Genomic DNA, 112,997 nt, shown 5'->3' on the forward strand with positions numbered 1-112,997 from the left:
CGAGTTGCGCACCGGCGCGCTCGACGGCGCGCATCACGGTGTCGTAGTTGCGGATGCCGCGTTCGTGCGTGTCGCTGTAGCCCTTGACCAGGCGCTGGCACTGCGCGAGTTCCACCGCCAGCTCGGGGTTGCGCCGCGCGGTGGCGGCGATGCGTTGCAGCCATTCCTCGATGCGGCGGTTTTCTTCGGCGTAGCGCATCGTCGAGAGGCGCCAACGTTTCATCGCGGCCACAGTACGCAGCATCAGGTAGCCGCGCAGTGAACTGGTCCGGATCACGCGGCCCTTCTGCGTGAAGCGCTCGACGATCTTCTTCGGCAGCGTGGAATTCATGAGCCAGCGGCCGATGCCGCCCGGCAGCGTCTCGCAGATTTCCTGCAGGCGCGGGTGCATGTATTCGTTGATCGCGAGCACTTGGCCCGGCTGCACGCGGGCTTCGCCGCGCACGCGCTCGAAGCGGGTGGCGCGGGTCTTGAGGGCGGCCACGCGGGCGGTGTCTTCGTAGGACATCCAGAGCGCGAGGTGGCGTGCGGTCTCGCGCAGCAGGCGGTGCTCGTCGTTGCTCGGCAGCGCGGCAATGGCGGCCATGCGGTCGAGGTACAGGGCGGCGTAGTCCGTGTCCTGGTAGTCGATGAGACGGCGCACGCCTTCGAGCAGGAAGTCCTGTGCGGCCAGCGGGAAGTCACGCTGCGCGCGCTCGACCAGCGCGCGCACGGCGGGGTGGCGTGGCTGCGGCGCCGGCATCGCGGGCGTCACTTCGGGCGGTGTCTCGCCGTCGTCGCCTGCCTGCGCACGTGCGAACGCACCGCCGAAGGCCTTCAGGCTGGGCTTCACGCCCACGCCACCGCGCTCGACCGTTGCCTCGAACTGCGCGCGGCTGAACGGCAGCACGCCGGACCCTGCGAGCGCACCGAAGAGCACCGCGCTGATCACGCTGCCCGACGCCTCCGCCGCCTGCGCCATGTCGAAGCGGATGAAGCGCTTGGCGGCCTTGGCCGTGTGCGCGAGCAACTGGGCGCTGTCGACGCGGCCGTCGCCCAGCGCGCTTTTTTCTGCAATGGAGAACACGCGATGCGTCGATGCGATGAGCGTGGTGCGGTCGTTCGTGACCAGCCCGCGCTGCACCGCGCGGCCGGCTTCCATGAGCTCCGATGCGAGCACCACATCGACGTCGCCCGGCAACGGCATCAGCGCCAGCACGGGTCGGCCGCCATCCGACTCGGCTTGCGCGATCGGGTACAGCTCGACGTAATAGATGGTCGCGCCGGTGCGCTGGGCCACGCCGGGCACCGAAGTGGTCTGGGCCACATAGCCGTTGGCCTCGCCCATGTCGACGATCCAGTCGGCCAGCACGCCGCCCCCTTCCCCGCCCATGGCGAGGATCGCGATCTTGATCGGTTGTGCCTTGATGTTCATCATCGCTTCAGAAGGCATAGGCTTCGCGGCGGCGCGCCTCTCCGCGCTGCAGCGAGCCGATGACGGCAGAACGCACGCGCTCGCGCAGCTTGTCCCAGCCGGTGGGGTTGCTCACGATCTGCGCCTTGTAGAACGAGGGGCACAGCACCGCGGCATGCGAGACCTCGCCGCACACGCCGCAGCCCACGCAGCTGTCGAGCACGGTCGCGACCGGATCGGTGCGCAGCGGATCGGGGTTGGGCTTGATGGAGAGCGACGGGCAGCCCGACAGGCGGATGCACGAGTGGTCGCCGGTGCAGGTGTCGGAGTCGACGCCGAACTTCTCGCGCACCATGCGCTTGCCGTCGGCGATGGCCTTGCGCACGAGCGGCTTCTCGCGGCGCTGCTTGTTGAGCATGCACTCCGACTGCGCGATCAGGACCTTGGGGCCCTTCTTCGTGGTTGTGAGCGCTTCTTTCAAAGCATCGCGCATGCCGGCCACGTCGTAGGTGCGGCGCAGCGTCTTTACCCATTCGACGCCCACCCCGCGCACGGCGCGCTCGATCTCGTGGCCGGTGCTGCGCGTCTTGTTGACGGCGTTCGACGAGAGGATGTCCTGCCCGCCCGTGGCCGAGGTGTAGTTGTTGTCGACGACGATGGTGAGGTTGTCGCTCTTGTTGAAGACCGAGTTCGCCACGCCGCTGGTGAGGCCGTTGTGCCAGAAACCGCCGTCGCCCATCATCGAGATGGCACGCTTGCCCGCCGGCGCATTGAGCGCCGAGGCGCCAGCGCCGCCGAGGCCGTAGCCCATGGTGGTGTTGCCGATGTTGAAAGGCGGGAGGATCGAGAACAGGTGGCAGCCGATGTCCGCGCTCACGTGGTGCGCGCCGAGTTCGCGCTCGACCAGCTTCATCGCGCTGAAGATCGGGCGTTCGGGACAGCCGGTGCAGAAACCCGGCGGGCGGGCATGCACGACGTCGCCGAGTGCCGTGGAAGGCGTGGCCAGCTCCGGAGCAGCGTCAACACCGATGGCGACTACTTCTTTCAGTGGGATCACCTTGCGCACCGGTGCAGGCACCGGCAGCGGCGCAAGGCGTTCGTAACGCTCGCAGAAAATGCGCGCGCCCTTCAACAGTTCGGAGGACGTGTACTCGCCGGCGACGGGCAGCATGTCCTTGCCGTGCAGCGCGGTGGTCGAGCCGGCCTGGCGCAGGATGGTCGCGAGGTTCTGCTCGACGAAATTGGGCTGGCCCTCTTCCACGATCAGCACCGCGCGCTTGCCCTCGCAAAAGCGGATGACTTCGCTCTCGATGACGGGGTAAGCCACGTTCATCACGTAGAGCGGCACCTTGGTGTTGCCGTACACGTCGGCGAGGTCGAGCCGCTCCAGCGCGCGCAGCAGCGTGTTGTAGCTGCCGCCCTGCACGATGATGCCGATGTCGTCGGCGTCCTCGGAGAAGAACTCGTTGAGCTGGCGCTCCTCGATGAAGCGCACCGCGGCGGGCCAGCGGTCCTTCACCTTTTCCTGTTCATGCACGAAGCTCGCGGGCGGCAGCACGATGCGGCTCACGTCGCGCTGCGGGTTCTCCAGCGCCTCCTGCAGCGTGAACTTCGCGCGCTTGTTGTCGCCGGCGATGAAGTGGCCATGCACGTGGCAGGCGCGGATGCGCAGCTGCAGCATCACGGGCGTGTTGCTGGCCTCGGAGAGATCGAAACCCGTCTTCACTGCATCGACGATGCTCGGCAGGTTGGGGCGCGGATCGAGCAGCCAGATCTGCGACTTCATCGCGAACGCATGGCTGCGCTCTTGCATGATCGATGAGCCTTCGCCGTAGTCCTCGCCCACGATGATGAGTGCGCCGCCGGTCACGCCGCCCGAGGCGAGGTTGGCCAGCGCATCCGACGCGACGTTGGTGCCCACGGTCGCCTTGAAGGTGACGGCCCCGCGCAGCGGGTAGTTGACTGATGCAGCGAGCGTGGCGGCGGCGGTGGCTTCACTCGCGCTGTTCTCGAAGCGGATGCCCTGCTCGGCGAGGATGTCCTGCGCATCGGCCAGCACATCCATCAGGTGCGAGATGGGTGCCCCTTGGTACCCAGCCACATAGGAAACTCCCGATTCGAGCAAGGCCTTGGTGACCGCCAGAATGCCTTCGCCACGAAATACATCTCCGCCGGAAAGCCGCAGCTTCTTGACTTCCTCGACGAACGAACGCTCAGCCATGTGGATCCTTCTTCTTTCTCGTGGGAGGATGCGCTTCAGGTGCCACATCACGCTTTCTATAATGTTGACAAATGAATGTATCCACAATCATGAATTACCCTAGACATGCAAGCAGCGTGCCCACGACTGGCTTGGCGTGCCTGGCTGTGAGGTGCCTTCATGGCTGAACAAGACCTACCAACCGAATCGCATCGCTTCGTCGACGACTACCTGCCGGCACTGCTCGCGCAGGCCAGCCAGCTGATCTCTTCGGAGTTCCACGAGGTGGCACGGCAGCAAGGTTTCTCGGTGTCGGAGTGGCGCGTGATGGCGTCGCTCGCCGGCAGCGAGGCGATCAGCATCGGTCAGCTCGCGCAGGTGACCGTGACCAAACAGCCGACGGTGACACGCCTGCTGGACCGCATGGAATCGCGCGGACAGGTGGAGCGCCTGCCCCATGAAAGTGACCGCCGCATCACGCTGGTGCGCATCACGCGCAAGGGGCTGAAGGCTGTCGAGCACCTGATGGAACTCGCCCGCGAGCACGAGCGGCGCGTGCTCGAACCCTTCGGCCTGCGGCGGGCCGAGGAACTCAAGCAGACATTGCGGCGGATGATCGAACTGCACGTGCATGTGCCGCTCGAGGAGTCCGACCCGGAAGAGGACTGAGGCCGTCTAGGGCACGAGCACCGCGCGGCCGCGATGGCCGCGTTGCGCGATCCATTCGAGCGCAACGGCGGCGTCGGCCAACGGAAAGCGCTGCACTTCGAGATGCAGACGGCCGTCGGCCAATCGCGCGAGCAACTCGGGCGCCGCGGCGCGACCCGCCGCCTCTCGCCGGAACATGTTGAGCGGCAGCAGCGCAACGTCGCGCTGCAGGAAGTGCGCAATGTCGAGCTGCAGCGTGGAGCCTGCGGTGTAGCCGATCAGCACCGCGCGACCGCCGGGCCGCACAGCAGGCAGAGACGCTGCGAGGACATGGCCACCCACCGTGTCGATGAGCAGGTCGGCGCTGGCGGTTGTGGGTGCGATGTTCGGATCGACCGGCGTCACGATGCACCCTGCATCGCGCGCAAGTTGCATGGCGAGAGAACCCACCGCACCGCTCGCACCCGTCACACGGACTTGCTCTCCAGCCTGCAGCTTTGCGACTTCATGCAGCGCCACCCACGCCGACGTGGTAGGCGAGAAGAACGCAGCGCCGAGCGTCATCGGCAACGCATCGGGCAAGAGGCCGAGCGCTTCGTCGGGCGCATCGATCTGCTCGCACCATGTGCCGTCGAACAGGGTACCCAGGCCGCTGCCGCGCAGCCACACGCGTTGTCCGATCTCGTAGCGCCCGCTCGCGACGACGATGCCCGCGGCTTCCACGCCCGGCGTGTAGGGCAGCGGCGGATGCCGCAGGAAGCTGCCGCGCCACACCGTACGGTCGATGTGACCGACCGTGGCGGCCTGCATGCGCACGATGGTGCGGCCGGGGCGCGCGACGGGATCGGCCACCTCCTCCAGCACGGGCACTGCATCGAAACCATGGATACGGATGGCTTTCATGGCAGCGTGGAAAGAAAGTCGGTCACGGTCTGCGCGAAGGCTTCAGGCATCTGGTCTGGCAGCGGCACCATGCCGCCTTCGATGTCGACGATGCGCGCTTGCGGCAGATGATGCTGCAGTTCGGCGGCATGCGGTGCGGCGAACGGATCGTCGGTGGCGCGAATGATGAGCACAGGCTGCGTCACGCGGCCGATGCGGTCTTCCATGCGGTAGGACGCGACGGCGCGATGGCCCTCTTCCACGCGATGGCCGACCTTCAACGCATCGAGCACGAAGGCTTCGAGCAACTCTGGTCGTCCCACCGGATAGAAGCCCTGGCGCTTTTGCCACAGCGCAGCGAGATGACTTCCGTCTTCGCTCGGCGTGACCTCGTCGATAGGCGGTCGCTGCGCGCGCGCGATGCGAAAGGGCTCGTCGGTGTATGGCATGGACGACAGCACCAGGCCACGCACGCGATCCGGAAACGCAGCCGCCAGTTCGATCGCGACGACGCCGCCCGTGTGATGGCCCACGACGTCGGCCTGCCGGATGCCCAACACATCGAGCAGTTCGCACGCCACACTCGCCCATTGTCCGATGCTCGCGGGCACGCCGCCGTCCGAGGAATCGCCGAAGCCTGCCGTGTCCATCGCGATGGCGCGGTAACGCGCGCTGATCAGCGGAAGCACCTCGCGGTACTCGACCCAGCTGCGCGGCGACTGGTGCAGCAGCAGCACGGCCGGCGCATCCGCATCGCCGCACACCGCGTAGTGCACCTGCCCCACCGACAGGTCGGCGAAAGCACGGCGAATCGTCATGACAGCGTCTCGGTGGCGGCGGCGCGCCATAGGCCTGCATGCTTCAGCTCACCGAGCGTGCGCGAGAGCACGTCGCGTCGGTACGCGGCGATGTCGCGGCCCTCGTAGTCGTAGAAGCCGCTGCCGCTCTTGAGGCCGAGGCGCCCTTCCGCGACCATGCGATCGACGATGGCCGGCGCGGTGTAGCGGCCCTTGTCGATCGAGGCCGACATCTCGCGGCTCGCGTGGTGCAGGATGTCGCAACCACCGAAGTCGATGAACTCGACCACGCCGAGCGCAGCGAAGCGAAGGCCCAGGCCGTAGCGCGTCGCCTTGTCGATTTCCTCAGCGGTGGCGACGCCCTCCTCGATCATGCGGGCCGCCTCGTTCATCACCAGCGCCTGCAGGCGCGGCACGATGTAGCCGGGCGAGGCACCGCAGACCACGGGCAGCTTGCCGATCTCTTCCATCAGCGCCTTGGTGCGCGCGAGCACGGCGGCATCGGTGCCGGGGTGGCAGCTCAGTTCCACCACGGGGATCACATACGCCGGGTTGAGCCAGTGCATGTTGAGAAAACGCTCGGGCAGGCGCACCAGCGCCGCAAGCTGCGTCACGAGGATGCTGCTGGTGGTCGAGGTGAGGATCGCGTCATCGCGGCAATGGCGGTTGAGGTGCTCGAAGGCCTCGCGCTTGGCTTCCAAAGTTTCGGGGACGCCTTCGAACACCAGCTCGGCGACGGCGAGCGCCTGCGGGGCGGCTGCGGCATTCACGAAGTCCACGCGCGCGGCGATGGGCTGGATCTGCGCCGCATCGATCACGCCGAGTTGCGCGAGGCCTGCGAGGCTGGCTTCGATCTCCGACTTCGCTTCGTCGCGAAGGCGCAGCCACGCGTCGTCGCTGCGTGGGCGCAGATCGATCAACGAGATGCGGTGACCGGCATACGCGAACGCGATCGCGATGCCGCGCCCCATGCGGCCGGCGCCGACTGCCGCGAAGCGAGGCAGCGCGCACTCATTCGCCATCGTGCAGCCTCTGCTTGAGCTGCGCCGCGCTCAGATCGGCAAGGCCCAGGCTCTCGAAAGTGCGCGGGCCGTGGCGCAGGTCGCGGCCGAGAAAGCCGCCGACGATAGCCAGCAGGCCGTGCGCGATGGGGGCGTCCACGCCCGCATGGCGCGCGGCCGAAGCGAGGAAGGCCAGGCCGAGTTCGGTGTCTTCGGTGATGTAGCGGTGCGTATGCAGGTCGATGTTCTCGCGCCAGTCGCCCGACTTGACGAGCTGCTTGTGCGCGTCGCCATACATCCACTGGTCGTTGTTGTAGTGGTCGGCCAGCGGATAGTGCGGCGTGCCCTGGCCGAAGGCTTCGCGCACGGCCATGCGCTCGCGGTCGAGCCGGTCGGTCACGTCCCGCACCGCGCGCTGGGTGCCCTCGTTGTGGATGTCCCAGCGCTCGAAGTGCTGCAGCGGGGCGGCGTTCATCACCATCAGCGGCGGGTGGATGACCGGGCCGGCGTTCATCAGCGCGCCCGAGAGCGCATCGCCGCAGCCGTGCACGGCTGGATAGGCCTTGCGGATCACCTCGATCGCCTCGGCCTCCTTGCGCGCCGGGTAGACGCCGGTCGGCAGGCGGATCGCCCTGATCGTGACGTTCACTTCGCGCTCGCCGTGCTTGCGCGCGAGGTAGGGCAAGGTGCCGGTCTCGGCCCAGGCCACGTCGGCGTGATTGCCGGCCCCCTTCACTGAGCGCGCCATCACGTAGCTGCCGAAGGTGCCCGGCGGCAGGAAGACGACCTGGCCGTCGACGAGGTGCGGTGCCATGGCGAGCGCGATGTCGTGCTGGGCGATGGCAGGGGTGGGGATGACGATCAACTCGGCACCCTTGAGCGCCGCGGCGATGTCGGCGGTCGCAAGTGCGAGCGCCACTTCGCGTGCGCCATCGGCATCCTTCAGCGTGATCACGCCGGCTTGCACGACCGGCGCGAGCGCCGCGGCATCGCGACGCCACAGGCGCACCTCGTGACCGGCTTCGGACAGGTCCGCGGCGGCTGCATAGGCACCGTGACCACCGCCAAGAATCGCAATTTTCATGTTCGGAAATTTGAAAAGCAGATGTCGATGAACCGGCAGCCGCGGCGCGGACCGGGGAGTAATGCGCTATTACATTACTTTTCATCGATTCAGATGTCAATCAAATACCGCGACAGCCGCCCCCTCGGAAACCCGCAATGAAAAAGCCCGCGCTTCTTGCGAAGCGCGGGCTTTCTTTTGGGGCGAAGCGACCGGTCGGCCGCTCTGCAATGGATCAGCGCGAGGGCTTGAACGCACGCTTTTGTGCGTCGCGGGGCACGAAGACCTTGCCCGGGCCGCCATGGCCTGCGCCATTGCCACGCGGAGCGAAACCTTCGCGGGGTGCGAAGCCTTCACGGGGCGCGAAGCCGCCGTCGCCGCGACCACCAACGTGGTGACCCTGGCCGTGGCCGCTGCGCGGGGCGCTGTCGCCCCAGCCCGGCTTGCGGCCGTAGCCTGCGCCACCGCCGTTGTTGCCGCCGTCGTCACGACCGCCGCCGAAGCCGGCGTTGTTGCCGCCCTGGAAGCCACGCGGGCCTTGGCCTTGGGCCGGGCCGCGTGCATTGCGGTCGTTGAAGCCGCTGGAGCCGGCGTAGCCGCCGCCGTTGTTGCCGCGATAGCCACCGCCGCCGCCTGCACCGCCACTGCCAAACTTGCGGTCGCGCGACTGGTTGTCTCCACGGCCACCGCGGTACTCGCCCATCGGGGGGCGCGATTGCGGCATGCGCTGTTGCGGCTCGAGACCGGCAACCACTTCAGCCTTGAACTGTTGGCGGCTGTATTGCTCGATGTCCATGATCTTGCGGCGATCGCGGAACTCGGCAAACGTGATGGCCAGGCCATCGCGGCCTGCACGGCCGGTGCGGCCGATGCGGTGGGTGTAGTCCTCGGCCTTCATTGGCAGGCCGAAGTTGAAGACGTGGGTGATGGTCGGCACGTCGATGCCACGGGCGGCAACGTCGGTCGCCACCAGGATCTGCACCTGGCCCTGGCGCAGCGCCATCAGGCGGCGATTGCGCAGGCCCTGGCTCAGGGCGCCATGCAGCGCCACGGCGCTGAAGCCTTCTTGCTGCAGGTCGTTGGCGAGGCCGTCGCACTCGACTTGCGTGCTGGCGAACACGATCGCCTGGTTGATGCTGGTGTCACGCAGCCAGTGGTCGAGCAGCTTGCGCTTGTGCTGGCTGTTGTCGGCCCAGTACAGCGATTGCTTGATGTTGACGTGCTTTTCCTGCGGGCTGTCGATGGTGATGCGCTGCGGCTCGCGCATGACGCGCTGGGCCAGTTGCTGGATGCGCGGCGCGAAGGTGGCGCTGAACATCATCGTTTGCTGGCGCTCGATGGTGAGCTGGTTGACTTCGGCCAGGTCGTCGGAGAAGCCCAGGTCGAGCATGCGGTCGGCTTCGTCGACCACCAGGAACTTGACCTGATCGAGCTTGAGTTGCTGCGAGCGTTGCAGGTCGAGCAGACGGCCAGGCGTGGCAACCACGAGGTCGGCGTTCTGCAGCTTGGCGATCTGCAATTGGTAAGGCATGCCGCCCACCACGTTGGCGATGCGCAGGCCGCGGCAATGGCGGACCAGTTCGATGGCGTCGTGCGCGACTTGCTGAGCCAGCTCGCGCGTCGGGCACAGGATCAGGGCGCCGGGGGTGGCGGCCTTGAAGTGGCGGGCGTTGGTCGGGTCCTTGCGCTTGGGCTTCTTCGGCGCAGCTTCACCGCGGGCAGCGGCTTCGGCGGCGAGGCGCTGGAACTCGGCCTTGGCTTCCGCTTCGGCTTCGGCCTGGCGCTTCAGGAGGGTGTGCAGCACGGGCAGCAGGAAGGCTGCGGTCTTGCCCGACCCGGTCTGGCTCGAGACCATCAGGTCGACGAAACGGGCCTTGCCGTCCTGGCCGGCTTCGCCGCCCATGGCGAGCGGGATCACCTTGTCTTGCACGGTGGTCGGCTGGGTGAAGCCCAGGTCGGCCACGGCGGCGATCAGTTCGGGTGCGAGGCCCAGGCGGATGAAACCGTTGGGCAGGCTGGGTTCCTGTTCGACCGCGGCGATCTCGGGGGCAGCTGCATCGAGCGCCTCGAGGATCGGCGCTTCGGACACAGTGTCCACAGCGGCGGTGAATTCGTTGTTGGTAGCGGATTGCACAGGCGCGAACTCGCCCTGCGCTTCAAAAGCGTCGGTCATGTAGATATCAATCTCAAACGCAAGCGCTGCCGTAGGCGGCGCCCCGTTGGTGGTTAAAAACATCAACCATCCAACGACATTCAGCTTCCGGCTAACGCCTGAGGCTGCGGCCCTTTTTGATCAGCGAATGCGATCGGGCGCGGTGTGCAAGATAGGGAGATGCAAGAGACGCTGATCTGTGTCCTATGACAAATGCAAATCAGCGAAGCCTGCGATTATGGCACGGCTTCGGGTTTTTACCTAATCCCTTGTCAATCGGTCAGGCGAAGGAAGGTTTCCCGGTAATGGGCGAGCTCCTCGATGGACTCGTGCACGTCGGCCAGCGCTGTATGCGCCTGCTGTTTCTTGAAGGCGCTGTAGGCCGAGGGCTTCCAGCGCTTGGCCAGTTCCTTGAGGGTGCTGACGTCGAGATTGCGGTAGTGGAAGTACGCCTCCAGCTTGGGCATGAACTTGACCAGGAAGCGCCGGTCCTGCCCGATGGTGTTGCCGCACATCGGCGAGCCGCTGCGGGGGATGTACTTGGCGATGAATTCCAGCAATTGCTGCTCGGCCGCCGCCTCGTCCAGTGTGGAGGCCTTGACCTTGTCGATCAGGCCACTGCGGCCGTGGGTGCCCTTGTTCCAGGCGTCCATGGCATCGAGCACGGCGTCGCTCTGATGAATAACGAGCACGGGGCCGTCGATGCGGGGCGTGAGGTCGGGGCCGGTGACGACCACGGCGATCTCGAGCAGGAACTCTTTCTCGGGGTCGAGGCCGCTCATCTCGCAGTCCAGCCAGACCAGGTTCTGGTCGCTTTTCTTCAGGGTGGGCACGGCTGCGGGGGGCGTCGGGTCAAGGGATTCGGGCATCGAAGGATTGTCGCCCAAGGCCTGCGCCCCGATTTATCGGGGACTAAACTCGCCGCTCCATGTCCTATTCGCTCATCTTCACCATCGCCTTCGCGGCGGCGCTCGTTGCAGGCCTGCTCGTGAAGTTCTGGCTCGCTTCCCGGCAGGTGCGCCATGTCGCACAGCACCGCGGCACCGTGCCGGAAGCTTTCGCGCAGACCATCACGCTCGCAGCCCACCAGAAGGCGGCCGACTATACGATCGCCAAGGCCCGCTTCGGCCTGGTCGAGATGGCCTGGAGCGCGGCGCTGCTGCTCGGCTGGACGCTGCTCGGCGGGCTCGACGTGCTGAACAAGCTGCTGCTGATGGGGCTCGGTGGCGGCATGGTGCAGCAACTGGTGCTGCTCGCCGCCTTCGCGGCCATCGGCGGACTGCTCGAGCTGCCATTCACGCTGTGGCAGACCTTCCGGCTCGAGGAGCGCTTCGGCTTCAACAAGATGACCTGGAAGCTCTGGCTGGCCGACACCGTCAAGTCGACGCTGCTCGGCGCGCTGATCGGCCTGCCGATCGCGGCGCTGATCCTCTGGCTCATGGGCGCGGCCGGCACGCTCTGGTGGCTCTGGGCCTGGGCCGCCTGGATGGGCTTCAACCTGCTGCTGATGCTGATCTACCCGACCTTCATCGCCCCGCTCTTCAACAAGTTCAAGCCGCTGGACGACCCCACGCTGAAGGCCCGCGTCACAGCATTGATGAAACGCTGCGGCTTCGCAGCCAAGGGGCTGTTCGTGATGGACGGCAGCACCCGCAGCGCGCATGCGAACGCGTACTTCACCGGCTTCGGCGCGAGCAAGCGCGTCGTGTTCTACGACACGCTGCTGCGCCAGCTCAACGCCGGCGAAGTGGAAGCCGTGCTCGCGCACGAACTCGGCCACTTCAAGCACCGGCACATCGTGAAGCGGCTCGTCGCAATGTTCGCGCTGAGCCTTGCCGGCTTTGCGCTGCTGGGCTGGGTCTCGACGCAGGTCTGGTTCTATACCGGCCTGGGCGTGCAGCCGAACATGTCCCCCACCGCCCCTAACAGCGCGCTGGCCCTGCTGCTGTTCATGCTCGCGGTGCCGGTGTTCGGCTTCTTCGTGGCGCCGTTGCCGGCGCGCCTCTCGCGTAAGCACGAGTTCGAGGCCGATGCCTACGCCGTCGCGCAGACCAGCGGCGCCGACCTTTCCGCCGCCCTGCTCAAGCTCTACCAGGACAACGCATCGACGCTCACGCCCGATCCGGTGTTCGTCAAGTTCTACTACTCCCATCCGCCCGCCTCCGAGCGCCTTGCGCGCATGACCGCGGCGTGATCAACCACCTCACCCTTCAGCAGAGCCCCCTTATGAGCAGCATGTTCAAATCCAAGGACTGGAAGAACCTCCCTCCCCGCCAGGCACTGAGCGCCACCGAAATCGTCTCCGGCCTCGCCAAGCTCGACGGCTGGAAGCTCACCGGCGACGGCGCCGATGTGGCCATCGAGAAGACCTTCACCTTCGCCAACTACTTCGAGACCATCGCCTTCGTGAACGCGCTGGCGCTCGTGGCGCACACGCAGGACCATCACCCCGACCTGTCGGTGCACTACAACCGCTGCGTCGTGCGCTTCAACACGCACGACGTGAACGGCCTGTCGGTCACCGATTTCGATTGCGCGCGGCAGGCCGACGCGCTCGTCGCGAGCCCCGCCGCGTGAGGAAACACGCCTGTGGCTAAGCCGGGCCGCGCCGCCTTCACCCCCGCTGCGCACAACACAGGGAAGGCGCAACACGACGGCCTCGTCGTTGCCAGCCATGGGCGTCACTGCCTCGTCGAAACGCCCGCAGGCGAGCGGTTGATCTGCCGCCCACGCGGCAAGAAGAGCCAGGCCGTGGTCGGCGACCGCGTGCGCTGGCAGGCCACCGAGGACGAAGGCACCATCGAAGAGGTGCTGCCGCGACGCAATCTCTTCTACCGGCAGGACGAGATCCGGACCAAGTCGTTCGCGGCCAATCTCGACCATGTGCTGATCCTGATCGCGGCCGAGCCGGAGTTTTCCGAGCATCAACTGGCGCGTGCGCTGATCGCGGCGGAAGCCGAGCGCATCACGCCGATCATCGCGCTCAACAAGAGCGACCTCGTCGAGCCCTTTGAGCGCGCCTGGACCAAGCTGGCGCCCTACCGCCGCATGCACCATGGCGTGCTGCCTCTGTCGCTCAAGGCATCGGGCGAAGCGGACTACGCATCGCTGATGAAGCTGCTCTCCGGCAAGTCCACCCTCGTGCTCGGCCCTTCCGGCTCGGGCAAGAGCACGCTGACCAATTTGCTGGTGCCGGGTGCGACGGTGCTGACCCAGGAGATCTCGCAGGCGCTGAATTCCGGCAAGCACACGACCACGAGCACCACCTGGTACTGGATCGACGAAGCGCGCACCACCGGCCTGATCGACTCGCCGGGCTTCCAGGAATTCGGCCTGAATCACATCGAGCCGATGCAGCTCGCCGGGTTGATGCCCGACATCGCCGAGCACACGGGGGACTGCAAGTTCTACAACTGCACCCACCTGCACGAACCCGGCTGCGGCGTGATCTCGAACGTCGAGACACCGACGCACGCAGGTCCGATCAGCGCATCGCGCTACAAAATCTACGGCGAACTGTTCGCCGAGTTGAGCCAGACGCGCTACTGAGCGTCCAGGATGGCTTGCAGCGCCTGCACCAGCGCGCTGCACTGCTCGCGCGTGCCGATGCTGATGCGCAGGTACTGCGCGATGCGCGGCTGCCTGAAATGCCGCACCAGCACCGCGCGCTCGCGCAGCAACGCGGCCAACTCGGCCGCATCGCGTTGCGGATGGCGTGCGAACACGAAGTTGGTCTGTGAAGGCAACACCTCGAAGCCCAGGTCTTCGAGCTGAAGGCTGAGCCCTTCGCGCGTATCGACGATCTTGTCTCGCGTGGTGGCGAACCACGCCTCGTCCTCCAGCGCCGCCACGGCACCCGCCGTGGCCAGCCGGTCGAGCGGGTAGGAATTGAAGCTGTCCTTGACGCGCACCAAGGCGTCGATCAGGTGCTGCTGGCCGCAGGCGAAGCCGACACGCAGGCCGGCGAGCGAACGCGACTTGGAGAGGGTCTGCACCACCAGCAGGTTCGGATATTTGTCGATGAGCGGCAATGCGCTCTCGCCGCCGAAATCGACATACGCCTCGTCCACGAGCACCACGCGATCGGGACACGCTGCGAGCAGCCGTTCGATCTGCGAGAGCGGCAGCCCGATGCCCGTGGGCGCATTCGGATTGGCGATCACGATGCCCGAGCATCCGCCGCGTGCACGCGCCGCCACGGCTTCGACGTCGATGCGCAGGCCCTCATCGACCGGTTGCAGCTCGCAGGCAATGCCGTAGAGCTGCGCATAGACCTTGTAGAAGCTGTAGCTCACGTCGGGCATCAGCAAGGGCTCGGCCTGTTGGAAGAAGGCGAAGAAGGCGTGCGCCAGCACCTCGTCCGAGCCGTTGCCCGCGAACACCTGGTCGACCGTCAGGCCGTGTCGCCGCGCCACCGCTTCGCGCAACGCGAGAGAAGTGGGGTCGGGGTAGCGCTCCAACCCGTTCGCAGCGGCCTGCTGGATCGCATCGACGGCCAGCGGCGACGGCGGATACGGGTTCTCGTTGGTGTTGAGCTTGACGAGGTTCGCGATGCGCGGCTGCTCGCCGGGCACGTAGGGCTCGAGCGCGCCGATGCGCGGGCTCCAGAAGGCCGGCACTGCGGAGGTCATATCGCGCCGCTCAGCCGAGCAAACGGGCGAGCGTCAACAACGCCAGCAGCACCATCCACATCACGACCGAGCGCCAGACGAGGCCGACCACGCTGCGCAGGTGCCCGGGCTCGGGCTCGCGCCCCGGCGTGCTGCCGCTGTCGGGCCTGCGGCCATCGATCACGGATTCACCGGCCTGCGCACGTGGCAGCGGGTCGGTAACCGGAATGGGGCTCAGCGAACCGCCCCCCAGGCGCACATTGACCGCGCCGGAGGTGGCCGCGAGGATCACGCCGTCGTTCTCGTTCGGAAAGCGCCGGGCGTCGTTGCGCCAGCAATCGATGGCTTCCTCGAAACTGCCGACCACCGCGAAGCCCAGCGCCGTGATGCGCGCGGGCAGCCAGTCGATGCCGTGCCAGGCGCTCTCGGCGGCCTGCTGCACCGAGGCGCTCGACGGTTGCACCGCCGCGCCGTTCTTGTGGGCCCAGTAGCGCGCGACGAATTCGCTCATGCGATAGAACACCGCGCCGGCCGGTCCAAGGCCGATGGCGGCGAGCACCGAGAACCACGCCAGCACGCCGAACACGTGGCGGTGCGCGGCGATGACCGAATGCTCGATCACATGGCGCACGATCTCGCTGCGCTTCAACTCGGCGGCATCGACGCCCTGCCAATGCGCAAGCAGCGAGCGCGCGAGCGGCTCGTCGCCCTCGTCGAGCGCGTCGCGGATGTCGGTGAAGTGGTGGCTGAACTGCCGAAAGCCCAGCGTGACATAGAGCACCGCGATGCTCCAGAGCACCGCGAACGGCAGCCCCAGCGTGAGCACCAGCAGCCAATGCACGCCGAGGGCCACGAGCGTGGGCACGAAGACGGCGAGCCCCCAGGCGATCCATCCGTGATGGGGCTTGCCCGCATCGAAATTGCGGCTGGTCCAGCGGGTCCACGCGAGAACGGTGCCGTACACGGGGTTGTGAGGGCCCAGCGGCCTCACTTGCTCGATCAGCAACGCGCACAGGATGGCAAAGAAGCTCATCCTTCGATGATAGCGAGAGAGCCCGCAGGTTCAGGAGGGATTCAGGCGCTCAGGAAACGGTAAAGATTGCGCAGCATGCCGGCGGTGGCGCCCCAGACGAAGCGCTCGTCGGCGCCATCCTGGTAGGGCATCGAGTACCACTGGCGCTTGGTGCCGTCGGGTGCGGGCACGGTGTGGTGGCGGTGATTGGCCGGGTCCATCAGCCACGCGAGCGGCACTTCGAAGGCATCGGCGACTTCGTAGGGATTGATGGTGAGTTCGAAGCCGGGCTGCACCAGCGCAACCACCGGCGTCACGATGAAGGACGTGACCGTCGTGTAGGTCGGCAGGTTGCCGAGCACCTCGATGTATTGCGCCGAAAGGCCGACCTCTTCCCAGGCCTCGCGCAACGCGGCGGCCGCGAGGTTCGCGTCTTCGGGGTCGACACGGCCACCCGGAAATGCCACCTGCCCCGAATGGGTCGAGAGGTGCGCGGTGCGCTCGGTCAACAGCACGGTCGCGCCTTGCGGGCGTTGCACGATCGGAACAAGCACGGCGGCCTGGGCAGGTGCCCGCTCCGTCATTCGCGGCTCGCGGCGCAGCTCGGGCGTCCAGACCGGCGGCGTCTCGAAACGCGCCCGCAGGGCCTGCGCCGTCAACTGCGCGGGCGGCACGGCCGGCAGCCCATCGTTCCTCACCGCGAAAGGCGCCTTGCGCGGATCGAATGGCGGCAGCGTGGACGGCGCCACGGCGTTGACGGGTTCGAGGGAGGCGTCCTGCGGGGAAGTGGATGAGGAGGTCAAGAGATGAAAAGTACCGGAGCCGGAAGGAAGAAGTAGAGCGGAAAAACGAAAAGTTGTCTTCGAGCAGGAGCAACAACGCAAAAAGCCGCCAGAGCGGCGGCTTTTTGCAATGCAGGAGAACGGCTTACTTGGCGGCCGCTGCTGCTTGCGACTTGCCCGGCAGCTTTTCCTTGATGCGTGCCGAACGGCCACTGCGATCGCGCAGGTAGTAGAGCTTGGCGCGGCGCACATCGCCACGACGCTTGACTTCGATGCCGGCGATCAGCGGGCTGTAGGTCTGGAACGTACGTTCCACGCCTTCGCCGCTGGAGATCTTGCGCACGGTGAAGCCGCTGTTGAGGCCGCGATTGCGCTTGGCGATCACGACGCCTTCGTAGGCCTGCACGCGCTTGCGGGTGCCTTCGACGACGCTCACACTGACGATGACCGTGTCACCGGGCATGAAATCGGGGATCTTCTTGCCGAGGCGGGCGATTTCTTCCTGCTCGAGGGTTTCGATGAGGTTCATGATTTCCTGATATTCGATCGTGTCGGGCTACACAAAAGGCGCCGTTGGTATCTGTCACCCGGGGGTGGGCAGAAGGCCAGGCGCGGCCGGGCAGAGGATCGGGGAGCCCGAGATTATAGCTTTTTTTTCAGCGCCATCTCATCGGCCTTGTCCAGGCGACCGGCAGCGCGGGCGGCGTCGATGAGATCGGGACGCCGGGCGGCCGTCATGGCCAGCCGCTGGTCGCGGCGCCAGCGCTCGATCTGCGCATGGTGGCCCGATAGCAAAGGCGCTGGAACGCCCTGCCCGTTCCACTGCTCGGGCCGGGTGTAGTGCGGGCAGTCGAGCAGGCCGTCGAGCGCGGGGTTGAAGCTGTCCTGCACGTGGCTCGCCTCGTCGCCGAGCACACCGGGCTGCAGCCGCGCCACGGCGTCGAGCAGCGCCATGGCCGCGATCTCGCCGCCGGAGAGGACGAAGTCGCCGAGGCTGATCTGATGGGTGACCCTCGCGTCGATGAAGCGCTGGTCGATGCCTTCGTAGCGGCCGCAGACCAGCACCGCGCCTTCACTGGCCGACCACTTCTCGACCGCCGCGTGGCGCAACGCCTCGCCGATGGGCGAAAACAGCACGACCGGCGCTTCCGCCCCGCGCGCGGCCAGCGCCGCATCGAGGCAGGCCGCCAGCGGCTCGGCCATCATCACCATGCCGGGGCCGCCGCCGAAGGGCCGGTCATCCACGCGCTTGTAGTTGCCCTGCGCGAAATCACGCGGATTCCAGAGCACGACCTCGACCTGCTTCGACTCGTAGGCGCGACGCGTCACGCCGCTGGCCATGAAAGGCGCGAACAGTTCGGGAAAGAGCGTGAGGACGTCGAAGCGCATGCGTGCGCGGCCCGGGGTCAGAACTCGGGCTGCCAGTCGACCGTGATGAGACGGCCGGGCAAATCGACCTTGTCGACGAAGACCGAGACGAAGGGCACCATGCGCTCGACGGTCTTGCCGTCTTCTTCGGCGGTGAGCACAAGCGTGGTCTGCGGGCCGGTGGCGAGCAACTCGCGCACCGTGCCGAGCGTCACGCCTTCGCGGTTGACGACCGAAAGGCCGATCAGGTCGACCCAGTAGTACTCGTCGTCGCCGGCCGTTGGAAAGCTCGAGCGCGGCACGAACACGCGTGCGCCGCGCAGGGCCTCGGCCGCATTGCGGTCAGGCACATCCTCGGACGAGGCGACGATGCAGTCGGAATGTTCTTTGGCTTCGCGGATCGCGAGCCGGAAAGCGGCGTTCGCCGAGGCTCCGGGAGCCTGCAGGAACCAGCGCTTGGAAGAAAAAAGCGCCTCGGGCTGGGCGCTGTGGGGCAGGACCTTGAACCAGCCCTTGATGCCCCATGCATCGGCGATGCGTCCTACCTCGATCGCATCCGCCGGCAATTCGGCGGCTTCGAGTGCGGGCAACATCGCCGTGCGGGACGGCTTAGGCTGCCGCCTTGGGGGCTGCGGCTGCAGCTTGCTTGATCAGGCGCAGGACCGTGGGCGAGGCTTGGGCGCCAACGCTCTTCCAGTAGGTCAGGCGATCCTGGGCAATGCGGATGCTTTCTTCGTTTTCCTTGGCGGTCGGGTTGTAGAAACCCAGGCGCTCGATGAAACGGCCATCGCGGCGAACGCGCTTGTCCGACACGACGATGTTGAAGAACGGACGGCCTTTGGAGCCGCCGCGGGAGAGTCGAATGACGACCATGATTTATCCTTGGGTGGTCAGCGAGCCAGTTGGATGAGAAAGAGGCCCGCTCACAATGTTCTTCCAGCGTCGAGACACGCGACATGGCCACCCGGCCAGCGACACGCTGAAAAGCCTGCGATTATAGCCCGCTACGCGTTTTCTCCGAATTTTCGGCCTCGCGCCGTCTCTTTTTCACCCATGACCCTCTCCATCCGCCCCAGCCGCGACGACGACGTCGCGGCCATCACGGCCATCTACGCCCACCATGTGCTGCACGGCACGGGCACCTTCGAGACCGAGGCGCCTTCGGCCGCCGACATGGCCGCGCGCCGCGCCGACGTGCTGGGCAAGAACCTGCCCTACCTGGTTGCCGAGGAAGATGGCGAAGTGCTGGGTTTTGCCTACTGCAACTGGTTCAAGCCACGCCCGGCCTACCGCTTTTCGGCGGAAGACTCGATCTACATGGCCGAGTCAGCACGCGGCAAGGGTCTGGGCGCCATGCTGCTGGCGGCGCTCTCGCAGGCCGCGGAAGCGGTCGGCGTACGCAAGCTGATCGCGGTGATCGGCGACTCGGCCAATGCCGGCTCTGTCGGCGTGCATCGCAGCCAGGGCTTCACGCACGTGGGCGTGCTCAAGGACTGCGGCTGGAAGTTCGGCGAATGGCGCGACGTGGTCCTGATGGAAAAGGTGCTCGGCGAAGGCAGCACGACCAAACCCGAATGAAAAACAAAACTACCGCAGCGTGGCTCTCCTTCCTCGGCGGCCCTCTGGGGCTGCACCGCTTCTACCTGCGCGGCATGGGCGACTTGTTGGGCTGGCTGCTGCCGATTCCGACCGCGCTCGGCCTCTACGGCATCGAGCGCGTGCGCATGTACGGCGTGGACGACGGCCTGAGCTGGGCGCTGATTCCGCTGCTCGGCTTCACCATCGCCGGCTGTGCGCTGACGGCGATCGTCTACGGCCTGATGGCGCCCGAGAAGTGGAATGCCCGCTTCAACACCAGCGCCCCGTCGGACGCCGCGCCCGGCCAGACGAACTGGTTCACGATCGGCGCCGTGGTGTTGTCGCTCTTCTTCGGCAGCACGATCCTGATGGCCAGCATCGTGTTCAGCTTCCAGCGCTACTTCGAGCACCAGATCGAAGAAGGCCGAAAGATATCCCAGTAGGCGTCCGGCCTCAGAACAGCTGCATGCTGACCCAGTAGGCGATCGCGGCCACGAAGGCCGAAGCGGGGATCGTGAAGATCCACGCCCACACGATGTTCCCCGCCACGCCCCAGCGCACCGCGCTCGCGCGCTGCGTGGAGCCCACGCCGACGATGGCGCCGGTGATGGTGTGGGTGGTCGATACCGGAATGCCCAGCGCCGTTGCCAGGAACAGCGTCAGCGCGCCGCCGGTTTCGGCGCAGAAGCCGCCCACGGGCTTCAACTTGGTGATCTTCTGGCCCATCGTCTTCACGATGCGCCAGCCGCCGAACATGGTGCCCAGCGCGATCGCGGCATAGCAACTGATGATCACCCAGCTCGGCGGCGCCGCGTCGCCGGCCGAGGCGTAGCCGGTGGCGATCAGCAGCATCCAGATGATGCCGATGGTCTTTTGCGCGTCGTTGCCGCCGTGGCCCAGGCTGTAGGCGCCGGCCGAAACCAGCTGCAGTCGCCGGAACCAGCGGTCCACCCGCGACGGCGTGGCGCGCCGGAAGCCCCAGGCCACCACGATCATCATCATCGAGCCCAGCAGGAAGCCCAGCAGCGGCGACACGAAGATGAATGCAACCGTCTTCCAGATGCCCGAGGCCACGAGGCCCGTCGTGCCGGTCTTGGCGATCACCGCGCCCACGATGCCGCCGATCAGCGCGTGCGACGAACTGCTCGGGATGCCGTAGTACCAGGTCACCAGGTTCCAGCTGATGGCGCCGATGAGCGCGCCGAACACCACATGCACGTCGACCACCCCGGGCTGGGCGATGCCCTTGCCCACCGTGGCCGCCACGCTCAGATGGAAGATGAAGATCGCGATCAGGTTGAAGAACGCCGCGAACACCACGGCCTGTCCGGGCTTGAGCACACCGGTGGAGACCACCGTCGCGATCGAATTGGCGGCGTCGTGGAACCCGTTCATGAAGTCGAACAGGATCGCCAGCGCGACCAGCACTATCACCACCCAGAGGGCGACCTGAACCGTTGCCATCGGTTGCTACCCGCTCAGGAATTCTCGAGGACGATGCCCTCGATCACGTTGGCCACGTCCTCGCACTTGTCGGTGATCGTCTCGAGCAGCTCGTAGATCGCCTTGAGCTTGATCACCTCGCGCACATCGGGCTCCTCGCGGAAGAGCTTGCTCATGGCGCTGCGCATCACGCGGTCGGCGTCCGATTCGAGGCGGTCGATTTCCTCGCAGGTCTTGAGCACGGCCTCGGCCACGGCCGGATCAGCGATCTTGCCGAGGAACTTGACGGCGTCCTTCAGGCGGTCGCAGCACTTCACGCTCAGGGCCGTCAGGCGCACGATCTCGTCTGTCATGTGGCGCACGTCGTACAGCGCCATGGTCTCGGCCGAGTCCTGGATCAGGTCGGCCACATCGTCCATCGTGTTGATGAGCTTGTGGATCTGCTCGCGGTCGATGGGCGTGATGAAGGTCTTGTGGATCAGCCGGTTGACGTCGTGCGTCACGCGGTCGGCGGCGCGCTCGGCGTTGTCGACGTCGCGGTTGTACTGCTCCCGCAGATGCACGTCGCTGTAGTTGGCAACGAGTTGCTCGAAAGCCCTCGCCGCCTCCACGATGCGCTCGGCGTGCTGGTTGAACATCTCGAAGAAATTGCCCTCGCGGGGCAGCAGCTTGCCGAACATGGAAACTCCTGGGGTGCGCCAATCACAACTTGATGACGCCTTCATGAAAAAACCGGCGAAGTTTAACGGGAGCGACGACCGCGCCCGGACCAGCCTGCTTTTCAGGACCGCCGGAATGCCCGCGATTCAGCCCGGCAGCCGCAATACCGGCAGGTGCCAGCCGCCATAGATTCCCCCCATCCGGAGCGCCACGATCAGCAGCACGCCCGCGTGGAAAGCCCAGCGCCGGGGCATCCGGGCGGCTTGCAGCAGCAGGTAGGCGGCGATGCCCGCGATGGCCGCGGAACCGTAGATGCCGCTGCTCAGCAGCAGCGGGACGCGGGCGGTGAACACGTCGCGCAGCAAGCCGCCGGCCGCGCCGGTCATGGTGCCGACCAAGATCACGATGGCGGCCGGCAGGCGTCTCTCTTCCGCAATTTGCGCTCCGGTGATGGCGAACAGCGCCAGCCCGAGCGCATCGGCCAGCGCCAGGGCGTGCTCGGGCATCGGCAGCAGATGCACCCAGGCGATCGTGAGCGCCACCGCCGCCAGGATCACGTAGACATAGCGGGTGTCGCGGATCCAGAACACCGGATGCCGGTCGAGCAGCAGGTCGCGCAGCGTGCCGCCGCCCACCGCGGTCACCGAGGCGATCACCACCACGCCCAGCCAGTCGAGGCCCGCATGGCCGGCCCCCAGCGCCCCACTGACCGCGAAAACCGCCACGCCGGCGAGATCGAGGACGTAGAGCAGCACGGCCTTGGGCCCTGTCTTCAGACGATGCGCTTGACCACCTGCCCCGTGACGCGTGCCAGCGCCGCGCGCGGCACCTTGTCGGGGGCGATCTCCGCGAGCGGCTTCAGCACGAAGGCGCGCTCGCGCATGCGGGGATGCGGCAGGGTCAGCGTCGGTGTGTCGATCACCGAGTTGCCGTGCATCAGCAGGTCGAGATCGAGCGTGCGCGGCGCATTGGGGAACGGCCTTTCGCGGCCGGCCTGCGTCTCCAGGCGCTGCAATGCCACGAGGAATTGCTCGGCATCCAGGCCGGTGCGCACGGCCACCACGGCGTTGACGAAATCGGGGCCTTCGGCATCCACCGGCTCGCTGCGGTAGAGCGACGAACGGGCGGTCACCGTGGTGCGTTGCAGCGCGCCGATGGCGGCCATGGCGGCCTTCACCGAGGCTTCGGCATCGCCCAGGTTGGCGCCGATGGCGACGAAGGCCTGCACCGTCGGGTAGTCCTCGCGCGGACCACGGGGGCGACTCGTTGGGGCGCGGGTGGGCGCACGGCGTGCGGGAGGGCCACTGGGTGGCCCCTTCCTGGCACCGGCCGGCGCGGGCCTGGCACCGCCCGCACGCGGCGGTGCGGCCTTGGCCTTGTCACTGGCCTTGGGGTTCTTCTTGCCGTCCTTCGGCTGGTCGGACGCGCTCATTCGCCTGCGGCGCTCCCGCCGCCCTCACCACCACCGCCACCGGTACGGGGTTTGCGGCGGCGCCGGCGCTTGCGCGCTGCGGGAGCCTCGCCATCGGGCGGCACGGCGCCGGCCTCGACTTCGACTTCTTCGTCTGCCTCAGAATTCTGGGCCTCACCCTGGCGCTGCCGGCCGGCCGGCTCGCTGCGGGGCTTCGGCGGCGGAGGCGTCTCGCGGACACGCACGCGCTGGCGGGTCTTCTGCTCGTCGCGCACCTGCTCGAGCAGGTCCTGACGGCGCACGTCGTCGGCGGTGCTGAATTCCTGCCACCACTCGGCAATCGCCTCGCTGACCTCGCCCACATCGGCGCGCAGGCGCATGAAGTCGAAGGCGGCGCGAAAGCGCGCCTGCTCGACCAGGCTGTAGGGCGTGGAGCCGGTGCGCTTGTCGAAGCGCGGCTGCATCATCCAGATCTCGCGCATGTCGGCGGCCAGCTTGCCGCGGCCCGACACGTCGCCGATGCGGGAATTGAACACGTCGTCGATCGCATCCTGCAGCGCCGGGAACGGCGCCTGCGGGCGCTGGCCGTGCCGGCCTTCCTGGCGCTGGGCCCAGCCGTCGCGCACGTCGGCCCAGAGCACGCAGGCCAGCAGGAAGCTGGGCGCCACGGGCTTGCCTTCGCCGACGCGGCGGTCGGTGTCCTGCAGGGCGGCCTTCACGAACGGCTGGTCGGCGCGCTCGACCACCACGTCCAGCAGCGGATAGATGCCGGTGGCGAGCCCGAGCTTGCGCAGTTGCTCGACCGTGGCGATGGCATGGCCGGTCTGCAGGAGCTTGAGCATTTCGTCGAACATGCGGCTTTGCGGCACGTCGGCCAAGAGCTTGCTCGACTCGATCAGCGGTGCGGCGGTCTTGGCTTCCATCTTGAAGCCCAGCGCCGCAAGCTTGGCCGAGAAGCGGATCGCGCGAATGATGCGCACTGGGTCTTCGCGGTAGCGCGTGACCGGGTCGCCGATCATGCGCAGCGTGAGCTTCTGGGCGTCCTTGATGCCGTTGTGATAGTCGACCACCACCTGGTTGGCCGGGTCGTAGTACATGGCGTTGACGGTGAAGTCGCGGCGCGCCGCGTCTTCTTCCTGCGGACCCCAGACGTTGTCGCGCAACACGCGGCCGCTGGCGTCCACGGCGTGCTTCATGCTCGCGAGCTCGCCCTTGCTGGTGCGCTCGTTGCCGGCCACCTGCTCGGCGGCGGCGCTGTCCATGTAGGCGCGGAAGGTCGAGACCTCGATCACCTCGTGTTCGCGGCCCCGGCCGTACACCACGTGCACGATGCGAAAGCGCCGCCCGATGATGAAGGCGCGGCGGAACAGCGACTTGACCTGCTCGGGCGTGGCGTTGGTGGCCACGTCGAAGTCCTTGGGGCGCAGGCCCAGCAGCAGGTCGCGCACCGCGCCGCCCACCACGTACGCCTCGTAGCCCGCCTGCTGGAGCGTGGTGACCACGTTCTTCGCGCGTTCGTCGACCAGGGCCGGATCGATCTTGTGAACCTCTGCCGGCACCTCCTGGCGCTTGCCGAAGCGGCTCTTGCCCTGTGCGCTGCCGGCGGATTTGCCCAGCAGCTTGTCGATGAATTTCTTGATCATTGGTTGTGAAAGCTCTTCTTATTCGTTTTCGAGCATGGATCGGATCAACGGGATGGTGATCGCGCGTTGTGTCTGGAGGGCGTAGCCGTCGAGCTGGGTGAGCAGCTCCATCAGGCTGCCGAGGTCGCGGCTGAAGCGGTGCAGCATGAAGTCGAGCACGTCGTCGGACAGCATCACGCCGCGCGCATCGGCGGCCTGGCGCAACACCGCGCGGCGTTCGGTTTCGCTCAGCACCTGCAGGTGGAACACATGACCCCACCCGAGGCGGGTGCGCAGGTCCTCGCGCAGCGGCAGGTCGGCCGGCGGCAGGGCACCGGCGGCGACCACGCCGCGCTGCAGGGTCTGGGCGTTGACGAACCAGTTGAAGGCCGCGTGCTGTTGCACGGCGGTGTAGAGGTGCACGTCGTCGAGCAGCACGGCGCCCCAGCGCTCGTCGAACTCGGGCGGCTCCAGCAGGCCCGCGTGCAGCCAGCCCACGCTCGCGCCCTGCTCGCGCAGTGCGACACGCACCGATTCGAGCAGATGGGTCTTGCCACTGCCGCCTTCGCCCCAAAGATAGGTAGGCACCGGCGAGTGCAGCGCAGGGCTGCCGGCGCTGCCCACCCACACTTGCAGGTGGCGCAGCGCCGCCTCGTTGGGGCCGGCAAAAAAGGCGTCGAAGCTGGGGCCCGTCGCAATGCCGATATCGAGCGCGAGCTGTTTCATCCCGGGAAGGTTCATGGAGGGGGCCGCTGGGGCCCTTAAAATCAACAGGAATTCTATCGGCCCGGCCGCTGCGGTTGCCGGCGCCTCTACCACCCCGCCTCTTGTGGGCTCTCTTGTTCGCTTTCGCACACCCATGACTTCCCCTACGCCCACCCCGCTCAGCTACAAGGATGCCGGTGTCGATATCGATGCCGGCGATGCGCTGGTCGACCGTATCAAGCCCCTGGCCAAGAAGACCATGCGCGAAGGCGTGCTGGCCGGCATCGGCGGTTTCGGCGCCCTGTTCGAGGTGCCCAAGCGCTACAAGGAGCCGGTGCTGGTGAGCGGCACCGACGGCGTGGGCACCAAGCTCAAGCTGGCTTTCGAGTGGAACATGCACGACACCGTCGGCATCGACCTGGTGGCCATGAGCGTCAACGACGTGCTGGTGCAGGGCGCCGAGCCGCTCTTCTTCCTCGATTACTTCGCCTGCGGCAAGCTGGACGTGGACACCGCAGCGGCAGTCGTCGGCGGCATCGCCCGCGGCTGCGAGCTCTCGGGCTGTGCGCTCATCGGCGGCGAAACCGCCGAAATGCCCGGCATGTACCCGGCCGGCGAGTACGACCTGGCGGGCTTCGCGGTCGGCGCGGTCGAAAAATCGAAGATCCTCACCGGCCAGAACGTGAAGCCCGGCGACGTGGTGCTTGGCCTGGCTTCGGCCGGCGTGCATTCCAACGGTTTCAGCCTGGTGCGCAAGGTGATCGAACGGGCTGGCGCCGACCTGCCCGCCACGCTCGACGGCAAACCCTTCCGCGAAGCCGTCATGGAGCCTACCCACCTCTATGTGAAGCCGGTGCTCGAGGCGCTGGCCAAGCACCCGATCAAGGCGCTCGCCCACATCACCGGCGGCGGCCTGCTCGAGAACATTCCGCGCGTGCTCCCCGAAGGCACCGCCGCCCACCTCAAGAAGGGCAGTTGGCCGCAGACCGAGCTCTTCGCCTGGCTGCAGAAGGTCGCCGGCATCGACGACATCGAGATGAACCGGACCTTCAACAACGGCATCGGCATGGTCGTGGTCATCGATGCGGCCGAGGCCGCCGCCTGCGCCGCCACGTTGCGCGCCTCGGGTGAAAAGGTGCACGAGATCGGCGTCATCGCAGAGCGCGGCGCAGGCGCCGCAGTGGTCGTCGGCTGATTCCCCAAGACCCCGCAACCACCCCGAGCAGCGCACCCGAACCCCGGATGGCCAAGAAGCCACAACCCACCTTCACCGCCGCCGCACCCGCGGCGCCCATCGTCCGGTCCACGGCCTCGCGCGGCGTGATGCTCGCCAGCTACCTGCTGATGCTGGGCGCGCTGATGCTCGTGATGTGGGAGCACCTGCTGCCAGGCCTGATCTGCGTATGCATCGGCTTCCTGGTCACGCGCTGGCTCGCCCGCCTGCTCGAAAAGGGCCTGCTGCGCATTCCGGCCATGCGCGCGAGCGCCGGCGGCTGGGCCGGGGTGCTGGCGGTGATCGTGGTGCTGCTGGCCCCGGCCGCGCTGGTCACGCTGGGACTGTCGCAGGCGCGCGAGTACATCGTCGATGCGCCCGACCAGTACCGCGAACTGCTCGACTACACCGCACGCACGGTGCTCGAGCTGCGCTCCAAGCTGCCGCCCGACATCGCGACCTACCTGCCCGAAGGGGCGGCCGAGATCCAGCGCGTGATCGCCAACTACCTGCGTGCGCAGGCCGGCTCGCTTGCGATGGCGGGGCGCGCCTGGCTGCACGGGCTGCTCTTTTCCTATGTGGGGCTGATAGTCGGCAGCCTGGCCGCCGTGGCAGTCGCACCGCTGCGGCGCAAGCCCCTGGCCGAGCAATTGCACCAGCGCGTGGAGACCTTCGGCGAGGCCTTCGCCCAGATCGTGGCCGCCCAGTTCTGGATCGCGGCCTTCAACACGCTGCTGACCGCCATCTTCCTGCTGTTCCTGATGCCGCTGTGGGGAGCGCACCTGCCCTACACGCCGGCGCTCATCACCCTCACCTTCCTGGCCGGGCTGGTGCCGATCGTGGGCAACCTGGTCTGCAATTCGGTGATCACGCTGGTGGGGCTGTCGGTGTCGCCGATGACGGCGGCCGCCTGCCTGATCTTCCTGATCGTGATCCACAAGGCCGAGTACGTGATCAACGCCAAGGTGGTCGGCGCCCGCACGCAGATGAGCGTGTGGGAACTGCTCGCGGTGATGTTCGTGGCCGAGGCGGTGTTCGGGCCGGCCGGGCTGGTGGCGGCACCGCTGTACTACGCCTACCTGAAGAAAGAGCTGCAGGCCGCATCGCTGGTCTGACGGCCTCGCAGGACAGCAGCGATGTCCTGATCTGATCGGTTCTGGTCCGCTTCGGCGCGGACCGGGCCCTGGCAACGCACAAGAATTGGCGGCATCATCCACTCCGCTTCTGTGCCAGCCACCGCCATGAAAACCTGTCTGATTGTGATCGATGCCCAGCAATCGTTCCGCCATCGCGCGTACTGGAACGAAGGCGTCGCGGCGCCCTATTTCGCTGCCCAGAACGCGCTGATCGAAGGCGCCGCCGCGGCGGGCCTGCCGATCGTGCGCATCTTTCACGTCGACGAGCCCAGCACCGCGAGCAACCCGTTCGCCGTCGAATCGGGCCACATCCACCCCATCGACGGGGTCGTGCCGTTCGACGCCGCCGCCACCTTCACCAAGCACCGCCACAGCGCGCTGGTCAACAGCGGGCTCGATGTCTGGCTCACCGAGAACGGCATCCGCCGGCTGATCGTGAGCGGCATCCGCACCGAGCAGTGCTGCGAAACCACCACCCGCCACGCCTCGGATCTGGGCTGGGAGGTCGACTACGTGACCGACGCCACGCTGACCTTCGACATGGTGCAGCCCGATGGCCAGCCGCTCCTGGCGGCCGATATCAAGTCGCGCACGGCGGCCGTGCTGGCCGGGCGCTTCGCGACGATCTGCAGCGTGCAGCAGGCGCTGGAACGCGCTGGTTCGGCGGCATGAGTGTCCTGCGCGTGCTGATCCTGGCCTACGACGGTGTCGAGGCGCTGGATTTCGCCGGGCCCTTCGAGGTGTTCACCACCGCGAGCCGGGTCAGCCAGCGCATGCAGCCGGGCACGGCGGCGCCATTCGACGTCGCGTCGGTCGCGCTCTCACCGCACGGCCAGCCCGTGCAGGCGCGCGCCGGCCTGCAACTGCTCGCCGACCACACCGTCGCAAGCAACCCGGCCGCCGATCTGCTGATCGTCCCCGGCGGCGTGGTCGATGCGCCGATGGCGAGCCCAGAAACCCTGCGCTGGATCACCACCTGCGCGGCCGGCGCACAGGTTGTCGCCTCGGTCTGCACCGGCGTCTTCCTGCTCGCCAAGAGTGGCGTGGTGACACAGGAGGCCGTCACGACGCACTGGGAAGACATCGCCGATCTGCGCGCGCAGTTCCCGAAACTCGACGTGCGCGACGACGTGCGCTGGGTCGACACCGGCCGCATCGTCAGTTCGGCCGGCATCAGCGCGGGCATCGACATGAGCCTGCACCTGGTCGAGCGCCTCGCGGGGCGCGCACTGGCGGAGCGCACGGCACGCCAGATGGACTACGCATGGACCCACAACACCAGCCACCCATCCGCGTAGTCTTCGTGCTGCTCCCCGGCAGCCTCGTGCTCGACTGGGCGGGGCCGGCCGAGGCGCTGCGCATCGCGAACCAGCGGCTCGTGGCGTCGGGCCAGCCCGAGCGTTTCGTGATCGAGTTCGCAAGTCCGCGGCCGACATCGATCGCCTCGGTCGGCGTCGCGCTCGCCGGGCTCTCGCCCCTGCCCACGCAGTGGAGCGGCCCGGCCTGGGTGGTGCTGGTCGGCCTGCCCGGCGACACCATCGCCATCGACAACCCCGAGACGCAGGACCTGCTGCACTGGCTGCGCGGCCAGCGCTTCGAGCGCGGCCGCGTCGAGCTGGTCACGGTCTGCGCGGGCGCGGTGCTGGCAGCGCATGCCGGCGCGCTGGCGGGACGACGCGCCACCACGCACCACCATCACCTGGACGAACTGCGCGCGATCGAGCCGCGCTGCGACGTGGTGAGCAACCGCGTGTTCGTGATCGATCCGCCGCTCTACAGCAGCGCGGGGGTCACCACTGGCATCGACCTGGTGCTGCACCGCATCGCCGAGACCTGCGGCGAAGCGCTCGCGGCGCAGGTGGCGCAGACGATGGTGGTGGCGCTGCGGCGCGGCCCGCACGACCCGGAGCTCTCGCCCTTTCTCGCCTACCGCAACCACCTGCACGCCGCGCTGCACCGCGTGCAGGACGCCGTGAGCGAGCAACCGCAGGCCGACTGGAGCGTGCCGCGGATGGCGGATGTGGCCCACACCTCGGCACGGCATCTCACGCGGCTCTTCGTGGAGCACGCGGGCGTGGCGCCGCTGGCTTATCTGCGGCGGCTGCGGCTGGCGGCCGCGCAGCTGGCGTTGTCGTCGGGCGCGAGCGTCACGCGGGCGGCGGAGCTGTCGGGCTTCGGCTCGGACACGCAACTGCGCAGGGCGTGGCATCAGTTCGGATTGCCCGGCTCGCCGTCGGCGACAGGGGTGGCGCCGCTCCCGGTCTCGCGAAAAATTCAAGCCACGGCCTGTTTTTCGATCGCACCCAATGCCATGAAGTGATTCCGGATGATCTTGGTCTTTCTTTCGGAGCTCGATGCCACGACCAGATCCTTGGCCTTGTCGATGCCGGTCTTGATGGCGCCCGTCACCCCTCCCGTTAAACCTCCCGCTATAGCTCCCATCACGCCTGTTGCAACGGCGCCAGAAGTACCGAGCGTTGCTCCGACCGAGGCACCCACGGCAGCACCGCTGAACACGCCATACGAAATTTCTCCAACGGATTTTCGAATAATCTTTCCAAGCGCACCTTTGCTCAATTGACCCGCAATTTTTTTGTCCCACGCATCGAAATTGGCACGAACAAGGGCCAAATATTCTCGATTCACATCCGAATATTGCGCCTCATTCTGTCGAAGTTCACCGAAAGACCGATCGAGAAAGTCCCGCCAATCTGAAAAAAGGGCATCATTCAACCGAATACTCACAAGATCCTGAATAGAGACCTCATTCGGATCGATGCTGGAAATACTGCCGATCACGCTCATCCCAAATGGACGATCAAGATCCTGACGAACATAGGAAGCTTTTTCCAATTTCACTATTTCGTGCAAAACCCTAACATATTCGGGCCTGGGAAAAAAATAATCGGCGCGATTGCCGAAGGTGCTCAGTGAATATCGTTCCTCGGCAATCTTCTGACAGCACAACTGGACGATGACCTTTTCCATATCAGGCAATCGCTTGGAAATCTCGTCCACCTGCTTCGAGTCGAGGTATTCGATGCGATCGATTTGGTTAGGCTCGCCAGTAACTGGAAATACGATTTTCATGCGAATCAATTCGGCCACCTTCGCATACTGAATCAGTAAATCCCTGACCCGAGGAATTCTCACTCTTGAATATTCATCTTCAGCCCCGTCCCTGAAATAATCAAGCAAATAAATCAGCGGATCCTCGAAGACCAAGCCGTGGCTGAACAACAAATATTTCTTAATAGCACTCTCCACCTCCTGACCGGGTACACCGGAAACGTGGCCGAATCCGATCGAATGGTCTTGGCCGAATGCAGGGGAAATAGAAGGCCTGAATTCTGAGTCGAATTTTTCAGGAAGAGAAAATATTTCGTGAAATTCACCCACCCCCTTGGCTAGATCTGAAATATTCTGATGATTGAAATCGAATTTTTTAATCTCCTCGAGATTCAGAGCAATGCCCAGACTGGTCTCGATCACTTCGGCCAACGTGACTTCCTGCATTTTTCTACTCCATTGAATACGTGCAAGTCGAATTTAACTTCATACCACATCGGCCCCAGAAGAATTCGACGCCGGCAAGCCACACGCGCGCTGCGCGCCACGCAACGGCATCAGGCGCGCATGCTCTTTCGCGCCCGCTCCATCAGCAGCGCCTGCTCGCGCGTGTTGCGCGTGAGCGAAGCGGCGCGCTCGAACTCCTTGCGCGCCTCGTCGTGGCGGCCGAGCTTGAAGAGCAGGTCGCCCCGCACCGTCGGCAGCAGGTGATAGCCCTTGAGCGCCGGCTCGTCCACGAGCGCATCGACCACCTCGAGCCCCGCGGCCGGACCGAAGGCCATCGAGAGCGCGACCGCGCGGTTGAGCTCGACGATGGGCGAAGGCGCGAGCTCGGCCAGCGCGTCGTAGAGCGCGGCGATGCGCGGCCAGTCGGTTTCGTCGGCGGTGCGCGCGCGGCCGTGGCAGGCGGCAATGGCGGCCTGCAGGGCGTAGGGACCGAGCGCACCGAGTGCTTCTGCGCGCGCGAGTCCCGCGAGGCCTCGGCGGATCAGCAGCTGGTCCCAACGTGCGCGGTTCTGCTCGAGCAGCAGCACGGGCTCGCCCGATGCGCCGACGCGCGCAGCCGTGCGCGAGGCCTGGATTTCCATCAGCGCCACGAGGCCGTGCACCTCCGAGGCATCGGGCACGAGTTCGGCCACGATGCGGCCCAGGCGCATGGCCTCGTCGCAAAGCGCAGGGCGCATCCAGTCGTCGCCCGCGGTGGCGGAGTAGCCCTCGTTGAAGATCAGGTAGAGCACCTCGAGCACCGAGCCCAGTCGCACTTCGAGTTCGTGCCGGCGCGGCACTTCGAAGGGCACGCGCGCCTCGAGCAGCGTGCGCTTGGCACGCACGATCCGCTGCGCCACGGTGGCTTCGGGCACGAGGAAGGCGCGGGCGATCTCGTCGGTCGTGAGGCCGCCCATCAGCCGCAGCGTGAGCGCCACGCGCGCCTCGGTCGAAAGCACCGGATGGCAGGCGGTGAAGACCAGCCGCAAGAGGTCGTCGCCGATGTCGTCGTCCAGCGCCGCATCGACCGCCTCGGCGAAATCGGCCTCGGCCATCTCATGCTGCGCGTCGAGTTCGCGGCCGATCTCGGGCGCCTTGCGTTCGGCCAGCTGACCGTGGCGCAAGCGGTCGAGGGCACGGTGCTTGGCCACCTGCGTAAGCCACGCGGCGGGGTTGTCGGGCACGCCGGCCCCGGGCCATTGCTCGAGGGCTGCGACCAGCGCGTCCTGCGCCAGTTCTTCGGCCAGGCCCACGTCGCGCACCATGCGCGCGACGGTGGCGATGATCCTGGCCGACTCCATGCGCCAGACGGCGTCGATGGCGCGGTGGATGGCCGCTTCGTCCCTGCTGTCGCTCACGCTACAGCCCCTTCGTTTCCGCGCATCGTGCGCGATAGCATGCGGCCATGAAACGATGGCTTCTGATCCTGTGCCTCGTCCTGGGCGGCGCCCAGGCCGCCGAGGTCGAACGCAACAGCCTCGGCATGGCCTTCGTCAGGTTGCCGGCCGGCGAGTTCATGATGGGGAGCGACGAGACGCCTGAAGCGCTGGCTGCCGCCTATCCCGAGCTGCCCAGGGAGCGTTTCACCGAACTGCGCGACGAAGGGCCGGTCCACCGGGTGCGCATCACGCGGTCGTTCTGGATGGGCCAGCACGAAGTGACGGTCGGCCAGTTCCGCCGCTTCGTCGAAGCCTCGGGCTACGTGCCGGAATCGATCGCCGACGGCACCGGCGGCTACGGCTGGCGCGCCGACTACGACCCGGCCAAGACTCGGCGCGGCGATGCCTTCGAAGGGCGCGACCCGCGCTACTCCTGGCGCAACCCGGGCTTTGCGCAGGGCGACGATCACCCGGTCGTCAACGTGACCTGGAACGATGCAGAGGCGCTGGCCGCGTGGTTGAGCAAGTCCGAGGGCAAGCGCTACCGGCTGCCGACCGAGGCCGAGTGGGAGTACGCCTGCCGCGCCGGCACCCGCACCCGCTATAGCACGGGCGACGATCCGCAAGCGTTGGTGCGCGCGGCCAACGTGTTCGATGCGCGCACCGCCAGGTACTGGCCGCGGTGGGACCCGATGGCGCTGAAGGGCGACGACGGCTTCGCGTTCACCGCCCCGGTCGGCAGCTTCGCACCGAACGCCTGGGGCCTCTACGACATGCACGGCAATGCCTGGGAGTGGGTGGCCGATTGGCATGGCGACGAATACTACGCGGCCTCCCCGGTCGACGACCCGCAGGGCCCGGTCGAAGGCAGGGTGCGGGTGCGCCGCGGGGGATCCTGGCACACCTGGCCCTTCTATGCCCGGTCTTCCTATCGCAACTGGAACGCGCCGGACACGCGCTACACGCTCGTGGGCATCCGGCTGGTTCGCGAAGAGTAGGAGGCTATTTCTTCACCGTCTGCATCGACGGGAAGCTCTCGGCCACGGCCTGCAGGTCGGGCGAGAAATCCTCCAGTTCCTGGATCTGCCGGACCTCGATGACCTCGTTCTCGCCGCCCGGGCAGCGCGTGGCCCATTCGATGGCCTCGGCGCGCGAGGCGACGTCGATGACCCAGTAGCCGCCGAGCACTTCCTTCACTTCAGCGAAAGGACCGTCGACCACCTTGGGCTTGCGCCCCGGAAAGCTCACGCGCGCGCCCATCGAAGGCGGATGCAGGCCGTCGCAGCTGATCAGCACGCCGGCTTTCTGCAGGGATTCGTTGTAGGCCATCATCGCGGCCATCGCCTCGCGGTCCTCGGGCATCGTGCCCGGCGCGGCCGTCTCGTAGCCGTGGGGAATCATCAGCATCATGAATCGCATGGTGTGTCTCCTTGGGATTCGACGGGCTCAGCCGGCAGCGCTGGTGCGCTTGGCGGATTCGGCGCGCAGGCGGTCTTCCTGTGCGAGGAGTTCGGGCGTCATCGAGTCGCCGAAGTCGGTGGCTTCGAACACCTGGCGGATCTCGATCTCGCCTTCCTGGAAGGGGCTGCGCTTGATCCACTCGATGGCTTCTTCCTTCGACTTGACCTGCAGCAGCCAGAAGCCGGCCAGCAGCTCCTTGGTTTCGGCGAACGGGCCGTCGATGACGGTGCGCTTCAGGCCTTCGCACCGCACGCGCGCACCCTTGGAACTGGGGTGCAGGCCCTCGCCCGCCAGCAGCACGCCGGCCTTGACCAGCTCTTCGTTGAACTTGCCCATCTCGGTGAGGATCTCGGTGGTGGGCATCACGCCCGCTTCGGAATCCTTGTTCGCCTTGACCAGAATCATGAATCGCATGTCGTTTCTCCTGAGGGTTGATGAAATCGGGAGCCGCTGAATTTGCGTGCTCCTGTACTCACGTCGGACGAACGAACGCCGGATCGACACGATGGCATCGGTCCGGTTGTAATTTTGTGTTTCAGAAATTCAGGACAGATAGCCGCAGAAGCGCAGCACGTGGCCATCGGGTTCGCGGATCGCGAATTCGCGCAGGCCCCAGGGCTGGGAGACGGGCGGCTCGATCACCGTCACGCCGCGCTTCACATAGGCAGCGTGCAGGCCGTCGATGTCCTTGCCCACGTGGATGACGATTTCGCCGCGCCAGGGCGGCGTGCCGCGCGTGTTGCATTGCCAAAGGCGCAGGTAGACCGGGTCGCCGTGGCTGCCGTCGCCTTTTTTCACGCGCGCATAGCTGGGCGGTTCGCCGGCGATGAAATCGAGCTCGAAGCCCAGCACGTCGCGAAACCAGCGCGCGGCGCGGGACACATCCGATACGGGCAAGACCGGCTGCACGCCGTGGAATTCGTGCAGGGTGCCCAGGTCGGGCGCCGCGCCTCCCACGCCGCTCAGGCCGGCCTTGGCGGTCATCCGTTGGCCATTCGGCGCAATGCGGCCACGCGCTCGGCGATGGCGTCGATGTCCAGGGCGTCCTCGGCGTGGGTCAGGTAGACCTCGAGGTCGCGCACCGCGAGCGCTGTGTTGCCCTGCTCCGCGTGCGCGATGCCGCGGTCGCGGTACTCGCCCCAGGCGCTGGGCAGCAATGCAATGAGACGGTCCTGCACCGCGATGGCACGCTGCCAGTCCTCCTGCGCGCGGTGCACTTCCTTCAGGTTGCGCAGCATGCGGCCGATGATCTCGCGCGAACTGGCCGGCTGCAGGTACAGGCCCAGCGGCACGTCGAAGTCGCCGACCAGCCCGTTGCTGCGCTTGTAGGGCTCCAGCCGCTCGCCCAGCTCTTCCCGAGAGAGCGACTTGCCGGTGAACGGATCGATCACCACCTGGCCCTTGGGCAGCGTGACCTTCAGCATGAAGTGCCCCGGAAAGCCGATGCCGCGCGCCTGCAGGCCCAGGCCCTGCGCCAGTTCCATCCACAGCACCGCGAGCGAAATGGGAATGCCGCGACGGGTGCGCAGCACGGCGTTCAGGTAGCTGTTATCGGGGTCGTAGTAGTCGTTGACGTTGCCGCCGAAGTTCAAGTCGTTGAAGAAGAACTGGTTCAGCGCGCGCAGCCGGGCAAGCGGTGCGGCATCGGCCGGCAGGCGGCGCTTCAGGCGGGCGAGGAGCTGGTCGACGTCGCCGAGGATCTGCTGGACGTCGAGCTCCGGGTACTCGTCCTGCGCCAGGCTGGCGGCGGCCTCGAGCAGCGGGAAGTGGTCATCGCTCTGGACGAGCGATTCGAAATATTCCAGAGCGGTCGGGACCTGAAATGTGAACGTCATGTGTCTTTGTAGAGGAGCATCCGGGGAGCGTCAAGGCGGGACACATGCGTATTGCCAGGTATCGCCAAGCAGCTCAACGGCGCATGAAACTGCGCAGCCGCACCCCGACCGCCGCCAGGATGGCGAAATAGATCACCGCGGCGCCCGCAACGAGCGCGGCCAGCAGGCCGATGCGGTGCAGGGGCTGCGCGCGCAGGCCGATCCAGTTGAACCAGTTCGCGCCCCACGCCAGGAAAGCCGCCAGCACCAGCGTGCCGGCCAGCACCTGCAGCGTGAACTTGCCCCAGCCGGGTTCCGGCTTGTAGCTGCCGCGGCGCACGAGACCCACCAGCAGCCAGGTCGCATTGACCAGCGCGCCGATGGCGATGGTGAGCGTGAGCGCCGCATGCTGCAGCACCGGCACCAGGAAGAAATTGAGCACCTGGGTGAAGACGAGCACGCCCACGGCGATCAGCATCGGCGTGCGCGTGTCCTGCTTGGCGTAATAGCCGGGCGCAAGGATCTTGATGGCCACGATGCCGATGAGGCCCACGCCATAGCCCATCAACGCCAGGGTGGTGCGCTTGACGTCCTCGTCGCCGAAGGCACCGTTGTGGAAGAGCACGGCGACCAGCGGCTGTGCGAAGAGCAAAAGCGCGATGGCACAGGGGGCCGAGAGCAGCACCACGAGGCGCAGGCCCCAGTCGAGCAGCGACGAATAGCGCGCGTCGTCCTTGGCGGCGCGAGCGCTGGCCAACTGCGGCATGAGCACGACGCCGAGCGCCACGCCGAGCATGGCGGTCGGAAATTCCATCAGGCGGTCGGCGTTGGTCACCCAGGTCACGCTGCCGGTTGCCAGGTGCGAGGCGATCTGGGTGTTGATGAGCAGCGATATCTGCGCCACGCTCACGCCCAGCAAGGCGGGGAGCATCAGCTTCATCACCTTGCGGGTGGTCGGGTCGGTCCAGGCGGCGCGCAGCGCCTTGAAGCTCGTGCCGACGCGCGGCATCAGGCCCAGGGCGCGCAGCGCCGGAATCTGTATCGCCAGTTGCAGCACCCCGCCGACCAGCACGCCCACGCACTGCGCATAGATCGGCTCGATGCCGTAGTGCCGGAACAGCGGCGCGCCGGCCACGATGGAAAAGATCAGCGCCAGGTTCAGCAGCACCGGCGACGCCGCAGGCACCGCGAACTTGCGCCAGGTGTTGAGGATGCCGCCCGCCAGCGCCACCAGCGACATGAAGCCGATGTACGGGAACATCCAGCGCGTCATGACGACCGCCGCGTCGAAGCCGTTCAGGCCGCTGGCCATCGCCCAGACCAGCAAAGGCGCTCCGACCACGCCGGCGACGCACACCACCAGCAGGGTCCAGGTCAGCAGCGTGGCGACGTGGTCGATCAGTTCCCTGGCTCCCTCGTCGCCCGCTTCCGTCTTGCGCCCGGCCAGCACCGGCACGAAGGCCTGGCTGAAGGCGCCTTCGCCGAAAACCCGCCGGAACAGGTTCGGGATGCGAAAAGCGACGTTGTAGGCATCGGTCAGCGCGCTGACGCCGAACATCGAGGCGAAAAGCACGTCGCGCACGAGGCCCGTGATGCGCGAGGCGAGGGTCAGGAGGGAGACGGTGGAGGCGGATTTGAGCAGGGACACGGGGGCGAGTGTAGGGCCCCGAAAGCGCCCGAAATGGCCCGATTCGGAGTAAAAGCCGACCCGGCCTATAATGGAGGGCTTTGCTGCATCATCCTCAGACACCTAAGGAACTAAATCATGGCATCCGCCAAGCCCAAGAAAAAGAACCCGCGCCTCGCCTCCGGCCGTAAGCGCGTCCGCCAGGACACCAAGCTCAACGCTGCGAACACCTCGCTGCGCTCCAAATACCGTACCGCGGTCAAGAACGTCGAAAAGGCTGTTCTGGCTGGCGACAAGACCAAGGCAAGCGAACTGTTCGCGAAGGCCCAGAGCATCGTCGACACCGTCGCCGACAAGGGCATCTTCCACAAGAACAAGGCAGCCCGCGACAAGAGCCGCCTGTCGGCCAAGGTCAAGGCCCTCGCCCTCGCGCCTGAAAAGGCCGCCGCCTGACACCTGTCAGGCAAGCCCGGACCGGAATTCTCCAGTCCGCCGTTTGATCGGGGTGCGCTGCAGCAAAGTGTAAAAAACCGCCTTCGGGCGGTTTTTTCATGGGCGTCAGGTTTTGGGTTGCTGCTCGACGGGAATCACCGGTGCAGCGGGGTCCGAGCGCACCACGGCGGCCACTGGGGTCTGCGCGGCCTTCGGCACGGCCGGTGCGGGCGGCGCAGGGGACACCTCGGACACCTGCAGGTCGTTGTCCTTGGCGAAGTTCACGCAGAAGTCCCAGGCCATGGGCTCGGCATCGCGCAGGTCGCGGTTGACGATCACGCACTTGACCCCGTTGATGGTGGTCGGCTCGCACCACGGCGAATAGCTCAGGTAGCTGCCCGGAAAGGCGCCCCCGGGCCGGAAGGAGCTCATGACGCCGGCCAGCCGCTCGGCCCAGTCGCTGGGGCGGAAAGTCCGGCCATCTCGGGTGATGCCCTGGATGAATATCTCTTTGGCGGTGGGGGAAATCATCGTTGAATGAAGCGACCTGAGCAGGTGCTGCGGTGCAGCAACGGATTCTATCCGGGGCACTTTTTGCATCCTGAAGGGCTGGCATTGCTGTGATGCGGAATCCTCAACGAAGCCGTCAAACCGCACGCCTAGAATCCGCGTTCCCTATCTGGAGAACCCAATGAGCGCTACCGCCCAACCCACCTCGCCCCACGTCATGAACACCTACGGTCGCCTGCCGATCGCACTGTCGCATGGCCAGGGCTGCCGAGTCTGGGACACCACGGGCAAGGCCTACATCGACGGACTGGGCGGCATCGCCGTCAACACGCTGGGCCACAACCACCCCGAGCTGGTGCCCGCGCTGCAGGACCAACTGACCAAGCTGATCCACAGCTCCAACTACTACCACGTGACCGGCCAGGAGCAGCTCGCCGCCAAGCTGACCGAGCTGTCGGGCCTGACCAACGCATTTTTCTGCTGCACCGGCCTCGAGGCCAATGAAGCTGCCCTGAAGCTGGCCCGCAAGTTCGGCCATGACAAGGGCATCGAACGCCCCGAGATCGTCGTCTACGAAGCCGCCTTCCACGGCCGCAGCATCGCCACCCTGTCGGCCACCGGCAACCCCAAGGTGCAGGCCGGCTTCGGCCCGCTGGTCGAGGGCTTCATCCGCGTGCCGCTGAACGACATCGAGGCCCTGAAGAAGGCCACCGAAGGCAACCCGAACGTGGTCGCCGTGTTCTTCGAAACGATTCAGGGCGAAGGCGGCATCAACCCGATGCGCGTGGACTACCTCAAGCAGGTGCGCGCCCTTTGCGACGAGCGCGACTGGCTCATGATGATCGACGAAGTGCAATGCGGCATGGGCCGCACCGGCAAGTGGTTCGCCCACCAGTGGGCCGGCATCAAGCCCGACGTGATGCCGCTGGCCAAGGGCCTGGGCTCGGGCGTGCCGATCGGCGCCGTGGTGGCCGGCCCCAAGGCCGCCAACATCTTCGGACCGGGCAATCACGGCACCACCTTCGGCGGCAACCCGCTTGCGATGCGTGCCGGCGTGGAAACCATCCGCATCATGGAAGAGCACAAGCTGCTTGAGAACGCCGCCACCGTGGGCGCGCACCTGAAGGCCGCGCTGGAACGCGAAATCGGCAGCCTGCCGGGCGTGAAGGAAATCCGCGGCCAGGGCCTGATGCTCGGCATCGAGCTCGACCGCCCCTGCGGCGTGATCCTGAACCGCGCCTGCGATGCCGGCCTGCTACTGAGCGTGACCGCCGACAGGGTGATCCGCCTCGTACCCCCGCTCATCCTGAGCATTGCCGAGGCCGACGAGATCGTCGCGATCCTCGCGCCGATCGTCAAAAACTTCCTGTCGGAGCCTGCCGCGCAATGACGACCGCTTCCTCGCTCGCCTCGCCGCCGGCCATTCGGCACTACCTGCAGTTCGCCGACCTCACCGCCGACGAGTACGTCTATCTCTTCGATCGCATGGCGATCATCAAGAAGAAGTTCAAGACTTACGAAAAGCACCAGCCGCTGGTCGACCGCACGCTGGCCATGATCTTCGAGAAAGCCAGCACGCGCACCCGCGTGAGCTTCGAGGCCGGCATGTACCAGCTCGGCGGCAGCGTGGTGCACCTGACCACCGGCGACAGCCAACTGGGCCGCGCCGAGCCCATCGAGGACAGCGCCAAGGTCATCAGCCGCATGGTCGACATCGTGATGATCCGCACCTACGAGCAGACCAAGATCGACGCCTTCGCCGCGCACTCGCGCGTGCCCGTCATCAACGGCCTCACGAACGAGTTCCACCCCTGCCAGATCCTGGCGGACATCTTCACCTACATCGAGCATCGCGGCTCGATCCAGGGCAAGACGGTGGCCTGGGTGGGCGATGGAAACAACATGGCCAACACCTGGCTGCAGGCGGCCGAGATCCTGGGCTTCACGGTGCATGTGAGCACGCCCAGCGGCTACGAGGTGGACCAGTCGATCGCCGGCATCCGCTCGGGCGACAGCTACAAGGTCTTCAAGGACCCGATGGAAGCCTGCCGCGGCGCCGACCTCGTCACCACCGACGTGTGGACCAGCATGGGCTACGAAGCCGAGAACGAGGCGCGCCGCAAGGCTTTTGCCGACTGGTGCGTCGACGAAGACATGATGCGCATCGCCCAGCCCGGCGCCCTCTTCATGCACTGCCTGCCCGCGCACCGCGGCGAGGAAGTGCAGGCCGAGGTCATCGACGGCCCGCAGTCGGTCGTGTGGGACGAAGCCGAGAACCGCCTCCATGCCCAGAAGGCGCTGATGGAGTTCCTGCTGCTCGGCAAGCTCTGAGCAGCTGAAGAAGAAGGCGCGGCCGCGTGTCCCATTGCCAGCAATGCGGCGCCTGCTGCGCCAGCTACCGCGTCGACTTCAGCGTGCATGAACTCGACGACAACGGCGGCCGCGTGCCGTCGGGCCTGGCGGTCGAGGTGAACGACGCCCTCTGCCGCATGCGCGGCACTGACCACACGCCGATGCGCTGCGCGGCGCTCACCGGGAAGATCGGCCAAGCGGTGGCCTGCGGCATCTACGAATGGCGACCCAACCCGTGCCACGAGCTGCAGTCCGGCAGCGACGCCTGCGAACGGGCGCGCGCCCGGCACGGCCTCCCTGCGCTCTCGTCGCTGGATTCCTGAGCCACATCATCTCGTCACATCGTATGTTGTAAATAACCGACACCACGCCCCCTCGCCCGGCGCTAACTTCGCGCCATGCGTTCTCTGCAACCCCAACCCCGCGTCTGGGACATCTCCCCCCCGGTGCATGAAGGCGCGCCGGTGTTCCCCGGCGACACGCCCTACCAGCAGCGCTGGGCCGCGACCATTTCGCCGGACTGCCCGGTCAACGTCAGCGAGATCAAGCTCTCGCCCCACGTCGGCGCGCACGCCGATGCGCCCCTGCACTACGACCCCGAGGGCCAGACCATCGGCAATGTCGATCTCGCGCCCTTCCTCGGCCCGTGCCGGGTGATCCATGCCATCGCCAAGGGGCCGCTGATCGAGTGGGAGCACATCGCGCATGCAGTGACGAGCGACCTGCCGCCCCGCGTGCTGGTGCGCACCTACGCCACCATGCCCGTCGGCCACTGGGACCCGCAGCTCGCCGCCTACGCGCCCGCCACCGTCGAGCGCCTGGCCGCGATGGGCGTGAAGCTCATCGGCATCGACACCGCCAGCATCGACCCGGCCGACAGCAAGACGCTGGAGAGCCACCAACGCATCCGCCGCCTGGACCTGCGCGTGCTCGAGAACCTCGTGCTCGACGCCGTGCCCGAGGGCGACTACGAACTCATCGCGCTGCCGCTCAAGCTGGTGAGCGCCGATGCCTCCCCCGTTCGCGCCGTGCTGCGCAGTCTATGAATCTCCCCCAGTCTTCGCGCACTTCGTGTCGCTACGCCAACCCCCTCGCCGGGGGCAACACCAGCGGCCCGGCAAAGCCGGTTCCGCGGTGTTCCACGACCGAAGCATCGCCAACCCCGACCCCACAAAACCCATCATGACCCTCGACGATTGCCGCGCGCTCGACGCGCAAGACCCGCTGCGCGCCCTGCGCGATCAATTCACCATTCCTGCCGACGTTCTCTACCTCGACGGCAACTCGCTCGGCGTGATGCCCAAGGCGGCGCCCGCACGCATCGCCGAAGTAGTGACCAAGGAATGGGGCGAAGGCCTCATCCGCTCGTGGAACACCGCGAGCTGGTTCGACCTGCCGCAACGCCTGGGCGACAAGGTGGCCCGGCTCATCGGCGCCGCGCCCGGCGAAGTGGTGTGCACCGACAGCACCTCGGTCAATCTCTACAAGGTGCTGTTCGCCGCCCTCTCGCAGCAAAAGGACAGCGGCCGCAAGCTGGTGATCAGCGAGCGCAGCAACTTCCCGACCGACCTCTACATCGCCGAATCGCTGTGCCGCGAGCGCGGCTTCACGCTCAAGCTCATCGACGCGAGCGAACTGCAAGGCCCGGATTCGGTGCTGACCGACGAGGTGGCCGTGCTGATGCTCACGCACGTCAACTACCGCACCGGCGCCATGCACGACATGAAGGCCATCACCGCCGCCGCGCACGCGGTGGGCGCGCTCACGGTGTGGGACCTCGCGCACAGCGCGGGCGCCGTGCCCGTGGCGCTGAACGACAGCAATGCCGACTACGCGATCGGCTGCGGCTACAAGTACCTGAACGGCGGCCCGGGCGCACCGGCCTTCGCATGGGTCAACACCCGGCACGCGGGCCAGTTCGAGCAGCCGCTGTCGGGCTGGTGGGGCCACGCGGCACCCTTCGAGTTCACGCCGCACTACCGGCCCGCACCGGGCGTGGGTCGCTACCTCTGCGGCACGCAACCGATCATCGCGCTGGCAGGTCTGGAGTGCGGGCTCGACACGGTGCTCGCCGCCGAAGCCTTCAACAAGGACCAGGGCGCGATGGCCGCGCTGCGCACGAAGTCGCTCGCGCTCACCGATCTCTTCATCAAGCTGGTCGAAGAACGCTGCGCGGGACAAGGCCTCTCGCTCATCACGCCACGCGACCACGCGCAGCGCGGCTCGCAGGTGTGCCTCAGCCGCGACGAAGGCGCCTACGCCATCGTGCAGGCGCTGATCGCGCGCGGCGTGATCGGCGACTACCGCGCCGGCGATTCGCAGATGCCCGACATCCTGCGCTTCGGCTTCACGCCGCTGTACATCGGCTTCGAGGATGTGTGGAACTCGGTCGAACACCTGGTGCAGGTGCTCGAGACGGGCGAGTGGCGACGCGAAGAATTCAACCGCAAGAACGCAGTGACATGACCGCCGAAAAACACACCGAGAACATCGTCCACGAAGAGAAGGCGCAACTGGACTTCAGCAAGTCCATGAGCTACGGCGACTACCTGCACCTGGACGAGATCCTCAACGCCCAGCACCCGCTCTCGCCCGCGCACGACGAGATGCTGTTCATCGTGCAGCACCAGACCAGCGAGCTCTGGATGAAGCTGATGCTGCACGAGCTGCGCGCAGCCACCACCTGCATCGCCGATGAGAAGCTGGCCGACGCCTTCAAGAGGCTCGCGCGGGTGAGCCGCATCATGGAACAGCTGGTGAGCGCATGGACCGTGCTCTCGACCATGACGCCCCCCGAGTACACGGCGATGCGCCCCTACCTCGCCAACTCCAGCGGCTTCCAGAGTGCTCAGTACCGCTGCATCGAGTTCGCGCTCGGCAACAAGAACGCCGCGATGCTCAAGCCACATGCGCACCGCGCCGATCTGCTCGCGCAGGTCGAGGCGGCCTACCGCTCGCCATCGCTCTACGACGAGTCGCTGCGCCTCCTCGCGCGCCACGGCCTGCCGGTGCCTGCCGACCGGCTGGAGCGCGACTGGACGCAGCCTTATGAATCGAGCGACGGCGTCGAGGCGGCCTGGCTCGTGGTCTACCGCAACCCGCACGACCACTGGGACCTGTACCAGCTCGGCGAAAAGCTCACCGACCTCGAAGACGCCTTCCGCCTCTGGCGTTTCCGCCATGTGACGACCGTCGAACGCGTGATCGGCTTCAAGCGCGGCACCGGCGGCACGGGCGGCGTGAGCTACCTTCGCAAGATGCTCGATGTGGTGCTGTTCCCCGAGATCTGGAAGCTGCGCACCGACCTCTGAGCGTCACAGGCCGCGTGCAACAATCGCCGCGGCACCGGACCTTCAAGACTCGACAAGGCAGGCGATTCGTCGCTTTCCTTGTGCTGCGGGGCACCCCCGCGGTGGATGGATGGGTACGCATTTCGGCGCGTGAGCGGGACTGCGCTATCGCGCAGCGCAGCTAGCGCATCACCGGCTGGTTGAAGGGCCGGTTGCCACCTTCGTTCCACTTCACCGCCTTCATGACGCGCGAACCGAGCTACAGGGAATGGATTGCACGCGGCCTCGCGCATGCCCTGCTGGCCGATGCGAGGCAGCCGGGCGGCACCGCGCCGAATGCGTTGCGTGCGCGGGCCGAAGCGGCACTGGGCGCCGATCCGCCGTGGCTGACGCTGCTGGCCGAAGAACTCGGCAAGCGCTCGCTCGCGACATGGGAGCGCACCGATCTTCCCGGGCTGACGCAGGCGATCCTCGACACGCCGGCGCTGGAGCTGGCCTTCGAACAGGACGAACTGCCCCGCATTCGCCGGCTCATCCTGCGTCCGGCCGACATGCTCCCGCGCCCGATGGGCCTCGACCACTTCGCCTTGCCTCGGCTGCCCACACTGGCCGATCTCGCGCAGTGGCTCGAACTCGAACCCGACCGCCTCGCGTGGCTCACCGCCGCATCGCAGTCCTTCCGTGCGCCGGACACATCGAGCCCGCGCCCCGCATCGCACTACCGCTACCAGATGCAGTCCAAGCGCCTCGGCGGCCTGCGGCTGCTCGAGATTCCCAAGGCTGACCTCAAGCGTGTGCAGCGCCGCATCCTCGACGACCTGCTGCAGCAGATACCGGTGCACGAGGTGGCCCATGGCTTCGTGCAGGAGCGCTCGGTCGCGAGCCATGCGGCCGCGCACGTCGGCAAGGATGTGGTGATCGGCTTCGACCTGCGCGATTTCTTTCCCAGCGTTCGCGCATCGCGCGTGCATGCGCTGTGGCGCACGCTGGGCTATCCCGAAGGCGTGGCGCGCGCGCTCACCGCGCTGTGCACGCACCGCACGTCGACGGCGGTGATCGAGCGCCTTCGCGACGACGGCGGGCTCGACTGGATGGGCGCCAAGCGCCTGGCCGAACCGCATCTGCCGCAGGGCTCGCCCTGCTCGCCCGCGCTGGCGAACCTCTGCGCCTTTCGCCTCGACCTGCGGCTCGAAGGACTGGCGTGGGCCTTCGGCGCCACCTACACGCGCTATGCGGACGACCTCGTGTTCTCGGGTCCTGCGACGCTCCGCGGGCAGTTCAACGCGCTGCGTGCCTGGGTCGACGGCATCGCTGCCGACGAAGGCTTCGCGTTTCATCCGCGCAAGGTGCGCTGCATGCCGCGGCACCACCAGCAGCGCGTGACGGGCGTGGTCGTGAACGAGAAGGCGAACACGCCGCGCGTCGACTTCGACCGGCTGAAGGCGGTGCTTCATCAGTGCGTGCTGCACGGCCCCGCAAGCCAGAACCGCGCGAAGGTGACCGACTTCCGCGGCCACCTGCTGGGCCACATCGCGTGGATCGGCCAGTTCAATCCGGCGCGCAAGGCAAGGCTGATGCGCCTCTTCGAACGCATCGAATGGCCAGTCGTCCCGCAATCGGCGGGCTGAACGCTCGCATGTACCGGTTGCCACACCCGCGCAAAGCGCTACATTTTTGGCAACAACGACGGAGGCTACTGCCATGCACAACATCCGGTTCTCACCCGACGAGATCTCCACCTTGCGGGCACACGGCGTCGTGCTGTTCGCGGATCGCGTGATCTTCGATGCGCAGCCGCCGATGCCGGCGCAGCAGATCGCGGCGGTACAGGCCCTCTGCGCCGGACCGATTCCCGAGGCGCTGGTCGCGTTGTGGCAAGAGACGGCGGGCGGCCGCCTCGACTACGACCTAGCGCTGCCGATGAACGGCAACATCGAAAACGTGAGCTGGTCGGAGCTGTTCTGGGACGGCAGCGACGGCTACCGCGACCTGCAGGGCTGGATCGAGCATGAGCAGGCGCTGGCCGAAGACGCCGCCGCCGAGAGCGGCACGCCCTGGAGCGGCAAGATCACCCACCTGCCCTTCGGCGGCTTCGAGTACCTCGACCGGATCTACACCGTGGTCGAGTCCGGCGAAGCATACGGCCGGGTCATCGCATGGAAGCAGGGCCTGCCGCCGGCCTGGACGCACGCACTGCACGAAGACACCCTGAGCACCGTCGCGCCGGACCTGCACGGCGCCTTCGCGGCGCTGCACCTGGACGAAGACCCGCTGGCCCCCACGAGCGACTACTTCTCGGGCCAGACCCTGCTGCAGTACCTGGACGACCGCCACCAGGACCACGGGCTGGACCTCGACCTGATGGACAAGCTGGTCACCTTCTACTGCCGCGCGGTGGTCGACTGGCGCACGCCACTGGCGGACGGCACGCTGCGCCATCATCCGGCGCTCGCGCGCGCGGCGCTGCACCACGCGATCGCGACCGACGATGCGCAGCTGGTGGCCGAGCTGGCGGCTTCGGGCGTGAGCTTCGACGGGCCGCAGCAGGGCAGCGCCCTCGCGACCGACGTTGCGCTGAGCCAGAGCGCCTTCGCAGCGGCTGCGGCCCTGGTGCGCGCGGGCGCGCCGGTGGCGGTCGATGCCTTGCGCAGCGTCGATGGCCAGATCGCGCCCGAACTCACGAGCGCGCTGCTGGCCAACGGCGCCGAGCCGAGCGTGGCAGCCATCGTCAAGTGCGTGGCCTGCGGCGCCCCCGCAAGCGCGCACCTGATCGCCGATGCCTGCACCGAAGCCGGCATCGACGTGCCGCCGGCCTTTGTCGCGGACCGCGACGCGATGCTGACGGAACTGGAAACGACGTTGGTGAAAGTGCGCGATGGCTCGCTCGGCCACTACCTCGGGCCGGAAGGCTTGGCGGAACGCATCGAGCACCTGCAGACCTTCAGGCTCTGAAGGCCGGAGCGCTCAACCGCCGTACAGCCAGGGCTGATCAAGCAACCGCGCACCGAGCGTGCGCATCGCGAGGTCGCGCCCCAGGCGCACAGCGCCGGTGGCATGGAAGACCTCGCCGTTGCGCCGCGCGCGCGCCTGCACCTGCGCATTGCGCTGCCAGCGCGCCTCGGCGTAGCGCGCGAAGGCTGCGGGCACGTCGGCCGCGGTGCCATCGCCGAGCGCATCGGCCAGTGCGACCGCATCCTCGATTGCCATGCCGGCGCCCTGCGCGAGGTACGGCACCATCGGGTGCGCCGCATCGCCCACCAGCGCGACGCGCTCGTGCGCCATGTCGGCGGCAGAAGTCAACGGCGCGCGGTCGCTGAGCGACCAGGCGCGCCAGCCGGGCATCGCTTCGAGCAGCGCCTGCAGGCCGCCGCCGCTGCGGCCCGTGGCCTGTTGCAGGGCCGCGATGCTGCTGGACTGGTCCCAATCGCGCGCATCGCCGGCCGGGGCGGATTCGGCGATCACCACCACGTTGAGCCAGTCGCCGCCACGCACCGGGTACGCCACGGCGTGGAGATGCGGGCCCAGCCACACATCGACCTGCTGGCGCCGCAGCGCCGCGGGCAAGTCCGCCTGCAAAGCCAGCGCGCGCCAGGCCGTGTGGCCGGTGACGCGTGGCGGCTCCGCGGCGGAGGGTGTATCGAGTTGCCGCCGCACCAGGCTCCAGAGGCCATCGGCACCCACCAGCGCCTCGCCCTCCCAGGCGCGGGCGTCGGCGCTCGAGACGCACACGAGGTCGTCGCTGGTCTCGACCTGCCTGATCTGCGCGGCAGTCACCAGCGTACCGATGCCGCGCGCACGCACCGCTTCGAGCAGCAGTGCATGCAGGTCGGCACGGTGTGCACAGAAGTAAGGAGCGCCGTAGCGTTGCTGCATCGCATCGCCCAGTGGAAGGCGGGCCAGCACGGCATCGCTGCCGGCGCTGCGGACCACCAATGCGTCCGGGCGCGCCGCGATCTTCGCGAGGCCCGTGCCCAGGTCCAATTGTTGAAGGCGCCGCGTGACGTTGGGACCGAGCTGCACGCCGGCCCCGATCTCGCCGAAGACCGGCGCCTGCTCGAAGACATCGGCGCGGTGCCGGCCCCGCGAGAGCGCCAGCGCCGTGGCCAGCCCCCCGATGCCGCCCCCGGCGACGAGGATGTGCGTGGGCATCGGACTCAGAGGCTGGGAGGTAATTCGGCGTGACCGAGCAGCCCCCGCAAATGGCTCCAATCAAGGCGCAAAGCACAGCCATAGCTCGGGCTATGGCGAGCATTTGCAACGCGGAGTGGGGCCATTTGCGGGGGATGAGCGGTCATGCCGGATTGCCTCTCAGCCTCTCAGCTGTTCGAGAGGGGCTTGTCGGCTTGCGTGGCGTTGGTGTTGCCGGGCTTCTTGGGGGTGCAGCTGCCGCAGCTGTCGCAGGAGCCGCAACCCGAAGTCTTGGCGAGCGAGGCGGCCAGCTGGTTGGCGCGCTCCTGGTCGACCAGGCCGGCGCGCTGCGTGCCGGCCGCCAGCTTGTGGGCCGCGCTGCGCCGCCAGCCGGCGGGCATCCAGCGCCAGACCGCATAGAACGCGGCCGCCGCGACGATCAATCCGACGATCAGTTGTTGCGTCATTTCTTCTTCAAACCTTTCAGCGTCAGGAACGGTTTTAACCCGCTCCGAGTGCCACCGCAACGTGGTAGGTGATGAAGCACGCCGCGTAGGCCAGCGCGAACAGGTAGCCCGCCATGATCCACACGTACTTCCACGACGCCGTCTCGCGCTTCACCGCGGCCAGCGTCGAGATGCACTGCGGCGCGAACACGTACCAGACCAGCAGCGACAGCGCCGTTGCCAGCGACCAGCTGCCGGCGATGAGCGGCTCGAGCGCGCCGGCCACGTCGTCGCCGGTGGCCGAGAGTGCGTACACCGTGCCCAGCGCACCCACCGCCACTTCGCGCGCCGCCATGCCGGGCACCAGCGCGATCGAGATCTGCCAGTTGAAGCCGATGGGCGCAAAGATGTATTCGAGCCCGCGGCCGATCATGCCGGCCAGGCTGTACTGGATGGCCGGGCCGGTCGCGCCTTCGGGCGGCGACGGGAAGGTCGACAGGAACCACAGCAGGATCGTGAGCGTGAGGATGATCGTGCCCACGCGCTGGATGAAGATCCACGCCCGCTCGTAGAGGCCGAGCGCCAGGTTGCGCAGGTTTGGCCAGCGGTAGGCGGGCAGCTCCATCAGGAGCGGCGAATGCTGCGTGCTGTCGCGAAAGCGCTTCATCACCCAGGCCACGGCCATCGCCGAGACGATGCCGAACACGTACAGCGCAAAGAGAACCACGCCCTGCAGGTTGAAGACGCCGCCCACGGTGCGCGCCGGAATGAAGGCCGCGATCAGCAGCGCATACACCGGCAGCCGCGCCGAACAGGTCATGAGCGGCGCGATCATGATGGTCGTGATGCGGTCGCGCCAGTTGCTGATGGTGCGGGTCGCCATCACGCCCGGAATGGCGCAGGCAAAGCTCGACAGCAGCGGAATGAACGAGCGGCCCGACAGGCCCACGGTGCCCATCACGCGGTCGAGCAGGAAGGCGGCGCGCGGCAGGTAGCCCGAGTCTTCGAGCGCGAGGATGAAGAGGAACAGGATCAGGATCTGCGGCAGGAACACGATCACGCCGCCCACGCCCGCGATCACGCCGTCGACCAGCAGGCTCTGCAGCATGCCTTCGGGAATGGCTGTTTTAAGCAGGTTGCCGAGCGCCTCGGTGCCAGCCTTGATGGCGTCCATCGGCACATTGGCCCAGCTGAACACGGCCTGGAACATCAGGAACATCGTGACGGCCAGCACCAGCATGCCCCACACCGGATGCATCACCACGCGGTCGATGCGGTCGCTGGTGGCGAGGCTGCCGACCGGCTCCTTCACCGCGAGGCCAAGGATGCGGCGCACCTCGCGCTGTGTGGCGAGCACGTCGTCCAGGCCCGGCGCCTGCCAGGGCTGCGGCGCGGCGGCGGCGACCGGGGCGTCGAGCGCTTCGAGCAGGTTCTTCGCGCCGCCGGTATGGACGCCGACGGTTTCGATCACCGGCACGCCCAGCTCGCGCGAGAGCACGGCGGTGTCCACCGCAATGCCCTGCTTCTTGGCCATGTCGGTCATGTTGAGCGCGACGACCATTGGCAGGCCCAGCTTCTTCGCCTCGAGCACGAGGCGCAGGTTCAGGCGCAGGTTGGTGGCGTCGGTCACGCACACCAGCAGGTCGGGCAGGGCTTCGTTGCTCTGGCCGGTGACGATGTCGCGGGTGACGGCCTCGTCGGCGCTGAGCGCGTTCAGGCTGTAGGCGCCCGGCAGGTCGAGCACGAAGACGCGGCGGCCCGAGGGGGTGCGGAGAGTGCCTTCCTTGCGCTCGACGGTCACGCCGGCGTAGTTGGCGACCTTCTGGCGGCTGCCGGTCAAGAGGTTGAAGAGCGCGGTCTTGCCGCAGTTCGGGTTGCCGAGCAACGCGATGCGTCCCGGCTGGGCGGTGGGGGCGAAGCCACCGGGTCCCTGGATGACGGCTTCAGCCATGGTTGGCGGCTCCCGGTGTGACATGGATCAACGCAGCCTCGTGGCGGCGCAATGCGAAGGTGGTGTGCCCCAGGCGCACTGCCAGCGGCTCCCGGCCCGGAATGCCGCTCGCGACGATGCGCACCGCCTCGCCCGGCACGAAGCCGATTTCGGTCAGGCGCAGCACGAGCTCGCGGTCGTCCGCGCCCTCGGGGCGGGCCACGTCGAGCACGGTGGCCCATTGGTTGTTCGGAAGCTGGTCGAGGCGCAGGGCGACGGCGGTGGAGGCCGGCGCGGTGCCGAAGTCGTTGGTTCGCACGGTGGGGCGGCGCCCTGGATATCCGGACGCACCTGTAAGCAAAACCTAGATGCTATCAATTCTCAATTGCGAAGACCTGACTAAAGCCCTATGACCTCGCGGATCAGGTCTTTCCAGCGGCGGAATCAGGCCAGCTCGACGATGCGCGCCGACACCGCATCGCCATCGACGATGAGTTCGGCAACGGCGATTGGCAATTTGAATCGCCGCGGGCCGGCGCTGCCCGGGTTGACGTAGAGCACGCCGCCGCGCTCTTCGACCTTCGGCTTGTGGGAATGCCCGGAGACCACCACGCGAACGCCGGCGCCGGCGGGATCGATGTCGATCTGCGAAAGGTCGTGGATGGCATAGATGACCACGCTTCCCACCTTCAGGAATTCCATCTCCGCAATGCCATCGGCCCAAGGTTCCCGGTCGTTGTTGCCCCGCACGACCGTCAACGGCGCGATGGCCGCGAGCGCCTCCAGGATGCCGGCGTTGCCGATGTCTCCGCCGTGCACGATGAAATCGCTGCCCTGCAGGAAGGCGGTGGCTTCGGGCCGCAGGAGGCCGTGCGTGTCGGAGATGAGGCCGATGCGGTGCATAGGATGAAAGTTCTTCTCGCTAACCCGAAGGTGCGGCAATGCGGGTCGGGGACGCCGCTTGGCAAAGGCATGATCGCCGCCATGCCCGAGGACATCATCGCACCCCCCACCCTTGCCGAAACGCCCGAAGCGGCATCGGCCCTTCCCCCTTCGCCACCTGCCGAACCACCCGTTGCGCCGCGCGCGAACCTGCTGCACTGGGTCGCGGCGGGCCTGCGCACCGCCTTCCTGCAGCCGCCGCGCATCGAAGCCGCGCCCGCGCCCTGGCAACTGTTGCTGCTCGTGCTGCTGCCGGAGCTGCTGTGGATCGGCCTCGGCCGCTTCGAGGTGCGCGGGCCAGCCGAGCTCAGCCCCACGGTCGCGCTCTACCAGTTCTGGATGTGGGGCGCGCTCGCGTGGCTGGGCTGGGGCGCGTTGCAAGGCGGGCCGAGCCGGCTCGCACGCTGGCTGGTGCTCGCCACCTGGGCCTCGTTCCCGGTCAACCTGCTGTTCATGAGCCTGACGCTCGCCCTCACGTACGGCTGGTCACCCGCATTTCTCAAGAGCACGACAAACGTCTGGCTGGTCTACGGCTTCGGCTATGCGTGGATGCTGCTCGCGATCACCCGCCTCACGGTGCGCGAGGCCGTCGTGCGCTGGCGGATCGCCTTGTCCGTGCCCGGGCTCGTGGCGCTGATGGCGCTGGGTTTCTGGCAGTCGCTCAACATGCAGGAACGTGTCTGGCACGTCGACTACGCCGCCGCAGCGGCGGCCCAGCCCCGGCGCCCGAGCCTGGAACTCACGCAGGAAGTCTTCGAGCAGCAGCAGGCGCTGTGGGAGCACGCCGTGGCCGGCATCGGCGAGCGGCAGCCGGGGCAGGTCAATGTCTATGGCCTCGTGTTCGCGCCCTACGCCGCCGAAGACGTGTTCCTTCGCGAAAGCACGATGGTCGCCAAGCTGCTCGAAGAGCGCTTCGATGCGAAGCAGCGCGTGCTGCATCTGGCCAACCACGCGACCACCGCCGACACGCTGCCCTGGGCCACGCCGCTCAACCTGCAGCGCGCCATTGCAGCGCTCGGCCAGCGCATGGACCGCGAGAACGACCTGCTCGTGGTCTATCTCACCTCGCATGGCGCGCAAGACCACCAACTGGCCGCCACGAACGGCGCGTTGACAGTGCCGTGGCTCACGCCCGAAGACCTGCGCAAGGCCCTGGACGACGCTGGCATCCGCCACCGCGTGCTGGCGATCTCGGCCTGCTATTCGGGCGGCTGGATCGAACCCCTGGCGAACGACGACACGCTGCTGATGACCGCCGCCGACGCCACGCACACCTCCTACGGCTGCGGGCGCCTGTCGGACCTGACTTTCTTCGGCCGCGCGATGTTCGACGAGGAACTGCGCAAGACCCGCTCGTTCGAAACCGCCTTCGCAGCCGCTGTGCCGGTGATCAAGCAGCGCGAGATCGACGCCGGCAAGGACGACGGTTTTTCCAACCCGCAGATCAGCACTGGCGAAAAGATCCGCCCGGTGCTCGACCAGCTTGCGCGGCGGCTCGATGCCGCCGGCAAGTAACGCGAGCGCCGATCAGGCGGCGAGCAACTGACGCAGCACGAACGGCAGGATGCCACCGTGCTTGTAGTAATCCACCTCGATCGGCGTGTCGATGCGAAGGCGCACCGTCACCTCCTGGTGCGTGCCGTCGGGGCGGTGCACGACCAGCTTCACGTCCATCTGCGGCTTGAGTTCGCCGCCGATCACCACGTCGATCTTCTCGTCGCCGGTGAGGCCCAGCGTCTGCCACGAATCGGCGCCGCGGAACTGCAGCGGCAGCACGCCCATGCCGACCAGGTTGGCGCGGTGGATGCGCTCGAAGCTGCGCGCCACCACGGCCTTGATGCCCAGCAGTTGCGTGCCCTTGGCAGCCCAGTCGCGCGACGAGCCGGTGCCGTACTCCTCGCCGCCGAACACCACGGTGGGGGTGCCCTCTTCCATGTACTTCATGGCGGCGTCGTAGATGAACATCTTCTGGTTGCCCGGCTGGAACAGCGTGACGCCGCCCTCTTCCTGCGTGCCGTTGGCGTCCGGCGGAATCATCAGGTTCTTGATGCGCACGTTGGCGAAGGTGCCGCGCATCATCACGTCGTGGTTGCCACGCCGCGAACCGTAGCTGTTGAAGTCGGCCTTGGGCACGCCGTGCGCCTTGAGCCAGATGCCCGCGGGCGAACTTTCCTTGATCGAGCCGGCCGGCGAGATGTGGTCGGTGGTGATCGAGTCGCCGAAGAGCGCCATGATCCGCGCGCCCTTGAAGCCCGCGTCGGTGGCGTGCGGCTTCATCTTGAAGCCCTCGAAGAACGGCGGCTCGGCGATGTAGGTTGACTTGGGCCAGTCGTACACCTGGCCGTCGGTGCCCTTGATGCTGCTCCAGAACTTGCCCGGGTCGGTCTTGACCTTGTCGTAGTTCGCGCGGAACGACTTGGCGTTCATCGCAAAGCGCAGGTTCTGGTCGATCTCCTTGGGCGTGGGCCAGATGTCGCCCAGGTACACGTCCTTGCCGTTCTTGCCCTTGCCCACGGGCTCGGTCATGAGGTCGGTCATCACGTTGCCCGCGATCGCGAAGGCCACCACCAGCGGCGGCGAGGCCAGGAAGTTGGCCTTCAGGTTCGGATGGATGCGCGCCTCGAAATTGCGGTTGCCCGAGAGCACGGCCGCGCCGATCAGGTCGTTCTTGGTGATGGCTTCGTTGATCTCGGGCGTGAGGTCGCCGGCATTGCCGATGCAGGTAGTGCAGCCGTAGCCCGCGAGGTAGAAGCCCAGCTTCTCCAGGTAGGGCAGGAGGCCCGCCTTCTCCAGATATTCGGTGACGATGCGCGAGCCGGGGGCGAGCGACGTCTTGATGTGCGGCTTGACCGTGAGGCCCGCCTCCACCGCCTTCTTGGCCAAGAGGCCCGCCGCGAGCATCACGCTCGGGTTGGAGGTGTTCGTGCACGAGGTGATGGCCGCGATCAGCACGTCGCCGTTGCCGATGGTGACCTGGCCCTTGGGCGCGGGCGGCGCCGTGGCGCTGGTGTGGGCGGCAGCCTTGGTCGAGCGGTTGGCGACCATCTCCACCAGCTCGCGCGGCGACCCGGCCGGCGGCGCGGCGGCCTCGTCGTCATTGCCCTGGCTGGCGGTGACCAACGGATAGCGCTGCTTGAGTTTCTCGGCCGGCTGGTTGAAGCCGTTGGCGTCGTTGGGCTTGCTGTAGAGCTCGGAGAACTTGGTGGCCAGGTGGCCCAGGTCGATGCGGTCCTGAGGGCGCTTGGGACCCGCGAGGCTCGGCGACACGGTGCCCAGGTCGAGCTTGACGATCTTGGTGTAGTCGATGTCGCCCGGCGCAGGCATGCCGAACAGGCCCTGCGCCTTGTAGTAGGCCTCGAAGCGTTCGACCTCCTCCTTGGTGCGGCCGGTGCCTTCGAAGTACGCCACCGTCATCTCGTCGACCGGGAAGAAGCCCATGGTCGCGCCGTATTCGGGCGCCATGTTGCCGATGGTCGCGCGGTCGGGCACGGCGATCGAGGCGGCGCCGGGGCCGAAGAATTCGACGAACTTGCCGACCACTTTTTCGGTGCGCAGGATGGCGGTGACGTACAGCACCAGGTCGGTGGCGGTGACGCCTTCGCGCAGCTTGCCGGTGAGCTCGAAGCCCACCACGTCGGGCGTGAGCATGTAGACCGGCTGGCCCAGCATCGCGGCCTCGGCCTCGATGCCGCCCACGCCCCAGCCGACCACGCCGATGCCGTTGATCATGGTCGTGTGGCTGTCGGTGCCGACCAGCGAGTCGGGGTAGTAGGTGGACACCTCGGCCTTGTCGTGCGGGCTCTTGTAGACGCCGCGCGCAAAGTATTCGAGGTTGACCTGGTGCACGATGCCGAAGCCCGGCGGCACGACACGGAAGGTATCGAAGGCCTGCATGCCCCACTTCATGAACTGGTAGCGCTCGTTGTTGCGCTGGAACTCCAGCTTCATGTTGAGGTCGAGCGCCTTGGGGGTGCCGTAGTAGTCGACCATCACCGAGTGGTCGACCACCAGGTCCACCGGCACCAGCGGCTCGATGGTCTTGGGCGACTTGTTCAGCTTGGCGGCCACGCTGCGCATGGCGGCCAGGTCGGCCAGCAGCGGCACGCCGGTGAAGTCCTGCAGCACCACGCGGGTGACGACGAACGGGATCTCGTCGGTGCGCTCCGCATTGGGCGCCCAGTGGGCCAGCTCTTCGACATGCTTGGGCGAGACCTTCTGGCCATCGCAATTGCGCAGCACCGATTCGAGCACGATGCGGATCGACACGGGCAGCCGGTCGATGGTGGGGTATTGCTTGGCCAGCTCCTTCAGGGACCAGTATTTGCCGGACTTGCCCGATGCGGTCTTGAAGGTCTTGAGGGTGGACGCAAAGGCGTGAGCCGGTGCTTTGGCCATAGAGGAACTCCTGTTGTTTCGTGGAAGCTCCTCAAGGATAGCGGGGATCAATGTCAATTGTTGTAGTCGGTCTTCCCCCTGAGGCTCTCCCCGCGCCGGGCGCCTCAGGGCGAGAAATGCCGGGTAGACGGGCGTTGCCGGCACCTCTCGCGTCGCCTGCGGTCAGGCCAGCGCCATGCCGGCGCGGCTGCGGGTGCGGCGCAGGCCCGTCCATTGCAGCTCGGCCAGCACGACCACGCACACGGCCTGCGCCAGCACCCAGGCCACGCCCAGCGCAGTGACCGCGAACATGCCGCTCACCAGCAATGCGATGCAGGCCACGGCCCAGCCGAAGTTGCCGAAGATCACGAGGCCGATCAGCGTGCGCGGCGACGTGGCGCGGCTGGCCATGAAGGCGGCGAGTGCCGCATACGCCAGCAGGAACACGCCGGTGCCCATCAGCAGCGCTGCGGGCAGCCCGGTGAGCCCTGCCAGCGCGTCGGTGAATGCCACCTGCAGCGCACCGGTCGCGGCGCAGGAGGCGGCGTCGGCCCACATCACGTTGGGCAGGAAGCGGGGGGAAGCAAAGACGGACATGTGGATCTCCTTGGGGTGGATACGCTGCAAGCCAGTCCTGCCGCGTTGGAGCCAATGATTCCGCGGGGCATGCATCGCGTCGATGACCTGGGAGGTCATGGCGCCGTGCCGGCACCACGCCAGAATGCGGGCCATGAACACCATCCGCACCACCCATTCGTCCAAGGCCAGCCAGCCTGGCGCGCGCGATCCGTTCGGCGCGCACCTGCGGCACTGGCGCACCCACCGGCGCCTGAGCCAGCTCGACCTGGCGCAGGAGGCCGAGGTCTCGACCCGGCACCTCAGCTACGTGGAAACCGGCCGCGCCGCACCCAGCCGCGAGATGGTGCTGCGCCTGGCCGAGCGGCTGGAGGTGCCGCTGCGCGAGCGCAACGCGCTGCTGGTGGCGGCCGGCTTCGCGCCGATGTACCGGCAGCGCTCGCTCGACGACCCGGCGCTGGCGTCGGCGCGCCGCGCGGTGGACCTGGTGCTCAAGGGGCACGAGCCCTTTCCCGCGCTCGCCGTCGACCGCCACTGGAACCTCGTGGCCTACAACGCGCTGGTGCCGATGCTGATGGCCGGCGCGGCGCCCGAGTTGGTGGCACCGCCGGTCAACGTGCTGCGCCTGAGCATGCACCCCGGGGGACTCGCCTCGCGCATTGCCAACTTCGCGCAGTGGCGCGCCCATCTTCTGGAGAGGCTGCAGCAGCAGATTGCCGCGACGGGCGACGCCGTGCTGCAGGCGCTGCACGACGAACTGGAGGCCTTCCCCGCCCCCAACGTGAGCCACGACGCGCCGAAGACCGACACCGACCTCTCGGGCGTGGTCGTGCCCTTTCAACTCGTCACGCCGAACGGGGTGCTGAGCTTCATCAGCACCACGACGATTTTCGGCACACCGGTCGATGTCACGTTGCAGGAACTGGCGGTGGAGTCGTTCTTTCCGGCCGATGCGCAGACGGCGGCGGCGCTGACGGAGATGGCGAAGCAAGCGGCAGGGTGAGGTTCTCGTCCTCGGCTTTCTGTGCCGCCGGGCCTTCGAAGTCGTCCACCTGGATGACCTTGTCGGCCGCCCGCAGGTAGGCCAGCGCCAGTTCCGGGTCGGGCGCCGAACGCGCGGCCTCCTCCAGCGAATTCGTGCGGCGCAGCACCTTGTTGAGCGCGGTCGTCGTGTCGCCGAGTTGCACGCCCAGCTCCATCGCGTGCATCAGGTCGCGCAGGCCGCCGGCCGCCGGTTCACTGAGGTCGGGCGCCAGGCGCTCGACGATGCGCGGATTCGTACGCAGCAGGTCCGCCAGTTCGATGAGCTGCACATCGCGCAACGGCGCCAGGTGCGCGGTGCGGCGCAGCACCAGCGCGCCGATCACGCGACGGCCGGCCGTCGGCAGGTTGGCGTAAAGATCGCGCAGGATCTTGCCGGCCTCGTCGAGCTGCAACCGGATCGCTGCCTGCGCAAACGGCAGCAGCTCGGGCGCCGCATCGACGCGATAGCGCCAGACGCACGCACTCGCCAGGTACAGGTGCGCGAGCACGTCGCCCAGGCGCGCCGACAGCAACTCCATGCGCTTGAGCTTGCCGCCGAGCATGCCCATCGCGAGGTCGGCGGTGAGCGCGTACTTGGCGCTCATGCGCGCGATGAGCCGCGCCTCGCGCGCCAGCGCTTCCGGCGGCGCACCGAGCACCGGTGCGCCGAACAGGCTGTGCCACAGGTTGACCGCCACATGCTTGCCGTGCGCGATCAGCGCCTTGCCGAGCGCGGTTTCGTCGTTCGCCTGCACGGCGGCCATTTCATCGAGCACATGCGGATGGCAGCGCACCGCCCCCTGCCCGAACACGATCAGCGCACGCGTGAGGATGTTCGCGCCCTCCACCGTGATAGCGATCGGTGCCTGCCGGTAGGCCACGCCGAGCAGGTTCGACGGGCCCGAGATGATGCCCTTGCCGCCGAGGATGTCCATGCCATGGTTGACCGCGCGGCGCCCCGCCTCGGTGAGCTGCACCTTGAGGATCGCGCTCGCCACGCTGGGCCGCTCGCCCTTGTCGAGCGCGGCGGCGGTGAAGCGCCGCGCCGCATCGCTCGCATAGAGCTCGGCCGACATCTGCGCGACCAGCCCGGCGATCGCATGGAACTTGCCGACCGGCAGGCCGAACTGCTCGCGGATCTGCCCGTAGCCGTTGCTGACGTACAGCGCCGTCTGCTGCATCGACGAGCCGAGCGCGGGCAACGAGATCGCGCGGCCCGCGGCCAAGCATTCCATCAGCATGCGCCAGCCCTGGCCGACCTGTTTTTCGCCGCCGATGATCCACTCCATGGGCACGAAGACCTGGCGCCCGTGGATCGGGCCGTTCATGAAGGCACTGTCCATCGGGCGATGGCGCCGGCCGATCTCCATGCCCTCGTGCGGCACGGGAATCAGCGCGCAGGTGATGCCCAGCTCGCGCTGGCCTTCGGGCCGGCTCTCGTCCACCGCATGGAAGGCCAGGCCCACCACGGTGGCGACGGGCGCGAGCGTGATGTAGCGCTTGTCGAAATCGACCAGGAAGCCGCGGGTCGGCTTGCCGTTGAACTCGCGCTCGACGATCACGCCGCGGTCGGGAATCGATGCGGCGTCTGAACCTGCATATGGCGACGTCAGCCCGAAGCACGGCAGCTCGCGGCCATCGGCCAGGCGCGGCAGGTAGTGCTCCTTCTGCGCGTCGGTGCCGTAGCGCAGCAGCAGCTCGGCCGGGCCGAGCGAGTTGGGCACCATCACCGTGACGGCCGTGGCCACGTTGACGGTGGCGATGCGTGCCACGACGGTCGCATGCGCGTAGTGGCCGAAGCCGAGGCCGCCGAACTCCTCGGGAATGATCATTCCGAAGAAGCGTTTCTCGCGCAGGAAGCGCCACACCTCGGGCGGCAGGTCGTGCGCCTGGTCGATGGCGTGGTCGTCGAGCATGTGGCAAAGGGTGCGCACCTCGTTGTGCAGAAAGGCCTGCTCGCGCTCCGTCAACTGGTTGGGTCCCATGGCGGCGAGCGCATCGAAATCCGGGCGCCCCGCGAAGAGCTGGCCTTCGAACCCGACGGTGCCGGCCTCCAGCGCCGCACGCTCGGTGTCGCCCAGCGGCGGCAGCGCCTTCGAGAAAGGCTGCATGGCCCATCGGCCGATCAATGAAGCCAGAGGCATGAGGTCTCCTTCGCCGCGACGGATGCGCGGATCGACCTCCATGCTGGACTTCACCGCACCCGCGCAGGGCCGGTCAAGAGCGTTCGTGCGTGTCGGATTCGGGCGCGCCCCCGCCGCCCGCAGGGTGATTCAGCGGCGCTTGGGCGCCTGTCCGGCCGGAGCCGCGGGAGCTGCTGGAGCCGACGCGGCGGCGGGCGTCGAAGGGTCCCGCCAGCCGTATTCGACGTAGCGGCGGATCACGAGGCAGCCCGGCGGCGAATCGATCAGCGAGACCGACGAGGTCGGCTCCTTGGGATCGGTGTAGACCGCGTAGATGGGCAGCAGGCGCGTCATCTGGTAGTCCTTGAGTTCCTGCTCTGCGACGCTCTGGCAGGTGAAAGGCGCGACCGAGATGCGTTCGGCCGACACAGTGCAACTGCCGCTGTCGCCGGGAATCGCGGTGATCGAGGCGGCCACGCCGGCGTTCGGGTACTGGATGCCGACCAGCGAGAACATCGGGCCGTCGTCGGGGCGCTTGCGGTCCCAGTCGAGCAGCACGTCGTGGCCGCGGCTGCCCTGCACGGTGAGCGTCGCGAGCCGCGTGATGGCGGGCAGACAGCGCTTGATGCCCACGCTGGTGGCGGCGCGCGTGAGCGTGTCCTGCGGCGCTGCGGCCGGCGCCTGGGGCACCAGCACGCCCTGCGCGAGCGCGGTGCCGGCCATGGCCCAGGCGGCCACCGTCGCCACCGCAGAGAGCAGCCGCGCGAATCGTTGTGTTGCTGTCTTCATCCGGGTCCTCTTCTCACGCGTACTCACGCGTAAAGGCTCTCGATGGCGGCGGTGTAGATGCGCACGTTCTCCTCACCCTCGGGATCGAGCTTCGCGACGAGCTGGCGTGCGCGCTCGCGATAGGCCGGCAGGTTGGCATCGTGCGTGGCAAAGGCCTCCTGCAGCGCGCGGCCACCCTCCTCGCAGTCGAAGTCGTGGTAACGGTAGCCGCAGTCGCCGATGAGGTGCGAGTTGTGGATCAGCGGGTAGCCGCCGTAGAGCGCCTCGTAGTAGAGGTAGTTCTGCCCGTTCTCCCAGTGGTGCGCGAAGACGGCGTCGACGTTGCCCGGCAGCACCTGGTACAGCGGGAAGCGCCCCTCGAAGGTGGCCAGGCCGTGCTGCACGATGTTCAGGCTCTGCGCGAAGCCGACGAACAGCGGCTTCTCCTTGAGGTGAAAGCTGTTGTAGACCCACACCCGCTCGAGCAGTCGGGGCTGCGCACGGTGCGCCGCCTCGCAGCCGAGCATGGGAATGAAGCTGGTCTTCACCATGCAGATGTTGGGCTCGAAGATGGCCACGCGCCAATGCTTGCGCCCCGGCTCGTAGTCGAAACGCTTGTCGTCCCCGGCACGCGCCATGGCCTTCTCCAGCACCATCGGGCTCCAGAGATGCGGCATCAGCCGCACCGGCGCGCGGAAGGTGCTCGCAAAGTACGGCTTGCACGACACCTCGTACTCCGGCAGCGTCCAGACTTCGTCGTAAGGCGCGCCCGAGACGAGCATGCCGTGCGGCTTGTTGAAGATCATGCGTTCGATGTCGATCACGTAGTCGTTGCCCACGCGCATCGAGACGATCTTGCCGCCGCGTTCCTTGAACGCCACCGACCATTCGCGCGCCAGCTGCGCGCTCATCTCGATCATGAGATCGAGCTCTTGCGCGGCGGTGGCCATGTCGATGATCGGCACGGGCGAATCGGCCAGGAAGTTGGTGGCGTCCGCCGGGCCGCCGTCGCCGCCGCCCGCCACCAGCACCGTGCTGGCCACGCGCGGCGAGCGCATCAGGAGCATCACGAGGAACAGGCAGTTCTGGTAGACGCCGTTTTCCCAGAGGCTCTGCTCGCCCTTGCGGATGAAGATAGAAACGCCGACCCGGAGTTTTGCGGGCATGGCTGAAGGGGAGTTCTGCATTTCGCTCATGCGGCTTTCCTCACGCCGTCGGCACGGAATGCGGGGTCGCCGCCCACGAGATGGAGCAGCCGCCGTGCATAGCCATCGATGTTTGCCTGATGCAGCGGATCGATCGCATCGAACATGCGCTGGCTGCGGGCGCGGTAGTCGTCCAGTTGCGCATCGTGCCCGCGTACCGCCTGCAGCAGCTGGTCGGTACCGGCGGCGATGTCGAAATCGGGGTAGTAGTAACCGGCATCGCGCAGCCAGGGCGAGTTGTGCACGAGCGGGTAGTTGCCGTACAGCGCGTCGAGATAGCTGTAGTTCTGGTCGTTCTGCCACTGGTGCGACACCACCGCATCGGCAAACTGCACCATGAACCCCGCGAAGTCGTGTCGCCCATGGAAGATGGCCTTGTGCTGGCGCACGATGTCCAGCGAGTTCGCCATGTAGAGCATCGTCGCGTGGTCCTTCAGGTGCAGGGTGTTGAGCACCTGCATCGAGGTCACGGCGTTCGGATCGACGCGGTAGGCACCGTCGCAGATCAGCATGGGCACGCTGCTGGACTTCACCACCGAGATGTTGGGCTCGAAGATCGCCACGCGGAAGCCGGGCTGCTCGGCGGTGCGCGGCGTGTAGCCGAAGCGATAGCCCGACGCCGCCACTTCGGTCACGCGCTGGTCCAGGAACTGCGGCGACCAGAGGTACGGGACTTCATGCACCGGGCAACGGTGCAGGGTCCGCATCATCGGTGCGAAGACGCCATCCTTGGGCAGCAGCCAGACCTCGTCGCAGCGGTCGGGCTTGCTGAAGTGGCCCTTGTCGCTGAACACGATCGGCTCGGCCAGCGCCACGAAGGGTTGCCCCACGCAATGGAAGACGGCACGCCCGCCGCAGGCGCGGAAGTACGAGAGCCATTGCACGTCGAGCGCGCCGGCCATCTCGATGACCACGTCCAGCGCATCGGTCAGCTCGCGGGCGCGACCGATGGCAAGGCCCATGGCGGACAGGTCGACCTGCGGCGGCATGGCCTGCTGGTCGCCCGCATCGACCAGCGTGACGGACTCGACAAAGTCGATGCGTTGCAGCAGCCGGGCGAGAAACAGGACGTTCTGCCCCATCCCATTTTCCCAGATGTTCTGCCCCGCGTGAGTGAGGACTGAAATACCAATGCGCATGGGGGTGAGTGTGTACCAAAAAAAATGGCTCCCGCACCATCGGCGCGGGAGCCACGTTGCTGCAGCTACTCTAGTTCAGTGGCTTATTTCCACTTCCAGCCGATGCCGGCGTTCACGCCCCACTCCTTGCCGGTGGTGGACAGACCCGCGCCCCAGGACATCTTGCCGTCATCCGACAGGGCCTTGAAGGTCAGCGCCACGGCGCTGTAGCCCTTGTAGTTGCCGAAGCCCACGCCCACGGTCTTCTCACCCGGGTAGAGCGTCGGCAGGTAGGTGCCCGACATCGCAAAGGCCATCGCCGAGCCTGAGTAGGCAATGCGCGCCACTTCGCCGACCTGGCCCTGGACCTGGTTCAGCTGCTGCACGTTGACCGCGTCGCCCGGCAGGATGCCCGGTGCCACGTTCGAGATGCGCGTGCCGCCCGGCGCCTGGCCGCCACCCAGCGTGATCTGGTTGTAGTTGACCGACCCGTCGGGGTTGGTCGCGTACTGCACGCTGCTGGCCTTGGCTGCGGTCGATGCGGCCTTCAGTTGCGCGACGTTGGTCGCATCGCTGTCGGCCGAGCCGGCCGCCACACCGGTGATCTGGCGGAACTGGCCGTTGGCTGCGTCGCCCACGGACACTGCGGCTTGCGTGCTGGTCGTGGCTCTGATGGCTGCTTCCTGCTCCGCGTTCGCACTGCCGGGGATGTAGCCGACGATGCCCGCTGCGGTCGTCGCCTTGGACCCCGCGCCCAGCGCCACGCCACCGCTTTGCGTGACCAGCGAGCCGAAGCCGATGGCCGTGCCTTGCGAGATGTTCTGCGCCTTGCTCAGCACCGTGCCGCCGGCATCGGCCTTGTCGCCCAACGCCACGCCACCGCCACCTGCGCGGGAATCGACGCCGATCGCCTGCGAGCCGGTCGCCAGGGCGCCCGAACCGATCGCGATAGCGTTGGCCCCCGTGGCCTGCGCGCCGAAGCCGATGGCGACTGCGCCGTCGGCCGTTGCCTTCGCACCGTTGCCGGCGGCGAAGGAGTTGGCGCCGCTGGCCAGCGACTGCGGCCCGATTGCCACGGCTTCCTGACCGATTGCCTGGGAGTCGGCCGCCGTCGAGTTGGCGTGGAAGTACTTGGTGCCCTTGTCGTTGATCGTGTTGACCGTCGTGCTCAGGCTGCTGATGCTGCTCGTGGCGGTGCTCAGGCCCGTGGAGGTCGAAGTCGACAAGCTGGCCAGGCCGCTGGTCGAGCCGCTCACGCTGGTGGACAGACTGTTGAGGCTGCTGTTGGTCGTGCTCAGGCCCGTCGACAGGCTCGAGATACCGCTGGTGGCAGTGCTCAGTCCGCTTGACGTGGACGTCGACAGGCTGTTGACGTTGCTGTTCGTCGTGCTCAGGCCGGTCGACAAGCTGCCGACGCTGCTGGTCACGGTGCTCAGGCCGGTCGACAGGCTGCCGATGCTGCTGGTCGCAGTGCTCAGGCCGCTCGACGTGGAGGTCGAGAGGCTGTCGATGCTGCTGGTCGCAGTGCTCAGCCCGCTCGACGTGGAGCTCGACAGGCTGTTGATGCTGCTCGTCGCGGTGCTCAGGCCCGAGGAAGTCGAGGTCGACAGGCTGTTGATGCTGCTGGTGGCAGTGCTCAGACCCGACGAAGTCGAGGTCGACAGACTGTTGACGCTGCTGTTCGTCGTGCTCAGGCCGCTCGACAGGCTACCGATGCCGCTGGTGGCGGTGCTCAGGCCCGTGGAGAGGCTGGTGATGCCGCTGACCGCAGTGCTCAGGCCGATGGACAGACTGCCGATGCTGCTGGTCGCCGTGCTCAGGCCGGTAGACAGGCTGCCGATGCTGCTGGTGGCCGTGCTCAGGCCGCTCGACGTGGACGTCGAGAGGCTGCTCACGGTGCTGTCGGTCGTGCTCAGGCCGGTGGACAGGCTGGTGATGCCGCTGGTCGCCGTGCTCAAGCCGCTCGAGGTCGAGGACGACAGGCTGCTCACGGTACTGTTGGTCGTGCTCAGGCCGGTAGACAGGCTGGAGATGCCGCTGGTTGCAGTGCTCAGGCCGGAAGACGTCGAAGTCGACAGGCTATCGATGCTGCTCGTCGCGGTGCTCAAGCCACTCGAGGTTGAGGACGACAGGCTGCTCACGGTGCTGTTGGTCGTGCTCAGGCCGGTAGACAGACTGGAGATGCCGCTGGTTGCAGTGCTCAGGCCGGAAGACGTCGAAGTCGACAGGCTGTCGATGCTGCTCGTGGCGGTGCTCAAGCCACTCGAGGTCGAGGACGACAGGCTGCTCACGGTGCTGTTGGTCGTGCTCAGGCCCGTGGACAGGCTGGAGATGCCGCTGGTTGCAGTGCTCAGGCCGGAAGACGTCGAAGTCGACAGGCTATCGATGCTGCTCGTCGCCGTGCTCAGACCGCTCGAGGTCGAAGTCGACAGGCTGCTCACCGTGCTGTTCGTGGTGCTCAGGCCCGTAGACAGGCTGGAGATACCGCTGGTCGCAGTGCTCAGGCCGGAAGACGTGGAGGTCGACAGGCTATCGATGCTGCTCGTCGCTGTGCTCAGACCGCTCGAGGTCGAAGTCGACAGGCTGCTCACCGTGCTGTTCGTGGTGCTCAGGCCCGTAGACAGGCTGGAGATACCGCTGGTCGCAGTGCTCAGACCAGACGACGTCGAAGTCGACAGGCTGTCGATGCTGCTCGTGGCAGTACTCAGACCGCTCGAAGTCGAAGTCGACAAGCTGCTGATGCTGCTGGTTGCAGTGCTCAGGCCAGAGGAAGTCGAAGTCGAAAGACTGCTGATGCTGCTCGTAGCAGTGCTCAGACCAGACGAGGTCGAAGTCGACAGGCTGCTGATGCCAGTCGAGGTAGACGTGGACAGGCTGTCGATGCTGCTCGTCGCTGTGCTCAGACCGCTCGAGGTCGAAGTCGACAGGCTGCTCACCGTGCTGTTCGTGGTGCTCAGACCAGTGGACAGGCTGGAGATGCCACTGGTCGCAGTGCTCAGACCAGACGACGTCGAAGTCGACAGGCTGTCGATGCTGCTCGTGGCAGTACTCAGACCGCTCGAAGTCGAAGTCGACAAGCTGCTGATGCTGCTGGTTGCAGTGCTCAGGCCAGAGGAAGTCGAAGTCGAAAGACTGCTGATGCTGCTCGTAGCAGTGCTCAGACCAGACGAGGTCGAAGTCGACAGGCTGCTGATGCCAGTCGAGGTAGACGTGGACAGGCTGTCGATGCTGCTCGTGGCCGTGCTCAGACCACTCGACGTGGAGGTTGACAGGCTGCTGATGCTGCTGGTGGCGGTGCTCAGACCAGACGACGTCGAGGTCGACAAGCTGCTGATACCGGTCGAGGTAGACGTCGAAAGGCTGTCGATGCTGCTGGTTGCAGTGCTCAGGCCAGACGATGTCGAGGTCGACAGGCTGCTGATGCTGCTCGTAGCAGTGCTCAGACCAGACGAGGTCGAAGTCGACAGACTGCTAATGCCAGTCGAGGTAGACGTGGACAGGCTGTCGATGCTGCTGGTTGCAGTGCTCAGACCAGACGACGTGGAAGTCGACAAGCTGCTGATGCTGCTCGTAGCAGTGCTCAGACCAGACGAGGTCGAAGTCGACAGACTGCTAATGCCAGTCGAGGTAGACGTCGACAGGCTGTCGATGCTGCTCGTAGCAGTGCTCAGACCAGACGACGTGGAAGTCGACAAGCTGCTGATGCTGCTCGTAGCAGTGCTCAGACCAGACGAGGTCGAAGTCGACAGGCTGCTGATGCTGCTGGTTGCAGTGCTCAGGCCAGACGACGTCGAAGTCGACAGACTGCTGATGCCAGTCGAGGTGGACGTGGACAGGCTGTCGATGCTGCTAGTTGCAGTACTCAGGCCAGACGACGTCGAGGTCGACAGGCTGCTGATGCTGCTGGTCGCAGTACTCAGACCGCTCGAAGTCGAAGTCGACAAGCTGCTGATGCCAGTCGAGGTAGATGTCGACAGGCTGTCGATGCTGCTCGTGGCCGTGCTCAGGCCAGACGACGTGGAAGTCGACAAGCTGCTGATGCCAGTCGAGGTAGATGTCGACAGGCTGTCGATGCTGCTCGTAGCAGTGCTCAGACCAGACGAGGTCGAAGTCGACAGGCTGCTGATGCCAGTCGAGGTAGATGTCGACAGGCTGCTGATGCTGCTGGTTGCAGTACTCAGACCGCTCGAAGTCGAAGTCGACAAGCTGCTGATGCTGCTCGTAGCAGTGCTCAGACCAGACGAGGTCGAAGTCGACAGGCTGCTGATGCCAGTCGAGGTAGACGTGGACAGGCTGTCGATGCTGCTCGTGGCCGTGCTCAGGCCACTCGACGTGGAGGTTGACAGGCTGCTGATGCTGCTGGTTGCAGTGCTCAGACCAGACGAGGTCGAAGTCGACAGACTGCTGATGCCAGTCGAGGTGGACGTGGACAGGCTGTCGATGCTGCTCGTCGCGGTGCTCAGGCCAGTGGACAGGCTGGAGATGCCACTGGTCGCAGTGCTCAGACCAGACGACGTCGAGGTCGACAGGCTGCTGATGCCAGTCGAGGTAGACGTCGACAGACTGCTGATGCTGCTGGTTGCAGTGCTCAGGCCAGACGACGTGGAAGTCGACAAGCTGCTGATGCCAGTCGAGGTAGATGTCGACAGGCTGTCGATGCTGCTCGTAGCAGTGCTCAGACCAGACGAGGTCGAAGTCGACAGGCTGCTGATGCCAGTCGAAGTGGACGTCGACAGGCTGTCGATGCTGCTGGTTGCAGTGCTCAGGCCAGACGACGTCGAGGTCGACAGGCTGCTGATACCGGTCGAGGTAGACGTCGACAGGCTGTCGATGCTGCTGGTTGCAGTGCTCAGACCGGACGACGTCGAGGTCGACAGGCTGCTGATACCAGTCGAGGTAGACGTCGACAGACTGCTGATGCTGCTGGTAGCAGTGCTCAGGCCCGACGACGTCGAGGTCGACAAGCTGCTGATACCAGTCGAGGTAGACGTCGACAGGCTGCTGATGCTGCTGGTAGCAGTGCTCAGACCAGACGAGGTCGAAGTCGACAGGCTGCTGATACCGGTCGAGGTAGACGTCGACAGGCTGTCGATGCTGCTGGTTGCAGTGCTCAGGCCAGACGACGTCGAGGTCGACAGGCTGCTGATACCAGTCGAGGTAGACGTCGACAGGCTGTCGATGCTGCTGGTTGCAGTGCTCAGGCCAGACGACGTCGAGGTCGACAGGCTGCTGATACCAGTCGAGGTAGACGTCGACAGGCTGTCGATGCTGCTGGTTGCAGTGCTCAGGCCCGACGACGTCGAGGTCGACAAGCTGCTGATACCGGTCGAGGTAGACGTCGACAGACTGCTGATGCTGCTGGTAGCAGTGCTCAGACCAGACGAGGTCGAAGTCGACAGGCTGCTGATACCAGTCGAGGTAGACGTCGACAGGCTGCTGATGCTGCTGGTAGCAGTGCTCAGACCAGACGAGGTCGAAGTCGACAGGCTGCTGATGCCAGTCGAGGTAGACGTCGACAGACTGCTGATGCTGCTGGTGGCCGTGCTCAGACCGGACGACGTCGAGGTCGACAGGCTGCTGATACCGGTCGAGGTAGACGTCGACAGGCTGTCGATGCTGCTGGTCGCAGTGCTCAGACCAGACGACGTGGAGGTCGACAGGCTGCTGATGCCAGTCGAGGTAGACGTCGACAGGCTGCTGATGCTGCTCGTAGCAGTGCTCAGACCAGACGAGGTCGAAGTCGACAGACTGCTGATGCCAGTCGAGGTGGACGTGGACAGGCTGTCGATGCTGCTGGTTGCAGTGCTCAGACCAGACGACGTGGAAGTCGACAAGCTGCTGATGCTGCTGGTTGCCGTGCTCAAGCCGCTCGACGTGGAGGTCGACAGGCTGCCAATGCTGCTCGTAGCCGTGCTCAGGCCAGACGACGTCGAAGTCGACAGGCTGCTGATGCTGCTCGTAGCAGTGCTCAGGCCGGACGACGTCGAAGTCGACAGGCTGCCGATGCTGCTCGTAGCAGTGCTCAAACCAGACGACGTCGAAGTCGACAGGCTGCTGATGCTGCTGGTGGCTGTACTCAGGCCACTCGAGGTCGAGGTCGACAAGCTGCTGATGCCAGTCGAGGTAGATGTCGACAGGCTGCTAATGCTGCTAGTGGCCGTGCTCAGGCCAGATGACGTCGAGGTCGACAGGCTGCTGATGCCAGTCGAGGTAGATGTCGACAGGCTGTCGATGCTGCTGGTGGCAGTACTCAGACCGCTCGAAGTCGAAGTCGACAAGCTGCCGATGCTGCTCGTAGCAGTGCTCAGACCAGACGAGGTCGAAGTCGACAGGCTGCTGATGCCAGTCGAGGTGGACGTGGACAGGCTGCTGATACCGCTAGTCGCAGTGCTCAAACCGGACGACGTCGAGGTCGACAGGCTGCTGATGCCAGTCGAGGTAGAAGTCGACAGGCTGTCGATGCTGCTGGTGGCCGTGCTCAGACCACTCGACGTGGAGGTTGACAGGCTGCTGATGCTGCTGGTCGCAGTGCTCAGACCAGACGATGTCGAGGTCGACAGGCTGCTGATACCGGTCGAGGTAGACGTCGACAGGCTGCTGATGCTGCTCGTAGCAGTGCTCAGGCCAGACGACGTCGAGGTCGACAGGCTGCTGATACCGGTCGAGGTAGACGTCGACAGGCTATCGATGCTGCTTGTGGCAGTGCTCAGACCGCTCGACGTCGAAGTCGACAAGCTGCTGATACTGCTGGTGGCAGTGCTCAGGCCAGAGGAGGTCGAGGTCGACAGGCTGCTGATACCAGTCGAGGTAGACGTCGACAAGCTGCTGATGCTGCTCGTGGCCGTGCTCAGGCCGGACGACGTCGAGGTCGAGAGGCTACCGATGCTGCTGGTCGCCGTGCTCAGGCCAGACGAGGTCGAGGTCGACAGGCTGGAGATGCTGCTCGTTGCAGTGCTCAAGCCAGACGACGTGGAAGTCGACAGGCTGCTGATGCCACTCGAGGTAGATGTCGACAAGCTGCCGATGCTGCTCGTCGCAGTGCTCAGGCCAGAGGAAGTCGAAGTCGAAAGACTGCCGATGCTGCTGGTCGCAGTGCTCAGGCCAGACGACGTGGAAGTCGACAGGCTGCTGATACCGCTCGAGGTAGACGTCGACAGGCTGCCAATGCTGCTCGTCGCAGTGCTCAGGCCAGAGGAAGTCGAAGTCGAAAGACTGCTGATACTGCTGGTGGCTGTACTCAGGCCGGACGACGTCGAAGTCGAAAGGCTGCTGATACCAGTCGAGGTAGACGTCGACAGACTGCCAATGCTGCTCGTCGCTGTGCTCAGGCCAGAGGAAGTCGAAGTCGAAAGACTGCTGATACTGCTGGTGGCTGTACTCAGGCCGGACGACGTCGAGGTCGACAGGCTACTGATACCGGTCGAGGTAGACGTCGACAGGCTGCCAATGCTGCTCGTCGCAGTGCTCAGGCCAGAAGAAGTCGACGTCGAAAGACTGCTGATGCTGCTCGTCGCTGTGCTCAGGCCAGAGGAAGTCGAAGTCGACAGACTGCTGATGCTGCTGGTGGCCGTGCTCAGACCGGACGACGTCGAGGTCGACAGGCTGCTGATGCTGCTGGTTGCAGTGCTCAGCCCCGACGACGTCGAGGTCGACAGACTGCTGATCCCGCTCGAGGTAGACGTCGACAGGCTGTTGATGCTGCTCGTGGCCGTGCTCAGGCCGCTCGACGTCGAGGTCGAGAGACTCGTGATGCTGGTCGAGAGGCTGGTGTTGCTGGTGCTCAACTGCGCCACGGTCACCGCGTCCTGCTGTGCCGCGCCATCGGCCAGGTTGGTGATGCGTCGCGTTGGCGTGGCGCCGGACGCCCCCACCGAGACTTCCGACGCCGGAGCTGCCGTGCCGGTCATGTAACCGGTACCGGTCGGCGAAGTCGCGGCGGTGGTCGAGCCCGCACCCAGCGCAACCGAGTTGTTGGTCCGCACCAGCGCTCCAGCGCCCAGGGCGACGGCGTTCACGCCCGTGCCTTGAGCCCCCTGCCCCATCGCGATGGCACCCGACTGGGTGGCATTGGCGTTGGTGCCCAAGGCGATCGCACTGGTATTGGTGGCATTGGCCTGGTCGCCCAGTGCGACGCTGCGCAAGCCCGATGCCTTGCTCTGGTTGCCCACCGCCACCGCGGCGAAATTCGACGCGACGTTGCCGACCCCCAGTGCCAGGGAATTGCCGCCGCTGGCGTTGGCAGCATTGCCGAACGCGGAGCTCGAACCGCCTGTGGCTCTGGCGGTGACGCCAATGGCCGTGTCCTGTGTTCCCGAGGCCAACGCACCGTTGCCGAGTGCCGTGGCGTCGGTATTTGCTGCGTTGGCATTGACGCCAATCGCCGTGCTGGTGCCGACGCTCGCCTTCGCGCCGTTGCCGATGGCGGTAATGCCGCTCCCGCTGCCCGAAGCATTGGCCCCATCGCCGATGGCTATGGAAAATAGGCCGTTGACGACGGCGCCGCGGCCGACCGCGACACCCGAGGTGGCTGTCGCGGCTACCGAAGACTGTCCGCCGATGGCAATCGAGTCGGCTGCAGCCGCCGAAGCGCCACCAACGGAATTCGTCCCAAGCGCCGTGGCGCCAGCGCCGGAAGCATTGGCCGCGCGACCGATGGCCGAGGAAAAATCTCCGCTGGAATTGGCGCCGGAACCGACCGCGACGCTGCGATTTCCGGAGGCGGTCGCGCTGGTGCCGAGCGCCAGGGCATTGACGTTGCTGGCTGTTGCGGCATAGCCGAACGCGGCGGATGTCGCGCCCGTGGCCGTCGCAATCGTGCCGAATGCCGTGGAGCCGCTTCCCGCGGCATTGGCCGAATTGCCGAACGCCGTGGAAGGGGCCAGGCCGCTGGCGTCGCCAACGGCCCGTGCATTCGTACCAAAGGCCATGTCGTTGCCAAAGGCGGCATTGGCGTTGTTGCCGAAAGCCGTCGCACCGCCACCGTTAGCCCTGGCGCCCACACCGACAGCCACCGCGTTGGTGCCACTGGCCAAGCTGTTCTGGCCGAAAGCCATCGCCCCCGAGCCCCCGGTGGCGTTGGCATTCTGGCCAATGGCAACACCCGATGACGCCGCAGCCGTCACGATGGATTCAGCGCCAATAGCAACCGAATTGGCAGCGAGCGCCCTGGCCGCTGCAGTCCCGCTGGCACCGATAGCCGTCGAGCCAACACCGCTTGCAGTTGCACCAGCACCCACCGCCGTCGCGTAATTGCTGGTCGCATTCGCGCCGACACCGATGGCCGAGGAATTGGTACCCGTCGCCCCCCCTTCATTGCCGCCGATGGCCAGGGAATTGGTGCCGCTTGCAACAGCTTGCCCGCCGATCGCCACTGCGTCCTGGGCCGAAGCCTTTGCACCGGTGCCGATTGCCATGGGATCACCGGCCGTCGTATTGGACGAAGCGGTTGAATTCGCGCCGATGGCGATGGACGTTCCGGAAGACACCGCAACCGCGTTGGCGTTCGCGCCCACCGCAATGCTGGTATTTCCACGTGCACGAGAGTTGAACCCCATGGCGACGCTGCTGATCCCGGAGGCTTGAGCCTGGTGCCCCATGGCAGTCGCCAATTGGCCTGCGAGCGCCGCCATGCCCACAGCCGTCCCACCTGCGCCGGTTACCGTCGTGAATGAGCCGAACAATGTCGCGCCCAGGAAGTTGCCGCCATTGGCGGAGCAACCTGCAACGGTAGACCAGACTCCGCTGCCGTCGATCGGGTTGCCGGTCGCTGGATAGGGCGTGCTTCCGTCCGGACCGGTACCGCCAGCAGTCGTGCAACTGCCAACCGGTGGGCCGATGATGATGGCATTCGCATCCCGCATCACACCGAGTGATGCGATGGCAATCGTTAGGGCAGTGGCCGACACTGCAAGGCGCGAACTGCTGCGCTTTCCTCGGGCAGATGTAACTTCGGACGCGGCCACCCATGCGCCGAGCGACTCGTTCCAGATACTTCTATATGACTTATTCATGTGCTTTTGCTCGTGGCGAATGGCCGATACGGATCGATCGAGAGAGCAACGGCCATCAGTGGACGAGAGCCGCTCAATACTCAGTCAGTCAGGCGCAACGTGCGCCAGCGTTTACAGGAACGCTGGAATGTACGCAGTCATTTACATTCCTGATGCGCTGCAGGAAAGCTAAAAGCACAGAGGATGATTTAGTTCACAAAAACTAACAATCGGGCACCCAACGCCGATCCAGGCCGTTGCCATCAAGAGACGGCGGATGCAGCCCAACCTAAAATCGCCAACCCTTCTTCCTCGCCTTTTTAGCCGCAGGCGGGCTGCACAGGCCAGGCGTCTCTCACACAACAAACAATGACCTCCAGCACCGGCCTGCGCATCGGCATCACCATCGGCCTCCACCACGAAGCCGAAACCCTCTGGAACAACGGCATCAAGCAGAACGCCGTGTTCCTGGCCGAAGCGCTCAAGCACTGCCCCAGCGTCGCCTCGGTCGTGCTGGTCAACACTACGGGCATCGCCATCACCGCCGCCCTGCCCTGGGACCAGTCCCGTTGGCCCACCGTGACCTTCGAGGCGGCCAAGGACAGCGTCGACGTTCTGATCGAGCTCGGCGGCCAGATCGACGGCGCGCAGACCGACTACCTGAAGCAGCGCGGCGCACGCCTCGTGTCGTACTGCTGCGGCTTCGAATACGTGCACGCCATGGAGTCGATGCTGTTCAACAAGCCCCTCTGGGGCCAGAACCTGTACATCAACCAGCGGTACGACGACATCTGGATGGTTCCGCAGGTCGCCAACATCAGCCAGCCGTTCTTCGAGGTGCTGCGCCGCACCGAGGCGCGCCCCGTGCCTTTCGTCTGGAGCCCGGTGTTCCTCGACGAGCGCACCCGCGCCTTGCCCGATGCCGGCGTGTACCAGCCGCGCAGCGGGCCGCGGCGGCTCAGCGTGATGGAGCCGAACATCAATGTCGTGAAGTTCTGCCTCTATCCGATCCTGATCGCCGAGCTGTCCTACCGCGCACGGCCCGACGCCATCGCCTTGCTGCAGGTCACCAATTCCGAACGAATGGCCAAGGAGAACATGGAATTCATCACGCTGATGAACCAGCTCGACCTGGTCCGCCAGCACAAGGCGGTGTTCCTGGGCCGGCATGAAACGCCCGTATTCCTGGCGCAGAACACCGACATCGTGGTCTCCCACCAGTGGGAGAACCCGCTCAACTACATCTACCTGGAAACCTGCTGGCAGGGCTACCCGCTGGTGCACAACGCCCACCTGTGCGCCGACCTCGGCTATTACTACCAGGGCAACGACGTGGCCGCGGGTAGCACCCGCGTGCTCGAAGCCATCGACACCCACGATGCGCAGGCGGCTGCCTACCGCGAGCGCCAGCGCGGCCTGATCGACCGCTACCTTCCCGGCAACGCAGCGGCCACGGAGGTCTACAACCAGCTGCTGCTCGGCCTGATGCAGCGTCCTGCCCGATGAACGGAATCCTTTTCCATGCTTGACCCCTCCGAACTCCGGCAGTTTTTTCCGGTGGTCGTGTCCCCCAGCCACGACGGCAAGTTCTTCCAGAACTATGTGACCTCGCTGCTGAACTTCGCCATCGAGTCCGAACGCGCCGGCATGCGCATGCAGGTGCTGTTCCATCAGGGCGAGAGCCTGGTCACGCGCGCGCGGAACAACTGCGTGGCCCAGTTCCTGGCCAATCCGAACTGGACGCACCTGTTCTGGATCGATGCCGACATCGGCTTCTCGGCGCAGGCCGCCTTCCGGCTGCTGCTGTCGGGCTACGACATCGCGGCCGGCGTCTATCCGCTCAAGCGCGAGAACTGGCCCGCCGAGGGCGTGCCGGCGGGCACGACACAGCAGCAGTTCGAAGCCACCTTCACGCGCTACACGGTCAATGCGAAGGCATCCGAGATCACCTCGCAGGTCGAGCTCGAAGTACAGCCCGATGGCTTCATGAAGATGACCGAGGCGCCCACCGGCTTCATGGTGATCAAGCGCACCGTGTTCGAACGCCTCATCGCAAGCTACCCCGAACTGAACTACGTGCCCGACAGCATCGGCGAGACCGACCAGGGCCTGCACTACCGCTTCTTCGACGTGATGGTCGACCCCGAGACGCGCCGCTACCTGTCGGAAGACTACGGTTTCTGCCGCCTGTGGTCGGGGCTGGGCGAGTCGATCTACATCGACGCGAACTCCAACCTGAGCCACCAGGGCGCCAAGATGTACCGCGGCGATTTCGCCAGCTCGCTGCTGACCTCGCTGCCGCACGCGGTGGGCGGTCCGGCCGGCGCGGCGATGGTGCTCAAGGGCCGGGAATATCTCCAGCCGAACCTGCCGGGATAACTTGGCAAGCGCCGCGCCCACGAAAAAGCCCCGCAGAGCGGGGCTTTTTCATTGGCTCGCCCCTGCCCGGGGCGAATCAACCAGATCAGATCAGGCCGCAGCCGTCTCCGCCACCTTGTAGTCGTCGATCTTGTCGAAGTTCAGGTATTGGTAGATCTGGCTGCTCGATGCATCGAGCACGCCCGTTGCGGCCATGTATTCCTCGCGCGTCGGGATGCGGCCCAGGCGCGAGCAGATCGCGGCCAGCTCGGCCGAGCCGAGGTACACGTTGGTGTTCTTGCCCAGGCGGTTCGGGAAGTTGCGGGTGCTGGTGGACATCACCGTCGCGCCTTCGCGCACCTGCGCCTGGTTGCCCATGCACAGCGAGCAGCCCGGCATTTCGGTGCGGGCGCCGGCATTGCCGAACACGCCGTAGTGGCCTTCTTCGGTGAGCTGCTGCGCGTCCATCTTGGTTGGCGGTGCGATCCACAGCTTGACCGGGATGTCGCGCTTGCCTTCGAGCAGCTTCGATGCGGCGCGGAAGTGGCCGATGTTGGTCATGCACGAACCGATGAACACTTCGTCGATCACGGCACCGGCCACGTCGCTCAGCGTCTTCACGTCGTCCGGATCGTTCGGGCAGGCCACGATGGGTTCGTGGATCTCGGCCAGGTCGATCTCGATGACGGCGGCGTAGTCGGCGTCGGCATCGCCCTTGAGCAGTTGCGGGTCCGCCAGCCAGGCTTCCTGCGCGGCAATGCGGCGCGCGAGCGTGCGGGCATCGGCGTAGCCTTCGGCAATCATCCACTTCATCAGCGTGATGTTGCTGTTGATGTACTCGATGATCGGTTCCTTGTTCAGGTGCACCGTGCAACCGGCGGCCGAACGTTCGGCCGAGGCGTCGCTCAGTTCGAAGGCTTGCTCCACCTTCAGGTCAGGCAGGCCTTCGATTTCGAGGATGCGGCCCGAGAAGATGTTCTTCTTGCCTTGCTTGGCGACCGTCAGCAGGCCCGACTTGATGGCGTACAGCGGAATCGCGTTGACCAGGTCACGCAGCGTGACGCCCGGCTGCATCTTGCCCTTGAAGCGCACCAGCACCGATTCGGGCATGTCCAGCGGCATCACGCCGGTGGCGGCCGCGAAGGCCACGAGGCCGGAGCCCGCGGGGAAGCTGATGCCGATGGGGAAACGAGTGTGGCTGTCGCCGCCCGTGCCCACGGTGTCGGGCGTCAGCAGACGGTTGAGCCAGGAATGGATCACGCCGTCGCCCGGGCGAAGCGAGACGCCGCCGCGGTTGGCCATGAACTCGGGGAGTTCGTGGTGCATCTTGACGTCGACCTTCTTCGGGTACGCCGCCGTGTGGCAGAACGACTGCATCACGAGGTCGGCCGAGAAGCCCAGGCACGCCAGGTCCTTCAGCTCGTCGCGCGTCATCGGGCCGGTGGTGTCCTGCGAGCCGACCGAGGTCATCTTGGGTTCGCAGTAGGTGCCCGGGCGCACGCCCGTGCCTTCGGGCAGGCCGCAGGCGCGGCCGACCATCTTCTGTGCGAGCGAGTAGCCCTTCTTGGTGTCGACCGGGCTGGTCGGCAGGCGGAACAGCGTCGAGACCGGCAGGCCCAGCGCTTCGCGCGCCTTGGCCGTGAGGCCGCGGCCGATGATCAGCGGAATGCGGCCGCCGGCGCGCACCTCGTCGAACAGCACGTCGCTCTTCACGGTGAATTCAGCGATGACCTTGCCGTCTTTCAGCGCCTTGCCTTCATAGGGACGCAGCTCGACCACGTCGCCCATGTTCATCTGCGTCACGTCGAGCTCGATCGGCAGCGCGCCCGAGTCTTCCATCGTGTTGTAGAAGATCGGCGCGATCTTGCCGCCGAGGCAGACGCCGCCGAAGCGCTTGTTCGGCACGAACGGGATGTCTTCGCCGGTGAACCACAGCACCGAGTTGGTGGCGCTCTTGCGCGACGAACCCGTGCCGACCACGTCGCCGGCGTAGGCCACGAGGTGGCCGCGCGCGCGCAGGTCTTCGATGAACTTCACCGGGCCGCGCTTGCCGTCTTCTTCCGGGATGATGCCGGGGCGTGCGTTCTTGTGCATCGCCAGGGCGTGCATCGGAATGTCGGGACGCGTCGTCGCATCGGGTGCGGGCGACAGGTCGTCGGTGTTGATTTCGCCAGCCACCTTGAAGATGCTGACGGTGATGCTCTCGGGCACTTCGGGGCGGCTGGTGAACCACTCGGCATCGGCCCAGCTCTGCAGCACGCCCTTGGCGTTGGCATTGCCCTTGTCGGCCTTTTCCTTGACGTCGTGGAACTGGTCGAACATCAACAGGGTTTTCTTCAGGCCTTCGGCCGCCGTGCTGCCTACTTCGGCGTCGTCCAGCAGATCGATCATGGGGCTGATGTTGTAGCCGCCGAGCATGGTGCCGAGCAGTTCGGTGGCACGTGCGCGCGAGAGGAACACGCTCTTCTCGGTGCCATGTGCCACGGCGGCGAGGTAGCTCGCCTTGACCTTGGCCGCGTCGTCCACGCCGGCGGGCACGCGATAGGTGAGCAGGTCCAGCAGGAAGGCGCCGTCCTTTTCCTTCGCGCTCTTGAGGAGCTCGATCGCTTCAGAGGTCTGCTTCGCGCTCAGAGGCAGCGGCGGGATACCGAGCGCGGCGCGTTCGGCAACATGGTCAACGTAGGCTTGCAACATCTTCTTTTCTCCGGAAACTGGGCTGGCGGGCATGCAGCGCGGCAAGCAAGAGCCGCGCCGCATCCCTGGTGGGGGCTCTTACTTCTTGGCCGGGTCGGCGCCTTCGAAAAGGCTCTTCGGCGGGTTCTTCTTCATTTCTTCGGCAAAGGCGACCTGGGCGGCCGTCTGGCATTCGTCGGCGATACGCAGACCGGCCTTCTGGTTCATCAGCATCGACTTGTTGCCCAGCTGGAGCCACATGGCACCGGCACGCGGGTCTTCGAGGCGGATGGCGCCGGTGCGGCTTTCGACCGGGTGCATGCGGTACTTCAGGCCCTTGGTGGTCACGTTGAAGAAGCCGGGCTTCTTCTCGTCTTCGGTGACAGTGACGTCGGCGCCGAGTTCGCACTGGGCCTTGCCGGTGGACACGCGCTTGGCGACTTCCAGGTCGGCGTCGGTGAGCACGACGTTGGTTTCGTCGGCGATCGGCGTGACTTCCTCGACGGCCTTGGCCGCCTTGCGGGTGACTTGGCGCTTGGGCGGGGCCTTCTTGGCTTCGGTGGACTTCGCGGCCGGCTTGGCGGGCGCCGCCGTCTGTGCCATGGCACCGAACGGCAGAGCCAGGGCCACTGCGGCGATCAGGGCAATTTTCTTCATGTGAGGGTTTCCTTGAGGCTGGGTTCGAAGGTTTCGTTTCAGGAGGCCGCGAATGCAAACCAGGCTTTCGCCTCGGAGGGCAACGCGCGCCCTGTTGCGTGGGCGCGCGTCAGAACCTGCCAGAAGTGGCGGTAGCTCGCGCGGTCGTGCAATGTGCCATCAATTTGTGTCGGCGCCCAATCAGCGGCTGAGGCTTTTGCAATGATTTGTGTAGCAATCTGGATTTGCGCCTCGTCGGGCGCGAAGGCCTCGAGGATGGGGCGGATCTGGTTCGGATGGATGCTCCACATGCGCGTGTAGCCGAACTCGGTGGCCGCTTTGCGGGCCGCGGTGCGCATCGCGCCGGTGTCGTTGAACTCGGTCACCACGCAGTGCGACGGCACTTTGCCGTAGGCATGCGCCGCAGAGGCGATGGCCAGCTTGGCGCGCACCACCAGCGGATGGGTGAACTGGCCGGCCGCGCCCATGCCGTCGGCGGGAATGGCACCGGCATGCGCCGACACGAAATCCATCAGGCCGAAGCTCAGCGATTGCACGCGCGGATGCGCGGCGATTTCGAAGGCGTTGTGCACGGCCAGGGGCGATTCGATCAGCACGTGCAAGGGCAGCGAATCGGCATCGGCCGCTTCGAGCGCGGCGACGGCCTGCAATACATCGGCCACCGATTCGACCTTGGGCACCATCAGATGGCTCAGGCGCTGGCCGGCGCGTCCGGCAATGATGATCACGTCGCCAGCGAAGGCCGGGTGGTCGACCGGGTGCACGCGCACGCCGACGCGCATGCCGGGCTTCGCCGCCAGCGCCAGTTCCGTGACGAGCGCGGCATGCTCGGCCTCGCCGCCCACTGGGGCGCCGTCTTCGCAATCGAGGGTGACGTCGAACACGCAGGCGCCGAACTCCTCGGCCATCTCGGCCTGGAGCGCGAGGCTCTTCTTCATGCGCGCTTCGACGCCGCTGTAGTGGTCGCACACGGGCAATGTCACGGCGCCGGCTTGCGCGCCGAGCAGCACTTCACCTGGGTGGACCGTTTTCGTCATGCTTTTTTCTGCGCCACGATGAACATGCGCGGAAACGCGAGCAGCCGCTTGCCGTCGGTGCGTGCCGGATAGGCCTCGTTCACGCGGCGCTCGTATTCAGCGAGGTAGCTCGCCTGCAGGTCGGGCGGCAGCCGATCGACGAAGGGTTTCAGGCCCGTACTGCGCACCCATTCGACGATGGAAGCGGCGTCGGCCATTCGGTGCTGGTAGATCGTGTGCCAGACGTCGACGTTGGCCGCATGCGGCGCCAGCAAGTCGTAATAGCCGCCGAGCGGCAGCAGCTTGGTGCGCAGCTTGTCGGCATCGCCGATGGGTTCAGCCCAGGGCGCTTCGGCGGCCAGCGCGCGCATCAGGCGGTGCGTGGGTTCCTGCCGGTTGTCGGGCATCTGGACGGCGAGCACGCCGCCCGGGGCCAGTGCGTCGAACAGGCGAGGGATCAGCGTTTCGTGATCCGGCACCCATTGCAGGGACGCATTGGCATAAATGAGGTCGGGCGCTTGGTCTTGCGGCGCCCAGGTCGCGATATCACTCAGCTCGAAGCGCGCGCCGGGCAGGCGCTCGCGCGCGCTGACCAGCATGGCTTCGGAGTTGTCGGTCCCCAGGGCCTGCGCCTTCGGGAACCGGTTGACCAGCAGGTCGGTGGAGTTACCCGGACCGCAACCGAGGTCGACCACAAGGCCGGCCTCGGCCAGAGGCACCCGCGCCAGGAGCTCCTGTGCAGGTCTTGTGCGCTCGTCCTCGTAGCGACGGTAGAGCGCAGGGTTCCAGTCGAGCATGCTGGGCTGGCCTTGGCTTCTTACAGCAGGTGGGCCACGCCGGCGCGTTCGCCTTCGAGTTCTTCGAGGGTCTTGTTGATGCGCTCCTGGCTGAATGCATCGATCTCGAGGCCTTCGACCAGCTTGTATTCACCGTTTTCGCAGGTGACCGGGAAGCCGAACATCACGTCCTTCGGAATGCCGTACTGGCCGTCCGATGGGATGCCCATCGTGACCCACTTGCCGTTGGTGCCCAGGGCCCAGTCGCGCATGTGGTCGATGGCGGCGTTGGCGGCCGAAGCAGCCGACGACAGGCCGCGTGCTTCGATGATGGCCGCGCCGCGCTTGCCGACGGTCGGCAGGAAGGTGTTGGCGTTCCATTCCTGGTCGTTGATCATCTTGGCGACGCTTTCGCCGTTGATCGTGGCGAAGCGGTAGTCGGCGTACATCGTGGGCGAGTGGTTGCCCCAGACGGTGAGCTTTTCGATGTCGGCCACGGCCTTGCCGGTCTTGGCGGCGATCTGGCTGGCGGCACGGTTGTGGTCCAGGCGCAGCATGGCTGTGAAGTTCTTGCGCGGCAGGTCGGGCGCGCTCTTCATGGCGATGTAGGCGTTGGTGTTGGCGGGGTTGCCGACCACGAGCACCTTGACGTTGCGGCTGGCGACAGCGTTGAGGGCCTTGCCTTGCGCGGTGAAGATGGCACCGTTGACGGCCAGCAGCTCGGCGCGTTCCATGCCAGGGCCGCGGGGACGCGAACCGACCAGGAGGGCGTAGTCGGCGTCCTTGAAGGCGGTCATCGGGTCGCCGTGGGCTTCCATGCCGGCCAAGAGCGGGAAGGCGCAGTCGTCCAGTTCCATCATCACGCCCTTGAGCGCCTTCTGGGCCTTCTCGTCGGGGATTTCAAGCAGTTGCAGGATGACCGGCTGGTCTTTGCCGAGCATTTCGCCGGATGCGATACGGAACAACAGGGCGTAACCGATTTGACCGGCGGCACCGGTGACGGCAACGCGGACGGGCTTTTTGCTCATGGGAAGACTCCAGAAGGTGATGAAACGGTGTCGGCGCTCTCGTGGGGCGCCAAGGTCCGACGGGGGAAACAGTGTCCCGCGGCGCGAGACCGGCCCGCATTTTAAGCCGATTCAATGAGCCCCGTCTTATGTCTTATATAAGATATCCTCGGGGGCACCGCCACGGCGCACCCCACCGCTGCCATGAACACCCCCGCCGCCCTCGACGAGCCCGCGACGCCGTCCTTCAGTCCGCTCTACCAGCAGATCAAGACATTGATCCTGCAGAGCCTGCAGGCGGGCGAGTGGAAGCCGGGCGAACCCATTCCGAGCGAGATGGACCTGGCCGTGCGCTTTCGCGTGAGCCAGGGCACGGTGCGCAAGGCCATCGACGAACTGTCGGCCGAAAACCTGGTGGTCCGCCGCCAGGGCAAAGGCACCTTCGTGGCCACGCATGCCGAGCAGCATGTGCAGTACCGCTTCCTCAAGCTGGTGCCCGACGCCGGCGACCCGAACACCGAAGGCCCCGCGGACCGCACCATCGTCGACTGCAAGCGCCTGCGCGCATCGGCCGACGTGGCCCGGGCGCTCGGCCTTCGCACCGGCGACGCCGTGCTGCAGGTACGCCGCGTGCTCGCCTATGCGGGCGTGCCGACCATCCTCGAAGACCTCTGGTTGCCCGGCACGCCCTTCAAGGGACTCACGGCCGAACGGCTGCGCGCCTGGCCCGGCCCGATGTATTCGCTCTTCGAAACCGAGTTCGGCGTGCGCATGGTGCGCGCCGAAGAAAAAATCCGTGCGGTGCTGCCCGATGCGGAGCAAGCTGCGCTGCTCGCGGTGACGCTGCAGATGCCGCTGCTCAGCGTGGAGCGCGTGGCGCATACGTACCACGACATGCCGATGGAACTGCGCCGCGGGCTCTATCGCACCGACACGCACCACTACAGGAACCAACTGGGCTGAAGTCGATGCAGATGAGGTTCAAACTCCAAGGCGGTGCAACCCGCGTGCAGCGTACGCAATGCGCTACGAAGTCAATAGCATCCGACTGCAACGGTGCGCCGACTCGGGCGCGTCCGCTGTCCGATGGTGCATTGCAATAGAATTTTGCGTTGTTTGCATTTCCGCATAAGAAACAAAAGCGTTCGCTCTCAGAACAAGCCATCCAAGCCACGAAAGCCCTTCCCCCATGTCAGAGCTTGCAACTCCCCCCCGGCCACCGCGTCGCGAATTCCGAAACATCAATGCGTTCACCGATCTCACGACCTACCGGCTCCCGCCGGCCGGCATCGTGTCGATCCTGCACCGCGTCAGCGGCGTGCTGATGTTCCTGCTGCTGCCGTTCATCATCTGGATGTTCGACACCTCGCTCTCTTCGGACTACTCGTTCGCCAAGTTCAAGGCCGCGTTCAACAGCGGCCTTGGTTTCGTTCCGGGATGGTTCTTCAAGCTCGTCGCGCTGGCGCTGATCTGGGCCTACCTGCACCACTTCATCGCCGGGCTGCGCCACCTCTGGATGGACGTGAGCCATGCCGCGGTGACCAAGGAATTCGGCCACACCTCGGCCGTCGTCACGCTGGCACTGAGCGTCTTGCTCACCCTGGTGCTCGGCGCCAAGCTGTTCGGTTTTTACTGAGAAGGAGCCACCCATGTCTGTGAATTACGGCTCCAAGCGCATCGTCGTCGGCGCTCATTACGGTTTGCGCGACTGGCTCAGCCAGCGCATCACGGGCGGCCTGATGGCGCTCTTCACGATCATCCTGCTCGCTCAGCTGATCTTCACGCGCGGCCCCATCGGCTACGACCTCTGGGCCGGCATCTTCGCCGCGCAGTGGATGAAGGTGCTGACCTTCTCCGTGATCGTCGCCCTGCTCTATCACGTGTGGGTCGGCATGCGCGACGTGTGGATGGACTACGTCCAGCCTGTCGGCATCCGTCTCGTGCTGCAAATTTTCACCATCGTCTGGCTTGTCGGTTGTGCGGGTTGGGCCATTCAAGTGCTTTGGAAGATCTGACCTGACATCCCCACCATGACCTACACAAAAGAACAAATCACCAAGCGCAAGTTCGACGTCGTGATCGTCGGCGCCGGCGGCTCCGGCATGCGCGCCTCGCTGCAACTCGCGCGCGCCGGCCTCAACGTGGCCGTGCTCTCCAAGGTGTTCCCGACCCGTTCGCACACCGTCGCCGCGCAAGGCGGCGTGGGCGCGTCGCTCGGCAACATGAGCGAGGACAACTGGCACTACCACTTCTACGACACGATCAAGGGTTCCGACTGGCTCGGCGACCAGGATGCGATCGAGTTCATGTGCCGCGAAGCCCCGAAGGTCGTATACGAGCTCGAACACTTCGGCATGCCTTTCGACCGCAACCCCGACGGCACGATCTACCAGCGTCCCTTCGGCGGCCACACGGCCAACTACGGCGAGAAGCCCGTGCAGCGCGCCTGCGCCGCGGCCGACCGCACCGGCCACGCGATGCTGCACACGCTCTATCAAAAGAACGTCGAAGCGCGCACGCAATTTTTTGTCGAATGGATGGCGCTGGACCTCATCCGTGACGATGAAGGCGACGTGGTCGGCGTGACCGCGCTCGAAATGGAAACCGGCGACCTGCACATCCTGCAGGCCAAGACCGTGCTGCTGGCCACCGGCGGCGCAGGCCGCATCTTCCAGGCTTCGACCAATGCCTTCATCAACACCGGCGACGGCCTGGGCATGGCCGCGCGCTCGGGCATTCCTCTGCAGGACATGGAGTTCTGGCAGTTCCACCCGACCGGCGTGGCCGGCGCGGGCGTGCTGCTGACCGAAGGCTGCCGCGGCGAAGGCGCCATCCTGCTCAACAGCAACGGCGAACGCTTCATGGAGCGCTATGCGCCCACGCTGAAGGACCTGGCACCGCGCGACTTCGTCTCGCGCTCCATGGACCAGGAAATCAAGGAAGGCCGAGGCTGCGGTCCCAACAAGGACTACGTGCTGCTCAAGCTCGACCACCTGGGCGCCGACACCATCCACAAGCGCCTGCCCTCGGTGTACGAAATCGGCGTCAACTTCGCCAACGTCGACATCACGAAGGAACCGATTCCCGTGGTGCCGACCATCCACTACCAGATGGGCGGCATTCCGACCAACATCAACGGCCAGGTCGTCATCCAGAAGGGTGAAGACAACAGCGCCGTGGTGAACGGCCTCTACGCGGTGGGCGAATGCTCCTGCGTGAGCGTGCACGGCGCGAACCGCCTGGGCACCAACTCGCTGCTCGACTTGCTGGTGTTCGGCCGCGCGGCCGGCAACCACATCGTCGAGTTCAACGACAAGCTGAAGGAACACAAGGACCTGCCCAAGGATGCGGCCGACCGCACGCTGGAGCGCCTGAACCGCCTCGAATCGACCACCACCGGCGAATACGCGCAGGACGTGGCCGGCGAGATCCGCGCCGTCATGCAGCAACACGCCGCCGTGTTCCGCAAGCAAGCCTCGATGGACGAAGGCGTGGTCAAGATCGCCGCCGTGCGCGAGCGCGTCAATTCGATCGGCCTGAAGGACAAGTCCAAGGTGTTCAACACCGCCCGCATCGAAGCACTGGAAGTCGACAACCTGATCGAAGTGGCGCAGGCCACGATGGTCTCGGCCGCCGCCCGCCGCGAATGCCGCGGCGCCCACACGGTGGAAGACTACGAGCGTCCCGCGGACGATCCGGTCGCACCGCTGGGCCGCGACGATGCCAACTGGATGAAGCACACGCTCTGGTACAGCCAGGACAACCGCCTCTCGTACAAGCCGGTCAAGCTGCAGCCGCTCACGGTGGCCTCGGTTCCGCCGAAGGTCCGCACGTTCTAAGTCACGGCTAACAGTCAGCCAATAAAAGCATTCACAAGGTCACTACGATGAAGCGCACATTCCAGATCTACCGCTACGACCCGGACAAGGACGCCAAGCCCTACATGCAGACGGTCGAGATCGAACTCGACGGCCACGAACGCATGCTGCTGGACGCCCTGATGAAGCTCAAGGCACAAGACCCGACGCTGTCGTTCCGTCGCTCGTGCCGCGAAGGCGTCTGCGGTTCCGACGCGATGAACATCAACGGCAAGAACGGCCTGGCCTGTCTCACCAACATGCTCACGCTCAAGGGCACGATCGTGTTGAAGCCGCTGCCGGGCCTGCCGGTCATTCGCGACCTGATCGTGGACATGACGCAGTTCTTCAAGCAGTACAACTCGATCAAGCCGTACCTGCAGAACGACAACGTGCCGCCCGAGAAGGAGCGCCTGCAATCGCCCGAAGAGCGCGAAGAGCTCAACGGCCTGTACGAGTGCATCCTTTGCGCGAGCTGCTCCACGAGCTGCCCGAGCTTCTGGTGGAACCCCGACAAGTTCGTCGGCCCGGCAGGCCTCTTGCAGGCCTACCGCTTCATCGCCGACAGCCGCGACGAAGCCACCGCCGAGCGCCTGGACAACCTGGAAGACCCGTACCGCCTGTTCCGCTGCCACACGATCATGAACTGCGTGGACGTGTGCCCGAAGAGCCTGAACCCCACCAAGGCCATCGGCAAGATCAAGGAATTGATGGTGCGTCGCGCCATCTGATCCTTCTTCGAGAAATCACCCTATGCAAACCGCCGACGAACTCCAGCAGCCGCTCAGCGAACGTGCGCTGAGCAAGCTGAAATGGCGTTGCCGGCGCGGCCTGCTCGAAAACGACCTGTTCATCGCCCGCTTCTTCGAGCGGCACGAATCCCACATGACCAACGGTCAGGCGGGAGCGATGGAGACATTGATGGACCTGTCGGACAACGACCTCCTCGACCTTTTGCTGCGCAGGAAGGAGCCCGAGCCCGAATGGGCCGGTGCCGAGGTGGTCGCATTGCTGCAATTGATGCGCACCGACGGCGCCCAGCGCCCCGCAATCTCTCCTTCGTCCTGAATCCTCCTCTGAAAGTAAATCGAAATGAAAGCATCCGATACCAAGGCCACGCTGTCGTTCAGCAACGGCGGCGACAGCGTCGAACTGCCGATCTACAAGGGCACCGTCGGTCCCGACGTGATCGACATCCGCAAGCTGTACGCACAGACCGGCATGTTCACCTATGACCCGGGCTTCATGTCGACCGCCGCCTGTCAGTCGGCCATCACGTACATCGATGGCGACAAGGGCGAGCTGCTGTACCGCGGCTACCCGATCGAGCAGCTCGCGACCAACTGCGACTTCCTGGAAACCTGCCACTTGCTGCTGTACGGCGAACTGCCCGACGCGCCCAAGAAGGCCAACTTCACCAAGCTCGTGACGAACCACACGATGGTGAACGAGCAGATGCAGTTCTTCCTGCGCGGCTTCCGCCGTGATGCCCATCCGATGGCCATCATGACCGGCCTGGTGGGCGCGCTGTCGGCCTTCTATCACGACAGCACGGACATCAACAATCCCGAGCACCGCGAGATCGCCGCGATCCGCCTGATCGCGAAGATGCCCACGCTCGTGGCCATGGCCTACAAGTACACGATCGGCCAGCCGTACATGTACCCGAAGAACGACCTGAGCTACGCCGGCAACTTCCTGCACATGATGTTCGCCACGCCGTGCGAGGAGTACAAGGTGAACCCGGTGCTCGAGCGCGCGCTCGACCGCATCTTCATCCTGCACGCAGACCACGAGCAGAACGCCTCGACCTCGACCGTGCGCCTGTGCGGCTCGTCGGGCACCAACCCCTTCGCGGCGATTGCGGCCGGCGTGGCCTGCCTCTGGGGCCCGGCCCACGGCGGCGCCAACGAAGCGGCGCTCAACATGCTCTACGACATCCAGAAGGAAGGCGGAGTGGAGAAGATCGGCGAGTTCATCAAGAAGGTCAAGGACAAGAACTCGAACGTCAAGCTCATGGGCTTCGGCCACCGCGTGTACAAGAACTACGACCCGCGCGCCAAGCTGATGCAGGAAACCTGCAACGAAGTGCTGACCGAGCTGGGCCTGGAACAAGACCCGCTCTTCAAGCTGGCCAAGGAACTGGAAAAGATCGCCCTCGAAGACGAGTACTTCGTCTCGCGCAAGCTCTACCCGAACGTCGACTTCTACTCGGGCATCGTGCAGCGCGCCATCGGCATCCCGGTGCCGCTGTTCACCGCAATCTTCGCGCTGGCCCGCACGGTCGGCTGGATCGCCCAGCTGAACGAAATGATCGGCGACCCCGAGTACAAGATCGGCCGCCCACGCCAGCTGTTCGAAGGCTCGCCCAAGCGCGACGTGAAGCCGATTTCGGCCCGCTGAGCGGTTCGCAAAACCCTCGCTCCTCAAAAAGCTGCCTTCGGGCAGCTTTTTTATTGCCCATTCGGCACGCCCCTCTTCGCGGGCCGGCAGCAAGGCCATCTCAGATGACGATGACAATGGCTCGAAAACGGTTAGAAAATAGCCAACTCATCGCAAAACGCGATGCCCAAGCCCCATGAGCACGTCCGAACGCAACTTTGCCCGTCGCATCGACCTCACGTCGTTGCAGTTGTTCGTGGCCGTGTGCGAACTGGGCAGCATCGGGCGCGCGGCGGAGCGCGAATTCATCGCGGCCTCGGCGATCAGCAAACGGCTGTCGGACCTCGAAGCCACGCTCGGCACCACCCTGCTCTACCGTCACGCGCGCGGCGTCGACCTCACGCCGGCCGGCGAAAGCCTCCTGCACCACGCCCGCTCGGTGCTCTACAGCCTCGAGAAGATGCAGGGCGAGCTCAGCGAATACGCCGATGGCGTGCGCGGCCATGTGCGGGTGCACGCCAACATCTCGGCCATCGTGCAGTTCCTGCCCGAGGACCTGGGCGTTTTCACGCGGGCGCATGAAGCCATCAAGATCGACCTCGAGGAGCACCTGAGCAGCGAGGTGATCCGCGCGGTGCAGGAAGGCGCGGCCGACCTCGGCGTGTGCCATGTGGCGGGCGGCGCGGGCGAGCTGCAGAGCCTGTCGTACCGGCACGACCGCCTCGCGCTGATCGTTCCCACGGGGCATCCGCTCGCGTCGCACGACGCCGTCGACTTCATCGACTCGCTCGACTTCGACCACGTCGGCTTGCACACCAACAGCTCGATCTACGTCGCGATGCACGAGGCGGCGCTGGGCGCCGGGCGCAGCGTCAAGCTGCGCATCCACGTCACCGGCCTGGACGCCATGTGCCGGATGATCGAAAACGGCCTGGGCATAGGCGTGATGCCGCAGCGGGCCTTCGAACTCATGCAGGACGGCATCGGCCGCGGCCTTGCAAGCGTGACGCTCAACGACGCCTGGGCGGCGCGCGAGATCCGCCTGGTGGCGCGCGACTTCTCCACCTTGCCGGTGGCGGCGCGCACGCTGGTGAACCACCTGCATGCCGCCGCCGACACAACAGAACAGCTCGCGGCCTAGACCGCATAGACAGACAATCCATTTCCCCACGAAAGACAAGAGACCGACATGGCACGCACGCTCTACGACAAGATCTGGGACGAACACGTCGTCCACACCGAGGAAGACGGCACCGCGATCCTCTACATCGACCGCCACCTGGTGCACGAGGTCACCAGCCCGCAAGCCTTCGAAGGCCTGCGCGAAGCCGGCCGGAAGCTCTGGCGCATCAGCTCGGTCGTCGCCACGGCCGACCACAACACGCCGACCACCGGCTGGGAGCGCGGCTACGAAGGCATCGCCGACCCGACCAGCAAGGAACAGGTCACCACGCTGGACAAGAACATCGCCGAATTCGGCGCCGCCGCGTTCTTTCCGTTCCTGAGCAAGCGCCAGGGCATCGTGCACGTGATCGGACCCGAGTCGGGCGCCACGCTGCCTGGCATGACCGTCGTCTGCGGCGACTCGCACACCTCCACGCACGGCGCGTTCGGCGCGCTCGCGCACGGCATCGGCACCAGCGAGGTCGAGCACGTCATGGCCACGCAGACGCTGCTGGGCAAGAAGGCGAAGAACATGCTCGTGAAGGTCGAAGGCAAGCTGCCTTTGGGCTGCACCGCCAAGGACATCGTGCTGGCCATCATCGGCAAGATCGGCACCGCCGGCGGCACGGGCTACACCATCGAGTTCGCCGGCTCCGCGATTCGCGAGCTAAGCATGGAAGGCCGCATGACGGTCTGCAACATGGCCATCGAGGCCGGCGCGCGCGCGGGCCTCGTGGCGGTCGACGAAAAGACCATCAGCTACATCAAGGGTCGCCCGCTCGCACCCAACGGCGTGGAGTGGGAACAGGCCGCGGCCTACTGGCGCACGCTGCAGTCCGACCCCGGCGCGAACTTCGACGCCGTGGTCGAGCTCGACGCCGCGCAGATCCCGCCGCAGGTCACCTGGGGCACTTCGCCCGAAATGGTGGTCGACATCAACGGCCGCGTGCCCGATCCCGACAAGGAAAAGGACGCCAGCAAGCGCGGCGCCATCGAGCGCGCGCTGGTCTACATGGGCCTGGAGCCGAACAAGGCGATGAACGACATCTTCATCGACAAGGTGTTCATCGGCTCGTGCACCAACAGCCGCATCGAGGACATGCGCGAAGCCGCTGCCGTGGTGAAGAAACTCGGCCAGAAGGTCGCGAAGAACGTGAAGCTCGCGATGGTCGTGCCCGGCTCGGGCGTGGTGAAGGAACAGGCGGAGCGCGAAGGCCTGGACCTGATCTTCAAGGCCGCGGGCTTCGAATGGCGCGAGCCCGGCTGCTCGATGTGCCTGGCGATGAACGCCGACCGGCTGGAACCCGGCGAGCGCTGCGCATCGACCTCGAACCGCAACTTCGAAGGCCGCCAGGGCGCCGGTGGCCGCACCCACCTCGTGAGCCCGGCCATGGCCGCCGCCGCTGCCGTGCACGGCCACTTCGTCGACGTGCGCACCTTCGCCTGATCTGGAGACATCACATGCAGAAATTCACCGTGCACAAGGGCCTCGTGGCCCCCATGGACCGCGAGAACGTCGACACCGACGCGATCATTCCCAAGCAGTTCCTCAAGTCGATCAAGAAGACCGGCTTCGGTGTGAACCTGTTCGACGAATGGCGCTACCTGGACGCCGGCTTTCCGGGCCAGGACCCGGCCAGCCGCAAGCCGAACCCGGACTTCGTGCTGAACCAGCCGCGCTACGCGGGCGCCTCCGTGCTGCTGGCGCGCAAGAACTTCGGCTGCGGCTCCTCGCGCGAACACGCACCGTGGGCGCTCGACCAGTACGGCTTTCGCGCGATCATCGCGCCGAGCTACGCGGACATCTTCTTCAACAACAGCTTCAAGAACGGCCTGCTGCCGATCGTGCTGAGCGAGGCGCAAGTGGCGCAGCTGTTCGACGAGGCCTTCGCCTTCCCGGGCTATTCGCTGACCATCGACCTGGAGCGCCAGGTGGTCGTGAAGCCGGACGGCGGCGAGCTCGCGTTCGACGTGCAGGCCTTCCGCAAGTACTGCCTGATCAACGGGCTGGACGACATCGGCCTCACGCTGCGCCACAAGGACAAGATCAAGGCCTTCGAGACCGAGCGCCTGGCGCAGAAGCCCTGGCTCGCGCACACGATGATCTCGTGATCACCCGCACCATTTCCGTATTCAAACCTCAGACCAACTTATGAAAATCGCAGTTCTCCCGGGTGACGGCATCGGCACCGAAATCGTGGCGGAAGCCGTCAAGGTGCTCGACGTGCTCGACCTGAAGTTCGAGATGGAATCGGCGCTGGTCGGCGGCGCGGCGTACGAGGCGCACGGTCATCCGCTGCCCGAATCGACGCTCAAGCTCGCCAAGGAATCCGACGCGGTGCTGTTCGGCGCGGTCGGCGACTGGAAGTACGACAAGCTCGACCGGCCGCTGCGCCCCGAGCAGGCCATCCTGGGACTGCGCAAGAACCTGGGGCTGTTCGCGAATTTCCGCCCGGCGATCTGCTACGAGCAACTGGTGGACGCGTCGAGCCTGAAGCCCGAGCTGATCGCGGGCCTGGACATCCTCATCATTCGCGAGCTGACCGGCGACATCTACTTCGGCCAGCCGCGCGGCCGCCGCACCGCGGTGGACGGGCACTTCCCCGGCGCCGAGGAAGCCTTCGACACGATGCGCTACTCGCGCCCCGAGGTCGAGCGCATCGCCCGCGTCGCCTTCGAGGCGGCCCGCAAGCGCAGCAAGCGCGTGACCAGCGTGGACAAGAACAACGTGCTGGAAACCTCGCAGCTGTGGAAAGACGTGATGCTCGACGTCGCGAAGGAATATCCGGACGTCGAACTCGACCACATGCTGGTCGACAACGCGGCCATGCAGCTCGTGAAGGCACCCAAGAAGTTCGACGTGGTGGTCACCGGCAACATGTTCGGCGACATCCTCTCGGACGAGGCCGCGATGCTCACCGGCTCGATCGGCATGCTGCCCTCGGCGTCGCTCAATTCGAGCAACCAGGGCCTGTACGAGCCCAGCCACGGCAGCGCGCCTGACATTGCCGGCAAAGGGGTTGCCAATCCTTTGGCTACAATCCTGTCCGCTGCCATGATGCTCCGCTTTTCACTCAACCAGCCCGAAGCTGCCGACCGTATCGAGTCGGGGGTCAAGGACGTGCTCGCTTCCGGCTTGCGCACGGGTGACATCTGGTCAGAAGGTACGAAGCGCGTCGGCACCCGCGAAATGGGCGACGCGGTCGTTGCAGCAATCACCAAAAAGACGATTACCGGCTAACCGCAGCCCGCTTCGTCACGCCCCTCCCCGGCTCGACGAGTCGGGGGCAAGAAAAGACAACTTTTTTCTTTTTCATAAGGGCAAACTGAAATGGCGAACGCATCTCAACCTCTGGTCGGCCTCGTAGGCTGGCGCGGCATGGTCGGCTCGGTCCTGATGGACCGCATGCAGGCCGAAGGCGACTTCGGGCTCATCGAACCGGTGTTCTTCTCGACGTCCAACGCCGGCGGCAAGGCCCCGGCGATGGCCAAGAACGAAACCGCGCTGAAGGATGCGAACGACATCGACGCCCTGAAGAAGTGCGACATCGTCATCACCTGCCAGGGCGGCGACTACACCAGCGAAGTCTTCCCCAAGCTGCGCGCCGCCGGCTGGACCGGCCACTGGATCGACGCCGCCTCCACCCTGCGCATGCAGGACGACGCGGTCATCGTGCTGGACCCGGTGAACCTGCCGGTGATCCAGAACGCGCTCACCAACGGCGGCAAGAACTGGATCGGCGGCAATTGCACCGTGAGTTGCATGCTCATGGGTGTGGGCGCCCTCTACAAGGCCGGCCTGGTCGAGTGGATGACCAGCATGACCTACCAGGCAGCCTCGGGCGGCGGCGCGCAGCACATGCGCGAACTGCTGACCCAGTTCGGCACCCTCAACACCGAAGTACGCGCCCTGCTGGACGACCCCAAGTCGGCCATTCTCGAAATCGACCGCAAGGTGCTGCACAAGCAGCAGAACCTGAGCGCCGCGGAAACCACCAACTTCGGCGCACCGCTGGGCGGCTCGCTGATCCCCTGGATCGACAAGGACCTGGGCGACGGCATGTCCAAGGAAGAGTGGAAGGCCGGCGCCGAAACCAACAAGATCCTCGGCCAGGGCGCGGGCTTCGGCACTGCCGCCGTGCCGGTCGACGGTTTCTGCGTGCGCATCGGCGCCATGCGCTGCCACAGCCAGGCGCTGACCTTCAAGCTCAAGAAGGACGTGCCCGTGGCCGACATCGAATCGCTGATCGCCGCGGACAACCCGTGGGCCAGCGTGGTGCCGAACACCCGCGAAGCGACCCTGAAGGACCTGACGCCGGTGGCCGTGACGGGCACCATGAACATCCCGGTCGGCCGCATCCGCAAGCTGGCGATGGGCCCCGAGTACGTCGGCGCCTTCACCATCGGCGACCAGTTGCTGTGGGGTGCCGCAGAACCGCTGCGCCGCATGCTGCGCATCCTGCTCGAAGCCTGATGCGGGGTCGCTCAGGCCTCCGAATTCCGGATTGTTGCTGTTTGGCAACGAAAAGTGTGTTCGTAAGTATGCGCGCACTGGGTAGAACAGGCGCATTGCCTTGTCAGCCCGGGGTGATGATGCTAACGTCCTCTTACAAATTCTGGGCCTGAGCCGCCCCTATCAGCATGACAAGACATCTGTTGCCCGCGGCCCGCCCATCGGCCGTTCGCCCCTCCCCGTCGTCCAGCGGTTGGCGCCTTTCCATCCTGGGTGCGGCCGCCGCCGTGGCCCTGGGAATGGCCAGCACCGACGCCAGCGCGTTCACGTTGGGACAACTGAAGGTGCAATCGGCTCTGGGCGAACCGCTGCGTGCCGAGATCGACGTGACCGAAATTGCCGCTGCCGAAGCGGACGGCCTGAAGATCAACATCGCCACCGCCGAAGCCTTCAAGAACGCAGGCATCCCCTACAACTCGGCATTGGGCGACGTCAAGGCGACGCTGCAGCGCCGTGCAGGCGGCCAGTACGTGGTGCGCCTGAGCGGCAGCCGCCCGCTCAGCGACCCCTTCATCGACCTGCTGCTCGAAGCCAACGGCTCCTCGGGCCGCATCGTCCGCGACTACACCGTGCTGCTCGATCCGCCGGTCACGCGACAGGCAGCGGCACCGGTCGTACCGATCGCCCCTCAGATCAGCACCCCGGTCGAGCGCCCTGCCGTCGCGGCAGCCCGCGCACGCCGCGAACGCGCTGCGGCCGCCGCGTCTGCAGCGCCGCCAGTTGCCGCAGCACCTGCACCCACCGCCCCGGCCACCGCTCCCGCAGCGGCAGCAACCGCCCCCCGCGCAGGCGGCGAACAAGTCACCGTGCAGCGTGGCGATACCGCCGGCAAGATCGCCGGCGCCCACAAGCCGGCCGACGTGTCGCTCGACCAGATGCTGGTCGCCCTGCTGCTCGCCAATCCCGACGCGTTCATTGGCGGCAACGTCAACCGCATCAAGGCAGGCGCCGTGCTCGAACTGCCGGGCACCACCGAGGCGAGCGCTGTTCCCGCCGCCGAGGCACGCCGAACGGTCACCGCGCAAAGCCGCGATTTCGGCAACTACCGCCAGCGCCTCGCAGAGAACGCGCCAACGTCGAACGTTGCCGCCGCCAGCCGCAAGGCCTCGGGCAAGCTGCAAGCGAACGTCGAAGACCGCAATGCAGCGGCCAGCGCGCCCGACAAGCTCACGATTTCGCAAGGCAGCGCCTCCACCCGCGCAGCCGACGAAAAGGTCGCGCAGGCCCGCCAGGCGCAGGAAAGCAGCAACCGTGTGGCGGAGCTGTCCAAGAACATCAGCGACCTGAACAAGCTCAAGGCGGGCGCCGGCTCGTCGGCACCCGCCGCAGCACCAGCGCCTGCGGCACCGGGCATCCCCGTTCCGACGCCCTCCACCAGCGCCACCACGGCACCGCCGGTCGCCGCCAACCCTGCGCCTGCAGTCGTTGTGCCCGCACCTGCCGCAGCACCCGCCCCCGCAGTGGCAGCCGCCGCACCGGCTGCGCCGACGCCTGAAGCAACGGTCGCCGCGCCCGTGCCGGCAGCCGAACCCAATGCCACGCCACCGGCCGCCGACGCAGCAGCAGCAGCCCCCACGGCGGCAGCCAGCGCCGCAGTAGCCGCGCCTGCACCGGCTGCCGCACCGAAGCCGGTGGTCAAGGCCGCTCCGCCCCCGCCGCCGGAACGCGGTTTCTTCGAAGAGCTGCTCGACAACCCGTTGATGCTCGCCGGCGCCGCGCTGATCGCGCTGCTGATCGGCTTCCTGCTGTACCGCGTGCTGGGCCGCCGGCGCGAGGAAATGAGCGAAAGCGTGTTCCTCGAGAGCCGCATCCCGAAGGATTCGTTCTTCGGCGCCAGCGGCGGTGAATCGGTCGACACCAAGCACCGCGGCGACTCCAGCGTGTCGTCGCTGTCGTACTCGCCGAGCCAGCTCGATGCGGGCGATGTCGACCCCGTTGCCGAGGCCGACGTCTACCTGGCCTACGGCCGCGACCTGCAGGCCGAGGAAATCCTTCGCGAAGCGCTGCGCCTGAACCCGGACCGCACCGCCATCCACCTCAAGCTGCTCGAGATCCATGCCAAGCGCCGCGACGTGCGCGCCTACGAAGGCCTGGCCACCGAAGTGCACAAGCTGACCGGCGGCTCGGGTTCCGACTGGAACCGCGTGGTCGACATGGGCAAGGACCTCGATCCGGGCAACCCGCTGTACGAATCGGGCACCCCCCGCAGCGCGAGCCAGGCCGAAACGGCTGCCTTCGCGGGCGCCCTGGCATCCGCCGCCAAACCGCCGGTCGCCGCAGTGCCGACGCCCGTTGCACCGCCGCCGATCGCCTCGGCCCCGCCGCCGGCCTTCGTGCCCTCGGTGGCACCGCTGGACTTCGACCTGGATCTGAGCCAACCGGCGCCGCTGGCACCGGCACCAAGCCACGCACCGGTCGGCGCCAGCCTGCCAAAGTCGGCGTATGCACCCGCTCCGACGACGGCACGCCCCGCAGCGCCGCTGTCCAATGGCCATGCGGCACCGCCCGTCGATCTCGAGAACGATTTCGATACGGCCCCCGGCGCCCTGACGCCCAATACGCGCCCCTTGAACCTGAACGATGCGGACAACACGCGTCCGGCCACGCTGCGCAATGCGCTGCCGGCCGACTCGGGCTTCATCGAGTTCGACATGAGCGCACTGGCAGGCCTGCCGGCCCGCGGTGCGTCCGAACCGGCACGCGCCGCCAGCGCGCTCGACGACGAAGGCGAAGACAGCCCCCACGCCGTCAAGCTCTCGCTGGCTCGCGAACTGCAGGCCATCGGCGACGTCGAAGGCGCCCGCTCGCTGGTCGAGGAAGTCGAAGCCGAAAGCGCCGGCGACCTCAAGTCGCAAGCCAAGCAACTGCTCGCGGAACTGCGCTGAGCCCTTGCTGTTTCCGTTCCTGAATTCGTGAGGCTGGCGCTCGGCATCCGGTACAACGGCCAGGCATACGAGGGCTGGCAGAGCCAGCGCTCGGGCCGCACGGTGCAGGACAAGCTCGAAGCGGCCCTCGCGAAGTTCACTGCCGACCCATCGGGTCGCATCGGCACGCTGTGCGCCGGCCGCACCGATGCCGGCGTGCACGCGTTGATGCAGGTGGTGCACTTCGACACCGAGGTCGAGCGCGAACCCTTCTCCTGGATGCGCGGCACCAACCGCTTCCTGCCCGACGACATCGCGGTGCAGTGGGCACAGCCAGTGCCCGACGAGTTCCATTGCCGAGCCAGCGCACTGGCTCGGCGCTACCTCTACGTGCTGTCGCAATCGCCGGTGCGGCCGAGTCTCGATTCGGGCCGGGTCGGGTGGTCGATGCATCCGCTCGACGGCGATGCAATGCGCAAAGCCGCCGCCGTACTCATCGGCACACACGACTTCAGTTCGTTCCGCGCCTCGGCCTGCCAGGCCAAGTCGCCCGTGAAGAACCTGCGCCGCATCGAGATCACGCGGGTCGGCGAAGGCGAGCGCTGCCGCTGGGATTTCGAATTCGAGGCCGACGCCTTCCTGCACCACATGATCCGCAACCTGATGGGCTGCCTCGTGCGCATCGGCCGCGGCGACGAGCGCCCCGAGTGGATCGCCGAGGTGCTCGAGGCCCGCAGCCGCAAGGTCGCGGCGCCGACCTTCTCCGCGGATGGCCTGTACTTCCTCGGCCCGTTGTACGACGCCAAGTGGGGTCTGCCGGCCGAGGCCACGCTGCAGGCCGGCGGTGCTCCTTATGATGGCCCGCCATGACGTCCTCGCCTCCCCGCACCCGCATCAAGATCTGTGGCCTCACGCGTGAGGCCGATGTGGATGCCGCTGTCGAGGCCAGCGCCGACGCGATCGGCTTCGTGCTCTACGCCAAAAGCCCCCGCGCCGTGACGGCCGAACGCGCCGCCGAACTCGCCTCGCGCTTGCCCCCCTTCATCACGCCAGTGCTGCTCTTCGTGAACGAGGACGCTCCCAAAGTCATAGCATCGCTTGCCCATGTGAAGGGCGCCATCGCACAGTTCCACGGTGAAGAAACGCCCGAACAGTGCGAGGAAGCCACCGGCCCGGGACACTTTCGCTACATGCGCGCCGCCCGGATTCCGCTGGGGGCTGCCGGGGCCGGCTTCGACCTCGTAAAATACGCGTCCGATTACTCCCACGCCCAGGCCATCCTGCTCGACGCCCATGTCGAAGGTTATGGCGGTGGCGGCAAGGCTTTCGATTGGTCACTTCTTCCACCCGCCGTCGACGCTCACCTCGTCTTGAGTGGTGGGCTCACACCTGCAAACGTGAGCGATGGCATTCGCATCCTGCGGACACGCTGCAAAACGCTGTCCGTTGATGTGAGCTCGGGCGTCGAAATCGACGGCCCCGGGAACAAGGGCCTGAAGGACGCCGGAAAGATCCGGCAATTCGTCGCAGCTGTCAGAGCGGCCGACGCCTCGTCCTTCTCCAGTTAGCCGCCGCACCCGATCGTCATTCGGGCTGCGGCCCAACGATCGAGAACCATGCAAAGCAATTTCCAGGATTACCAGCAACCTGACGCCACCGGCCACTTCGGCAACTACGGCGGCACCTTCGCGAGCGAAACGCTCACCCACGCGATCAACGAGCTGCGCGACGCGTACGCCAAGTTCAAGGAAGACCCGGCGTTCCTCGCCGAATTCCACTACGAGCTCAAGCACTTCGTGGGCCGGCCCTCGCCGATCTACCACGCCGCGCGCACCAGCCGCGAAATGGGCGGCGCACAGATCTACCTCAAGCGCGAAGACCTCAACCACACCGGCGCGCACAAGATCAACAACGTGATCGGCCAGGCGATGCTCGCGCGCCGCATGGGCAAGCCCCGTGTGATCGCCGAGACCGGCGCCGGCCAGCACGGCGTGGCCACCGCCACCATCTGTGCGCGCTACGGCCTCGAATGCGTGGTCTACATGGGCAGCCAGGACGTCAAGCGCCAGAGCCCCAACGTCTACCGCATGAACCTGCTCGGCGCCACCGTGGTGCCGGTCGAATCGGGCAGCAAGACGCTGAAGGACGCGCTCAACGAGGCGATGCGCGACTGGGTCACCAACGTGGAAAACACCTTCTACATCATCGGCACCGTGGCCGGCCCGCACCCGTATCCGACGATGGTGCGCGACTTCCAGAGCGTGATCGGCACCGAGTGCATCGACCAGATGCCCGCCATGCTCGCGGCCGACGGCATCACCGGCGAGGCGGAAGGCAAGCAGCCCGACGTGGTGGTGGCCTGCGTTGGCGGCGGCAGCAATGCGATCGGCATCTTCCATCCCTACATTCCGTTCGCCAACACCCGGCTCATCGGCGTGGAGGCGGCGGGCGAAGGCCTGGACAGCGGCAAGCACGCGGCCTCGATCCTGCGCGGCAGCCCCGGCGTGCTGCACGGCAACCGCACCTACCTGCTGCAGAACGAAGACGGCCAGATCACCGAGACCCACAGCATCAGCGCCGGCCTCGACTACCCCGGCGTCGGCCCCGAGCACGCGTACCTGGCCGACATCGGCCGCGCCGAGTACGTCGGCATCACCGACGTCGAGGCGCTCGAAGCCTTCCACTACCTGTGCCGAACGGAGGGCATCATTCCCGCGCTCGAATCCAGCCACGCCGTGGCCTACGCGCTGAAGCTCGCGAAGACCATGCGCCCGGACCAGTCGATCCTGGTGAACCTCTCGGGGCGCGGCGACAAGGACATCGGCACCGTCGCCGACCTGTCGGGTGTCGATTTCTACGACCGCCCCTCGATGCGCGGCCTGAGCGTGAAGGGAGGCAAGTGATGAGCCGCATTGCCGCCACCTTTCAGACGCTCCAGGCGCAGGGCCGCAAGGCGCTGATTCCCTACGTCACCGCCGGCTTCCCCTTCGCCGACATCACGCCCGAGCTGATGCACGGCATGGTCGAGGCGGGCGCCGACGTGATCGAGCTGGGCGTGCCTTTTTCCGACCCGATGGCCGACGGCCCCGTGATCCAGAAGGCGGGTGAAGCCGCGCTGGCGCTGGGCGTCGGCATGAAGCAGGTGCTCGCCATCGTGGCCGCGTTCCGCCAGAAGGACGCGACCACGCCCGTGGTGCTGATGGGCTATGCGAACCCGGTCGAGCGCTATGACCTCGTGCACGGCAAGCAGGCGTTCATCCGCGATGCGTCGGCCGCCGGTGTCGACGGATTGCTGGTGGTCGACTACCCGCCCGAGGAATGCGAGGCCTTCGCCGCCGATCTGAAGGCTGCGAACATCGACCTGATCTTCCTTCTGGCGCCCACGAGCACCGACGAGCGCATGGCGCAGGTCGCGCGCATCGCGAGCGGTTATGTCTACTACGTGTCGCTCAAGGGAGTGACCGGCGCAGGCCACCTGGACACCGAGGCGGTTGGCCAGATGATTCCGCGCATCCGCCAGCATGTGAGCATCCCGGTCGGCGTGGGCTTCGGCATCCGCGACGCCCGCACCGCGCAGGCGGTCGGCTCGACGGCGGACGCCGTCGTGATCGGCACCAAGATCATCCAGCTGATCGACGGGCAACCGCGCGAGAAGGTGGTGCCCGCGGTGCGCGAATTCCTCGCCGGCATCCGCGAGGCGCTGGACGCCCTGCCGGCGGCTACCCCCAAGAATGCGGCTGGCCGATAATCTCGGTTGCCCTCACCCAGCCCCTCTCCCCCAAGGAGAGGGGAGCTAATTCCGGAGTCCTATGAGCTGGCTTGAAAAACTGCTACCCGCCAAGATCGCACAAACCGACCCTGCCGAGCGCCGCCAGGTGCCCGAGGGCCTGTGGATCAAATGCCCGGCCTGCGAGACGGTGCTCTACAAGACCGACCTGGAGCACAACCAGAACGTCTGCCCGAGCTGCAGCCACCACCACCGCATCGGCGCCCGCGCGCGCCTCGATGCCTTCCTGGATGCCGAGGGCCGCTACGAAGTCGGCCAGGAAGTGCTCCCGGTCGACGCCCTGAAATTCAAGGACAGCCGCAAGTACCCCGAGCGGCTGAAGGAAGCCCTGGAAAACACCGGCGAGACCGATGCCCTGGTCGTCATCGGCGGCTCGGTCCACAGCATCAACGTGGTCGTGGCCTGCTTCGAATTCGAGTTCATGGGCGGCAGCATGGGCAGCGTGGTCGGCGAGCGCTTCGTGCGCGGCGTCGAGACCGCCATCGAGCAGAAGGTGCCCTTCATCTGCTTCACCGCCACCGGCGGTGCGCGCATGCAGGAAGGCCTGCTCTCGCTGATGCAGATGGCCAAAACCAACGCCGCGCTCACGCGCCTTGCGAAGAAGGGCCTGCCCTACATCAGTGTGCTGACCGACCCGACCATGGGTGGGGTGAGCGCCGGCTTCGCCTTCGTGGGCGATGTGGTCATTGCCGAACCCAAGGCGCTGATCGGCTTTGCCGGCCCGCGCGTGATCGAATCGACCGTGCGCGTGACGCTGCCCGAGGGCTTCCAGCGCGCCGAGTTCCTGCAGACCAAGGGCGCGATCGACTTCATCAGCGACCGCCGCGAGCTGCGCAAGACCATCGCCAGCACGCTCGCGATGCTGCTGCGCCAGCCAGCCGACGCGGTGAGCTGAACGCGCAGCGACACGCGACGAGCCAAAGCAAGAGGGCCCGGGTGCAATGCATCCGGGCCCTTTTTTGTTTGTTTGCTGGCTGTGACTCAGAAAGTCAGTTGGTAGGCAAACACCAGCAGATTGCTCAGCACGATCGCAATCACCTGCAACACCACGATGGCCGCGAGGGGCGACAGGTCCACGCCGCCGATCAGCGGGATGAAGCGGCGGAACGGCCGCACCAGCGGTTCGGCCAGACGGGAAATCAGGTCAAGCAGCATCGGCGAGGCGCCCGGCACCCACGACAGCACGGCATAGACCACCAGGAGCGCGGTCAGCCCCGAGATCGCGAGCTGCAGCAACCCCACCAGTGACACCAGCGGCAAGGTGGCGATCCGGCCGAGGTTGCCGATCAGCAGCCACAGCAGCAGGAACTTCAGCATCACCAGCAGCCAGGCGGCGATCAGGCTCGCCAGGTCCCAGCGCTTGACCGAGGGCACGATGCGCCGCAGCGGCAGCACGATCCAGTCGGTGATCGCGAACACGAAGCGCCCGAGCGGATTGCCGAACGGCACGCGGTGGTACTGCATGTAGAGACGCAGCAGGCAGGCGCCGCCGAGCAGGCCGACGATCACGTCGAGGAGGAACGAAGGAATCTGGTAGAGCATGGGGCGCGGTCGTGAGCGGAATGCGATGATAGCCATGCAAGGTTTTTCGATGACGACACAGCCCCTTCTGCATTCACTGCCATTGTTTCCGCTCGGTACGGTCCTGTTCCCGGGCGGTCTGCTTCCTTTGCGCATCTTCGAGGTGCGCTATCTCGACATGATCGGCAAATGCCGCAAGGCCGATGCGCCATTCGGCGTGGTCAGCCTCACGAGCGGCAGCGAGGTCCGCAAGGCCGGCGCGGATGCGGAAAGCTTTGCCGCCATCGGCACGCTGGCCGTCATCCGCGAGTTCGAATCGCCGCAGAGCGGCCTGCTCCAGATCGAATGCGTCGGCACGCAGCGCTTTCGCGTTCGCAGCACCGAGCTGCAGAAGCACGGCCTGTGGGTTGCCGAGGTGGAAGCAGTGATCGAAGACGTCGCGCTCGAAATCCCCGACGACCTCCGGCACACGGCCACCGCGCTGCGGCGCCTGGTCGACACGCTCGAAGAACGCCGCCGCGCGCAAAGTGCACAAGGTGCGCAAGGTGCACGGGCCGTGCGGTTGCCCATCGGCGAGCCCTACCGGTTCGACGACTGCGGCTGGGTGGCCAATCGCTGGTGCGAGCTGGTGCCGATGCAGCTCGAATTGCGGCAGCGGCTGATGGAACTCGACAGCCCGTTGATGCGGCTCGAGCTGGTCAGCGATTTGTTGGCGCGCACGGGGATTTCCAGTTGAGCTCCCGCACCGGGAAGCCTGCCGTGCAGCGTTAAGCTCGAGCCCCCGGTGCAGGATGCGCCGTCCCCGACGAACCGTGATCATGAACATCCGCCATGCCAGGTCCTGATTACTTCTTTTGCATCGCGCACGAGGCGCCATGGTTCGACCTGCCGGGCCACGTCGAAGTCGTCGCCACGGGCAAATACCAGGCCGACGGGCGCCTGAACATCCGCGACTCGCAGCGCACCATCGGCACGGGCAGCCTGAACGGCGACAGCTTCTATCCCTATCTCACCGGCACCGCGGGTTCGCTGTACATCAGCGAGTTGCTCCAGGGCCGCCCGACGGAGGGTCGATCGGTCTGTGTCTTTCAGTACCGGAAGCTCATTTCGCCAACCCCCATCGGCGAGCCCTCCATCAACTACCCGTTCATGCGCATGCTGGGCATGCCCTTCGGCAAGGAGCAGGTGGCCGAGATTTTCGCGAGCTACACGACGGACCTGCTGATGCCGCATCCCTTCATCATGAGCGAAGGGATACTGGCCCAGTACGCCGCCTGCCACCATGTCGCGGACTTTCTCCTGCTGACGCGCATCGCCATCGACCGGCAGGTGCTGCACGAGTCCGAGATCACGACCTTCTTCGACAGGGGGCTCTTCATTCCGGGCGGGGTCGAATTCGGCGTCTTTCCCTGCCATCTCTACATCGGCATCCTGGAGCGCCTGCGTCCGGTCGTGGACGAATTCCTGACGCGGCACGCTCCGGTCGAACCGCATCACGCGTATCAACGACGCGCACTCTCCTTTTTCGCGGAGCGCCTCACCAGCTACCTGCTGCTCAAGGAGCTCGGTTGGCCCGTTTCGGGCGTCAACCCCGACGGCACGGGCTGCGAACTGCCTGCGCAGAACATCGGCTACATGTGCACGTTGAGCGAAAACGGCCAATACCGCGTATTCGGTCGTCCCGACTAGGCGTGCCACGCCAAAGATGCGGATGCGGCGGGCAGGGCTTGTGGCTCGCGGTCGCTCGCTCTTTTTTTCATAGCGCATTGCGCAGAATCGGCGGGCGCTGGAGCTCGGTTTGATCCGCGCTCGATGGTCTAAAATGCCCGGTTGCGCACGCTTCCCTTTCCATCCTGCGCGCCCCACCCGCTTCCCATGTCCGATCACCTGACTCCTCCCATTCCTGCGCCCGCTGCCGCCCCCGTTGCAGCCCCTGCCGTCGACGACAACAAGCTCATCGCCGAGCGCCGCGAAAAGCTCAAGCTGCTGCGCACCGCGCAGGTCGAGGGCAAGGGCGTGGCGTTCCCCAACGACTTCAAGCCGGGCCATCGCGCCGCGGCGCTCGTCGCAGCGCACGATGCGATCGAGGCCGAGGCCCTCGAGGCGCAGGCTATTCCGGTCAGCGTGGCGGGCCGGATGATGCTCAAGCGCGTGATGGGCAAGGCCAGCTTCGCGACCTTGCAGGACGCCACGGGCCGCATCCAGCTCTACGTGACGCGCGATGCCGTCGGCGAAGAAGCGTATGCGGAATTCAAGCGCTGGGACCTCGGCGACATCCTGGGTGCCGAAGGCACGCTGATGAAGACCAAGACCGGCGAACTATCGGTCAAGGTGACGAAGCTGCGCCTTCTCACCAAGAGCCTGCGCCCGCTGCCCGGCGATTTCTACGGCATGGCCGACCAGGAACAGAAGTACCGCCAGCGCTATGTCGACCTGATCACCGATGAAGCGGCGCGCGTGCGCTTCACCGCGCGCAGCAAGGCCGTGAGCGCCCTGCGCGAGTTCATGGTCGCCAACGACTTCCTCGAAGTCGAGACGCCCATGCTGCACCCCATTCCCGGCGGTGCGAACGCCAAGCCCTTCAAGACGCACCACAACGCGCTCGACCAGGAGATGTTCCTGCGCATCGCGCCCGAGCTGTACCTCAAGCGCCTGATCGTCGGCGGCTTCGAGCGCGTGTTCGAAATCAACCGGAGCTACCGCAACGAGGGCATCTCGGTGCGGCACAACCCCGAGTTCACGATGATGGAGTTCTACGCGGCCTACTGGAACTACCGCGACCTGATGGACTTCACCGAGACGCTGATCCGCACCATCGCCGACAAGGCCGTGGGCTCGCAGCAGCTGACGTACGGCGGTAAGCCGGTCGACCTGACCCAGCCCTTCGAGCGCCTGACGATCCGCGAAGCGATCCTGAAGCACACCGACGCCGGCGATGGCGTGGACGACACTGCCTGGCTCATCAATGCCCTGCGCAAGCTCGGCCTGAGCGAAGAAAAAGACAAGCTCTCGCAGCGCAGCCTTGCGAGCCTGCAGGTGATGTACTTCGAGGAGACCGTCGAAGAGAAGCTCTGGCAGCCGACCTTCATCATGGAACACCCGACCGAAATCTCGCCGCTGGCACGCGCCAACGACGAGCGCCCCGAGGTCACCGAGCGCTTCGAGCTGTACATCACCGGCCGCGAATTCGGCAACGGCTTCAGCGAGCTGAACGACGCCGAAGACCAGGCCGCGCGCTTCAACGCGCAGGTGGCCGCCAAGGACAGTGGCGACGACGAAGCCATGTACTACGACCACGACTTCGTGCGCGCGCTCGAATACGGCATGCCGCCCACCGGCGGTTGCGGCATTGGCATCGACCGGCTGATGATGCTGCTGACGGATTCGCCGAGCATCCGCGACGTGATCCTGTTCCCGGCGCTGCGCAGGGAGTCTTGAGCGTGCCCTCACCGTCGTCGCTGCCGACGATCGGCATCGACTTCGGCACCTCCAATTCCGCCGTGGCCTGCCGGGTCGACGGCGTCGCCCGCCTGCTGCCCATCGAAGGCAGCGCCACCACCCTGCCGACCGCGATCTTCTTCAACGCCGAAGACCGCACAACCCACTTCGGCCGCGAGGCCATCGCCCTGTATCTCTCGGGCGTCGAGGGGCGCCTGATGCGCTCGCTCAAGAGCCTGCTCGGCAGCGCGCTGATGCAAGAGAAGACGGCCGTCTACGACGGGCTCGTGAGCTTCGAGGACATCATCGCGCGCTTCCTGCGCGAGCTGGCGGTGCGCGCCGGGCGCGAGCTCGGCCGGATTCCCGAGCGGGTCGTGATCGGCCGGCCCGTTCATTTCGTGGACGACGACTCCAAGCGCGACGAACGCGCCGAAGAAAGTCTGCGCCACGCGGCCCGCGCGGCGGGTTTTCGCGACGTGGCCTTCCAGCTCGAACCGATCGCAGCCGCCTTCGACTACGAGCAGCGGATCACGAAGGAATCGCTGGTATTGATCGTCGACATCGGCGGCGGCACCTCGGACTTCACCGTCGTGCGCGTGGGTCCGGACCGGGCCGCGCGCAACGATCGCAGCGACGACGTGCTGGCCACCAGCGGCGTTCACATCGGCGGCACCGACTTCGACCAGCGGCTGAACCTCGACCGAGTGATGCCGGCGTTCGGCTTTCGCCACCACGGGCCGCAGGGCCGCGAGGTGCCGAGCAAGGTGTTCTTCGAGTTGTCGTCGTGGCACCTGATCAACTGGCTCTATGCCGCCAAGGCGGTTCGCCAGGCGAAGGAGCTGCGCACCAGCTATGCCGACACGCAGCTGCACGACCGGTTGATGACGGTGCTGGAAGAGCGCCACGGCCACCGCATTGCCAGCGCCGTCGAGCAGGCCAAGATCGATGCTTCCGTGACCGATGCGCAGACCTCGATCGACCTGTCGTGCGCGGAAGCGGGGCTGACGGCCACGCTCTCCCCCGCCGACATGGCGCAACAGCTTTCCGGCCAGCTCGAGAACGTGATCGCCTGCGCGCATGCCTGCGTCAAGCGCGCGGGCCTTCGCAGCGGCGACCTCGATGCGATCTATCTCACGGGCGGCTCGTCGGCGCTGCGCCCGTTCCAACACGCCTTGCGAAAAAGCTTTGCCGGCGTGAACCTGGTCGAGGGCGACCTGTTCGGCGGCGTGGTCACCGGGCTGGCCTGCGCGACGCCGCAACAACGGCGCCGGGGCATGAGATGAAATACCTTGCGGGCTATCCGGCGGCCCTGCAGGAGCAGGTCAGCCAGCTGATCGCGCAAGACAAGCTCTCGGCACTGCTGAGCCAGCGCCATCCCGGCGGCACGCACGACATCCAGTCGGACCGGGCGCTCTACGACTACGTGGGCGGGCTCAAGAACGAGTTCATGCGCAAGGCCGAGCCGCTGGCCAAGGTGATGTTCGACAACAAGCTGCACGTGATCCGCAATGCGCTGGGCACGCACACCACGGTCTCGCGCGTCCAGGGCGGCAAGCTCAAGGCCAAGCGGGAGATCCGGGTGGCCAGCTTGTTCAAGGAAGTGCCGCTCGACCTGCTGCGCATGATCGTCGTGCACGAGTTGGCGCATACCAAGGAAAAGGCCCACGACAAGGCCTTCTACGCGCTATGCACGTACATGGAGCCGGACTATCATCGATTCGAGTTCGACCTCAGGCTGTACCTGACGCATCTGGACCTCGGCGGAAAACGCCTCTGGTCGCACGAGGCCTCCACCACACCCCCATGACGCTGCCCAGACTTCACCTCACCTCGCTGTCGCAGGAGGAAGTCTGTGGCGACATCGTCGAAGCCTTCAGGTTGGCGATCGAGAGGCTCGGCTATCCGACCACCTATACCCATTGCCACATCGAACCGGGTGTCATCAACATCCTGTTCTTTTTCTGGGACATGCCGTGGAGCGAAATCCAGCCGCACCACCCCGACTGCATCATCGTCAACTTCGAACCGATGGTGCCCGGAACGCACGCATGGTCCGAGAAGTACCTCGATGTACTGAAGCGCGCCTATGTCTGGGAGTACAGCAAGACGAACTTCCAGAGAAATTTCGAGTTGGGCTACAGGAACGCAGACTACGTCGCCCTTGGCTGGGAGCTCGGCGCGGCGGAAGTCGTGCCGCTCGCGGACATCCTGCCGGAAGAACAGCAGGACATCGACGTCGTGTTCTTCGGCTCGCTCACGCGACGCAGGATCGTTCTTCTCGAGACGCTGATCGCGCGCGGCCTGCGCGTCGAACTCAACCGCGGCCGCCACTGGACGCTGGAAGAACGCAACGACTACGTGCGCCGCGCCAAGGTGGTTCTCAATTTTCACAACTGGGAAGACTCGCGCATCGTCGAAGTCCCGCGGCTGTCCATCCTGATGCGGCACCGCAAGGCGGTGGTTTGCGAGCTCTACCCCGACAGCGAAATCGAGCCATGGATGCGCGACGCCGTCGTCGGTGCGCCCTACGAGCGGCTGGTCGAAGCCGTCGAGGAACTGCTTGCGGACGCCCCGCGGCGCGCCATCCTGGAGCGGGAGGGGCTCGACAGATTCACGCGCCCGTGGGCGCCGCCGCTCGTCGGCCCCGCGATCGAGCGCTTTCTCGACTGGCGCGCCCAGCAGGCCGACCGGTTCGTGGCCACCGAACTGCCCAGCGTGAGCGTCTGCCTTGTTCTAGGCACGTCGCCCGAAGCCTTGTCACGCAGCCTGCAGAGCCTGGCCGAACAGCGCGATATCAAGCTGGAGGTCGTGCTCATCGCTCCCACCGACTCGGAGGCGCTCGACGCCGTCCTCGCAACCCCGCCCTTCCCCAATATCCATTTGATCCAACTGCCCGTGGCATTCGACCGGGCCACCGCCCGCAACATGGCGCTGGCGCAGTCCACGGGCGACTACGTCGTGTTCCTCGACGCCGGCGACGTGGCGGCGCCCGAACGCCTGCAGCGCCAGGTCGCGCTGCTGGAAACCCGCCCCACGATCGACATCGTGGGCTGCTGGTGCGAGACGGACGAGGAGCCCCTGCGTTTTGCGGAGAGGCACCAGGACATCGTCGCGGAATACCTGAGCCCCCGGCCGCTGTTGCTGTCGGCGTGCATGGTGCGTCGAAGTTTCCTGGAGCGCAGCGGCGTGCGGCACGATCCGGAATTCACCGTCCACGACGACTTGCACCTGCTTTGCAAGAGTGCCGCGGGCGGCGCGCGTTTCGCCGTCATCCCCGAGGTGCTTCATACGCCCGCCGCGGTGCCCGCGGCGGCCGATCCCGTGCGGGCGGCGACGCTCGGCATGCGTGCCCGTGCGCTGGTGCTGGCCTACCTGCTGCCCCAATGCAGCGGCGAGGACGTGAGCGAGATCGCCCAGCTCTACGCGCACCTGTGGCCGCCGACGCTCGAATTTGCCGAACACCTTCTCGGCACGCTGGCAAGCGCCTGCTTCAGGCCCTCCGCCGCGCCCGAGCAGCAACCGGTGGAACACGAGACGCTGACGCGCGCGTTGCGGCACGAGGCGCTGCGACTGCTGCGCGTGTTCTTCAATGCAGGCCTGGCGGACAAGGACTGGCTGGAACGCCAGTTCGCGCGCGATGAAGTCGCGGCCTTCCTGGCGCCCGCCGCGAATCAATTGCCCGCCCGGGTCTTCAGGCACTGACCCTCGGCAAGGACTGCCGTCAGCGGATGCGCTGGGAAGCTGCGTCGCGCGCGGCCATGTACGCGGAGCGGTAGGGCTCGCCGAGATTGATGAAATGCACGAGCAGGGTTTCTTCGGTCGCCAGGTGCGGCGGCGTGTTGATGCTCAGGTTGTCGAGCACGCTCTCCGAGCCGACCAGCCCCTCGGCCGACAGCACCTCGTTGGTGTAGTACTGGTCGCCCTGGCTGGCGTAGACGGTGGACTTGTCGTCGACGGTACCGATCCGCGCCCAGATGCGTGCCAGCAGCTCCGCATTGCGGGCCGTGTTCCTGAAACCCATCACCCCCGAGTTGAACGACCACGCGCCCACGTCCTTGCCCAACAGCAGGTCGCGGCCATTCAGCAGTTCCTCGATGCGTCGGGTCTGGTTGAAGAACAGGGTGTCCGCGTCGATCCAGATGATCCAGTCGTGCTGCGCGAGATGCTGCTGCAGCAGCCACGTCCGGACCCACGAGCCATTGATGCCCGGCCCGATCTCCTCCGGAACGGCACGGTACACGTGGTAGGTGTACCCGTGCCTCTCGCAATAGCGCTTCGCGTTGTGCTCGGAAACGCGCGCGTAGCTGTTGATGTGATGGGTGTACAGCGTCAGGAACGCAATGCGTGCTCCCGGGTTGTAAGTGGTGAGCGGCTCGCCGGAGAGCTCCGGATAGGCGGCCGGCTGCAGCACAGGGCGACCGTGCATCAGGGCGTCGTTGACCTGATCGATCAGCAGGCGCTGCAGGTTGAGGTCGTGCAGCATGTCTTCGCGCAACCCGCCGCCTGGCGCGACGATCGGCAAAGGCGCCATGTTCACCACGAAGATGCGGGCGTGGAACCACTGGCTGATGCGCCAGGAGACGTTCACATAGATGTCCCCGATCGTGGCATTGCATCCCAGCATGCCCGCGGGGCGCAGCCGCGCTGCTTCGTCGAGCCGGTCGGTTACCAGTGCGATCACCTGGCCGCAGTCTTCGATCAGCCGATGCAGCATGGCTCTGTTCGCCGGCGTGTTGCGCAGGACCATCATGTTGGTCATCGCCAGGCCGGCGTGCTCGCCGACGGCCGGGCTCTCGAGCACCAGCAGGTCGCGGCCTTCCATCAGGGTTTCGATGGCAACGGGGTGAAAAACCACCGAACTGCCGTCGAGGAGCAGCAACCAGTCGCCCTCGGTCAGAACACGCAGACGACGAAGCATCTCGCTGTACCTGGCACCGGCGCGCAGCGCGGGGTGGAGGATGTGATCGCTGTCCACCCACTGGTGGTCATACCCGAACAAGCGGCAATAGTGCGCATGGTTGCGCAACACCGCATCGTCCTTGCGCTGGAAGAAGCTGAGGCACAAGGGCATGGTCTATCTCCTCAGGACGAAGCGCTTTCCTTGAGGCCGGCACGGGAAAGCAGCCGTTTGGCGCCGCGATACACCGGCGACTCTGTCAGCGAGTTCCAGCTCGATGCGGGTGCCTGGGGCAGCAGCGACTGCCGGCGTGCTTCGCTGGCGGCCGTGCCTTGCCAGCGCCCTGAAGCCGCGGCGGCGCCGAAGCCTTCCAGCAATTCGTCCAGCCGTGCGCCATCGCCCACGCTCTGGTTGCAGACCATGGGCAGGTCGCATCCGGCATCCAGCGCCGCCAACGCCGCATCGGTGAAGCTCAGCAACTCGCCATCGATGTACCGCCCCGCTTCCATGCTCAGGTCGTCGCTGAAGATCGCGCCATCGAAGCCGAGCCGGGTGCGCAGCACGTCCTGGAGCCACTTCGACGAAAAGCCAGCCGGCCGCGCATCGACCTTGGGATAGATGACGTGGGCGGGCATCACGGCGGCGAGCGTGCCGGCAAGCCAGTCGTAGGGACTGGCATCGTCGGCCAGGATGGCCTTGAGGCTGCGCCTGTCGACCGGAATCTCCACATGCGAGTCGGCATTCACGAACCCATGCCCCGGAAAATGCTTCCCGCAGTTGCGCATGCCCATCTGCAGCATGCCGTGCATCACGCTCTTCGCAAGCATCGCCACCACGCGCGGATCGCGGTGAAAGCTGCGGTCGCCGATCACGCTGCTGCCGCCGTAGTCGAGGTCGAGCACCGGCGCAAAACTGAAGTCGACGCCACAGGCGCGCAGCTCGCCGGCAAGCACCTGCCCCGCCGCCGTCGCAACCTGCGTGGCGCGCATGGCATCGCGCATCCACAGCTCGCCCAGCGAACGCATCGACGGCAGGCGCGTGAAGCCATCGGTGCGAAAGCGCTGCACACGCCCGCCTTCGTGGTCGACGCAGATCAGCAGATCGGGGCGGATCGCCTTGATCTCGGCGTTGAGCGCGGTCATCTGTGCGCGGTCCTGCCAGTTGCGGGTGAAATGGATCACGCCGCCGACCAGCGGGTTGGCCAGGCGCCGTCGGTCGGCGTTGTTGAGTTCGGTGCCCGCCACATCGATGATGAGCGGCGCGTGGATGTGGCTGCCTGTCGTCGCGGTCATGCGTCGTTCTTGATGTCTTTGTGTTCCACCACGACGAAGCTCGCGGCGTATTCGGTTTCGTCGGTCACGGTGACGTGGGCGGTCAGGCCCTTGGCCTCGAACCAGTCCTTGAGCTCGCCATGCAGCACGATGACGGGCTTGCCGCTGCGCAGATTGGCGATCTCGCACAGGCGCCAGGTCATCGGCATCCGCATGCCGAGGCCAATGGCCTTGCTGAAGGCCTCCTTGGCAGAAAAGCGGGTGGCCAGGTAGCTCAGGCCGCGCTTGGGCCAGCGCGCGCTGCGGGCTTGCCAGACGGCGAATTCGGCGTCGCACAACACCTTGCGTGCGAAGCGTTCGCCCTGGCGCTCGAAGGTCGCGGCGATGCGACGCAGGTCGCAGATGTCGGTGCCGATGCCGTAGATCATGCAGGCCGGGCCTGTTGTGCCTCGCTGATGCAGCGCAGGTACTCGCGCGTCGTGGCGGTGTAGCCAAGTTCGAGCGCGTCGGCAACGAAGGCGTGGCCGATCGAGACCTCGTGGACGCCGCGCACCGCGCGGAGGAACGCGGTCAGGTTGTCGCGGCTCAGGTCGTGGCCGGCGTTGACGCCGAGTCCCGCAGCCTGGGCGGCTCGCGCCGATTCAACATAGTGCGCGAGCACGGTCTCTTCGTCGGCGGTGCCGCGCGATGCGGCGTAGCCTTCGGTGTAGAGCTCGACGCGGTCCGCGCCCACGGCCTTGACCGCGGCCATCATCTCGGGGATCGGGTCCATGAACAGGCTGACGCGCACGCCCAGCGCCTTGGCCTCGGCGATCAGCGGGCGCAGGCGCTCGGCGTCGTCGGGAAAGCTCCAGCCGTGGTCGCTGGTCGATTGGGATTCACTGTCGGGCACGAAGGTGGCCTGGTGCGGACGCAGCTCGCGCACGAAGTCCATCAGGTTGTGGAAGGGATTGCCTTCGATGTTGAACTCGATGCCGGGCCAGTCCTTGGCGAGCAGCGCGGACAGGTCGCTCACGTCATGCGCGCGGATGTGGCGCGCGTCGGGCCGGGGGTGCACGGTGATGCCCTGGGCGCCGGCGGCCAGGCAGGCATTGGCGGCAGTCAGCACGCTCGGAATGCCCAGATGGCGCGTGTTGCGGACCAAAGCCACCTTGTTGAGGTTGACTGACAAGGAAGTGGTGATGCCGGCGTTGCCTGAAGTGCTCATAGTGCTTGCAGATCTCTCATCATTTGCCGCGTGCGCAGCGTGGACACGCCGCAATGGTAGTTGAGCAAGGCGCGCAGCTGGTTTCGCAGGGCGCTGTTGCTGCCGGCGTTCATGGTGGCGATCTCGCGCAGGGTCGCGGTGAAGGGTGCGCGGTCGTCGAGCACGGCTTGCAGAGCCTGCCAGTCGGCGCCGGCCAGCGCGGCCTCTTCATCCGCCGCGGAACGCAGGCCGGCTTCGGGCACGAGGCTGTAGCGCACGCCGGGGTCGAGCGGCTCCAGGGTCAGCGTCTGCACGTCGAGGGAGGGCAGCAGGCCGACCTCGCGCAGCAGGATCAGCTCGAAGGCCCGCAGCGCGGCAGCCTGGGTCGCTGCCTGCGCGCCGACGTGATCGCCTGCGAGCACCTGCACCACGCCGGCGTAGGCGTCGAACAGCGCTTCATGCGCGTCATCGCGTGCCAGCAGGCGCAGCAGCAGTTCGTTGATGTAGTAGCCCGAGAGCAGCGCTTCGCCGGTCGGCATGACATGGCCGCCCATCCATTCGGCGCCCTTGAGCGTGCGGATCTCGGCATCGCCGCCGTAGTTGAGTTGCAGCGGCTGCAACGGCAGCAGCACCGGCCGAAAGTTGGAACTCGGCCGCTTCGCACCCTTGGCCACCAGCGCGATGCGCCCGTGGTGACGGGTGAAGACCTCCAGGATCAGGCTCGACTCGCTCCAGTCGTAGCGATGGAGCACGTACGCCGGTTCGTGCGAAACGCGGTGGGCAGTGGCCACTTCTTCATTCGTAGCCGAACGAGCGGACCCGGGCTTCGTCGTCGGCCCAGCCGGAACGCACCTTGACCCACAGTTCGAGGAAAACCTTGGCGTCGGCCAGCTTTTCGAGCTCGACACGCGT

At 66.3% G+C, this 112,997-nt stretch carries 102 protein-coding genes and 2 pseudogenes (2 of these 104 running past the window's edge); 49 read left to right on the forward strand and 55 right to left on the reverse strand.

Translation table 11 applies throughout. The features are described from left to right. Both ACSFA7_RS22790 and ACSFA7_RS22795 read right to left on the reverse strand, forming a co-directional pair. On the reverse strand, positions 1-1,414 hold the 5' portion of the coding sequence (locus ACSFA7_RS22790; RefSeq protein WP_435501472.1) for an indolepyruvate oxidoreductase subunit beta family protein. The gene continues 95 nt to the left of window position 1, outside the view; 1,414 of the gene's 1,509 nt are visible here — the first part of the coding sequence; its start codon is at positions 1,412-1,414; its stop codon lies beyond the left edge, outside the window. 7 nt (positions 1,415-1,421) lie between these two features. After that, positions 1,422-3,614 (reverse strand): thiamine pyrophosphate-dependent enzyme, encoded by a 2,193-nt coding sequence (locus ACSFA7_RS22795; protein ID WP_435501473.1) that lies wholly within the window; start codon positions 3,612-3,614, stop codon positions 1,422-1,424. Positions 3,615-3,773: 159 nt separating this feature from the next. Between ACSFA7_RS22795 and ACSFA7_RS22800 the strand changes: the two genes are divergently transcribed. Then, positions 3,774-4,262 (forward strand): MarR family winged helix-turn-helix transcriptional regulator, encoded by a 489-nt coding sequence (locus tag ACSFA7_RS22800; protein WP_435501474.1) that lies wholly within the window; start codon positions 3,774-3,776, stop codon positions 4,260-4,262. 6 nt (positions 4,263-4,268) lie between these two features. Here ACSFA7_RS22800 and ACSFA7_RS22805 read toward each other — a convergent pair whose 3' ends face one another. From ACSFA7_RS22805 to orn, 6 genes are all read right to left on the reverse strand, one after another. Then, positions 4,269-5,144: a quinone oxidoreductase family protein gene (locus tag ACSFA7_RS22805; RefSeq protein WP_435501475.1), complete on the reverse strand. Its 876-nt coding sequence runs from the start codon at positions 5,142-5,144 to the stop codon at positions 4,269-4,271. Continuing rightward, entirely contained in the window at positions 5,141-5,941 is an 801-nt protein-coding gene (locus ACSFA7_RS22810) for an alpha/beta fold hydrolase (protein WP_435501476.1), read from the reverse strand. The genes ACSFA7_RS22805 and ACSFA7_RS22810 overlap by 4 nt, the downstream gene beginning before the upstream one ends. Then, positions 5,938-6,942, reverse strand: a complete 1,005-nt coding sequence (locus ACSFA7_RS22815) for a 3-hydroxybutyryl-CoA dehydrogenase (RefSeq protein WP_435501477.1) — start codon at positions 6,940-6,942, stop codon at positions 5,938-5,940. The genes ACSFA7_RS22810 and ACSFA7_RS22815 overlap by 4 nt, the downstream gene beginning before the upstream one ends. Next, positions 6,932-8,005: an NAD/NADP octopine/nopaline dehydrogenase family protein gene (locus tag ACSFA7_RS22820; RefSeq protein ID WP_435501478.1), complete on the reverse strand. Its 1,074-nt coding sequence runs from the start codon at positions 8,003-8,005 to the stop codon at positions 6,932-6,934. The genes ACSFA7_RS22815 and ACSFA7_RS22820 overlap by 11 nt, the downstream gene beginning before the upstream one ends. 214 nt (positions 8,006-8,219) lie before the next feature. Then, the gene (locus ACSFA7_RS22825; protein WP_435501479.1) at positions 8,220-10,157 is read right to left on the reverse strand and encodes a DEAD/DEAH box helicase; all 1,938 of its coding nucleotides are present in this window, start codon (positions 10,155-10,157) and stop codon (positions 8,220-8,222) included. Positions 10,158-10,408: 251 nt separating this feature from the next. Next, positions 10,409-11,005 (reverse strand): oligoribonuclease, encoded by a 597-nt coding sequence (orn, locus tag ACSFA7_RS22830; protein ID WP_206177874.1) that lies wholly within the window; start codon positions 11,003-11,005, stop codon positions 10,409-10,411. A gap of 59 nt (positions 11,006-11,064) precedes the next feature. Here orn and ACSFA7_RS22835 point away from each other — a divergent pair, with 59 nt between their 5' ends. From ACSFA7_RS22835 to rsgA, 3 genes are read left to right on the forward strand one after another with little or no spacing between them, the layout of a single operon-like run. Continuing rightward, positions 11,065-12,330, forward strand: a complete 1,266-nt coding sequence (locus tag ACSFA7_RS22835; protein ID WP_435501480.1) for a M48 family metallopeptidase — start codon at positions 11,065-11,067, stop codon at positions 12,328-12,330. Between the two features lie 32 nt (positions 12,331-12,362). Further along, entirely contained in the window at positions 12,363-12,713 is a 351-nt protein-coding gene (locus tag ACSFA7_RS22840; RefSeq protein ID WP_435501481.1) for a 4a-hydroxytetrahydrobiopterin dehydratase, read from the forward strand. Between the two features lie 12 nt (positions 12,714-12,725). Continuing rightward, entirely contained in the window at positions 12,726-13,685 is a 960-nt protein-coding gene (gene rsgA, locus ACSFA7_RS22845) for a ribosome small subunit-dependent GTPase A (protein ID WP_435501482.1), read from the forward strand. Here the strand turns inward: rsgA and hisC are convergent. The 7 genes from hisC to rpsP form a co-directional block, all read right to left on the reverse strand. Continuing rightward, positions 13,679-14,767, reverse strand: coding sequence for a histidinol-phosphate transaminase (hisC, locus tag ACSFA7_RS22850; RefSeq protein WP_435501483.1), 1,089 nt, complete (start codon positions 14,765-14,767; stop codon positions 13,679-13,681). The genes rsgA and hisC overlap by 7 nt on opposite strands. 10 nt (positions 14,768-14,777) lie before the next feature. Further along, entirely contained in the window at positions 14,778-15,779 is a 1,002-nt protein-coding gene (locus ACSFA7_RS22855) for a CobD/CbiB family protein (protein WP_435501484.1), read from the reverse strand. A 41-nt stretch (positions 15,780-15,820) separates the two neighbouring features. Continuing rightward, complete coding sequence (locus ACSFA7_RS22860) at positions 15,821-16,561, reverse strand: CoA pyrophosphatase (protein ID WP_435501485.1); 741 nt, start codon at positions 16,559-16,561, stop codon at positions 15,821-15,823. Positions 16,562-16,685: 124 nt separating this feature from the next. Beyond that, entirely contained in the window at positions 16,686-17,069 is a 384-nt protein-coding gene (gene rplS, locus ACSFA7_RS22865; protein ID WP_042582524.1) for a 50S ribosomal protein L19, read from the reverse strand. 113 nt (positions 17,070-17,182) lie between these two features. Continuing rightward, complete coding sequence (gene trmD, locus ACSFA7_RS22870; RefSeq protein ID WP_435501486.1) at positions 17,183-17,929, reverse strand: tRNA (guanosine(37)-N1)-methyltransferase TrmD; 747 nt, start codon at positions 17,927-17,929, stop codon at positions 17,183-17,185. A gap of 17 nt (positions 17,930-17,946) precedes the next feature. Beyond that, positions 17,947-18,501: a ribosome maturation factor RimM gene (gene rimM, locus ACSFA7_RS22875; protein WP_206177868.1), complete on the reverse strand. Its 555-nt coding sequence runs from the start codon at positions 18,499-18,501 to the stop codon at positions 17,947-17,949. A 16-nt stretch (positions 18,502-18,517) separates the two neighbouring features. Continuing rightward, positions 18,518-18,781: a 30S ribosomal protein S16 gene (rpsP, locus tag ACSFA7_RS22880; RefSeq protein WP_013540078.1), complete on the reverse strand. Its 264-nt coding sequence runs from the start codon at positions 18,779-18,781 to the stop codon at positions 18,518-18,520. 180 nt (positions 18,782-18,961) lie between these two features. Between rpsP and ACSFA7_RS22885 the strand changes: the two genes are divergently transcribed. Continuing rightward, a complete protein-coding gene (locus tag ACSFA7_RS22885) occupies positions 18,962-19,486 on the forward strand; it encodes a GNAT family N-acetyltransferase (protein ID WP_435501487.1) in 525 nt (174 codons plus the stop codon). Next, positions 19,483-19,929, forward strand: coding sequence for a TM2 domain-containing protein (locus ACSFA7_RS22890; RefSeq protein ID WP_435501488.1), 447 nt, complete (start codon positions 19,483-19,485; stop codon positions 19,927-19,929). Before ACSFA7_RS22885 ends, ACSFA7_RS22890 begins: the two co-directional genes overlap by 4 nt. A gap of 10 nt (positions 19,930-19,939) precedes the next feature. Here ACSFA7_RS22890 and ACSFA7_RS22895 read toward each other — a convergent pair whose 3' ends face one another. The 6 genes from ACSFA7_RS22895 to hda form a co-directional block, all read right to left on the reverse strand. Beyond that, positions 19,940-20,950: an inorganic phosphate transporter gene (locus ACSFA7_RS22895; RefSeq protein ID WP_435501489.1), complete on the reverse strand. Its 1,011-nt coding sequence runs from the start codon at positions 20,948-20,950 to the stop codon at positions 19,940-19,942. Between the two features lie 14 nt (positions 20,951-20,964). Next, complete coding sequence (locus tag ACSFA7_RS22900; RefSeq protein WP_124463399.1) at positions 20,965-21,609, reverse strand: DUF47 domain-containing protein; 645 nt, start codon at positions 21,607-21,609, stop codon at positions 20,965-20,967. Between the two features lie 126 nt (positions 21,610-21,735). After that, entirely contained in the window at positions 21,736-22,344 is a 609-nt protein-coding gene (locus ACSFA7_RS22905) for a trimeric intracellular cation channel family protein (protein WP_435501490.1), read from the reverse strand. 17 nt (positions 22,345-22,361) lie between these two features. Further along, the gene (gene folK, locus ACSFA7_RS22910) at positions 22,362-23,021 is read right to left on the reverse strand and encodes a 2-amino-4-hydroxy-6-hydroxymethyldihydropteridine diphosphokinase (protein ID WP_435501491.1); all 660 of its coding nucleotides are present in this window, start codon (positions 23,019-23,021) and stop codon (positions 22,362-22,364) included. After that, positions 23,018-24,643 (reverse strand): polynucleotide adenylyltransferase PcnB, encoded by a 1,626-nt coding sequence (gene pcnB / locus ACSFA7_RS22915; RefSeq protein WP_435501492.1) that lies wholly within the window; start codon positions 24,641-24,643, stop codon positions 23,018-23,020. The genes folK and pcnB overlap by 4 nt, the downstream gene beginning before the upstream one ends. 18 nt (positions 24,644-24,661) lie before the next feature. Continuing rightward, on the reverse strand, positions 24,662-25,348 hold the full coding sequence (hda, locus tag ACSFA7_RS22920) for a DnaA regulatory inactivator Hda (protein ID WP_041942819.1): 687 nt from the start codon (positions 25,346-25,348) through the stop codon (positions 24,662-24,664). Positions 25,349-25,481: 133 nt separating this feature from the next. Here hda and purM point away from each other — a divergent pair, with 133 nt between their 5' ends. From purM to ACSFA7_RS22945, 5 genes are all read left to right on the forward strand, one after another. Continuing rightward, the gene (gene purM / locus ACSFA7_RS22925) at positions 25,482-26,522 is read left to right on the forward strand and encodes a phosphoribosylformylglycinamidine cyclo-ligase (protein ID WP_435501493.1); all 1,041 of its coding nucleotides are present in this window, start codon (positions 25,482-25,484) and stop codon (positions 26,520-26,522) included. A 47-nt stretch (positions 26,523-26,569) separates the two neighbouring features. Further along, positions 26,570-27,655, forward strand: coding sequence for an AI-2E family transporter (locus ACSFA7_RS22930; RefSeq protein ID WP_435501494.1), 1,086 nt, complete (start codon positions 26,570-26,572; stop codon positions 27,653-27,655). Positions 27,656-27,781: 126 nt separating this feature from the next. Beyond that, positions 27,782-28,348, forward strand: coding sequence for an isochorismatase family protein (locus ACSFA7_RS22935; RefSeq protein ID WP_435501495.1), 567 nt, complete (start codon positions 27,782-27,784; stop codon positions 28,346-28,348). Beyond that, positions 28,345-28,974, forward strand: coding sequence for a DJ-1/PfpI family protein (locus ACSFA7_RS22940; RefSeq protein WP_435501496.1), 630 nt, complete (start codon positions 28,345-28,347; stop codon positions 28,972-28,974). Before ACSFA7_RS22935 ends, ACSFA7_RS22940 begins: the two co-directional genes overlap by 4 nt. Further along, complete coding sequence (locus tag ACSFA7_RS22945) at positions 28,941-29,996, forward strand: GlxA family transcriptional regulator (RefSeq protein WP_435501497.1); 1,056 nt, start codon at positions 28,941-28,943, stop codon at positions 29,994-29,996. The genes ACSFA7_RS22940 and ACSFA7_RS22945 overlap by 34 nt, the downstream gene beginning before the upstream one ends. Here the strand turns inward: ACSFA7_RS22945 and ACSFA7_RS22950 are convergent. Together ACSFA7_RS22950 and ACSFA7_RS22955 are read right to left on the reverse strand one after the other, a co-directional pair. Then, on the reverse strand, positions 29,951-31,192 hold the full coding sequence (locus ACSFA7_RS22950) for a glycine zipper family protein (protein WP_435501498.1): 1,242 nt from the start codon (positions 31,190-31,192) through the stop codon (positions 29,951-29,953). The genes ACSFA7_RS22945 and ACSFA7_RS22950 overlap by 46 nt on opposite strands. Positions 31,193-31,302: 110 nt before the next feature. Beyond that, the gene (locus ACSFA7_RS22955) at positions 31,303-32,532 is read right to left on the reverse strand and encodes an RNA polymerase sigma factor (RefSeq protein WP_435501799.1); all 1,230 of its coding nucleotides are present in this window, start codon (positions 32,530-32,532) and stop codon (positions 31,303-31,305) included. Between the two features lie 104 nt (positions 32,533-32,636). Here ACSFA7_RS22955 and ACSFA7_RS22960 point away from each other — a divergent pair, with 104 nt between their 5' ends. Continuing rightward, positions 32,637-33,608: a formylglycine-generating enzyme family protein gene (locus ACSFA7_RS22960; RefSeq protein ID WP_435501499.1), complete on the forward strand. Its 972-nt coding sequence runs from the start codon at positions 32,637-32,639 to the stop codon at positions 33,606-33,608. A 4-nt stretch (positions 33,609-33,612) separates the two neighbouring features. On the opposite strand, the gene ACSFA7_RS22965 is transcribed toward ACSFA7_RS22960, so the two are convergent. The 5 genes from ACSFA7_RS22965 to murJ all read right to left on the reverse strand — a co-directional run bounded on the left by ACSFA7_RS22965 (position 33,613) and on the right by murJ (position 37,533). Continuing rightward, positions 33,613-34,029 (reverse strand): YciI family protein, encoded by a 417-nt coding sequence (locus tag ACSFA7_RS22965; RefSeq protein ID WP_435501500.1) that lies wholly within the window; start codon positions 34,027-34,029, stop codon positions 33,613-33,615. Between the two features lie 27 nt (positions 34,030-34,056). After that, positions 34,057-34,485: a YciI family protein gene (locus ACSFA7_RS22970; RefSeq protein WP_435501501.1), complete on the reverse strand. Its 429-nt coding sequence runs from the start codon at positions 34,483-34,485 to the stop codon at positions 34,057-34,059. 129 nt (positions 34,486-34,614) lie between these two features. After that, positions 34,615-35,055: a bleomycin resistance protein gene (locus ACSFA7_RS22975; RefSeq protein WP_435501502.1), complete on the reverse strand. Its 441-nt coding sequence runs from the start codon at positions 35,053-35,055 to the stop codon at positions 34,615-34,617. Further along, complete coding sequence (locus ACSFA7_RS22980) at positions 35,052-35,906, reverse strand: SirB1 family protein (RefSeq protein WP_435501503.1); 855 nt, start codon at positions 35,904-35,906, stop codon at positions 35,052-35,054. Before ACSFA7_RS22980 ends, ACSFA7_RS22975 begins: the two co-directional genes overlap by 4 nt. Before the next feature lie 73 nt (positions 35,907-35,979). Then, positions 35,980-37,533: a murein biosynthesis integral membrane protein MurJ gene (gene murJ / locus ACSFA7_RS22985; RefSeq protein ID WP_435501504.1), complete on the reverse strand. Its 1,554-nt coding sequence runs from the start codon at positions 37,531-37,533 to the stop codon at positions 35,980-35,982. Between the two features lie 117 nt (positions 37,534-37,650). On the opposite strand from murJ, the gene rpsT reads away from it, so the two are divergent. After that, positions 37,651-37,965, forward strand: coding sequence for a 30S ribosomal protein S20 (gene rpsT, locus ACSFA7_RS22990; RefSeq protein ID WP_007831346.1), 315 nt, complete (start codon positions 37,651-37,653; stop codon positions 37,963-37,965). 105 nt (positions 37,966-38,070) lie between these two features. On the opposite strand, the gene ACSFA7_RS22995 is transcribed toward rpsT, so the two are convergent. Next, a complete protein-coding gene (locus ACSFA7_RS22995; protein WP_435501505.1) occupies positions 38,071-38,475 on the reverse strand; it encodes a DUF3579 domain-containing protein in 405 nt (134 codons plus the stop codon). 160 nt (positions 38,476-38,635) lie between these two features. On the opposite strand from ACSFA7_RS22995, the gene ACSFA7_RS23000 reads away from it, so the two are divergent. From ACSFA7_RS23000 to ACSFA7_RS23035, 8 genes are all read left to right on the forward strand, one after another. Continuing rightward, positions 38,636-39,844, forward strand: coding sequence for an aspartate aminotransferase family protein (locus ACSFA7_RS23000; protein ID WP_435501506.1), 1,209 nt, complete (start codon positions 38,636-38,638; stop codon positions 39,842-39,844). Then, a complete protein-coding gene (gene argF, locus ACSFA7_RS23005; protein ID WP_435501507.1) occupies positions 39,841-40,785 on the forward strand; it encodes an ornithine carbamoyltransferase in 945 nt (314 codons plus the stop codon). Before ACSFA7_RS23000 ends, argF begins: the two co-directional genes overlap by 4 nt. A gap of 26 nt (positions 40,786-40,811) precedes the next feature. Continuing rightward, complete coding sequence (locus ACSFA7_RS23010) at positions 40,812-41,129, forward strand: YkgJ family cysteine cluster protein (RefSeq protein WP_435501508.1); 318 nt, start codon at positions 40,812-40,814, stop codon at positions 41,127-41,129. 75 nt (positions 41,130-41,204) lie between these two features. Further along, positions 41,205-41,852, forward strand: a complete 648-nt coding sequence (gene kynB / locus ACSFA7_RS23015; protein ID WP_435501509.1) for an arylformamidase — start codon at positions 41,205-41,207, stop codon at positions 41,850-41,852. Between the two features lie 133 nt (positions 41,853-41,985). Next, positions 41,986-43,272, forward strand: coding sequence for a kynureninase (kynU, locus tag ACSFA7_RS23020; RefSeq protein ID WP_435501800.1), 1,287 nt, complete (start codon positions 41,986-41,988; stop codon positions 43,270-43,272). Then, positions 43,269-44,117, forward strand: a complete 849-nt coding sequence (kynA, locus tag ACSFA7_RS23025; protein WP_435501510.1) for a tryptophan 2,3-dioxygenase — start codon at positions 43,269-43,271, stop codon at positions 44,115-44,117. Before kynU ends, kynA begins: the two co-directional genes overlap by 4 nt. A gap of 221 nt (positions 44,118-44,338) precedes the next feature. Continuing rightward, the gene (locus tag ACSFA7_RS23030) at positions 44,339-45,724 is read left to right on the forward strand and encodes a reverse transcriptase family protein (RefSeq protein ID WP_435501511.1); all 1,386 of its coding nucleotides are present in this window, start codon (positions 44,339-44,341) and stop codon (positions 45,722-45,724) included. Positions 45,725-45,797: 73 nt separating this feature from the next. After that, a complete protein-coding gene (locus tag ACSFA7_RS23035) occupies positions 45,798-47,048 on the forward strand; it encodes an SMI1/KNR4 family protein (protein WP_435501512.1) in 1,251 nt (416 codons plus the stop codon). Between the two features lie 12 nt (positions 47,049-47,060). Here ACSFA7_RS23035 and ACSFA7_RS23040 read toward each other — a convergent pair whose 3' ends face one another. From ACSFA7_RS23040 to ACSFA7_RS23060, 5 genes are all read right to left on the reverse strand, one after another. Next, the gene (locus tag ACSFA7_RS23040) at positions 47,061-48,245 is read right to left on the reverse strand and encodes an FAD-dependent monooxygenase (protein WP_435501513.1); all 1,185 of its coding nucleotides are present in this window, start codon (positions 48,243-48,245) and stop codon (positions 47,061-47,063) included. 167 nt (positions 48,246-48,412) lie between these two features. Beyond that, complete coding sequence (locus ACSFA7_RS23045) at positions 48,413-48,691, reverse strand: DUF6587 family protein (protein ID WP_435501514.1); 279 nt, start codon at positions 48,689-48,691, stop codon at positions 48,413-48,415. Positions 48,692-48,725: 34 nt separating this feature from the next. Then, complete coding sequence (feoB, locus tag ACSFA7_RS23050; RefSeq protein ID WP_435501515.1) at positions 48,726-50,621, reverse strand: ferrous iron transporter B; 1,896 nt, start codon at positions 50,619-50,621, stop codon at positions 48,726-48,728. Then, positions 50,614-50,919 (reverse strand): FeoA family protein, encoded by a 306-nt coding sequence (locus ACSFA7_RS23055; protein ID WP_435501516.1) that lies wholly within the window; start codon positions 50,917-50,919, stop codon positions 50,614-50,616. Before ACSFA7_RS23055 ends, feoB begins: the two co-directional genes overlap by 8 nt. A gap of 125 nt (positions 50,920-51,044) precedes the next feature. Further along, complete coding sequence (locus ACSFA7_RS23060) at positions 51,045-51,503, reverse strand: metallophosphoesterase family protein (RefSeq protein ID WP_435501517.1); 459 nt, start codon at positions 51,501-51,503, stop codon at positions 51,045-51,047. Positions 51,504-51,572: 69 nt separating this feature from the next. Here ACSFA7_RS23060 and ACSFA7_RS23065 point away from each other — a divergent pair, with 69 nt between their 5' ends. After that, entirely contained in the window at positions 51,573-53,057 is a 1,485-nt protein-coding gene (locus ACSFA7_RS23065) for a C13 family peptidase (protein WP_435501518.1), read from the forward strand. 12 nt (positions 53,058-53,069) lie between these two features. Here ACSFA7_RS23065 and ACSFA7_RS23070 read toward each other — a convergent pair whose 3' ends face one another. Together ACSFA7_RS23070 and ACSFA7_RS23075 are read right to left on the reverse strand one after the other, a co-directional pair. Then, positions 53,070-55,937, reverse strand: coding sequence for an aconitate hydratase (locus tag ACSFA7_RS23070; protein WP_435501519.1), 2,868 nt, complete (start codon positions 55,935-55,937; stop codon positions 53,070-53,072). Positions 55,938-56,099: 162 nt separating this feature from the next. Further along, complete coding sequence (locus tag ACSFA7_RS23075; RefSeq protein WP_435501520.1) at positions 56,100-56,513, reverse strand: hypothetical protein; 414 nt, start codon at positions 56,511-56,513, stop codon at positions 56,100-56,102. A gap of 133 nt (positions 56,514-56,646) precedes the next feature. Between ACSFA7_RS23075 and ACSFA7_RS23080 the strand changes: the two genes are divergently transcribed. Next, on the forward strand, positions 56,647-57,495 hold the full coding sequence (locus ACSFA7_RS23080; RefSeq protein ID WP_206177831.1) for a helix-turn-helix domain-containing protein: 849 nt from the start codon (positions 56,647-56,649) through the stop codon (positions 57,493-57,495). On the opposite strand, the gene ACSFA7_RS23085 is transcribed toward ACSFA7_RS23080, so the two are convergent. From ACSFA7_RS23085 to ACSFA7_RS23115, 7 genes and pseudogenes are all read right to left on the reverse strand, one after another. Further along, positions 57,401-59,659 carry an acyl-CoA dehydrogenase gene (locus ACSFA7_RS23085; protein WP_435501521.1) on the reverse strand — a complete coding sequence of 753 codons (2,259 nt, stop codon included), beginning with the start codon at positions 59,657-59,659 and terminating at the stop codon, positions 57,401-57,403. The two genes, ACSFA7_RS23080 and ACSFA7_RS23085, sit on opposite strands and share 95 nt — an antisense overlap. Before the next feature lie 129 nt (positions 59,660-59,788). Then, complete coding sequence (locus ACSFA7_RS23090; protein ID WP_435501522.1) at positions 59,789-60,427, reverse strand: hypothetical protein; 639 nt, start codon at positions 60,425-60,427, stop codon at positions 59,789-59,791. 23 nt (positions 60,428-60,450) lie between these two features. Further along, positions 60,451-61,572, reverse strand: a complete 1,122-nt coding sequence (locus ACSFA7_RS23095; RefSeq protein ID WP_435501523.1) for a DUF2827 domain-containing protein — start codon at positions 61,570-61,572, stop codon at positions 60,451-60,453. 26 nt (positions 61,573-61,598) lie between these two features. Then, entirely contained in the window at positions 61,599-62,750 is a 1,152-nt protein-coding gene (locus tag ACSFA7_RS23100) for a DUF2827 domain-containing protein (protein WP_435501524.1), read from the reverse strand. An 83-nt stretch (positions 62,751-62,833) separates the two neighbouring features. Next, positions 62,834-63,931, reverse strand: coding sequence for a YadA-like family protein (locus ACSFA7_RS23105; RefSeq protein WP_435501801.1), 1,098 nt, complete (start codon positions 63,929-63,931; stop codon positions 62,834-62,836). Then, positions 63,923-71,656: pseudogene (locus ACSFA7_RS23110) on the reverse strand (ESPR-type extended signal peptide-containing protein); the annotation flags it as partial. The gene ACSFA7_RS23105 and the pseudogene ACSFA7_RS23110, both read right to left, overlap by 9 nt. A gap of 57 nt (positions 71,657-71,713) precedes the next feature. Further along, positions 71,714-72,739: pseudogene (locus tag ACSFA7_RS23115) on the reverse strand (ESPR-type extended signal peptide-containing protein); the annotation flags it as partial. 348 nt (positions 72,740-73,087) lie between these two features. Between ACSFA7_RS23115 and ACSFA7_RS23120 the strand changes: the two are divergent. Continuing rightward, entirely contained in the window at positions 73,088-74,224 is a 1,137-nt protein-coding gene (locus ACSFA7_RS23120) for a DUF2827 domain-containing protein (RefSeq protein ID WP_435501525.1), read from the forward strand. Positions 74,225-74,239: 15 nt separating this feature from the next. Next, entirely contained in the window at positions 74,240-75,097 is an 858-nt protein-coding gene (locus ACSFA7_RS23125; protein ID WP_435501526.1) for a hypothetical protein, read from the forward strand. A 90-nt stretch (positions 75,098-75,187) separates the two neighbouring features. On the opposite strand, the gene ACSFA7_RS23130 is transcribed toward ACSFA7_RS23125, so the two are convergent. The 5 genes from ACSFA7_RS23130 to ACSFA7_RS23150 form a co-directional block, all read right to left on the reverse strand. Next, complete coding sequence (locus ACSFA7_RS23130; protein WP_435501527.1) at positions 75,188-77,770, reverse strand: bifunctional aconitate hydratase 2/2-methylisocitrate dehydratase; 2,583 nt, start codon at positions 77,768-77,770, stop codon at positions 75,188-75,190. Positions 77,771-77,848: 78 nt separating this feature from the next. Then, the gene (locus tag ACSFA7_RS23135; protein ID WP_206177824.1) at positions 77,849-78,406 is read right to left on the reverse strand and encodes a hypothetical protein; all 558 of its coding nucleotides are present in this window, start codon (positions 78,404-78,406) and stop codon (positions 77,849-77,851) included. 38 nt (positions 78,407-78,444) lie between these two features. After that, a complete protein-coding gene (locus ACSFA7_RS23140) occupies positions 78,445-79,443 on the reverse strand; it encodes an HpcH/HpaI aldolase/citrate lyase family protein (protein ID WP_435501528.1) in 999 nt (332 codons plus the stop codon). Continuing rightward, entirely contained in the window at positions 79,440-80,219 is a 780-nt protein-coding gene (tam, locus tag ACSFA7_RS23145) for a trans-aconitate 2-methyltransferase (protein WP_435501529.1), read from the reverse strand. The genes ACSFA7_RS23140 and tam overlap by 4 nt, the downstream gene beginning before the upstream one ends. A 20-nt stretch (positions 80,220-80,239) precedes the next feature. Continuing rightward, complete coding sequence (locus ACSFA7_RS23150) at positions 80,240-81,226, reverse strand: malate dehydrogenase (RefSeq protein WP_042578072.1); 987 nt, start codon at positions 81,224-81,226, stop codon at positions 80,240-80,242. 183 nt (positions 81,227-81,409) lie between these two features. Here ACSFA7_RS23150 and ACSFA7_RS23155 point away from each other — a divergent pair, with 183 nt between their 5' ends. From ACSFA7_RS23155 to accD, 18 genes are all read left to right on the forward strand, one after another. Beyond that, positions 81,410-82,168 (forward strand): GntR family transcriptional regulator, encoded by a 759-nt coding sequence (locus ACSFA7_RS23155; RefSeq protein ID WP_435501530.1) that lies wholly within the window; start codon positions 81,410-81,412, stop codon positions 82,166-82,168. A 226-nt stretch (positions 82,169-82,394) separates the two neighbouring features. After that, a complete protein-coding gene (gene sdhC / locus ACSFA7_RS23160) occupies positions 82,395-82,841 on the forward strand; it encodes a succinate dehydrogenase, cytochrome b556 subunit (protein WP_206177820.1) in 447 nt (148 codons plus the stop codon). Positions 82,842-82,854: 13 nt separating this feature from the next. Continuing rightward, complete coding sequence (gene sdhD, locus ACSFA7_RS23165) at positions 82,855-83,220, forward strand: succinate dehydrogenase, hydrophobic membrane anchor protein (RefSeq protein ID WP_206177819.1); 366 nt, start codon at positions 82,855-82,857, stop codon at positions 83,218-83,220. A 15-nt stretch (positions 83,221-83,235) separates the two neighbouring features. Further along, positions 83,236-85,044 carry a succinate dehydrogenase flavoprotein subunit gene (sdhA, locus tag ACSFA7_RS23170; protein WP_206177818.1) on the forward strand — a complete coding sequence of 603 codons (1,809 nt, stop codon included), beginning with the start codon at positions 83,236-83,238 and terminating at the stop codon, positions 85,042-85,044. A gap of 47 nt (positions 85,045-85,091) precedes the next feature. Then, positions 85,092-85,793 (forward strand): succinate dehydrogenase iron-sulfur subunit, encoded by a 702-nt coding sequence (locus ACSFA7_RS23175; protein ID WP_042578077.1) that lies wholly within the window; start codon positions 85,092-85,094, stop codon positions 85,791-85,793. A 22-nt stretch (positions 85,794-85,815) separates the two neighbouring features. Further along, a complete protein-coding gene (locus tag ACSFA7_RS23180; RefSeq protein WP_013540022.1) occupies positions 85,816-86,130 on the forward strand; it encodes an FAD assembly factor SdhE in 315 nt (104 codons plus the stop codon). A gap of 24 nt (positions 86,131-86,154) precedes the next feature. Then, positions 86,155-87,465 (forward strand): citrate synthase, encoded by a 1,311-nt coding sequence (gltA, locus tag ACSFA7_RS23185; protein WP_198785651.1) that lies wholly within the window; start codon positions 86,155-86,157, stop codon positions 87,463-87,465. 175 nt (positions 87,466-87,640) lie between these two features. Then, a complete protein-coding gene (locus ACSFA7_RS23190) occupies positions 87,641-88,585 on the forward strand; it encodes a LysR substrate-binding domain-containing protein (protein WP_435501531.1) in 945 nt (314 codons plus the stop codon). 48 nt (positions 88,586-88,633) lie between these two features. Next, complete coding sequence (leuC, locus tag ACSFA7_RS23195) at positions 88,634-90,055, forward strand: 3-isopropylmalate dehydratase large subunit (RefSeq protein ID WP_435501532.1); 1,422 nt, start codon at positions 88,634-88,636, stop codon at positions 90,053-90,055. Positions 90,056-90,069: 14 nt separating this feature from the next. Next, complete coding sequence (leuD, locus tag ACSFA7_RS23200; protein ID WP_307643342.1) at positions 90,070-90,720, forward strand: 3-isopropylmalate dehydratase small subunit; 651 nt, start codon at positions 90,070-90,072, stop codon at positions 90,718-90,720. A gap of 40 nt (positions 90,721-90,760) precedes the next feature. Further along, positions 90,761-91,849 carry a 3-isopropylmalate dehydrogenase gene (leuB, locus tag ACSFA7_RS23205; protein ID WP_435501533.1) on the forward strand — a complete coding sequence of 363 codons (1,089 nt, stop codon included), beginning with the start codon at positions 90,761-90,763 and terminating at the stop codon, positions 91,847-91,849. Positions 91,850-91,939: 90 nt separating this feature from the next. Further along, a complete protein-coding gene (gene asd, locus ACSFA7_RS23210; protein ID WP_435501534.1) occupies positions 91,940-93,082 on the forward strand; it encodes an aspartate-semialdehyde dehydrogenase in 1,143 nt (380 codons plus the stop codon). Between the two features lie 167 nt (positions 93,083-93,249). Then, a complete protein-coding gene (locus ACSFA7_RS23215) occupies positions 93,250-96,006 on the forward strand; it encodes a FimV/HubP family polar landmark protein (RefSeq protein WP_435501535.1) in 2,757 nt (918 codons plus the stop codon). 27 nt (positions 96,007-96,033) lie between these two features. Next, positions 96,034-96,855, forward strand: a complete 822-nt coding sequence (gene truA, locus ACSFA7_RS23220) for a tRNA pseudouridine(38-40) synthase TruA (RefSeq protein ID WP_435501536.1) — start codon at positions 96,034-96,036, stop codon at positions 96,853-96,855. Then, the gene (locus tag ACSFA7_RS23225) at positions 96,852-97,553 is read left to right on the forward strand and encodes a phosphoribosylanthranilate isomerase (RefSeq protein WP_435501537.1); all 702 of its coding nucleotides are present in this window, start codon (positions 96,852-96,854) and stop codon (positions 97,551-97,553) included. Before truA ends, ACSFA7_RS23225 begins: the two co-directional genes overlap by 4 nt. 48 nt (positions 97,554-97,601) lie before the next feature. Next, positions 97,602-98,888 (forward strand): tryptophan synthase subunit beta, encoded by a 1,287-nt coding sequence (gene trpB, locus ACSFA7_RS23230; RefSeq protein ID WP_435501538.1) that lies wholly within the window; start codon positions 97,602-97,604, stop codon positions 98,886-98,888. Beyond that, the gene (gene trpA, locus ACSFA7_RS23235; protein ID WP_435501539.1) at positions 98,888-99,733 is read left to right on the forward strand and encodes a tryptophan synthase subunit alpha; all 846 of its coding nucleotides are present in this window, start codon (positions 98,888-98,890) and stop codon (positions 99,731-99,733) included. Before trpB ends, trpA begins: the two co-directional genes overlap by 1 nt. Before the next feature lie 61 nt (positions 99,734-99,794). Beyond that, complete coding sequence (accD, locus tag ACSFA7_RS23240) at positions 99,795-100,667, forward strand: acetyl-CoA carboxylase, carboxyltransferase subunit beta (RefSeq protein ID WP_013540010.1); 873 nt, start codon at positions 99,795-99,797, stop codon at positions 100,665-100,667. 86 nt (positions 100,668-100,753) lie between these two features. Here the strand turns inward: accD and ACSFA7_RS23245 are convergent, their stop codons facing one another. Further along, positions 100,754-101,314 carry a YggT family protein gene (locus tag ACSFA7_RS23245; RefSeq protein WP_435501802.1) on the reverse strand — a complete coding sequence of 187 codons (561 nt, stop codon included), beginning with the start codon at positions 101,312-101,314 and terminating at the stop codon, positions 100,754-100,756. A gap of 49 nt (positions 101,315-101,363) precedes the next feature. On the opposite strand from ACSFA7_RS23245, the gene ACSFA7_RS23250 reads away from it, so the two are divergent. The 6 genes from ACSFA7_RS23250 (at position 101,364) to ACSFA7_RS23275 (ending at position 108,433) form a co-directional block, all read left to right on the forward strand. Then, on the forward strand, positions 101,364-102,029 hold the full coding sequence (locus tag ACSFA7_RS23250; RefSeq protein ID WP_435501540.1) for an LON peptidase substrate-binding domain-containing protein: 666 nt from the start codon (positions 101,364-101,366) through the stop codon (positions 102,027-102,029). A gap of 95 nt (positions 102,030-102,124) precedes the next feature. Beyond that, positions 102,125-102,982, forward strand: a complete 858-nt coding sequence (locus ACSFA7_RS23255) for a hypothetical protein (protein WP_435501541.1) — start codon at positions 102,125-102,127, stop codon at positions 102,980-102,982. A gap of 186 nt (positions 102,983-103,168) precedes the next feature. Further along, entirely contained in the window at positions 103,169-104,731 is a 1,563-nt protein-coding gene (lysS, locus tag ACSFA7_RS23260; RefSeq protein WP_435501542.1) for a lysine--tRNA ligase, read from the forward strand. Continuing rightward, a complete protein-coding gene (locus ACSFA7_RS23265) occupies positions 104,728-106,014 on the forward strand; it encodes an Hsp70 family protein (protein WP_435501543.1) in 1,287 nt (428 codons plus the stop codon). Before lysS ends, ACSFA7_RS23265 begins: the two co-directional genes overlap by 4 nt. Next, positions 106,011-106,538 (forward strand): M48 metallopeptidase family protein, encoded by a 528-nt coding sequence (locus ACSFA7_RS23270; RefSeq protein WP_435501544.1) that lies wholly within the window; start codon positions 106,011-106,013, stop codon positions 106,536-106,538. Before ACSFA7_RS23265 ends, ACSFA7_RS23270 begins: the two co-directional genes overlap by 4 nt. Next, a complete protein-coding gene (locus ACSFA7_RS23275; protein ID WP_435501545.1) occupies positions 106,535-108,433 on the forward strand; it encodes a glycosyltransferase in 1,899 nt (632 codons plus the stop codon). The genes ACSFA7_RS23270 and ACSFA7_RS23275 overlap by 4 nt, the downstream gene beginning before the upstream one ends. Before the next feature lie 19 nt (positions 108,434-108,452). Here ACSFA7_RS23275 and ACSFA7_RS23280 read toward each other — a convergent pair whose 3' ends face one another. The 6 genes in view from ACSFA7_RS23280 to era are tightly spaced (at most 11 nt apart) and all read right to left on the reverse strand, a layout consistent with a single transcriptional unit that may run on beyond the window. Next, positions 108,453-109,802 carry a glycosyltransferase family protein gene (locus tag ACSFA7_RS23280; RefSeq protein ID WP_435501546.1) on the reverse strand — a complete coding sequence of 450 codons (1,350 nt, stop codon included), beginning with the start codon at positions 109,800-109,802 and terminating at the stop codon, positions 108,453-108,455. Between the two features lie 11 nt (positions 109,803-109,813). Then, the gene (gene nagZ / locus ACSFA7_RS23285; RefSeq protein WP_435501547.1) at positions 109,814-110,920 is read right to left on the reverse strand and encodes a beta-N-acetylhexosaminidase; all 1,107 of its coding nucleotides are present in this window, start codon (positions 110,918-110,920) and stop codon (positions 109,814-109,816) included. Beyond that, the gene (gene acpS, locus ACSFA7_RS23290; RefSeq protein ID WP_206177799.1) at positions 110,917-111,327 is read right to left on the reverse strand and encodes a holo-ACP synthase; all 411 of its coding nucleotides are present in this window, start codon (positions 111,325-111,327) and stop codon (positions 110,917-110,919) included. The genes nagZ and acpS overlap by 4 nt, the downstream gene beginning before the upstream one ends. Further along, entirely contained in the window at positions 111,324-112,106 is a 783-nt protein-coding gene (locus ACSFA7_RS23295; RefSeq protein WP_435501548.1) for a pyridoxine 5'-phosphate synthase, read from the reverse strand. The genes acpS and ACSFA7_RS23295 overlap by 4 nt, the downstream gene beginning before the upstream one ends. Then, a complete protein-coding gene (gene recO / locus ACSFA7_RS23300; RefSeq protein WP_435501549.1) occupies positions 112,103-112,876 on the reverse strand; it encodes a DNA repair protein RecO in 774 nt (257 codons plus the stop codon). The genes ACSFA7_RS23295 and recO overlap by 4 nt, the downstream gene beginning before the upstream one ends. A 4-nt stretch (positions 112,877-112,880) precedes the next feature. Then, positions 112,881-112,997 carry the end of a GTPase Era gene (gene era / locus ACSFA7_RS23305; RefSeq protein WP_435501550.1) on the reverse strand. Its footprint extends 852 nt past the window's final position, so the window shows 117 of its 969 coding nt (coding positions 853-969); its start codon lies beyond the right edge, outside the window — the gene reads right to left on this strand; it ends in the stop codon at positions 112,881-112,883.

The sequence above is a fragment of the Variovorax trehalosi genome, from assembly GCF_051216415.1.
Taxonomy (GTDB): Bacteria; Pseudomonadota; Gammaproteobacteria; order Burkholderiales; family Burkholderiaceae_C; genus Variovorax.

Excerpts from the sequence above, each read along its gene's own strand:
- asd (WP_435501534.1), top strand. The coding sequence starts at position 91,940 with ATGGCGAACGCATCTCAACCTCTGGTCGGCCTCGTAGGCTGGCGCGGC.
- ACSFA7_RS23295 (WP_435501548.1), bottom strand. The coding sequence starts at position 112,106 with ATGAGCACTTCAGGCAACGCCGGCATCACCACTTCCTTGTCAGTCAAC.
- ACSFA7_RS22950 (WP_435501498.1), bottom strand. The coding sequence starts at position 31,192 with ATGCAGGAAGTCACGTTGGCCGAAGTGATCGAGACCAGTCTGGGCATT.
- accD (WP_013540010.1), top strand. The coding sequence starts at position 99,795 with ATGAGCTGGCTTGAAAAACTGCTACCCGCCAAGATCGCACAAACCGAC.
- ACSFA7_RS22835 (WP_435501480.1), top strand. The coding sequence starts at position 11,065 with ATGTCCTATTCGCTCATCTTCACCATCGCCTTCGCGGCGGCGCTCGTT.
- ACSFA7_RS22800 (WP_435501474.1), top strand. The coding sequence starts at position 3,774 with ATGGCTGAACAAGACCTACCAACCGAATCGCATCGCTTCGTCGACGAC.
- ACSFA7_RS23140 (WP_435501528.1), bottom strand. The coding sequence starts at position 79,443 with ATGACGAAAACGGTCCACCCAGGTGAAGTGCTGCTCGGCGCGCAAGCC.
- ACSFA7_RS23095 (WP_435501523.1), bottom strand. The coding sequence starts at position 61,572 with ATGCCCGCAAAACTCCGGGTCGGCGTTTCTATCTTCATCCGCAAGGGC.
- ACSFA7_RS22805 (WP_435501475.1), bottom strand. The coding sequence starts at position 5,144 with ATGAAAGCCATCCGTATCCATGGTTTCGATGCAGTGCCCGTGCTGGAG.
- ACSFA7_RS23155 (WP_435501530.1), top strand. The coding sequence starts at position 81,410 with ATGAACACCCCCGCCGCCCTCGACGAGCCCGCGACGCCGTCCTTCAGT.
- ACSFA7_RS23035 (WP_435501512.1), top strand. The coding sequence starts at position 45,798 with ATGCACAACATCCGGTTCTCACCCGACGAGATCTCCACCTTGCGGGCA.
- sdhC (WP_206177820.1), top strand. The coding sequence starts at position 82,395 with ATGTCAGAGCTTGCAACTCCCCCCCGGCCACCGCGTCGCGAATTCCGA.
- rpsP (WP_013540078.1), bottom strand. The coding sequence starts at position 18,781 with ATGGTCGTCATTCGACTCTCCCGCGGCGGCTCCAAAGGCCGTCCGTTC.
- ACSFA7_RS22890 (WP_435501488.1), top strand. The coding sequence starts at position 19,483 with ATGAAAAACAAAACTACCGCAGCGTGGCTCTCCTTCCTCGGCGGCCCT.
- ACSFA7_RS23080 (WP_206177831.1), top strand. The coding sequence starts at position 56,647 with ATGAACACCATCCGCACCACCCATTCGTCCAAGGCCAGCCAGCCTGGC.
- purM (WP_435501493.1), top strand. The coding sequence starts at position 25,482 with ATGACTTCCCCTACGCCCACCCCGCTCAGCTACAAGGATGCCGGTGTC.
- ACSFA7_RS22825 (WP_435501479.1), bottom strand. The coding sequence starts at position 10,157 with ATGACCGACGCTTTTGAAGCGCAGGGCGAGTTCGCGCCTGTGCAATCC.
- ACSFA7_RS23065 (WP_435501518.1), top strand. The coding sequence starts at position 51,573 with ATGATCGCCGCCATGCCCGAGGACATCATCGCACCCCCCACCCTTGCC.
- ACSFA7_RS22970 (WP_435501501.1), bottom strand. The coding sequence starts at position 34,485 with ATGCGATTCATGATTCTGGTCAAGGCGAACAAGGATTCCGAAGCGGGC.
- rimM (WP_206177868.1), bottom strand. The coding sequence starts at position 18,501 with ATGTTGCCCGCACTCGAAGCCGCCGAATTGCCGGCGGATGCGATCGAG.
- ACSFA7_RS22940 (WP_435501496.1), top strand. The coding sequence starts at position 28,345 with ATGAGTGTCCTGCGCGTGCTGATCCTGGCCTACGACGGTGTCGAGGCG.
- ACSFA7_RS22975 (WP_435501502.1), bottom strand. The coding sequence starts at position 35,055 with ATGACCGCCAAGGCCGGCCTGAGCGGCGTGGGAGGCGCGGCGCCCGAC.
- trmD (WP_435501486.1), bottom strand. The coding sequence starts at position 17,929 with ATGCGCTTCGACGTCCTCACGCTCTTTCCCGAACTGTTCGCGCCTTTC.
- ACSFA7_RS23280 (WP_435501546.1), bottom strand. The coding sequence starts at position 109,802 with ATGCCCTTGTGCCTCAGCTTCTTCCAGCGCAAGGACGATGCGGTGTTG.
- ACSFA7_RS22815 (WP_435501477.1), bottom strand. The coding sequence starts at position 6,942 with ATGGCGAATGAGTGCGCGCTGCCTCGCTTCGCGGCAGTCGGCGCCGGC.
- tam (WP_435501529.1), bottom strand. The coding sequence starts at position 80,219 with ATGCTCGACTGGAACCCTGCGCTCTACCGTCGCTACGAGGACGAGCGC.
- acpS (WP_206177799.1), bottom strand. The coding sequence starts at position 111,327 with ATGATCTACGGCATCGGCACCGACATCTGCGACCTGCGTCGCATCGCC.
- ACSFA7_RS22885 (WP_435501487.1), top strand. The coding sequence starts at position 18,962 with ATGACCCTCTCCATCCGCCCCAGCCGCGACGACGACGTCGCGGCCATC.
- leuB (WP_435501533.1), top strand. The coding sequence starts at position 90,761 with ATGAAAATCGCAGTTCTCCCGGGTGACGGCATCGGCACCGAAATCGTG.
- ACSFA7_RS23030 (WP_435501511.1), top strand. The coding sequence starts at position 44,339 with ATGACGCGCGAACCGAGCTACAGGGAATGGATTGCACGCGGCCTCGCG.
- sdhD (WP_206177819.1), top strand. The coding sequence starts at position 82,855 with ATGTCTGTGAATTACGGCTCCAAGCGCATCGTCGTCGGCGCTCATTAC.
- ACSFA7_RS22820 (WP_435501478.1), bottom strand. The coding sequence starts at position 8,005 with ATGAAAATTGCGATTCTTGGCGGTGGTCACGGTGCCTATGCAGCCGCC.
- ACSFA7_RS22930 (WP_435501494.1), top strand. The coding sequence starts at position 26,570 with ATGGCCAAGAAGCCACAACCCACCTTCACCGCCGCCGCACCCGCGGCG.
- kynA (WP_435501510.1), top strand. The coding sequence starts at position 43,269 with ATGACCGCCGAAAAACACACCGAGAACATCGTCCACGAAGAGAAGGCG.
- ACSFA7_RS23060 (WP_435501517.1), bottom strand. The coding sequence starts at position 51,503 with ATGCACCGCATCGGCCTCATCTCCGACACGCACGGCCTCCTGCGGCCC.
- ACSFA7_RS23270 (WP_435501544.1), top strand. The coding sequence starts at position 106,011 with ATGAAATACCTTGCGGGCTATCCGGCGGCCCTGCAGGAGCAGGTCAGC.
- lysS (WP_435501542.1), top strand. The coding sequence starts at position 103,169 with ATGTCCGATCACCTGACTCCTCCCATTCCTGCGCCCGCTGCCGCCCCC.
- ACSFA7_RS23040 (WP_435501513.1), bottom strand. The coding sequence starts at position 48,245 with ATGCCCACGCACATCCTCGTCGCCGGGGGCGGCATCGGGGGGCTGGCC.
- ACSFA7_RS22900 (WP_124463399.1), bottom strand. The coding sequence starts at position 21,609 with ATGTTCGGCAAGCTGCTGCCCCGCGAGGGCAATTTCTTCGAGATGTTC.
- ACSFA7_RS23120 (WP_435501525.1), top strand. The coding sequence starts at position 73,088 with ATGACCTCCAGCACCGGCCTGCGCATCGGCATCACCATCGGCCTCCAC.
- ACSFA7_RS22945 (WP_435501497.1), top strand. The coding sequence starts at position 28,941 with ATGGACCCACAACACCAGCCACCCATCCGCGTAGTCTTCGTGCTGCTC.
- sdhA (WP_206177818.1), top strand. The coding sequence starts at position 83,236 with ATGACCTACACAAAAGAACAAATCACCAAGCGCAAGTTCGACGTCGTG.
- ACSFA7_RS23130 (WP_435501527.1), bottom strand. The coding sequence starts at position 77,770 with ATGTTGCAAGCCTACGTTGACCATGTTGCCGAACGCGCCGCGCTCGGT.
- ACSFA7_RS23075 (WP_435501520.1), bottom strand. The coding sequence starts at position 56,513 with ATGTCCGTCTTTGCTTCCCCCCGCTTCCTGCCCAACGTGATGTGGGCC.
- leuC (WP_435501532.1), top strand. The coding sequence starts at position 88,634 with ATGGCACGCACGCTCTACGACAAGATCTGGGACGAACACGTCGTCCAC.
- ACSFA7_RS22995 (WP_435501505.1), bottom strand. The coding sequence starts at position 38,475 with ATGATTTCCCCCACCGCCAAAGAGATATTCATCCAGGGCATCACCCGA.
- rplS (WP_042582524.1), bottom strand. The coding sequence starts at position 17,069 with ATGAACCTCATCGAAACCCTCGAGCAGGAAGAAATCGCCCGCCTCGGC.
- ACSFA7_RS23090 (WP_435501522.1), bottom strand. The coding sequence starts at position 60,427 with ATGAAGACAGCAACACAACGATTCGCGCGGCTGCTCTCTGCGGTGGCG.
- ACSFA7_RS22840 (WP_435501481.1), top strand. The coding sequence starts at position 12,363 with ATGAGCAGCATGTTCAAATCCAAGGACTGGAAGAACCTCCCTCCCCGC.
- pcnB (WP_435501492.1), bottom strand. The coding sequence starts at position 24,643 with ATGATCAAGAAATTCATCGACAAGCTGCTGGGCAAATCCGCCGGCAGC.
- nagZ (WP_435501547.1), bottom strand. The coding sequence starts at position 110,920 with ATGACCGCGACGACAGGCAGCCACATCCACGCGCCGCTCATCATCGAT.
- leuD (WP_307643342.1), top strand. The coding sequence starts at position 90,070 with ATGCAGAAATTCACCGTGCACAAGGGCCTCGTGGCCCCCATGGACCGC.
- orn (WP_206177874.1), bottom strand. The coding sequence starts at position 11,005 with ATGCCCGAATCCCTTGACCCGACGCCCCCCGCAGCCGTGCCCACCCTG.
- folK (WP_435501491.1), bottom strand. The coding sequence starts at position 23,021 with ATGAGCGCGTCCGACCAGCCGAAGGACGGCAAGAAGAACCCCAAGGCC.
- ACSFA7_RS23150 (WP_042578072.1), bottom strand. The coding sequence starts at position 81,226 with ATGAGCAAAAAGCCCGTCCGCGTTGCCGTCACCGGTGCCGCCGGTCAA.
- ACSFA7_RS22960 (WP_435501499.1), top strand. The coding sequence starts at position 32,637 with ATGAAACGATGGCTTCTGATCCTGTGCCTCGTCCTGGGCGGCGCCCAG.
- ACSFA7_RS23250 (WP_435501540.1), top strand. The coding sequence starts at position 101,364 with ATGACGACACAGCCCCTTCTGCATTCACTGCCATTGTTTCCGCTCGGT.
- feoB (WP_435501515.1), bottom strand. The coding sequence starts at position 50,621 with ATGGCTGAAGCCGTCATCCAGGGACCCGGTGGCTTCGCCCCCACCGCC.
- ACSFA7_RS23215 (WP_435501535.1), top strand. The coding sequence starts at position 93,250 with ATGACAAGACATCTGTTGCCCGCGGCCCGCCCATCGGCCGTTCGCCCC.
- ACSFA7_RS22965 (WP_435501500.1), bottom strand. The coding sequence starts at position 34,029 with ATGCGATTCATGATGCTGATGATTCCCCACGGCTACGAGACGGCCGCG.
- gltA (WP_198785651.1), top strand. The coding sequence starts at position 86,155 with ATGAAAGCATCCGATACCAAGGCCACGCTGTCGTTCAGCAACGGCGGC.
- rpsT (WP_007831346.1), top strand. The coding sequence starts at position 37,651 with ATGGCATCCGCCAAGCCCAAGAAAAAGAACCCGCGCCTCGCCTCCGGC.
- ACSFA7_RS23175 (WP_042578077.1), top strand. The coding sequence starts at position 85,092 with ATGAAGCGCACATTCCAGATCTACCGCTACGACCCGGACAAGGACGCC.
- trpB (WP_435501538.1), top strand. The coding sequence starts at position 97,602 with ATGCAAAGCAATTTCCAGGATTACCAGCAACCTGACGCCACCGGCCAC.
- ACSFA7_RS23190 (WP_435501531.1), top strand. The coding sequence starts at position 87,641 with ATGAGCACGTCCGAACGCAACTTTGCCCGTCGCATCGACCTCACGTCG.
- hisC (WP_435501483.1), bottom strand. The coding sequence starts at position 14,767 with ATGACCTCCGCAGTGCCGGCCTTCTGGAGCCCGCGCATCGGCGCGCTC.
- ACSFA7_RS23000 (WP_435501506.1), top strand. The coding sequence starts at position 38,636 with ATGAGCGCTACCGCCCAACCCACCTCGCCCCACGTCATGAACACCTAC.
- ACSFA7_RS22795 (WP_435501473.1), bottom strand. The coding sequence starts at position 3,614 with ATGGCTGAGCGTTCGTTCGTCGAGGAAGTCAAGAAGCTGCGGCTTTCC.
- ACSFA7_RS22855 (WP_435501484.1), bottom strand. The coding sequence starts at position 15,779 with ATGAGCTTCTTTGCCATCCTGTGCGCGTTGCTGATCGAGCAAGTGAGG.
- ACSFA7_RS22935 (WP_435501495.1), top strand. The coding sequence starts at position 27,782 with ATGAAAACCTGTCTGATTGTGATCGATGCCCAGCAATCGTTCCGCCAT.
- kynB (WP_435501509.1), top strand. The coding sequence starts at position 41,205 with ATGCGTTCTCTGCAACCCCAACCCCGCGTCTGGGACATCTCCCCCCCG.
- ACSFA7_RS22895 (WP_435501489.1), bottom strand. The coding sequence starts at position 20,950 with ATGGCAACGGTTCAGGTCGCCCTCTGGGTGGTGATAGTGCTGGTCGCG.
- ACSFA7_RS23070 (WP_435501519.1), bottom strand. The coding sequence starts at position 55,937 with ATGGCCAAAGCACCGGCTCACGCCTTTGCGTCCACCCTCAAGACCTTC.
- ACSFA7_RS23135 (WP_206177824.1), bottom strand. The coding sequence starts at position 78,406 with ATGAAGAAAATTGCCCTGATCGCCGCAGTGGCCCTGGCTCTGCCGTTC.
- trpA (WP_435501539.1), top strand. The coding sequence starts at position 98,888 with ATGAGCCGCATTGCCGCCACCTTTCAGACGCTCCAGGCGCAGGGCCGC.
- ACSFA7_RS23085 (WP_435501521.1), bottom strand. The coding sequence starts at position 59,659 with ATGCCTCTGGCTTCATTGATCGGCCGATGGGCCATGCAGCCTTTCTCG.
- ACSFA7_RS23125 (WP_435501526.1), top strand. The coding sequence starts at position 74,240 with ATGCTTGACCCCTCCGAACTCCGGCAGTTTTTTCCGGTGGTCGTGTCC.
- ACSFA7_RS23245 (WP_435501802.1), bottom strand. The coding sequence starts at position 101,314 with ATGCTCTACCAGATTCCTTCGTTCCTCCTCGACGTGATCGTCGGCCTG.
- argF (WP_435501507.1), top strand. The coding sequence starts at position 39,841 with ATGACGACCGCTTCCTCGCTCGCCTCGCCGCCGGCCATTCGGCACTAC.
- ACSFA7_RS22810 (WP_435501476.1), bottom strand. The coding sequence starts at position 5,941 with ATGACGATTCGCCGTGCTTTCGCCGACCTGTCGGTGGGGCAGGTGCAC.
- ACSFA7_RS23180 (WP_013540022.1), top strand. The coding sequence starts at position 85,816 with ATGCAAACCGCCGACGAACTCCAGCAGCCGCTCAGCGAACGTGCGCTG.
- ACSFA7_RS23255 (WP_435501541.1), top strand. The coding sequence starts at position 102,125 with ATGCCAGGTCCTGATTACTTCTTTTGCATCGCGCACGAGGCGCCATGG.
- ACSFA7_RS22980 (WP_435501503.1), bottom strand. The coding sequence starts at position 35,906 with ATGACGTTCACATTTCAGGTCCCGACCGCTCTGGAATATTTCGAATCG.
- ACSFA7_RS23275 (WP_435501545.1), top strand. The coding sequence starts at position 106,535 with ATGACGCTGCCCAGACTTCACCTCACCTCGCTGTCGCAGGAGGAAGTC.
- ACSFA7_RS23045 (WP_435501514.1), bottom strand. The coding sequence starts at position 48,691 with ATGACGCAACAACTGATCGTCGGATTGATCGTCGCGGCGGCCGCGTTC.
- ACSFA7_RS23225 (WP_435501537.1), top strand. The coding sequence starts at position 96,852 with ATGACGTCCTCGCCTCCCCGCACCCGCATCAAGATCTGTGGCCTCACG.
- hda (WP_041942819.1), bottom strand. The coding sequence starts at position 25,348 with ATGAAACAGCTCGCGCTCGATATCGGCATTGCGACGGGCCCCAGCTTC.
- ACSFA7_RS23100 (WP_435501524.1), bottom strand. The coding sequence starts at position 62,750 with ATGCGCATTGGTATTTCAGTCCTCACTCACGCGGGGCAGAACATCTGG.
- ACSFA7_RS22955 (WP_435501799.1), bottom strand. The coding sequence starts at position 32,532 with ATGGAGTCGGCCAGGATCATCGCCACCGTCGCGCGCATGGTGCGCGAC.